Here is a 115,080-nt window from a genome sequence, read left to right on the forward strand (position 1 = left end):
GGTTCAATTCGGCGAACTGGACGATGAACGTTTTCCATTGGGCTGGCTGCATGGAAGGCTCCCGTTTGTCTGGTATATACAGTCAGACAGCAGGGACACGGGAAGATTCCTGGACTTCCCCTACTTAGCGGAGACAGAGCCTTTTTCATTGGGCGACGATTTTCGACAGCACGGAAAAAGCCGCCCCCGTCTGCGACGCCTCCAGCAGCAAGGTCAGTTCCGTATACGTGCAAATGATGTTGATCAGGTTAATCCGCTCCCACGCCAGGCGCTTGAGGATGGCGTGATACACGCCCGGCGTATAGCAGGTCTCTGGCGCCAGGTGCAGGGTCACGGCCGTCACGCGCTCCAGGCGCGCCAGTTCCTGCTCTTCGCCGAACACCTCTTCCACCAGCGCATGCAGCGAACGGCTGCAGATCACCATCACCTCGTTGACGCCGCGCGTGACGGTAATGAAGGTGCCGCGCTGGGGTGCTGCCAGCGCCAGCAACTGGCGCTGGCAGTCATAGGTCTGGTCGGAATAGCGGTAGGTAAAAATCATCAATTCGCTGCGTGTGGACAGCTCTCCCGCGCGGTGCGCCAGCATGATCTCGCCGCTTTTCTGCTGCGGCATCCGCTCGGCCAGGCGGCGCAGCGCCATCACCACGGCGGCCTGCCCCACCGGTTTCCACAGGTCGCTCTGCAATTGCGGTTGCAGCTGGCGCGCCAGTTCCGACAGGTTCAGCAAGCCACGGCCCAATCCCTCGCTGAGAAAGGCCGATTCCATCACGATCTGTTCCACTTTGGTCGCTATCGAAAGCATAGTTCTTCGGGCCGGTGATTCCGGTGCACGCACCAGGAGCCGGCAACCCTTCCTGAAAAAAGGATGCACTGCGCCAGCGGCCACGCCGGGCGGCGCGGTCGGACTCGCGGAAAAGAACCCCCTCGCGAGGGGAAGAGCCGGCTGGCGGCGGCTAGGAAGGCGGATGCAGCATGAATGCCGCTCCAGAGGGGAAATGGCTGAAACCAACAGCAGAAAACAGAACTGACGTCATGTGAAACTCCCGATTTTTTTTCCCGATGCGCTGTATCTGGACGCGGTCATTGCCGCGTGCGCTTTTTTTGTCTTCGCGTGGTCCGCAGGGAACAACGCGAAGAGCTAGTGTAGATCGCAACATTTAGAAAAGGCAACAGTGTTTTTCCAACAGAACGCTCCATTAGGGGAAGTAGTCCATAACAAAAGTTGCAGCTTGTGGTAGATCAAACTTTCCAACGATGCGACGCCGGCAAATGTTCAATTCTTAACAAAAAATCGCGGAGTGACCCATTTCTTAAATTTTTTGACATGGCGATCTCGACAAGTTTAGTGTCCCCCTACCCGGCGTCATGCCACCACAAAACGGCAGGCTATCCGCCCGCCGCCAGGCACGCCGGGGTGGCCATCAGGCATCGCGGCCAGCTCATTCACCATTTCCTTAACCGATACCCTGGAGCAGAAATGAATTTACGTTTGACAATAGTTGCCGCATCCATCGCCGCCCTGCCGCTGATGGCCACCACGGCAGACGCCGCCACGCCGCTGCCACAGACCCTGATGGCCGCCCCGGTCGCCCTGGCTTCTCCACAAGAGACCGCCAGCCTGGTCAACAAGCTGGCCGCGCAAGCGCGCAGCCGTGGCCTGAACACCGAACATGGCTTTGCCGTCGGCGCCCAGCATCCTGGCGTCAGCGGCACGCGCGTGAGCCGCGTACAGCACACCTACAAGGGCTTGCCCGTCTTCGGTTCCGAAACGGTCGTGGTCAGCAACAGCGCCGGCGACATCGTCAGCGAATCCGTGTCGGACCGCGCGTCCGGCCTCGGTAGCGGCGGCGTCAATTCCGTCACCCGCAGCGCCACCACCGATATCGACACCACGCCGGCCGTCAGCGCGGTAGCCGCCATCGCCGCCGCCGTGAATAACATCGGCGTGCGAGGCGTCGACCACGTGCCGCCGCATGCCCAGCTGCTGATCTACCCCGTCATGAAAACCGTGCGCGTGGCCGGCGCCGAGAACAAGTCGGAAGCCGCGCTGAACGCCCTCGACGTGCAGGACGTGGTCGACCACTACGAGCTGGCCTACCTGGTGCAGACGCGCATGATCAGCGGCAGCAAGCCGGTCTACTACGACACCGTCGTCAGCGCCAAGGATGGCCGCATCCTGCGTCAATGGAAAGCCTTGAAGACCGTCGCCGGCATCGGCAACAGCCAGTACAACGGCCAGGTACCGCTCAACACCACGCTCACGGGCAGCACCTACACCATGAAGGACCCCAGCCGCGGCACGGGCGGCAGCTTCGGCGGCATGGCCATCACGAATGCCAACCACGGCACCACCTCGGGCAGCGTGTACAGCAGCACCAGCAATACCTGGGGCGACGGCCAGCAATACATCAACGGCGGCAGCACCACCAACGCCAACGGCCAGACGGCGGCCGTGAACGCGATGTGGGGCTTGATGAACACCTACGACACGCACAAAAATGTGCTCGGCTGGTCCAGCCTGGACGGCAACAACACGGCCACCCACATCGCCGCCCACGTCAATACGGCCTACGACAACGCCTACTACGACAGCAGCTGCAAGTGCATGTACATCGGCGACGGCGGCAGCTCGTTCAACAACCTCGGTTCCATCGACGTGATCGGCCATGAAATGGGCCACGGCATCACGGACGCCACCTCGGGCCTGATCTACTCGCAGGAGTCGGGCGGCTTGAACGAATCGAGCTCGGACATCGCCGGCGAAATGGTGGAGGCGTATGCGCGCGCCGGCGGCACGGGCACCACGATTCCCAACACGGGCAACGATTGGATGACGGGCAAGGAAATCGCCAAGAATGGCCAGCCGCTGCGCTGGCTGTACAAGCCGAGCAAGGATGGCAGCAGCCCGAATGCGTGGAGCAGCTCCATCAAGAACCTCGACGTCCACTACAGCAGCGGCCCGAACAACCGCATGTTCTACTTCCTGTCGCAAGGCTCGAACTCCACGTCCAGCAGCGACTACTACAGCTCCTACCTGAACAAGAGCCCGCTGGCCATGACCGGTATCGGCAGCGACAAGGCTTACCGCATCTGGTTCAAGGCAGCCACCACCAAGTTCACCTCGTCGACCAACTATGCCGACGCGCGCAACAAGGTGCTGCAGGCGGCCGAGGAACTGTATGGCGTGGGCAGCGCCGAGTCTATCGCCGTCAAGCGCGCGTATGCGGCCATCAACGTGGGCACCGACGTCGATGAATCGACGACGGGCGGCGCGGTGACGATCACCAGCCAGCCGGCCAGCATCACCGTCGCACCGGGCGCCACCGCCTCGTTCGCCGTGGGCGCGGGCGGCGGCACTGCACCGTACACCTACAAGTGGTTCCGCAACGGCGCCGTGATCAGCGGCGCCACGTCGCCAGCCTACAGTTTCACGGCCGTGGCGGCCGACAGCGGCGCCGTCTTCAAGGCCACAGTGACGGATTCCTCGTCGCCCGCCGTGACGGCCACGTCGAACAACGCCACCCTGACGGTCGGCACGAGCAGCGCCACTGAGCGCGTGACGAACGGCGGCTTCGAGTCCGGCGCCACGGGCTGGAGCGGCACCACGGGCGCCATCGGCACCTTCACGGGCCAAACCGCGTACGAAGGCACGAAGTACGCCTGGCTGGGCGGCAATGGCACCACGGCCAGCGAATCGCTGACGCAAAGCGTGGCCATTCCCGCCGCCGCCACGTCCGCCAGCTTGAGCTTCGCGCTGCATATCGACACGGCCGAAACGGGCAGCACCGTGTACGACAAGCTGGTCGTCACCGTGAAGAACAGCGCCGGTACGGTGCTGGGCACTCTGGCCTCGTACTCGAACGTGAACAAGGCCGCCGGCTACCAGATCCGCACCTTCGACCTGATCGCCTACAAGGGCCAGACCGTGCAGATCTCGTTTGCCGCGACCGAGGATGCATCGCTGCAAACCTCGTTCGTGATCGACAAGGTCAGCCTGGTTACCCAGTAAGCGGCTGAACATGCGGGCAAGCCATCGATACAAGGCTTGCCCGCACGGCACGATTGATTTCCTGGCAATTCCAGTCTACCCTGAGACAGTGATTGCCTCTTGCCTGCTGCCGGTACCCGCGACGAATTGAACTTTTTTTTGGATTGTTCCTGACCGATGCCTACTTCGACCTTGTCCGCACGCGCTGTCCCCTTTTCACATCACCCCATTTTCACGCCCCAGGCCATCACCATGCTCGCCTGAGCCGACGATGCAGTTCCACCTCCAGGTGCAGGGCCCGGCGGGTAGCCAGGCGCTGGCCATCGACGCCGCCAGCGAGGCCGAAGCGATCCGCGCGGCCGTGCGCGGCGGCTGGCGCGTGCTGGCCGTCGACGCTGGCGCCACGTCAGACACGGGCGCCGCGCTGCGTCCCGGCAAACAGGGCCTGCCCCTGCTGCAATTCAGCCAGGAGCTTCTGGCCCTGCTCGAAGCGGGCCTGAACCTGGGCGAGGCCATGGCCACCTTGCACAACAAGGAAACGCGCACGGGCGCCAAGGCCACCCTGGCCGCCATCGTGCTCACCCTGCAGCAGGGCCTAAGCTTTTCCGACACCCTGGCCGGTTTTCCCGACATCTTCCCCGATATTTACATCGCCACCGTGCACGCGGCCGAACGCTCGGGCAACCTGCCCGAGGCGCTGGCGCGCTTCGTCGCCTACCAGCTGCAGTTCGACGCCATCCGCAAAAAACTCATTTCCGCCGCCATCTACCCGTGCATGCTGCTCGTCGTCGGCGGCCTGGTGACCCTGTTCCTGCTTGGCTACGTGGTGCCAAAGTTCAGCGTCGTCTACGAAAGCTCGGGCCGCGAGATTCCGTGGATGTCGCAAATGCTGCTCGGCTTTGGCCAGACCCTGGCCGCGCATCCGTTGCTGTGCGCCGGCGCGCTGGCCGCCGTGGTCGGCGCCGTGGTCTTCGGCATCGCCAACCGCGCCATGCGCATGGCGCTGGTGCTGCGCCTCTTGCGCCTACCCGTGCTGGCCGGGAAGGCGGCGGAATTCCGCCTGGCCCGCTTCTACCGTGCCCTCAGCCTGCTGCTGCACGCCGGCATCCCGCTGCACAAGGCGCTGGCCATGGTCGGCCCCATGCTGCTGCCGGCGCAGCAGGAGCAGCTAGCACAGGCCCGCCGCTCGGTGCAGGAAGGCATGCCGTTTTCCACGGCGCTGGAGCAGGCCGGCATGGCCACGCCGGTGGCGCAATCGCTGCTGAAAGTGGGAGAGAACACGGGCCGACTGGGCGACATGCTGGAACGCTCGGCCAAGTTCCACGACGAGGAATTCGCCCGCTGGGTGGACTGGGCGTCGCGCCTGCTCGAGCCGCTCTTGATGACCATCATCGGCGTCGTCATCGGCGGCGTGGTGGTGCTGATGTACATGCCGATCTTTGAACTGGCCGGGAGCTTATCGTGAGGGTCATGCCATGAACGCACGCGACGAAGAACGGGCCGTGCTCGATGCCGCCATGCTGCGCCGCGCCCACGCCAGCGCGCTGGAACAGGGCCGCCCGCAGATGGCCGTGCTGCAGGAAACGGCGGCCCTGCCGCCCGAAGTCTTTTTGCGCCAGCTGGCCGCCCTGTTCCGCTACCCGGCCTGGACGATGGCCGAGCTGCAGGCCGCCTTGCCCGCCTTTGGTCTGCTGCCCTACACGGATTGCGCCCAGCGCGACTGCGTGCTGCTGCAGCCCGATGCGCCGGGTGCGCCGCCCGTGCTCGTCATCGGCAACCCGTTTGCCGAAGACTTGCTGCAGTGGGCCGACTTCGCCCTGTCCACGCCCTTCACGGTGGCGCTGGCGCATCCGGACGACCTGGCCGCCTATCTGCTGCAGCAGGAAAGCGTGCAGCAGGCGATGCAGGAAATGCAGCATGGGGATGACATTCCAGGGCTGGACCAGAGCATCGAGGACATCTCGCTGATCCGCATCAGCGAGGACAGCAGCCCGGTGGTCAAACTGGTGAACTCCACCATCTACGACGCCCTGAAATTCCAGGCCAGCGACATCCACCTCGAATGCGACGTGGCCAGCCTGGTCATCAAATACCGCGTCGACGGCGTGCTGGTGCAGGCGGGCCAGGTGCAGGGACTGGCGATGGCCGAGCAGATCATCTCGCGTATCAAGGTCATGGCCGATCTCGACATCGCCGAGCGCCGCATCCCGCAAGATGGCCGCTTCAAGGTGCGCGTGAAAGGGGCGGAGATCGATTTCCGTGTCTCCATCATGCCCAATATCTTTGGCGAGGACGCCGTGCTGCGCCTGCTGGACCGGCGCGCGCTGACGGAAGCGGCGCAGGCGCTGCGCCTGGAAAGCCTGGGCCTGAACGAGGACGCCATCGAGCAGATCCGCCGCCTGGCCGCCAAGCCGCACGGCATGCTGCTGGTGACGGGACCCACGGGTTCCGGCAAGACCACCACCCTGTACGCGGCCATCACGGAAATCAACACGGGGCGCGACAAGATCGTCACCATCGAAGACCCCGTCGAATACCGCTTGCCGCGCGTGCTGCAAATTCCCGTCAACGAAAAGAAGGGGCTGACGTTCGCGCGCGGCCTGCGTTCCATCCTGCGCCACGACCCCGACAAAATCATGATCGGCGAAATCCGCGACGATGAAACGGCGCAGATCGCCGTGCAGGCCGCCCTCACGGGCCACCTGGTGTTTACCACCGTGCACGCGAACAACGTGTTCGACGTGGTCGGCCGCTTCCTGCACATGGGCGTCGACGCCTACAGCTTTGCGGCCGCCCTGAACGGCATCGTGGCGCAGCGCCTGCTGCGCCTCAATTGCGCCCATTGCGCTGTCGACGCCAGCGCCGAGGTGCTGGCCGATGCGCAGCAATTGCGCGACAGCGGCCTGGCCCTGCACCAGGTGCAGGACTGGCAGTTCATGGCCGGCAAGGGTTGCGGCCACTGCCGCGGCACCGGCTACAAGGGGCGCAAGGCCGTCGCCGAAGTCTTGATGCTCAGCGACGCGATGCGCGAAATGATCTGCACGCGGGCGCCCCTGAGCCAGATGAAGGAAGAAGCGGCGCGCAACGGCTTTCGCCTGGCGCGCGAAGCGGGCCTGGACCTGGTGCGGCGCGGCGAAACCACTTTAGCGGAGCTCAATCGTGTCACTTATTGAACGCCTTGCCCGCGCCACCGTGTGCCTGCACCTGGCGCCGCACGGGCTGCACGGCGTGCTGCGCCGCGCCGGCCGTCCCTTGCCCGACAGCGCCTTCCACCAGCCCATTGCGAATCCCGACGCCAGCTGGGAAGTGGCGCTGGCGGCCCTGCGCGGCTGGCTCGAACAGGATGGCGGCAAAAAACTGCCGCTGGCCGTCAGCCTGGCCAGCCGCTGGTGCGCCCTGCAAATGGTGCCGTGGAGCGGGGCCCTGCTCGACCAGGCCAGCGCACAGCGCTTCCTGCACAGCCAGTTCAGCGCCGTGTATGGCGAGGGCACGCGCGCCTGGCGCCTGGCCGCCGACGACGCGCCCTATGGCAAGCCGCGCCTGGCCTGCGGCATCGATGCGGCCCTGCTGCAAGGCGTGCAGGACGCGGTGGCCGCGCATGGCCGGCGCTGCCTGTCCATCGAACCGATCGCCGGACCGGCCTGGCGCAGCATCGCCGGTGCCAAGCCCGACGCCTTCGCCCTGGTGGAAGCGGGCCGGCTGCTGCTGGCAACGGCGAGCGGCGGGCGCATCACGGCCCTGCACAGCCAGCCCTGCGACGTCGCCTGGGGTGATGAACTGGATCGGGCGTGGCGGCGCTGGAACTTGCGCGCGCCGCAGCTCGACGCCATCGAACAGGTGGCGCTGATCGACTTGAGCGGCGTGCCGCAAACGAACGTGCCCGAACGCTTCGTGCCCGTCGCCGTGGCCAGCGGCGCCCACCTGATGCGGGAGGCCGCATGGGCCTGAGCCGCCTGGAATTCCTGCCGCCCGGCGCCGCGCAGACGTTCAAGGGCTGGCGCCTGGCCCTGTGCCTGGCGGGCGGCTTGATGCTGCTGCCGGCCGCCGTGTACTGGCTGGTGCAGGCGCAGGAAACGCGGCGCCTGGAAGCGCAGCTGGCGCAGCTGCAGCCCGCGCGTCCCGTGCGCGCGCCCCTCTCGGCGAGCCAGCAGCGCGAACGCGACCTCGAACTGAAACAGGTAGCCGCCGCCGTGCGCCAGCTTAACCTGCCCGTCACCCGCCTGGTCAAGACGGTGCAGGCGCCGCGCGACGTGCGCGTGGCCCTGCTGGGACTGGACCTGAACGCGCAGCAGGGACAGGATGGCGCCAGCATCCTGAAGATCGCCGCCGAGGCGGAAACGCCGCAGGATATGCTCAATTACCTGGCCTTCCTGAACCAGCAGCCCATGTTCAGTTCCGTGTATCTGCTCAAGCACGAGATGAACGCGAACGCCCCCGAACACCCTTACCGTTTTCAGTTGGAGGCGCAATGGCGGCAATAAAACCCGTGTTAAAAGCCGGCACGCCCGTGGCCCGCGCGCGCCTGCAGCTGCATATGCCGCCGCGCCTGGCGTGGGAAGCGCAGCGGCTGTGGCGCATGCTGGGCTGGCCCAGTGCCATCGGCGCGGCCTGCCTGGCGCTGGCCGCTTTCGCCATGCAGCAGGGCGATGCCTTGGGCACGCGCCAGCAGCAACTGGCGGCGCAACTGGCCACTGCCGCCAGACAGGCGGCGCTGCCGCCGGCACCCGTCACGCTCGACGCCGATGCGGATAGCCTGGCCGCCTTTCACGCCTACCTGCCCGCGCATGACAGCATTCCCGACCAGTTGAAGGCCTTGCTGGAAGTGGCGCAAAAGAGCGGCGTCACCCTGGCCAAGGCCGACTACAAGCCGCAGGAAGACGGCAACACGGCCTTCCTGCGCTACCAGATCACCCTGCCCGTCAAGGCCGAATACGCGCAGCTGCAAACCTTTATCGTCGACGCCCTGCAGGCGCTGCCCACCCTGACCTTGGACTCCGTGCTTTTCAAGCGCGAGCAGATCGAGGCGGGCGAGATCGACGCGCGCATCCAGTTCATCCTGCTGGTGAAGAAGGCGGAGGCGCGCCGATGAAAAAAGCCGTACTGGGAGGCGCCGCCGTGGCGACCTTGCTGGCCACCCTCTTCGCCCCCGAGGACGAAGGCAGCATCGTGGGACCGGCCACGGCCACGCCGCGCCAGGTGGAGCGGGTGGCGCCGCCCCCCCTCGTCGCCGCCACTGCCGCTGCGCCAGCCAATCGCGTACTGGCCATCGAACCGCGCCGGGGCCTCGACGACGAGGAAGCGGCCACCCTGTTCGCCAAGCAAAGCTGGCAGCCGGAGACGCCGAAAAAGATCATGCTCGACCAGCAGGCGGCCCAGGCCGCGCTGCCCGCCGCCCGCGTCGATGCGAACGCGCCGCCACCGCTGCCATTTCAATTCCTCGGCCGCTTTGTCGATGAAGGCAAGGCGGCCTACTTCCTGCAAGCGGGCGAACGCAACGTGGTGGCGCGCCCCGGCGACACGCTCGAAGAGCGTTACCGCTTCGACGGCGTGGTGCAGGGCGCCCTGCAATTTACCTATCTGCCGCTCAACCAGAAACAGACACTCGCCGTAGGGGACCTCAATTGAAACGATGCGCCGCACGTATGTCTCGTAATCTCATCACCCTGCTGCCGGTGCTGTCCCTGCTGGCCGCCTGCGCCGGCAACCAGGCCTACAACGATGGCCAGGCCATGCTGGGCGCGGGCCGCACGGAACAGGGCCTGGCCCTGCTGGAACAGGCGGCGCAGGCCGAACCGACCAACGCCAAGTACCGCATCGCCGTCACGAATGGCAGGATGCGCGCGCTGAACAACCTCAATGGCCGCGCCGAGGCGCTGCGCCAGCAAGGCAAGCTGCCCGAAGCGCGAGCGCTGTACCAGCAGGCGCTGGCGCTGGACGCCAGCAACGACGTGGCGCAGCGGGGCCTGGCCGGCGTGGCGCAGGATGAACGGCACCGCAAGCTGGTGCAGGAAGCGCAGGCCAGCTACCAGCGCGGTGGCGAAGCGAATGTCGCGCAGGCGCAGGAAGCGCTGCGCCAGGTGCTGCAGGAACGCCCCGCGCAGCGCGAGGCACTGGCCCTGAAAAGCCGCATCGGCGAGGCGCAGTCGAAAAGCCTGCCGGCCGGCGGCAAGCTGGCGGCCGCCTACAGGAAACCCGTCACCCTCGAGTTTCGCGACGCGCCGCTGCGCTCCGTGTTCGACTTCATCAGCAAAGTGTCGGGCCTGAACTTCGTCTTCGACAAGGAAGTCGACCCGGCCCTGCGCGCCACCATTTCCGTGCGCGACACCAGCATCGAAGAGGCGATCGCCATGCTGCTGGGCGCCAACCAGCTGGAACAAAGCGTCACCAGCGACAAGTCGATCACGATCTACCCGAACACGCCGCAAAAGGTCAAGGATTACCAGCAGCTCGTGGTGCGCACCTTCTTTCTGGCCAATGCCGATGTCAAGACGGTGGCGTTTTCCATCAAGACCCTGCTCAAGGCCAAGGACGTCGTCACCGATGAACGCCTGGGCATCATCATGCTGCGCGATACGCCGGAAATGGTGCGCATGGCCGAGCGCATCATCAATGTGCAGGACCTGGCCGATCCGGAAGTGATGCTGGAAGTCGAGGTGCTGGAAGTCAAGCGCACGCGCCTGATGGAACTGGGCGTGCGCTGGCCGGACCAGGCCAGCCTGACCCTGGCCGGCGTCGCAGGCAGCACGGGAGGCCTGGGCGGCCTGAAAGTGGCGGACCTGCACCGCATCAATGGCGACAATATCAACCTGGGCATCGGCGGCGTCACCCTCAACGCCAACAAGACGGACAGCGACAGCAATATCCTGGCCAACCCGCGCATCCGCGTGCGCAACAAGGAAAAAGCGAAGATCCTCATCGGCGACCGCGTGCCCGTTATCACCGTCACGACGAATAACGGCGTCAGCTCCGACAGCGTCAACTACATCGACGTGGGCCTGAAACTCGACGTGGAACCGAACGTCTACCTGGACGACGAAGTAGCCATCAAGATCAACCTGGAAGTGTCGAACGTCGTCAAGGAAGTCATCAGCAAGACGGGCACGCAGGCATACCAGATCGGCACGCGCAGCGCCTCGACCGTGCTGCGCCTCAAGGATGGCGAGACGCAGGTGCTGGCGGGCCTGATCAGCGATGAAGACCGGGGCACGGCCAACAAGGTGCCGGGCGTGGGCGAACTGCCCGTGCTGAACCGCCTGTTCGGCAGCCAGAAGGACGACGCCATGCGCAGCGAGATCGTGCTGTCGATCACGCCGCGCCTGCTGCGCAGCATCCGCCGCCCGGACCTGATGACGGCCGAATTCAACTCGGGCACCGAGGCATCCGTGGGCGGCCGCGCCAGCGTGGGCGGCTCTCCCGAAGCGATCGCCGCGCCCGAGCAGGCCGCGCCACGCGCCGGCTCGCCCATGACGGGCGGCGACGAGGCGCCCGCCGCCGGCGAAAAATCAGGCAAAGGTGGCCAGTGAAGCCAAGGGGATTTACCTTCATCGAGCTGATGATCACCCTGGCCATCATGGCGACGCTGGCCACGGTGGCCGTGCCGATGGCGCAGGTGGCCTTGCAACGGTCCAAGGAACAGCAGTTGCGCAGCGCCCTGATCGAGATGCGCGAAGCGATCGATGCCTACAAGCGCGCGTCGGACAATGGCCGCATCAAGCTGTCGCTGGGCGCATCCGGCTATCCGAAAAAGCTCGAGGAACTGGTCGAGGGCGTCCCCGACCAGCGCAGCGTCTCGAAGCAGAATATCTATTTCCTTCGCCGCCTGCCGCGCGACCCGTTCCAGCCCAGGGAAGAAGGCAGCGCGGCGGACAGCTGGAGCAAGCGCGCCTATGCCTCGCCGCCCGACAATCCCAGCGAAGGCGAGGACGTGTTCGACGTCGCCTCGCGCTCGACCAAGGCAGGCCTGAACGGCGTGCCGCTCAATCAATGGTGAACCCGATGCCTGCCTCCTCTCTACGCCGCGGCTTTACCCTGGTCGAACTGCTGGTGGTGCTGGCGATCATCTCGCTGCTGCTGACGATCGCCATCCCCCGCTATTTCGGTTCCGTGGAAAAGTCGAGGGAAGTCGCACTGAAGGAAAACCTGCAGGTGCTCAGGAGCGGCCTCGATAAATACTATGCCGACAAGGGAGAATATCCGGCCGCGCTGGACGACCTGGTGACCCACCATTACTTCCGCAGCGTGCCGCTCGATCCCGTCACGGAGTCCGCCGCCACCTGGCAATTGATCCCTTCGCCGAATGGCGAGATCGGCGGCGTGGCCGACGTGCGCAGCGGCGCCAAGGGCAAGACGCGCGAGGGCATCCCCTTTGAGCAGCTCTGATTTTCGGCGCCGCGCACGGGGCTTCGCGTATATCTGGACCCTGATGCTGGTGGCCTTCATGGGCGTGGGCCTGGTACTGGCCAGCGAATTGCATGCCACGGCCGCGCGGCGCGACAAGGAGCGCGAGCTGCTGTTCATCGGCCATGAATTCCGCAACGCGCTGGGCCGCTACTACGACAGCACACCAGGCGACGGGCGGCCCCGCTATCCCTTGACCCTGCAGGAACTGCTGCGCGACCCGCGCTTTGCCAACGCCCGGCGGCACTTGCGCCGCCTGTATGCGGATCCCGTCACGGGCAAGGCGGAATGGGGGCTGCTGCGGCAGGAGGGACGCATCGTCGGCGTCCATTCGCTGTCGCCGCAGCTGCCCATCAAGCAGGACAATTTTCTCGATGAAGACGCGAGCCTGCGCCGCAAACAGCGCTACGCGGACTGGCACTTCACGTATCCGCACGACCTGGTGCTGGCCCCGCCCGATGCGGCCGGCGGCGCGCCCGGACTCAAACCGAAAGGCGCGAACTGATATCATGCCCGCATTCCATATTCAGCATCGAACAAAGGAGCAGGCATGAGCATAGGTGGCACTTCCATCGAACAGGCATTGGCATCGCTGTCGGACATGACGGGCGGCATGGTCGCCATCGGCAAGGACGAACATGCGCAACGCATCGCCAGGGCTCAGGCGTTCATGCGCCAGCAGGGCATCGCCGTGATCTACCTGAACGCGGGCGCCAACCTCACCTATTTCACGGGCACCAAATGGTATGCCAGCGAACGCATGGTGGGCGCCATCCTGCCGGCCAGCGGCGACATCGAATACATCGCCCCCGCGTTCGAGGAAAGCACCTTGCAAGGCTTCATGCTCGTCGAAGGCCGTGTCAATTGCTGGGAAGAGCATGAAAGCCCGTACCAGCTGTTCGTCGACGTGCTGGCGCGCATGGGCGTGGCTCAGGATGCGGCTGCGCCGCCGCGCGTGGGCATCTGCGAAAGCGCCGCCTTCTTCATCTACGACGGCATCAAGCCGCTGGCCCCCGGCTATGCGCTGGAAAACGCGCGCGCCGTCACGGCCTGGTGCCGCAGCCGCAAGTCCCCGGCGGAAATCGCCCTGATGCAGCGCGTGATGGACATGACCCTGGCCGTGCACGTGGCCACGGCCAGCATGCTGTACGAAGGCATCACGACGGTGGAAGTGGAAGAATTCATCCAGCGCGCGCACCGCAAGGTGGGGGCGCCCCGCTCGTATTTCTGCATCGTGCTGTTCGGCGAGGCGACCGCTTATCCGCATGGCGTCAATTACGTGCAAACCCTGAAAGCGGGCGACACGGTGCTGATCGACACGGGTTGCCAGGTGATGAACTATATCTCCGACATCACGCGCACCTATGTGTTTGGCGCCATCAGCGAACGCCAGCGCAGCGTATGGAACAGCGAAAAGGCCGCGCAAGCCGCCGCGTTCGCGGCCGCCCAACTGGGCGTAGCGTGCGGCGACGTGGACCGCGCCGCACGCGTCTCGCTGGAAGCGGACGGCTTCGGCCCCGGCTACAAGCTGCCGGGACTGCCGCACCGCACGGGCCACGGCATCGGCCTCGATATCCACGAGTGGCCTTACCTGGTGGGCAGCGACACGACGCCGCTCGACGTGGGCATGTGCTTCTCGAACGAGCCGATGATCTGCATCCCCGGCGAATTCGGCATCCGCCACGAAGACCATTTTTATATGACGGAAAACGGTCCGCGCTGGTTCACGCAGCCGGCGCACAGCATCGACGATCCGTTCGGGCTGCGGGCTTAAGCCGGGTGTTGGATTACGCTGCGCTAATCCAACCTACGTCTTCGCCAACGCCAACCGCCGTGGCACGGGCATGCTGGACAAACCGCCCTGCGCCAGCTTGAACACGGCCAGCGCCGTGCCCAGCTGCACGGCCTGTTCCTGCAGCGATTCGGCGGCCGCCGACGCTTCTTCCACCAGCGCGGAGTTTTGCTGCGTCATCTGGTCCATGCTGCCGATGGCCACGCCGATGTCGCCGATGCCGGCGCTTTGCGCCTGGCTCGCGGCGCTGATCTCGGCCATGATGTCGGCCACCTTTTTCACGGAATCGACGATCTGGCCCATGGTCAGCCCCGCCTCGTCGACCAGCTTCGAACCGACGTTCACCTTGGCCACCGAATCGCCGATCAGTTGCTTGATCTCGCGCGCCGCTGCCGCGCTGCGCTGCGCCAGGTTGCGCACTTCGGACGCCACCACGGCAAAGCCGCGCCCCTGTTCGCCGGCGCGCGCCGCTTCCACGGCCGCATTCAAGGCGAGGATATTCGTCTGGAAGGCGATGCCGTCGATGACGCCGATGATGTCGACGATGCGTTTGGATGAATCGTTGATCTCGCCCATGGTGGTCACCACCTGGCTGACCACTTGCCCGCCCTTCACGGCCACCGACGATGCCGACACCACCAGCGCATGCGCCTGGCCCGCGTTGGCGGCGTTGTCGCGCACGGTGGAAGTCAGGCTGTCCATGCTGCGCGCCGTCTGATCCAGGCTGCCCGCCTGCGATTCCGTGCGCGCGGCCAGATCCGCATTGCCCTGGGCGATTTCCGCGCTGGCCACCTGGATGGTTTCGGCCGACGCCTTGATACCGGACACCATGCCGGCCAGCCGGCCACGCATCTCCTTTAACGCCGCCAGCAGGCTGGCCTGGTCGCCCGCCTCGGTCACAATCCGCATCGAGAGGTCGCCATCGGCCACGGCGCGCGCGATCTGGCGCGCATATTCGGGTTCACCGCCCAGCTGCTGCCAGATGGCGCGCACGACGAAATGCGAGACGGCCGCCAGGCAGACGATGACGGCCAGCGCCACGGCGATGCTGGTATTGAGCGCATTGCGCACATTGGCCGCGCTGCGCTCGATGCCCTGCCTGAACTGTGCTTGCGCCTGTTCGTTGGTCTTTGCCAGGTCGGCATTGAGCACCGCCAGCGCGCCCTGCATGCGCGCCACGGTCGCTTGCGGGTCGCCCTCTTCCATTTCCAGCATAATGCGCGCCGCGCTCAGTGCCGGCGCATAGTAGGCATCGAATTCCCTGGTCAGGCGCTGGCCCTGCTCGCGCTGGCCGGGAATCGCCGCAAAGGCGGCCAGTTTTTCGCGCAGCTTGACGGCCTGGCCGCCAACTTGCCCGATACGCTCCTTGTCGCCTTCGCTGACGGCGTCGCGCAGGGCGTCGCCCACGGCGGCCACGTCCAGAGTCAGCGACTTGGCCATGTCGAGCACGGGATAGTCGGCGCTTTCGGTAGCGTGGATGGAATTGAGCGTGGCCGTGGACAGATAGGCGCTGACGGCCAGCCCCAGCCCGAAAATCACGGCCGAGACGGCAGGCAGCGCCCATATCTTGCGTTTGATGCTCATTGCTGTCTCCTGATGGTATGTGTACCGGGCCGCCGCATGGCGGGCGGCCCGGGTCGGCTTTATGGCGCCGTCAGCACCACTTTGACGCTGGCGTCGACGGCGCTCTTTTCGATATAGCCGATGGCTTTCGGATCGGCGGCCACGGCCTTCTTCACGTCGGCGCTATTGGCCACTTCCTTCGGCAAGGTGGCCTTGCCCGTGAAGACCAGCTTGGACCACAGGGCCTTCGCCTGCGATGGCTCCTTGTCCGTCACCTTCTTGTAGAACTCGGCGCGCACGGGAGCGCTTTCCGGCTGGTCGATCGGCGTCATGGCCGTCGATTTGCCGAGGAAAAATTGCGCCACCTGTTCGTTCGTCATGGCACCGGCGGCACTCTTCGGATTGACCACCACGACCACTTCGGCCATGGCGGGAACAGCGGTCGACAGCGTCAGCAAGGCAGCCGCAAAAATGTAAGATTTCATGCGGCGCTCCTTAGAAAACAAAATCGATGGCGGCGGCAGCCACCGTGACGGGGCCATGGAAGCCTGGCTTGGCTTGCACGAACAGACCCGGACCATTCTTCGGCCTGATGCGGTCGATCTGCACTTTCAGCGCGGCCGAACGGTGGAAGTCCCAGCGCACGCCGATGCTGTCCGTCGATTGCTCGAGCTGGTTGCGCGTGGTGGCCAGGGTATCGACGCCGGCCGACAGGGCGCGCAGGGTCGGCGTGCAGGCGGCCGGATAACCGGCAGGGCAGGATGCGGGCACGGTATTGTTCACCCGGCCATCGGCCTTCAGGCTGGCGTGGCTGTAGTAGGGCAAAAAGGCGCCGATGCGGTAGCCGCCCATCACGTACCACGAGGTGCTGTCGCTGACATAGCTGTCCGTCTTGCGCTTCGCATATTCCGACTGCAGCAGCACGTTGTTCCAGTCCAGGCCCAGGCCCACGGACGTGAAGGACGCCTTCTTGTCCTTGACTTCCAGCACATCGGCCAGAGCGCCCAGCTGGGCGATCCTGTAGCCGCTGCCGGCCGCGCGCAAGCTGCCCATCAGGGTATTCAAGCTAGGCGAATCGTTGATCGTCAGCTTGGTCTCGGCACGGCCGAAGCGCACGGTGACGGGGCCGTGTTCGGCCACGACGTTGAGGGCGACGATGGACTTGCCTTCCACCTGCACGGTCGAAGCGGGGCCCGTGGCCAGGGTGGCCTTGGTGCGGCCCAGCGCCAGCTGCGTCGTGACGCTGGTGTCGCCCGCGCTGAACTGGTAGGTGCCGTCGATGCCATCGATGCTGTTGAGAGGAACCTGCGAATACATTTCGCCGGGCGGGCGCAGCATGGTGTTGGCATAGCCGACGTTGCGGTAATCGGAAATCATGAAGACGGGCAGGCCCATGCGGCCGACGCGCACGCTGAAGCTGTCCGATACCTTGGCCTTGGCGAAGGCCCACGCCAGTTCGGCGCCGAAATCGTCCTCGCCGTCCTTGCGCGCCAGGCCCTGCACGGTGGCCGACAGCCACGGGTTGACGGTGACATTGGCCTGCAATCCCAGGTTGGAATCGACGCCCGTGCGGGCGGTGCGGCCGGCGCCGGCAGCCTGGTTCGGGCGCGCGAACTGCGCGTTATCGGTATCGGCCATGGTCAGGGCGGCCGTGCCGTAACCGCTGATCTTGACGGCGGGGCCAACGGCCTCTTCGGCATAGGCATGGCTGATGGCCAGGGGCATGGCCAGCAGGAAAAACAGGACGTGTTTATTCATAGTAATTAAATACCCGTAGCGGTGAACGTGGAGTTGGGCTCGAGGTCGATGGCTCACCGGCCGTAAAAGGCCGGGTCCGTTTTTTCTCGCCGCCATCGCTTCGAGGAGCGCGCATGGCGGCGTGACCAGTGAGTAAAACCATGCTACAGAGAAAAGGTTTTACATTGGAAAGTTTTCTTGAGGCAATGAGCGAATTCGCCTCTTTTCACGAAAAAAGCACGCGTTCTAGAGGGGTTTATCTAAATAGCACGCCGTGCAAAACCACACTTACACTATATTTTTCATACACTTATGGATAATTCAAGACGAAAAGAACTGGAATGAAAAAAGCGCCGCCACGCGAAGATCGCGGGCGGCGCCATTCACACCAGTCCTGCCGGAGACGCTTACTCTCGGACTTACTCGCGCTTCGAGACCAGGGTCAGAATATCGTAGCTGGCCACCAGTTCCTCGTTCTGGTTCGTCACCTGCACGTCCCACGCGACCACGCCCTGGCCCACGCCAAACACGTCCTTGCGGTTGCGGTCGACCTTGCGCTTGCACGTCAGGCGGGCGCGGATGGTGTCGCCGATGGCCACCGGCGCGACGAAGCGCAGGTTGTCCAGGCCATAGTTGGCCAGCACGGGACCGACGCCAGGCGAAACGAACAGGCCGGCGGCGGCCGACAGCACAAAGTAGCCGTGGGCGATGCGCTTGCCGAACTGCGATTCCTTGGCCGCGATTTCGTCGAAGTGCATGTAGAAAAAGTCGCCCGAGATGCCGCCGAAGGCGACGATGTCCGCTTCGCTGACGGTGCGGCGGTGCGTGAGCAGCGAGTCGCCCGTCTTCAAATCCTCGAAGTGCTTGCGGAACGGGTGGATCGGGCTTTCGTTGACGTCCGCGCCGCGCACGTATTCGCCGGTGATGGCCGCCAGCATGGTCGGCGAGCCTTGCACGGCCGCCCGTTGCAGGTAGTGGCGCACGGCGCGCACGCCGCCCAGCTCTTCGCCGCCGCCCGCGCGGCCAGGGCCGCCATGCTTCAGTTGCGGCAACGGCGAGCCATGGCCCGTCGAATCGACGGAAGCCACGCGCTCGAGCACGTGCACGCGGCCATGCGTGGCCGCCACTTGCGGCACCACGCGCGCGGCGATCTTCGGATCGCGCGTCACCAGGGTGCTCACCAGGCTGCCCTTGCCGCGCGCGGCCAGGGCCAGCGCTTCGTCGATATCGTGGTAACCCATCATGGTGCTGACAGGGCCGAACGCTTCCACGTCATGCACGGCCTCGTTGCCAAAGGCGTCGCGGCACATCAGCAAGGTCGGCGAGAAGAAGCTGCCGTCAAGGGCGCCATCACCGAGCGGACTGAAACCGTCGGCCGCGCCGAACACCACCTCGTTACCCTGCGACAGTGTGGCGACACGTTCAGCCACGTCGTTCTGCTGCTCTTTCGACGCCAGCGCACCCATGCGCACACCTTCGATGGATGGATCGCCCACCACCACCTTGGCCAGGCGCTCGCGCAGGCGCGTGCCGACGGCGTCCATCAGGTGCTCGGGCACGATGATGCGGCGAATCGCCGTGCACTTCTGGCCCGACTTGCCCGTCATTTCGCGCACGACTTCCTTGACGAACAGGTCGAATTCCACGTCGTCGGGCGTGACGTCCGGCGCCAGGATGGCGCAGTTGAGCGAATCGGCTTCGCCGTTGAAGGGCACGGACTGGGCGATCAGGTTCGGGTTCGTACGCAGCTTGGCGGCCGTGGCGGCCGAACCCGTAAAGGTGACGAAATCCTGGCCATTCAGGCGGTCCAGCAAGTCGCCCGTGGAGCCGATCACCAGCTGCAAACTGCCGGCCGGCAGCAAACCCGATTCATGCATCATGCGCACGACGGCTTGCGTCAGGTAACTCGTCGCCGTGGCCGGCTTGGCGATGCAGGGCATGGCCGCCAGGAAGCTGGGCGCGAATTTTTCAAGCAAGCCCCAGATGGGGAAATTGAAGGCGTTGATGTGCACGGCCAGGCCGCCGCGCGGCACCAGGATGTGCGTGCCGGCGAAACCGCCCTTCTTGCCCAGCGCGATGGCCGGGCCTTCGTGCAGCACGTTCGATGACGGCAGCTCGTGGCTGCCCATGCTGGCGTAGGCGAACAGGGTGCCCGTGCCGCCTTCGATGTCGACCCAGCTGTCGGCGCGCGTGGCGCCCGACAAATGCGAGATCGCATACAGCTCCTCCTTGCGCTCGACCAGGTACAGGGCCAGCGCCTTCAGGCGCGCGGCGCGCTGCTGGAAGTCCAGCGCCATCAGGCCCGGCACGCCCGTCTTGCGCGCATAGGTGACGGCTTCGTCGAAGTCGATCTTTTCCGCATGCGTGTGATAGATGACGCGGTTGTTCAAGGCGCTGTGCAGGGGCACGGCGGCGCTTTCGCCCAGCCAGCGGCCGGCGATCAGGCTTTGCAGGGTGGATATGTGAGCCATGTGGTTTCTCCGTAAAACGAGGGTGTGGTGACGTTGGTGGTAGTGTCGGATGACGCGGGGCGCTGCCCCGCTAAGCCGACCTACCTCCATATTGGTTACTGCGCCGCTGCGTTCTTGTGCAGGTGCAGCGGCAATGCGGATTCGAAATTCAGGCGCTGGCGGCCGGCCTCGACTTGCGTCAGGGCTTCCACCTCGCGCATCGTCTGCATGGAACGCACGGCCAGTTCGTGGTACTGGCCCGTGCCCGAGCTTTTCCATTGGATTTCATCGTCGGTCAACGCGCGGATGATCCTGGCGGGCGTGCCCACCACCATGCTGCGCGGCGCGACGATCATGCCCGCCTTCACGAAACTCATGGCCGCGACGATGGATTCCTCGCCGATGACGGCGTTGTCCATCACCACCGCGTTCATGCCGACGAGCGCATTGCGGCCGATGCGGCAGCCGTGCAGCACGGCGCCATGGCCCACATGACCGTCGACTTCAACCACCGTGTCGCAGCCGGGAAAGCCGTGCATGACGCACGTGTCCTGCAGGTTGGCGCCCTCTTCCAGGATCAGGCGGCCAAAGTCCCCGCGGATCGAGGCCAGCGGGCCGATATAGCAGCGCGGGCCGACGATCACGTCGCCGATCAGCACGGCCGACGGGTGCACATAGGCGCTGGGGTGGACGACGGGGGTGACGCCGTTGATTTCGTAGACTTTGACCATGTTGCTCTCCTATTCATGCATTGGGGTGACGCTTCCCTGCCCCCCACACCTTGTACTGCCGGGGTCGGACCCTGAGGGTCCGACCCCAGTATTTGCCTTCGGGTTACATCCCCAAATAAGCGCTCTGCACCTGCTCGTTATGCAGCAATTCAGGACCGGGACCGGACAAGGTGATGGCCCCCGTCTCGATCACATAACCCACGTCGGCAATCGACAGGGCCGCATGCGCGTTCTGCTCGACGAGGAAGATGGTGATGCCCTGGTCGCGCAGTTCGGCCACGATGCGGAAGATTTCCGCGATCAGGAGCGGCGCCAGGCCCATGCTCGGTTCGTCGAGCAGCAGCAGTTGCGGACGGCCCATCAGCGCGCGCGCCATGGCCAGCATCTGCTGCTGTCCGCCCGATAGCGTCCCGGCCAGCAGCAAGCGCTTTTCCTTCAGGATCGGGAACAGGCCGTACATGCGCTCCATGTCACCGGCCACGTCTTGCGGCGGACGGGTAAACGCGCCCAGGCGCAGATTGTCTTCCACCGTCATGGGGCCGAATACTTGGCGCCCTTCCGGCACCTGGCAGATGCCGGCGCGCACGCGCTTGTCGGCGCTCATGCGGCTGACGTCCTGGCCGGCGAAGGCGATGCTGCCGGCGCTGATCGGCTGCACGCCGGAGATGGCCCGCAGCAGGGTCGTCTTGCCGGCGCCATTCGCGCCCACCAGCGCCACCAGCTGGCCCTGGCGCACTTGCAGGTCGATGCCGTGCAAGGCCTGGATGCGGCCATAGTGGCTGGTCAGGCCGGCGATATCGAGCACCAGCGGTGTCTGAGGTTTTTCCATCTTCATCATGCCGCCACTCCCAGATAGGCCGCCACCACGTCGGGGTTCGCGCGCACTTCGGCGGCGGTCCCTTCGGCCAGCTTCTTGCCATAGTCGAGTACCAGGATATGGTCCGACAGATTCATCACCAGTTTCATGTCATGTTCGACCAGCACCACCGTCACGCCCGATTGCGCCACCTTGCGGATCAGGGCTTCGATCTCGCCCGTTTCCGTGTGGTTCAAGCCGGCCGCAGGTTCATCGAGCAGCAGCACTTTCGGCTTGGCCGCCAGCGCGCGGGCGATTTCCAGGCGCTTCAATGCGCCATACGACATCTGCCCCGCCTCGTCATCGACATGCCGGCCTACGCCGACGAATTCCATCAGGCCCGCCGCTTCATCACGGCAGGCCGCATCGGCGCGGCGCACGGACGGCAAACGCAGCATGGAGGCGAACAGGTTCTGGTTCAGCCGCAGATGCGCGCCCACCATCACGTTGTCGATGGCCGTCATGTTCATGCACACCTGCAGGTTCTGGAAGGTGCGGCTCATGCCGCGCCGCGCCAGCGCATCGGGCGACATGGCGGCCACGTTCTCGCCATTGAGCAAAATTTCGCCCCTGGTCGGCGTATAGACGCCGGTGATCAGGTTGAACAGAGTCGTCTTGCCGGCCCCGTTCGGCCCGATCACGGAGTGGATATTGCCTTCCTTGACGGTAAAACTCACGTCCTGCACCGCGTGCACGCCGCCGAAGCTCTTGCTCAAGTTGTTAATCGTCAGCATCTCAGACCTCCCGTGCAGATTGAGGCGGTGCTTTCGGCGTAGCAGAACGCTTGCGCGAACGGCTGGCCAGGCTCGGCACCAGGCCCTTGGGCATGAAGATCATGGTCGCCATCAGGATCACGCCAAACACCACCGTTTCCCAGCCTTCAAAACTGGACAGCAGCTGCGGCAGGATCGTCAGCAGCGCCGCACCGATGATGGAACCGAAGATCGACGCCATGCCGCCCACCACCACCATCGTCACCAGCTCGATCGAGTGGAAGAAGCCGGCCAGGTTGGGCGTGATGAAACCGATGTAATGGGCGCTGATGCTGCCCGCGATGCTGGCAATGACGGCCGACAGCACGAACACGCGCACCTTGAAGCGGGTCGTATCGACGCCGACGACGCGGGCCGCCACTTCCGAGCCGTGAATCGCTTGCAGCGCGCGGCCGACGGGCGAGTCGATCAGGTTCAGGGCCAGCCACGTGACCAGCAACAGCAGCACGGCGCACACCAGGTACCACGATTTTTCACCGGCGATTTCCAGGCCGGCGACACTGAAGGCGGACACGCCGATGCCGTCAGGACCGCCCGTCCACTGCGTTTCGTTGTTGATGACGATGGAAATGATGATGCCCAGGCCCAGGGTCGCCATGGCCAGGGTATGGCCTTTGAGTTTCAAGACGGGGCGGGCCAGCAGCAGCGCCAGCAGTCCCGTGGCGACGGCGCCGGCGGCCAGGGCGGCCAGCGGCGGCCAGCCGTAGTGCGTGGTCAGCACGGCCGACGCATACGCGCCCAGGCCATAGAAACCCGCGTGACCGAGGCTGATCTGACCCGTATAGCCCATCAGCAGATTGAGGCCGATGACGACGATGGCGTTCAGCGCGATGCGGATCGCCACGTCATAGTAGAACGCGTTGCTGAGGAACAGGGGCAGGATGGCCAGGATCAGCGCCAGCACCAGCAGGCCGCCATGGCGCGAGCGGGTAAATAAATTCTTCATACACGCTCCGAATTTTTAGCGCCAAACAAGCCTTGCGGCAGGAAGAACAGGATCAGCAGGATCAGCACGAAGGGCACCGCGTCCTTGTAGGCTGACGAGATGTAGCCGGCCGTCATGGCTTCGGCGATGCCGAGGATCAGGCCGCCGGCAATCGCGCCCGCGCCGCCACCGAGGCCACCGAGGACGGCGGCGACAAAGCCTTTCAGGCCCAGCATGATGCCCGCGTCGTAGGACGTGTAAGTGATCGGTGCGACGAGAATGCCGCCCGCAGCACCCAGCAGTGCCGACAGGCCGAACGAGAACAGCAGTACCTTGCGCGTGTTGATGCCCACCAGTTGCGCGGCCAGCTTGTTGTGCGAGGTGGCCAGCATGGCCTTGCCCATCAGGGTGCGGCCGAAGAACCAGCCCAGCACCAGCACGATGACGACCGTCACGCCCAGCCCCCACAGGCTTTGCGGCAGCAGGCTGGCGCCCAAAAATTCGATCGGCGCGTCGCCGGAAAATGCCGGCAGCGAATGCGTGTCCTTGCCCAGCCAGATTTGCACGAGGCCGCGCAGCACGAGCGAGGCGCCGATGGTGATGATCAACAGCGTGATGACCTGCGCGTTTTGCGCCGGCTCGATCACAGTTTTTTCCATCAGCAGGCCAATGATGCCGGTGGCGATGACGGCCACAATGATGGCCACTGGCAGCGGCACGCCGGCGGCCGACATCACGGCGGCCAGCATCCCGCCCAGCATGATGAATTCGCCCTGGGCGAAATTGATCACGCCGCTGGTGTTGTAGATGATGGTAAAGCCCAGCGCCGCCAGCGCATAGGCGGAACCGACCGTCATCCCGGAATACAGAAATTGTAGAAATTGTGCGACTTCCATGGTGTCTCCAATATGTTCGGCGATGCGCGGGCCGCTTCGGGGGCGGCCTCGCGCAGGTACTTCTGGCTTACCTTGTTTCGAACATCACTTCGACAATTGCCATTCGCCGTTCTTCACTTCCACCATGCGGAACGCCGACAGGTCCAGGCCCATGTGGTCTTTCGCCGACATATTGAACACGCCGGTGGTACCGACAAAACCCTTGGTCGATTCCAGCGCCGCGCGCACTTTTTCGCGGTCCGTGCCGCCGGCACGCTTGATGGCGTCGACCGACAGGTTCAGGGCGTCGAGCGCATAGCCGCCAAAGGTCGATGGATCGATCTTGTAGCGGTCTTTATACGTCTTGTCGTAGCCGACGACGACGGCCTTCTGGGCGTCGCTGTCGGGCAGCATGGCGCCGATCAAGAGGGCCGGCGTTGGCAGGCGCACGCCTTCGGCGGACTTGCCCGACAGTTTCAGGTATTCGTCGGACGCCACGCCATGCGACTGGTGCAGCGGCAGCGCGGCCATGCCCAGCTGGCCATAGTTCTTGGTGACCACGGCCGGGCCCTGGCCCAGGCCAAACACGAACACGGCTTGCACACCCTTGGTATTCTTGATGCGCGTGAGCTGCGCCGTGATGTCCGTATCTTTCGGGCCGTAGGTTTCATCGGCCACCAGCGTGATGCCATATTTGGAGGCGACGATCTGCGACTCCTTGCGGCCCGAGGCGCCGAAGCCGCTCGTTTCCGACAGCAGGCCCACCTTGCTGATGCCGCGCTTCTTCATGTCCTCGAACACCTTCTCGGCCGCCATGCGGTCCGTATGCGGCGTCTTGAAGACCCACTTCTTGACCGGATCGATGATCACCACGGCGCCCGCCAGCGAGATGAACGGCATGCTGGCGCGCTCCACCAGCGGCGCCATCGCCATCGTCGCGCCGGTGGTGGTGCCGCCGATCAGCACATCGACTTTGTCGGACTCGATCAAACGCTTGGTAAAGCCGTTGGCCTTGGCCGCATCGCTGCCGTCGTCGTAATGCACCAGTTCCAGCTTGCGTCCCAGGACGCCGCCGGCCGCATTGATCTTCTCGATGTACAGCTGCAGGGTTTTCAGTTCAGGGTCGCCCAGGAAGGCGGCAGGTCCCGTGACGGACAGCACGGAACCGATCTTGATGTTGTCGGCCGCGTACGCACCCGCGGCAGTCATGGCCAGTACGCCGGCGATCAGGGTTTTCTTGAAGATATTGGCAATCATTATGGTCTCCACCAGGTTGGCACTACGGTCAATTAATATCGGCGCTTTTTTACAAGCCTGCGCCTTTTTTGTTTTTTACTTTTTATACGCGTTCAATCACCACGGCAATACCCTGCCCCACGCCGATGCACATGGTGCACAGCGCATAGCGCCCGCCCGTGCGTTCCAGCTGGTTCAATGCGGCCATCACCAGGCGCGCGCCCGATGCGCCCAGCGGGTGGCCGATGGCGATCGCCCCGCCATTCGGGTTCACGTGGGCCGCATCGTCGGCCAGGCCCAGGTCGCGCGTGACGGCCAGGGCCTGCGCCGCAAACGCTTCATTGAGTTCGATGACGTCCATCTGCTCGATGGTCAATCCCGTCTGCGCCAGCACCTTGCGCGACGCCGGCGAAGGACCAAAGCCCATGATGCGCGGCGCCAGGCCGGCCGTGGCCATGCCCAGCACTTTTGCACGCGGCGTCAGCTTGTATTTGTCCACGGCGGCGGCGGACGCCAGCAGGATGGCGCAAGCGCCGTCGTTCAAGCCCGAGGCATTGCCGGCCGTGACCGTGCCATCCGGCTTGACCACGCCCTTGAGCTTTGCCAGCATCTCGATCGAAGTATCGGGACGCGGATGTTCATCCATCGTCACCATCTTCGGCTCGCCCTTTTTCTGCGGCACGGCGACGGGCACGATTTCGCGCTCGAACACGCCGGCCGCGTTGGCGGCGGCCCAGCGCTGCTGGCTGCGCAAGGCTAGACCATCCTGGTCGGCGCGGCTGATGCCGAACTCCACGGCCACGTTTTCCGCCGTTTCCGGCATGGTGTCGATGCCGTACTGCGCCTTCATCTTGCCGTTCACAAAACGCCAGCCCAGGGTCGTGTCCTCGATTTTCGCCGCGCGCGAAAATGCGCTGTCGGCCTTGCCCATCACGAACGGTGCGCGCGTCATGCTTTCCACGCCGCCGGCGATGATCAGCTCCGCCTCGCCCGCCTTGATCGAGCGGGCGGCCATGCCCACGGCGTCCAGGCTGGAGCCGCACAGGCGGTTGATGGTATTGGCCGGCACTGCCGCCGGCAAGCCGGCCAGCAGCGCGGCCATGCGGCCCACGTTGCGGTTGTCTTCACCCGCCTGGTTGGCGCAGCCATAGAACACGTCATCGATGGCGGACCAGTCGACGGACGGGTTGCGGGCGATCAGCGCGGCGATCGGCAGCGCGCCCAAGTCGTCGGCGCGCACGCTGGCCAGGGCGCCGCCGTAGCGGCCAAACGGGGTACGTACGGCGTCACAGATAAAGGCTTCGTTCATGTTTGCTTCCTTGTTCGGGCTATCAGGAGAAAATCTTCGGGCGCTGGTCGACCACGCGACGGGCCTTGCCCGTCAGGGTGCGTTCGATGCCGGCAGCGGCCACCAGGCGCACGCGCGTGCTCACGCCCACGTGCGTCTTGATGCGGTGTTCCAGTTCGCGCGCCAGCGCGTCCGTTTCGCTGGCCGAGATGGTGGCCGTCAGGTCGATGCGCAGCTCGGCGATCACTTCCAGTTTGTCGAGGTGGCCGTCGCGCGTGACCACCAGCTGGTATTGCGGCGCCAGACGCGGCATCTTGAGGATCAGCTCTTCGATCTGCGTGGGGAAGACGTTTACGCCGCGGATGATCAGCATGTCGTCGGAACGGCCCGTGATCTTGCCGATGCGGCGCATCGAGCGCGAGGTCGGCGGCAGCAAGCGGGTCAGGTCGCGCGTGCGGTAGCGGATGATGGGCAGCGCTTCTTTCGACAAGGATGTAAACACCAGTTCGCCCTCCGCGCCGTCCGGCAGCACTTCGCCCGTTTCCGGGTCGATGATCTCCGGGTAAAAATGGTCTTCCCAGATGACGGGACCGTCCTTGCTCTCGATGCACTCGGACGCCACGCCAGGGCCCATCACTTCGGACAGACCGTAGATGTCGACGGCGTCAATGCCGGCGCGCGCCTCGATTTCCGAACGCATGGCGTCCGTCCACGGTTCGGCGCCGAAGATGCCCACTTTCAGCGACGATTCGGCCGGGTCCAGGCCCTGGCGCGTGAATTCCTCGATAATGTTGAGCATGTACGATGGCGTGACCATGATGATGGACGGCTTGAAATCCTGGATCAGCTGCACCTGCTTTTCCGTCTGCCCGCCGGACATCGGGATGACCGTGCAGCCCAGGCGCTCGGCGCCGTAGTGCGCGCCCAGGCCGCCCGTGAACAGGCCGTAGCCGTAGGAGATATGCACCATGTCGCCCGCGCGGCCGCCGCCTGCGCGGATCGAACGCGCCACCACGTTGGCCCAGGTATCGATGTCGTTCTGCGTGTAGCCGACCACCGTGGCCTTGCCCGTGGTGCCGCTCGACGCATGGATGCGCACCACTTGCTCGCGCGGCACGGCGAACAGGCCGAACGGGTAATTGTCGCGCAAGACTTTTTTATCGGTGAACGGGAATTTGGCCAGGTCCGCCAGGGATTTGAGGTCGTCCGGATGCACGCCCGCTTCGTCAAAAGCGGCGCGGTAATGGGGCACGTTGTCATACGCGTGCTTGAGCGTCCATTTCATGCGTTCGAGCTGCAGCGCCTGCAGTTCATCCTTGCTGGCGCGCTCGATCGGCTCGAGGTCATTCGGGGAAGGCGTACGTTGGACCATCATTGTCTCCTCTAGTAACGCCTGACCAAACCTGCTGCGCGTCGTGATTTGCGGCCTGTGATGCTCACTGTGCCACAGCACAGTTGCGCTTCTCGGCCACAACTCACTTCCGCTCGCGACGGTTTTGTCGAGGCGTTTTTAATCTTAAAAAATCTAAAACAGTTCCGGCAGTTCAAGCCTGCTCTTGTATGACTTCGCCCGCCACGCGGATCGACTTGCCGCGGAAGAGCGCAATGGCACGGCCTTCCTGGTTGCTGACCTTGACGTCATAGACGCCGCTCTTGCCCGCCAGCGCCTGCTCGACGGCGTGCGCCGTCAGCACGTCGCCCTCGCGGCCCGGCGCCAGGTAGTCGATGGTGCAGCCGGCGCCCACGGTGTTCATGTTGTAGCTGTTGCAGGCAAAGGCGAAGGCGCTGTCGGCCAGGGCGAAGATGAAACCGCCGTGGCAGGTCTGGTGGCCGTTGAGCATGTTTGGGCGCACCGTCATCGTCATGCGCGCATGGCCGGGGCCCACGTCGGCCAGGGCGATGCCCATGGCGGCGGTGGCGTTATCGCGCGACAGCATCGAGGCGGCGGCCGCTTCGGCCAAGGCTTGCGCGGTCATGTTGTGATCCTTATTTGACATATCATTCGGCATGAAACGGTGCTCCATTGGCGAGTTTGCGGCGCAGCAGCGGCGAGACCCGGTAGCGGTCTTCGCCATAGCCCAGCGCCAGGTGCTGCAATACGTTCACGATGTGCTGGACGCCGACGGCATCGGCCCAGGCCAGCGGTCCGCGCGGATAGTTGACGCCCTTCCGCATGGCGATATCGACGGCGGCCACCGTGCACACGCCCTGGTTGACGGCGTCGGCCGCTTCATTGGCCAGCATGGCGACCGTGCGCATGACGGCCAGGCCAGGCACGTCGTCCAGGCGCGTGACGATGAAACCGGCCGCCTGGAACAGGCCGACGACGGCCGCGTAGGCGGCGTCGCCGCACTGGTCGGCACGGGCCACGGCGATGCGCTTGGCATTGGCGTAATCGAGCGCCAGGTCGAACAGCACCGTGTCCGGATGCTGGTTGTCGTGCGCGCGCTGGGTGGCGCTGCGGCCATCGGTGAGATAAATCGCGGCGCCATGGCAATGCAGGGCCGGCGCTTCGTCATGCGCCTGGCCTTCCTGCGTCACGCGGCGGCTGACGGTGACGCCAGCCTGTTCCAGCCGCTGGACCAGACTGTGGATGATGCCGCTATGGCCACGGCCATCGCCGCCGATGGCGGCCGACAGGGCGACGAATTCCGGTGTCGGCTGCGCGCCTTCCGCCTGCGCGACAGGGGCAGCGGCTCCTTCGCCGTACAGGTAAAAGCCGCGGCCCGATTTGCGGCCAAGGAATCCCGCGTTGACCATTTCCTGCTGCAGCACGGACGGCGTGAAGCGCGGGTCGTTGAAATAGGCGCCGAACACGGATTGCGTGACGGAGAAATTCACGTCGTGGCCAATCAGGTCCATCAGCTCGAATGGGCCCATGCGGAAACCGCCCGCTTCGCGCAGCACGGCGTCGATGGTGGCGGCGTCGCCCGCCTGCTCGTTCAACAGGCGCCAGCCTTCCGCATAGAACGGACGGGCGACGCGGTTGACGATGAAGCCGGGCGTCGATTTCGCATGCACGGGGTTCTTGCCCCAGGCGATGGACGTATCGTAGACGGTGGCGGCCACCTGCTCGCTGGTGGCCAGGCCACTGATCACTTCAACCAGCGCCATCAGGGGCACGGGATTAAAGAAATGCATGCCGACCAGGCGTTCCGGGCGGCGCAGCTTGGCGGCGATCGCCGTGACGGAAATCGACGAGGTATTCGTCGCCAGGATGCAGTCGTCGCCGACCAGCGCTTCGAGTTCGGCGAACAGGCCGCGCTTGACGTCGAGGTTTTCCACGATGGCTTCCACCACCAATGCGGCGTCGCTCATGTCGGCCAGGCTGCCGGCCGCCTGCAGGCGCGCCGTGGCGGCTGCGGCTTCGTCCAACGTCATGCGGCCCTTTTCGGCCAGCTTCGCATACATCTTGCCGATATCAAGCAAAGCCTTGCTCACCGCTTCGGCGCGCGTGTCGTACAGTTTGACGCGGTAGCCGGCGGCCGCCGCCACCTGCGCGATGCCGGCGCCCATGGCGCCGCTGCCGATGACGGCGACGATACTGCTGTTGTCCAAAGCTGCCATATCAACGTCCCTTGAATTGCGGTGCGCGCTTTTCCATGAAGGCGGCCACGCCTTCGCGGTAATCGTCGCTGTTACCGAGATCGCTCATCATGCGCGCTTCCAGCGCAAGCTGCTGCGGCAGGGTATTGGCGCCGCTGGCGGCCAGCGCCTGCTTGGTGCAGGCCAGGCCCTTGGTCGGCGCCGTGGAAAAGTGCACGGCCAGCTTGCGCGTTTCTTCGGCCAGCTGCGCATCGTCCACGCATTTCCAGATCAGGCCCCAGTCCTCGGCCTTTTCCGCCGTCAGTTTTTCGCCGAGCATGGCCAGGCCCATGGCGCGCGCCGAACCGATCAGCCGTGGCAGGAAGAAGGTGCCGCCCGTGTCCGGGATCAGGCCCAGCTTGCAGAACACTTCCACGAAACTGGCCGACTTGCCGGCGATGACGATGTCGCAGGCCAGCGCCAGATTGGCGCCCGCGCCGGCGGCCACGCCGTTGACGGCGCAGATCACGGGCATCGCCAAGGCCTTCAAGGCCAGCACCAGCGGCGCGTAGTTCTTTTCCACCGACTCGCCCAGGTCCACGCCCTGCGAGCCCGGTTCCACGGCGCGGTCGGACAAATCCTGGCCCGCGCAAAAGCCGCGCCCCGCGCCCGTCAGCACGAAGACGCGCACGGTGCTGTCGGCATTGACTTTCGCAATCGCGTCGCGCACTTCCTCGTGCATGGCTTGCGTAAAGCTATTGAGCTTGTCGGGGCGGTTCAGGGTCAGGGTGGCGATACCCTGCTCGATGGTGAAGAGGATGTTTTGGTAGGTCATGGCGTCTCGCTTTGTAATGGGTACGGCAGGGCGCGTGCCCTGCGCCGGCTTATTCTGCCTGGTCGAAATCGACCACGACCTTGTCGGTCAGCGGAAAACTCTGGCAGCTGAGGACGAAGCCGCGCGCCACTTCGTAGTCTTCCAGCGCGTAGTTGACGTCCATTTCGACTTTGCCGTCGAGGATCTTGCAGCGGCACGTGGAACACACGCCGCCCTTGCACGAGTAGCGCATGTCCAGCCCGGCGCGCAGACCCGCGTCGAGGATGGATTCCTTGTCCTTGTCCATCGTGAAGGTGGTGTGGTTGCCGTCCATGATGACGGTCACTTCCGTTTCCTGCACGGCGTCGGCGGCCAGCTGGGCGCGCGGCTTGTGGGCGTTTTTAGGGATGCTGGCGGCGAACAGCTCGATCTTGATGTTCTGCTTGGGCATGCCGGCCGCCTGCAGGGCGGCGGACACGCCGAGCATCATGTCTTCCGGGCCGCAGATAAACGCGTTGTCGTAGTCTTCGACCTTGATCCAGTGCTGCAGGAACTGCTCGCATTTTTCCTGCGTGATGCGGCCGTTGAACAATTCGATGTCCTGCTGCTCGCGGCTCATCACGTAGACGAGGTTCAGACGCTCGAGGTACACGTCTTTCAAGTCCGTCAATTCTTCCTTGAAGATGACGGACGACGAGGCGCGGTTGCCGTAGAACAGGGTAAAGCGGCTCAGGGGCTCCGTCAGCAGGGTCGTCTTGATGATGGAGAGGATGGGCGTGATGCCGCTGCCGGCCGCGAAGGCCAGGTAGTGCTTGCGGTTGACACAATCGAGCGGCACGTTGAAGTGCCCCATGGGCGGCATCACCTCGATGGTGGCGCCGGCTTTCAGGGTGTCGTTCGCCCAGGTCGAGAAGGCGCCGCCAGGCGTGCGCTTGATGGCCACGCGCAGGGTGCCGTCCTGCACCGCCGAACAGATCGAGTACGAGCGGCGCACGTCTTCCGCATTGATATTGGCGCGCAGAGTCAGGTGCTGGCCCTGCTGGAAGCGGAACTGCTGCTGCAGTTCGGCAGGCACGTCGAACGTGACGGCGATGGTGTCGCGCGTTTCGTTGCGCACGTTGGCTACGCACAGCGGATAAAATTTACTCATGCTTCATCTCCAGTTTCTTCGGAACGTGTGCCTGATTTTTTTAGTGGCACTTGAAGTAGTCAAACGGTTCGCGGCAATCCATGCATTTATACAGGGCCTTGCACGGCGTGGAGCCGAACTGGCTGGTCAGCTGCGTGTGCGTCGAGCCGCAGTTCGGGCAGATCACGTCCAGTTTCGGCATCGCCTGGCGCTTGACGCCGCCACGCAAACCGCTGATGTCGATCACCTGCTGCTGCGGCGGGGCGATGCCATAGCCTTTCAGCTTGGCCTTGCCCGCTTCGCTCATCCAGTCCGTCGTCCAGGCGGGCGCCAGCTGGTTCACCAAGGTCACCTTGGCCACGCCATGGCTGCGCAAGGCATCCGTGACGGCATCGGCGATCACCTGCATGGCCGGGCAGCCCGAATACGTGGGCGTGATCGTCACGATGCACGCATCGCCATCCGTGACTTCGACGGCGCGCACGATGCCCAGGTCCACCACCGAAATGACGGGAATTTCCGGGTCCGGCACGTCGCCGAGCCAGGCCCAGACCTGGGCGGCGTCCAGCGCTGCCGTAGCCGTGTTCATTACCACTCCGCCCCGGGATAGGCGCGCTGCAGGAACTGCATCTCGGCCAGAATAAAGCCCAGGTGCTCCGTGTGCGTGCCCTGCTTGCCGCCTTTTTGCATCCAGGCGTCGGGCGCCGGCATGGTCAAGGTGGCTTCGGCGAAGATCTCGGCCACGTGTTCGAGGAAAGCCCGGCGCAGCACGTCCGATGGCGGCGCGATGCCGGCGGCGACCATGGCCTGGTCGACGGCGTCGTACGTGAACATCTCGCCCGTGTACATCCACAGCTTGTCGGCGGCGGCCTGCGTTTTCGCGTGGCTGTCGGCCGTACCGTCGCCGAGGCGCACGATCAGGTCGCCGCTGCGGCGCAAGTGATAAGTCACTTCCTTGATCGACTTTTGCGCCACTTCGACGATGCGCGCATCCGCCGATTTCGTCAGTTCCAGAAGCTGGAAGTAGTGCCAGCTGTCGAAGAAGAACTGGCGCATCATGGTGTCGGCGTAATTGCCGTTCGGCTGTTCGGCCAGCAGGCAGTTCTTGAAATCGTGGGCGTCGCGCAAAAAGGCGATGTCGTCCTCGTCGCGGCCCGCGTTTTCCAGCTCGGCCGCATAGCTGAACCACAAGCGCGTCTGGCCCAGCAAGTCCAGCGCCACATTGGTCAGCGCCATGTCTTCTTCCAGCGCCGGCCCCTTGCCGCACAGCTGCGACAGCTGCTGGCTGAGGATCAGGGCGTTGTCGCCCAGGCGCAAGAGGTAATTGACCTTGTCATCCATTGCAGGCGCTCCCATCACAGATTCTTGACTTCTTCCGGCATCGGGAAGAAGGTGGGATGGCGGTACACCTTGCTGTTCGACGGTTCGAACAGGGCGCCCTTGTCGCCGGGGCTGCTGGCGACGATATCGGCCGCGCGCACCACCCAGATGCTCACGCCTTCATTGCGGCGCGTGTAGACGTCGCGCGCATGGTTGACCGCCATGGTGGCGTCGGAAGCGTGCAGGCTGCCCACATGCTTGTGCGCCAGGCCGTGCTGGCTGCGGATGAACACTTCCCACAATGGCCATTCTTTGCTCATGTTGCTATCCCCTTTTATAGATGTTGTCAGGCTGCCGCTTTGCTAGCGGCTTGCTTGTCGGCGTAGGCGAGCAAGGCATCGCGGAACCATACGCCGTCCTCATACGCTTTCACGCGCGTTTGCAAGCGCTCGCGGTTGCACGGGCCGTTGCCCTTCAGGACATTGTTGAACTCGGACCAGTCGATCTCGCCGAATTCGTAATGGCCCGTTTCCGCATTGAACTTCAAGTCCGGATCGGGCACGGTCAGGCCCAGGTATTCGATTTGCGGCACGGTCTGGTCGACCATGCGCTGGCGCAATTCGTCGTTCGAGAACAGCTTGATGCGCCATTGCGCCGACTGGGCGCTGTTGACGGAGGCGGCATCGGACGGGCCGAACATCATCAACGATGGCCACCACCAGCGGTTCAAGGCATCCTGCGCCATGGCTTTCTGCTCGGGCGTGCCCTTGCACAGCGACATCATGATGTCGTAGCCCTGGCGCGCATGGAACGATTCTTCCTTGCAGACGCGGATCATGGCGCGCGCATACGGACCGTAGGAACAGCGGCACAGGGGAATCTGGTTGATGATGGCCGAGCCGTCAACGAGCCAACCGATGGCGCCCATGTCGGCCCACGACAGGGTCGGATAGTTAAAGATGCTGGAATACTTGGCTTTGCCCGAGTGCAAGGCGGCCAGCAAGTCGTCGCGCGACACGCCCAGGGTTTCCGCGGCGCTGTACAAGTACAGGCCGTGGCCCGCTTCGTCCTGGATCTTCGCCAGCAGAATGGATTTGCGTTTCAGGGTCGGCGCGCGCGTGACCCAGTTACCTTCGGGCAATTGGCCGACGATTTCCGAGTGTGCGTGCTGCGAAATCTGGCGGATCAGGGTCTTGCGGTAGGCGTCCGGCATCCAGTCCTTGGCCTCGATCTTGATGCCTTCGTCGATGCGCGCCTGGAAAGCGCGCTCTTCCTGGCCCATGTCGTCGAGGGAACGGACGTTCTTGAGGCCGGTTTCAACCATTTGTGCGTACATGATGTGTCTCCCATGTCTTTGATTTTGCGCAGCAACGCGGTGCGATGAACAGATAATACGATACAAAAAACGATTTGCATACACTTGATATGAATCATTTTAAAATTTCGTATCTTGTGCGGCTTTTTTGTGCGTATGATATTGCTTATGAGAAAACACTATGGAGCGCCACCAGCGCTTCCGGCAAATTATTGCCGCGCTACCCGCGCAGCCAAGTAAACTGCTGCTTTTATTGAACAGACCGCAACACGGCCAGACCGGAACCACATGAAGAACACCCGCTGCACGGCATGGATAGCCGATTTCCTGGAAAGCGACCCACCGCGCTCGAAGTCCCTGGTGATGACCATCTTTGGCGACGCCATCGTGCCGCGCGGCGGCGCCATCTGGCTGGGCAGCCTGATCGAACTGCTGGCGCCATTCGGCGTCAATGACCGCTTATTGCGCACCAGCGTGTTCCGCCTGGCGCAGGAAGGCTGGCTCAGCTCGCAGCGCGACGGCCGCCGCAGCGCCTATACGATACGCCCGGAGGCGCTGGCCCGCTTCGAACGCGCCTACCGCCGCATCTATGCGCCGCTGGTCGTGCATTGGGATGGCAGCTGGACCCTGGTGATCGGACCGGCCGGCAGCATCGGCGCGGCCGAGCGGGGAGCGCTGCGCAAGGAATTATTGTGGGCCGGCTATGGCTTGATTTCTCCCGGCATCTTTGGCCACCCCGCCAGCAATGCGGAAGCGCTGGAAGATATCCTCGTGCGCAACGAGGTGCAGGGCAAGCTGTACGTCTGCCACACCACGGAATTGCCGGGCGTGAGCACGCGCCCCCTGCGCGACATGGTGGGCGACTGCTGGGATTTGTCGGAAGTGATGGCCGGCTACGAAAAATTCATCGCCAGCTTCCAGCCGCTGCTGACCCTGCTGCAAGAAGAACCCGTGTTCGACGCGGAGCAGGCGTTCGTCATCCGCTCGCTGCTGACGCACGCCTACCGCCGCGTGCAGTTGCACGACCCGCAACTGCCCGTCGAACTGCTGCCCGAACCGTGGCCCGGCACGCAAGCGTATGCGCTGGCACGCGACCTGTACCGGATCACGTATGCGGCGGCCGAGGAACATATCCTGGCCACCCTGCGGCGCGAGGACGAACACGCGCCCGACGTGGAGCCGTGGTTCTACGAGCGTTTTGGCGGACTTAATACCTGAACCCAACGGCGTAGTACCGGGGTCGGACCCTTGAGGGTCCGACCCCAGCCTTTGCGTTTAGGGTAAGAGACTAAACCCACCTCAAGCTACTGTTTCACCACTACTTGCTTGGCCCCCGCCAACAAATCCTGCCCCAGCTTTTCCAGCGCATTGACCTGCACCAGCATGGTGTCGAGGATGGCGACGTTGAACGTGTATTCGGCCGGCGTCGTATAGCCGGGGAAACGTATGATGCGCAGCAATTCCTGCAAGGTCGTGCCCTTGCCCAGGTGCGCCAGGGCGTCGCTGAGGGCGCTGACTTTCTTTTCCAGTTCGCGTATGTGTTTGCCGTTGTCATCCATGATGCTCTCCCCGTATCGGAGCTTCCACGTTAGCAAAGCATGTCCGTCATCGTTTGCGCCAGCACAAAGGCCACCGCAAAACAGGTATCATCGCGCCATTGCACACGATGCAAAACCCATACGTTTTTATCAGGAACACTCATGACCATTAAAATCAGCCAGCAATTCGACGCCGGCGCGATCGAGGTGCTGCGCGCCGACGATGCCCACTCCATCGAGCTGAACATCCGCAAGGATTCCCACGCCGACATCACGCAGTGGTTTTACTTCCGCCTCCAAGGCGCGCAAGGCGAGGCGTGCACGATCCGCTTCATGAACGCAGGCAAGTCGGCCTACCCGGACGGCTGGAAAGATTACCAGGCTGTCGCCAGCTACGACCGCGAAACCTGGTTCCGCGTGCCGACCAGCTTTGACGGCACCGTGATGACGATCGAACATACGCCCGAAGAAGAAAGCGTGTACTACGCCTATTTCGAGCCGTATCCATGGGACCGCCACCTGGCCCTGATCGACAGCGCGCAAGCGTCGCCGCTGGTGCGCCTGATCGACCTGGGCAGCACGGTGGAAGGCCGCGACATGAACTTGCTGGTCGTCGGCGATGCCGATGCCGAGAAAAAAGTCTGGGTCATCGCGCGCCAGCATCCCGGTGAAACGATGGCCGAATGGTTTGTCGAAGGCATGCTCGAAGCCTTGCTGGACCAGGCCAATCCGTTTGCCCGCCAGTGCCTGCAGGACGCCGTCTTCTACGTGGTGCCGAACATGAATCCGGACGGTTCCGTGCATGGCAACCTGCGCACCAACGCGGCCGGCGCCAACCTGAACCGCGAATGGATGACGCCGACGATGGAGCGCAGCCCGGAAGTATTCCTGGTGAAACAGAAAATGCATGAAATCGGTTGCGACCTGTTCCTCGACGTGCATGGCGACGAAGGCTTGCCTTACGTCTTCGTGGCCGGCAGCGACGCGCTGGAAAATTTCACGCCAGCTCAAAAAGCCGAGCAAGACCGCTTCATCGCCGACTTCAAGGTGGCCAGCCCCGACTTCCAGGATGAGCACGGCTACGAAGACGGCCCGTTCACGCCGGAAGTGCTGACCATGGGTTCGCCCCACATCACCCACGCCTTCGGCTGCCTGTCGCTGACCCTGGAATTGCCGTTCAAGGACAACGCCAACGATCCCGACCCGCAAACGGGCTGGAGCGGCGCCCGCAGCGCCGCCCTGGGCGCGGCCGTGCTGCAGCCTATCCTCTCTACCTTGCGCGCCTGAGCGCCAGGGCCGAAGCGGCCCGCTTGACCCCATGCCCCGCTCGTCGGGGCATTTTTTTTGCCCGCGCGGCAAGCGTTGCTGGCCGAGCAGTTTTTTTTCCGAACATCTTGCCTGCCAGAAATTATCGTCCTACACTAAGCAACAGAATCGGACCGCGCCACGCTGCGCGGCCCCGCAAGAATATCTCGCCGGGCAGGTCGCCATGACTTCCCGGCCACAGGAAATACGCATCCGCGGCCCCATATCTGCCGAATTAGCTCTTCTGTAACGCAAACTGACCGCATCAGCATCGTCATGAACGGACGCCGCTTGTCCGCAGGACGCTGCCAAGCGCACGCTTACCGCTTTTCGCCGAGGATGAATACCTATGTCTAAGCTTAAAATCAGCACCCGCCTTGCCTTCAGTTTCGGCCTGATCATTGTCCTGCTTGCCATGGTGGCATTTGTTTCCATCAGCCGCATTCGCAACATCAACACCTCGACGGAAAAAATTCTCAACGACCGCTATGTCAAGGTCATGCTGTCGAATACGATACAGTCCGAAGTCAATATCCAGGCCCGCCTGCTGAGCATCGCCATCATCGGCGCCAACGATGCCGATGAAGTCAGCAGTTCCGTGGCCAAGGTGCAGGCGTCGATCAAAAAGAACGCGGAGCTGCTGGCGCGCCTGAAAACCATGATCAACACGCCCAAGGGCCAGGAGCTGCTCCAGGCCGTGATGAGCAGCCGCGAGAGCTATGCCAGGACGCGCGATGCGAATATCAAGCTGTTACAAGAAGGCAAATCGGAAACGGCGGGCATCTTCCTGCTGACGCAGCTGCGTTATCCGCAAGAAAAATTCTTGACGGCACTGGCGGCCATGGCCAACTTCCAGGAATCGCTGATGGAAAAGGAAGGCAAGCAAGCCGCCGCCGATGGACGCATGGCCATCATCCTGACCCTGTCGCTGTCGCTCGCCGCGACGCTCATTGCCATCGCGCTGGCCGTCCTGATCAGCCGTTCCATCAGCCGGCCCATCGCCGAAGCCGTCAAGGTGGCGCAACGGGTGGCGGCCGGCGACTTGTCGGTCACCATCGACGCGCGCGGCAACGATGAAACGGGCCAGCTGCTGCGCGCCCTGAAAGACATGAATGACAATCTGCAAGGCATCGTGGCGCGCGTGCGCCACGGCACGGATGCCATCGCCCACGGCTCGCGTGAAATCGCCTCCGGCAATATGGACCTGTCGTCGCGCACGGAACAGCAAGCCAGCTCGCTGGAAGAAACGGCATCGTCGATGGAGGAACTGACGTCGACCGTCAAGCAGAATGGCGAAAACGCGCGCCAGGCCAACCAGATGGCGCAATCGGCCTCCAGCGTGGCCAGCAAGGGCGGCCAGGTGGTGGCCGAAGTGATCACGACCATGGATTCCATCAATGCCTCGTCGAAGAAAATCGCCGACATCATCGGTGTCATCGACGGCATTGCCTTCCAGACCAATATCCTGGCCCTGAATGCGGCCGTGGAAGCGGCCAGGGCGGGCGAGCAGGGACGGGGCTTTGCCGTGGTCGCCACGGAAGTGCGCAACCTGGCCCACCGCTCCGCCTCCGCCGCGAAGGAAATCAAGCTCCTCATCGACAACTCCGTGCACCAGGTCAACCTCGGCAGCAGCCTCGTGAACCAGGCGGGCAGCACCATGGAAGAGATCGTCAGCAGCGTGCGGCGCGTCACGGACATCATGGCCGAGATCACGTCCGCCAGCAACGAGCAGGAGGCGGGCATTGAACAGATCAACCAGGCCATCACGGAAATGGATGCCGTGACACAGCAAAATGCGGCCCTCGTGGAAGAGGCGGCCGCCGCGTCCGAAGCACTTCAGGATCAGGCCGGCATCCTGGCCGAAGCCGTCAGCGTGTTCAAGCTCGACGGCACGCAGGCGCTGCCGCCGGCGCAGGTGCAAGCCATCCGCGCTCCGGCACGCGCGCCAGCCAAGCTTGCCGCCGCGCCGCGCGTCACGGCCACTGCCGTCCCCGCCAAGAAAGCAGGCAAGGCGGGGGCACTGGCCGTGGTCGCCGATACCGATTGGGAAGAGTATTGAGACCATCCCCCCCCCTGCCGAAGCAAACTCAGCCCTTAGCCACCTGGCGCAAGGCACCGACCAGCCGGTCCAGATGCGACTCCGGTGTAAAGATGCCTGGCGTGACGCGCACGCACGCACCGCTGGCAAGACCGTCGCGCGGCACGGCAAAGATGCCGTGTTCCTGCACCAGCTTTTTCGACAGGGCATAACTGTCGGCCACGCTGGTCTTGCCTTTCAAACGGAACGAGGCGATGGCGCTCGTCAGGCGCGGATCGCTCGATGCCAGCACCTCGATGCCATCGATGCCGCGTGCCGCTTCCACCCATAGGTTGCGCAGCAGCCGCAGCCGCGCCTGCTTGTTGGCCACGCCGATCTGCGCATGCAAGTCCAGCGCCGCTGGCAAGCTCAGGTAGGCGGCGAAATTCACCGTGCCCGTGTGCACGCGGGTGCGGATATCGTCGCCCGCCTTTTCTCCCAGCCATGGATCGATATCGGCCACCCTGCCCCGCTTGATGTAGGCAGCGCCCACGCCGACGGATGCCCCTATCCATTTGTGCAAGTTGATGCCGGCAAAGTCCGCCTGCAAATCGGGGATCGTCATGTCCAGCTGGCCAAAACCGTGCGCCGTATCGACGATGACATCGATACCGCGCGCGCGCGCCAGACGGCTGATCTCGGCCACGGGCAAGACCATGCCGTTACGGTGATTGACATGTGTCAGCAGCATCAGTTTCAAGGTCGGATGACGCTCCATGGCGGCAACATAGGCGGCAACGACGTTGTCATGCGTAAACGGTTCCGGCATGGCGATATGGACCACCTGGGCGCCGCGCCGCTGCTGCAGCCAGCGCGTGACGGTAATCATATTGTCGTAATCGATGTCCGCGTATAACACCGTGTCACCGGGCTGCAAGCGGTTATAGCCGGCGATCAAGACTTGCAGCGCTTCCGTGGCACCCCGCGTCAGCACGATTTCATCGATGGCCACGCCCAGCGCCCTGGCCGCCGCCGCGCGCGCCGCCTCGAAGTCGGCCGGAAAACGCATGCGCGCATACCAGGCGTTATCGCGGTTGACCATGGCCAGTTGCTGCTCGTAATGACGCAGCACGGGCCTGGCCATCGAACCCCAGTAGGCATTGTCGAGTTGCACGATGGCATCAGCCGTGTCGTATTGCGCGGCGACCGCCTGCCAATAAACCTGGTTGGTGGCCAGTATGTGTGGCGTGCTGCCGGCCGGCACCGCTGGCAAAGGTGAAGCCAAACCGGACGCAGCGGCCGCCGATCCTGCGCCCACCGTCAAAGGCAGCGCCGCCGCCAGCGTGCCCGCGCGCAACAGGGCGCGGCGTTGTGGATTCATCGTCATCTCCCCTTAAAATTTCACTTTGTACTCGACGTACAGATTGCGGCCGTCCGTGTCGTAGGGTGCGTTGCGCGAATAGATCAGACCGCGGCTGGCCTGGAAGCTTGCCTCATCAGGATACTTGTCCAGCACGTTGTCGACGCCAGCACGGATCGATTGCTTGTCGTTGATCTTGTAGCTGACGGCCAGGTCGAGAAATTGCATGGCGCCAAAGCGCTGGAAAATATCGCCCGTGGCATTGCCGGAATTGTCCGTCCACGCGCCGTAGTAGCGCACGCGGGCCAGCGTATTCCAGCTGCCGAGGTCATAGTTGCCGCTGATGGTGGCTTTCTGACGCGGCAGGCGCTCTTCGAACACCTGGCGCTGGGCTGGATTGGTCACCAGGCTGGACTTGCCGCCATCGACTTTCGTCGTATTGTAGTTATACGCCAGGGTCAGGTTCAACTTGCCGTCGCCGATACGGCTCAGGTGGCTGCCCACGATATCGATGCCGCGCGTGGTGGTATCGAAGTCATTCGTGAAATAGCTGACCGAGGTGTAACGCAAGGGATTGGCCACGCCGGCCGGCACGGCGAATGCGGCGGACGTGCTGAAGCGGTCGCTGACCTTGATGTCATACACGTCGACGGAACCGGAGAAACCAGCCGGCGTCTTCCAGGTAAAACCCAGCGACAGGTTCTTCGATTTTTCCGGCTTCAGCGCCTGCGCACCGAGCAGGATGGCCAGCGGATCGTTGTTGGCCAGGCGGCCGCTGGTAAACAACAGCAGGGTCTTGGTGTCGAGGCCCTGGTTCGTGCTGTTGGTGTTCGACTGGCCAGGCGTTGGCGCACGGAAACCCGTCGAGTAGGAGCCGCGCAAGGCCAGGTCTTCGCTCAGCGCGTAGCGGGCGGACAACTTGCCGTTGACGGTACTGCCAAATTCCGAGAAATGCTCATAGCGGGCCGCGCCGCCCAGACTCAGGGCCTTCGTGACGGGCACTTCCACGTCCAGATAGGCCGCATAGCTATCCTGGCCCCAGCTGCCCGCCTGGCGGTCGCTGAAACCGGGGGCGCCGTTGGCGTTCGCGTCGAGACCGATGGCCGCGCCCGGCCCCACCGTCCAGGACGCCGCATCGCCCGCCTTCACGCCATAGGTTTCGTTGCGCGCTTCCGCGCCGAAGGCGATGTTGACCGGTTGCGGCAAGGAGGCCACGGGCAATTCATAGTTGAAGTTGGCGTTGAGAATCTTTTCCGCCTGCGACAACTGGCCCAGGTAGAAGGCCGTCGGACTGGCCGGCCCCATCGAGGCATTGATGGAATTGGCCAAGTTGTAATCAATGCGGTTGCGGCCGTAGGAAGCGCTCACATCCCAGCCGAAGCGATCATTGAAGTGACCACGCACGCCGGCGACCAGCTGCAAATCATCCTGGTCGTTCGAATAGCTGGGGCTGAAGCCGAGCGGATACAACCTGCGCAAATCCCAGCCGGGGAACAAGCTGCTGGTCTTATAGGCGCCCGTGCTGGTGTCGGGATTCCGCCAATTGAAATCCGAGGTGCCGTCGCTGCGGCTGAACAGGCCGAAACCGTACAATTCCATCGTGTCGGACAGGGCCATGCCGACATTGAAGCCGATGCGCTTGCTGTCGAGTTCTGGCTGGCCCCAGCGCTGCACGGGATTGGGTACCTTGAGTTCCGGATGGGCGTTCTGGAAAGCGATGGCGTCGGCCCGCTGGCGCGTGCGCGAAGTAGGGTCGGACCGGGCCAGCGCGCCGAAAATCGTCGCCTTGCCCGTCTCGCCAAAGGCAAAGCCCGTCTTCAGGTTGATCTCATTGCCCTTGCCATCGCCTTCCGAATATTGCGAGTGGTGCACGGAAATTTCCCTACCGGGCGTATCGTCGAGAATGATGTTGATCACGCCGGCGATCGCGTCGGAACCGTACTGCGCCGAGGCGCCGTCACGCAGCACTTCGATGCGCTTGATGGCGGACACGGGAATCTGCGCCAGGTCGGGCGCCTGCGCGCCGCGCGCACCCAACAGGGCGCTGCGGTGGAAACGCTTGCCGTTAATCAGCACCAAAGTCTGGTCCGGCGACAGGCCGCGCAGGGTAGCGGGACGCACGAAAACTTGCCCGTCAGCCATCGGCAAGCGCTGCACCACGTACGAAGGAACCAGTTGCGCCAGCACGTCGTTCAAATCCGACGACTCGACGGCGCCGATATCTTCGCGGTTGAAGACATCGACGGGCGCCATGGTGTCGAATTGCGTACGGTTGCTGCCGCGCGTACCCGTGACGATCACGGCTTGCGGGGTATCGATAGCGTCGCTGGCGGAAACGGGGACAGCGAGCGCATCGCCATGGGCTTGTGCCTGATTGGCGAACACGGCGGTCATGGCACACATCAGGGCCACCGCGCGGGCGATGCGGGTACGGGAGTCGGTCATGGAGAGTTCACTATGCAGGTTGGATCAACAACAACGCGTCACGACAAGATTCGCATCTTGCATGAAATATCACTAAGTTCGGCTTACTTACATTAAAATCATCTAAATTACGCAGATAACGTCCGATGGCGACATCATACGAAGCGAATATTTCCACCGTATGACGCGCTGATCACTATTGAAGGAGCGAGACCTGCACGCTGGCCGACACGCAGCACATGCACGTATTGCGCCGGCCGCCGGCATCATTCATCCAGCACGGCTTTTCTCGCCAGGCAGCCATGTTTTAATTCGAGCGTAAGAAAAACATGGCGCCGGCAATGAAAGGGCAAATGGGGGACCATCGATACAATTCGATAGATTTCCTACAATCAACACTCCCTATAATGCGGCGGCGCAACGACACGCATTCTTGTCGCTATATTAGGTTGTAAAGATGAAGAAACAGAGCATATTGTGCGCGATCGTCAGCTTGCTCGCCGCTTGCGGAGGCGGCGGAGGCGGTGGCGGGAATGGCAGCAGTCCGGATCCTAAACCGGTGGTTCCACCGACACCGGTGCTGGCATCCATCAATGCCGCTGATGCATTGAATAAATTCTTGGGAAGCGACCTGACCATCTCGAATCTGGCATCCAACGATGGCAGCCTGGGGACGGCGACCTTAATCGTGAGCCAGGAATCTGGACAGTCTGCGCCATTCATTACCAATGGAGTATCGCAACAAGCAACATCCGTCAAAGTCATTTCACTGCTACGTAGCAATGCCAGTGGCAAGCTGCAATACCGGAATAGTTGGAAATTGCATCTGGATACGAATATGCAACCCATCGGCATGGCGATCGGGTATGCCGATGCCGGCTACAAGGCATGCATGTCCGTCACAGGCCGTAATGTGTTGCCCACCCTCAGCAATTCATCCGGAACGTATTTTTCGGGTGTGCAAACGTCGACTTATGTCCAAGGCTTCAAATCGGGCAAATACGCGAATTACTGCGACCCAAGCGGCACGACGACCAGCAACGTGGAATGGTCGATTGCAGCAGGTTCGCCAAGTCCATATTTCTGCCTAACAATGCCTGATAGCCTGTACACGGCCAAAACGAGAATGTGCATTCCAGTCGATGCGGCTGGTACGCAGAACAATTCCGTGTGGATTCGACTCTTCAACCCGGATGGCAGCTCCGCTATCGACTACAAGAACACGGCACTGAATAAGCCACTGGAACAGCCGGCCACCGCCGTCGATGCCAACAACTATTGGTATGGCGCCGTCTGGCGTCCTCAGGACGGCTATATCTACCAGCGCTACCAGGATACCAAATTTGCGTCCGAGCAAGCATGCAGGGACCAGACGACGATTAACTGGAAAGCGACCTGGGACGCCTCGAATATTTCATGGACATGCGTCAACGTCAAATCAACGTAAGAAGGTAATGCAGTAACACCCCAGCCAGCCGGCAGCTATGCCGCGGGCTGGGGTGGTACCGGGCAGATTTAACCGCCCGCCACCACCATGCTCTCGATGAGAATGGAACCCGTCTCTTTGGTGCCGCGGCGCAAGGCGTCGGCGCCCACGGCCACGATGTTGCGCAGCATGTCCTTCATGTTGCCGGCGATGGTGATTTCTTCGACCGGGTATTGAATGACGCCATTTTCTACCCAGAAACCGGACGCGCCGCGCGAATAGTCGCCCGTCACGTAATTGGTTCCTTGCCCCATCAATTCCGTCACCAGCAAGCCCGTACCCAGCTTTTTCAGCATGGCCACAAAATCGTCATCGGCGGCCGTCAGGGTCGAGGTCAGGTACAGATTGTGGGAACCGCCCGCGTTGCCCGTCGTCTGCATGCCCAGCTTGCGAGCCGTGTAAGTCGACAGGAAATAGCCTTGCACCACGCCATCCTTGACGACGTCGCGGCTGACGGTTTTCACGCCCTCTTCGTCGAACGGCGCCGAACCGACGCCGCCGATCACGTGCGGGTCTTCGAAGATCTGCACGTGCGAAGGCAGCACTTGCGTGCCCAGCGAGTCGTTCAGGAACGTGGACTTGCGGTACAGGGCGCCGCCCGAGGTCGCTTGCACATAGGTACCAAGCAAACCGGCCGCCAGCGGTGCCTCGAACAGCACGGGGCAAGTGCGCGTGCCGAGTTTGCGCGCATTCAGGCGCGACAGGGCGCGCTCGGCGGCGTAACGGCCGATGGCTTCCGGGCTCGACATTTTGGCGGCGTCGCGCACGGACGAATACCAGTCGTCGCGCTGCATCTTGGCGCCCTTGCCGGCGATGGGCGCCACGGACAGGGTGTGGCGCGAAAACGGGTAGCCGCCGATGAAGCCGCGCGAATTGGCGGACACAAAATGCGATTGCTGCACGTGTACGCTGGCGCCCTCGCTGTTGGTGATGCGCGGGTCGACGGCAAACGCGGCCGCTTCGGCCCGCTGGGCCAGCGCGACGGCTTCCTCGGTGGAAATGAGCCACGGATAGAACAGTTGCAAGTCGCGGGGGGACATTTCCAGCATGTCCGCGTCGGCCAGGCCGGCGCAATCGTCCTCGGCTGTGAAGCGGGCGATGTTGTAGGCGGCGTCCACCGTGGCGCGCAGGGCGGACGGCGAAAAGTCGGAGGTGCTGGCATTGCCGCGCTTCTTGCCGACAAACACGGTCACGCCCATGCCCTTGTCCTTGTTTTGCTCGATCGTCTCGATCTTGCCTTTTCGTACAGAAACGGACAGGCCGCCGCCTTCGCTGACTTCGACGGCAGCGTCGGTGCCGCCCGCTTCCCGCGCAAAAGACAACACATCACGGGCCAGTTGCTGCAATTGCTCTTGACTATGGGTAAATACGGAGTCGTTCATGCGCTGTTTTCTTCGGAAAGCCGCTAAAAAGGTTATCATAGCAGTCGTTTACAGTTTACAGGAGCGGTCCACAAGTCCTCTCCCGCCTTATATATCATGCCAAATCCAAACCGGGGAGCTTGCGGCTTCCAATCGACCGAATTCGAACAGGAATATGAACGTCCGTCGAAATCGGAACTCAAACGCCAGATGACCGTCCTGCAAAAGCTGGGCGAAGAACTCGTCAATGAAGCACGCGACCGCGTCAAGCGCGTCCCGATGCCGGAAGACGTGCGCGACGCCATTCTCGAATGCCAGCAAATCAAGGATCACGAAGGCCGCCGCCGCCAGCTGCAATACGTGGGCAAGAAGATGCGCACCCTGGATGAGGAAGAAGTTGCCGCCATCCAACGCACCATCGATAGCTGGAAAGGCTTGTCGAAAGCCGACACGGCCAATATGCACGCGATGGAACGCCGCCGCGACAAGCTGTTGACGGATGACAAGGCGTTGACCGTCTTGCTGTCGGAAAACCCGGAACTGGACGTGCAGCACCTGCGCACCCTGATCCGCAATGCCCGCAAGGAGCAGGCCGAGAACAAGCCGCCAAAAGCCTACCGCGAAATCTTCCAGATCTTGAAAGAGATCGCCAAAAAGAACAACAGCGGCAAGAAAGATGCCGATGAAGATGGCGTTGAGCAAGAAGAAGACGAATAAGCAACTGGGGTCAGGCCCGGCGGGTCTGACCCCGAAAGTAGCGAAAAACCGGGATCAGCCCGGTTTTTTTACGACATAGACAGGTGCCCCATGACCACGATAGAAGACGAATTGATTATCGGCCTGGTGTCGATCTCGGACCGCGCCAGCGGCGGCGTGTATGAAGACCTGGGCATCCCGGCCCTGGAAAGCTGGCTGTCCGCCGCCATCCGCACGCCTTTCCGCCTGGAAAAGCGTTTGATCCCGGACGAGCGCTCGCAGATTGAAAACACCCTGATCGACATGGTCGACCTGAGCCACTGCCATCTGATCCTGACGACGGGCGGCACGGGACCGGCGCGGCGCGACGTCACGCCGGACGCCACCTTGTCCGTCGGGACCAAGGAAATGCCCGGTTTCGGCGAACAGATGCGCCAGATCAGCCTGCAATTCGTGCCGACGGCGATCCTGTCGCGCCAGGTGGCCGTGATCCGCGAGACGCCCGAGCGTGCCGCCCTGATCATGAACTTGCCGGGCCAGCCGAAAGCCATCAAGGAAACCCTGGAAGGCTTGAAAGACGCCGCTGGCGTGCAACTGGTGAACGGCATCTTTGCCGCCGTGCCATATTGCATCGACCTTATCGGTGGCCCCTACATGGAAACCGATCCGGCCATCTGCAAGGCCTTCCGTCCCAAATCAGCGCTGCGTCCGGCGCAACCATTACCAGAGGAAAACACATGAGCAACTTGCTGGAAACCATAGAACTCGACAGCGCGCCGAATCCTACCGTCGCCATCATCTGGATGCACGGCCTGGGCGCAGACGGCAACGACTTCGTTCCTCTGGTGAAAGAACTCGATTTGCGCGGCTGCCCCGCCATCCGCTTCATTTTCCCCAGCGCCGGCACCATGCCCGTCACCATCAACAACGGTTATGTGATGCGCGCCTGGTACGACATCCTCGTGAACGACCTCGTGCGCCGCGAAGATGAGGCCGGATTGCGCGCCTCGCAGACGCAGATCGAAGCGCTGATCGCGCGCGAAAAGGCGCGCGGCATTCCCGCCAGCCGCATCATCCTGGCCGGCTTCTCGCAAGGCTGCGCCATGACCTTGCAGACGGGCTTGCGCCACGCGGAACCGCTGGCCGGCCTGATGTGCCTGTCCGGCTATCTGCCGCTGGCCGACAAAACGGCAGCCGAGCGCACGCCGGCAAGCCTGCAGACGCCGGTCTTCATGGCGCACGGCACGGCCGACCCCGTGGTACCGGTCGCGCGCGCACAGCAGTCGCGCGACTTGCTCACCGGCATGGGTTACAAGATGGAATGGCACGAATACATGATGCAACACTCGCTGTGCCAGGAAGAGATCGACGCCATCGGCGCGTGGCTGAAAAAAGTCCTCGCCTAAAATAAAACAGGCGCGGTGTGCGCCGCGCCTGTTGTTGTACGTGTACGTAACGCCGGGAACGATCAGTTCGCCGGCGTTTTTTCATTCCAGATTTTCAGCATGTCGGGCGATGCTTCCGAGCGAATGCCGTTGTCCGTCAGTATCGATTCCGTCACTGCCAGCATGTCCTTGCGGGGCACGACGACCATTTCCGCATCGCGCTGCTGGAAACGGAAGGTCAGCAAGTCATCGGTCTGGTCGCGCAGCAAGGCCACCAGATGCGCCAGGCTGCGCACGCGCACGCCATTGACGGAATCGACGACCGAGAAGAAACGGGTGCTGTAGCCATTCATCAGCTTGTGCGGGAAGAACGGCGCGGCGATCACTACCAGCTCTTCGCGCTCGGCATCGGGCGCATCGCCGCGCCGCGTGGCCAGCGGATTGCCGGCAAACGCCATGCCGCCCAGGATCGCCGGGTTGCCATTGGGCGCTGCCATGAATTCCGTGGTGGCGCGCGAAAACACCATCGGGCCGAAGATGAAATAGGATGGGTAATTGCCCTGCAGCCCGGCGATCAGCATCGGATGCGCAGCCGAGACGGGTACCTTGATTTTCAGGGGCGCGCCCTGGCGCACCACCGTCAGCGGCAGTTCGCCGTCCTTCGCCAGCTGCTGCACCCGGTACTGGAAGCGCACACGGCTGTTGGCATTCAGCTTGACCATGCCCTGGTTGTCGACAGGGAAGTCGCCGATATGCGTGATGACATCCCACTCCTTGAGCGGATAGGCCGCATCCTTGCTGGCTGGCGACATCACGACGGCGCCCTCGACACCCTTGGCCAGTTTCAGATAGGTGCGCAGCGCGGGGTTTTCCAGCGTTTGTGTCACGTCGCGCATGGCCGGCTTGCCCTTGGGCGCGCCACTTTCCTGGTCGCGCAGGAACAGCTCGATTTCCTCGTTGGGGATGATGTAGCCGATGTTTTGCGCATTGAGCATGCCGGCAAAGGCCAGGCCGATCATCTTGTCGCCGGCAATCACGGGGCCACCGCTATTGCCCGGGTTGATGGCCGCATCGATCTGGATGCGCAGGCCGGAGACGGGGAAGTTGTAGCGCACGAATTCGATGCGCGAAACGATGCCCTTGGTGATCGACAATGACGTGCCGCCCGTCGGATAACCGTACGCGAGCACGGCATCGCGCACGTCCGGCAACACATTGGCGCGCGGCACGGCTTTGTGGCTGGCGAAAAAACTGTCGTCGTCGATTTTCAGCAAGGCCAGGTCCATGCCGCGCGAGATGGCCAGCACGGTCGCCGGGATCTTGTCGCCGGCGCCATTCGCCTGGATCTGCACCTGGCTGGCATAGCCGACCACGTGCGCATTGGTGAGGATGCGGCGGCCTTCGATGACGACGCCGGAGCCCATCACCTCTTGCGGCGCGGCCTTGCTCCACGGCTTGTACGGATCAGGCCCGCGCAGGGTGGAAAACACCTTGACGACGGAGTTTTCCAGGGCGGAAGCGCTGGCGCTGGCGGCCGTCTCGGCGGCCAGCGCACGCACCGTCATCAAGGGGGAAAAAGAAAGGGCCAGCGCCAGGAAGGCACGGCCCATCAGGGTGAGGCACGGACGAGTTTTCATTGAGCTTGTTGGCAATGGAAGGGAAGTAAAATTATATATTGAATAATTGCAACTTCATTACACTTTGTCCATCTTTGCCGAAGAACTCCTCTACACTCCTCTCATCAGGCGGGCAAGGGCGGCACGCCCAACGCCGGCACGGCCGTCTGCGCCCCATTCATCACCATGGCCAGGAAGGTGTAATAGCCATTGATGCCCATCAAGTCGACCACGCCGTGCTCGCCGAACAGCGCCCGCGCCCGCGCATAGGTGGCGTCGCTGATCCGCTTGTTCTGCTGCAACTCGATGCAAAAGTCGTGCACGGCCTGCTCATCGTCTTTCAGGGCAAGCGGTACGCGCCGTTCAGCAATGGCGTCCACGGCCGCTTGCGCGATGCCGTTCTGCACGGCCAGCGGCGCGTGGATGGCCCACTCGACTTGCTGGTCCCACTGGCGCGCCGTCACCAGGATCGCCAGCTCGGACAGGCGTGTGCCGATGGCGCTGCGGTAGCGCAAATACTCTCCCATGCGCTGCGCCGTTTCCATCAGTTCGGGACTGCGGATCAGGGGCACGAAGGGGCCGTACAGGGCCCCGCGCGGACCGTCGATGATGGCTTGCGCCGCCGCGCGCTGCTGCTGGTCCAGCTGGTCCAGCGGCAGCGGCGGCAAACGGTCGATATCGCTACCGGCCATCAGGCGGTCCAGGCGACCACGTCCTGCTGCTGTTCGCCGAGGCCGGCGATACCCAGGCGCAGGCTGTCGCCTTTTTTGAGGAAGCGCTGCGGCTTGCGGCCCTGGCCCACGCCCGGCGGCGTGCCCGTGGCGATGACGTCGCCCGGCTCCAGGGTCATGAATTGCGACAAATAGCTGACGATCTGCGCCACCGTGAAAATCATGGTTTGCGTATTGCCGGTTTGCATGCGCTTGCCGTTGACTTCCAGATACAGGTCCAGGTCCTGCTCGTCGATGACTTCATCGCGCGTCACCAGCCACGGGCCGACGGGGCCGAAGGTGTCGCAGCCCTTGCCCTTGTCCCACTGGCCGCCCCGTTCCAGCTGGAACGAGCGTTCGGAAATGTCGTTGACGACGCAATAGCCGGCCACGTATTTCAAGGCGTCCTCTTCGCTCACGTATTGCGCGCGCGTGCCGATGATCACGCCCAGTTCCACTTCCCAGTCCGTCTTTTTCGAGCCTTTCGGCAGCACGACATTGTCGTCCGGGCCGTTCAGGCAAGTAATGGCCTTCATGAACACGATAGGTTCGGCAGGGATCGGCATGCCGGACTCGGCCGCGTGATCCGCGTAGTTCAGGCCGATGCCGATGAACTTGCCGATTTTCGCCAGCGGCACGCCGAAGCGCGGATTGCCGCGCACCAGGGGCAAGGTCTTTTCGTCGAGCTTGGCCAGCTTGCGCAGGGCCTTGTCGGACAGTTGTGCGCCGTCAATATCCTGGACCACGCCGGACAGGTCGCGCAGTTTGCCTTCTTCATCGATCAGGCCCGGTTTTTCCTTGCCTGGACGTCCATAACGAACGAGTTTCATAGTCTTCCTTGGAGTTGATCATTGCCGCTGTGCAGGCTGCCATTTTACCGGATGGCCCGGCACGCCTGTAGCGGCCAATGAAAAACATCGCAAGTCCCGGCAGTTGCAAGGCCGCCAGCACGCCAAACGCCGCCTGATACGCCTGCGGCGGATACTGCTGCTGGCTGTTCAGGGGCCAGCAGCCGAGGATCAGGCCAAAACCCGCCTGCACCAGGAAGGCGCCCGTGAAAATGAGCAAATTGAGACAGGTGGCCGCCCTGCCCGTCAAACTGGCCGGCATGCTTTGCGCGACGATCGCATACTCGAGGCCCGTCACCGTGCCCAGCAAGGTAAACAGCACGGACAGCAATGGCAGGCTGGGCACGACATTGCAGGCCATCGCCACTTGCACGGCGACAAACAGGACGATGCCGGCGGCCGCCACCTGCATGGGTGCAATGCCACGCCGCCCGGCCCACTCCGTCAGCATGCCCATGCCGATGGCGCCGAAGATGACGGCCGCCATGCCCAGGTACAGCAAATACGCCACACTGTCATCGGACAAGCCGCCCACGTCGGCCAGCCAGCGCCCCACCCACAAGCCCTGCACGCCAAAGAACACCGTGTGCGGCAGCAGGATCAGCGCGATGGTGCGGCGAAAACCGGGATCGCGGTACACGCTCCAGACGCTGACCTTGCTCTTGGCCGCGGCAGGCGCGGGCATGGCAGGCGACAGCAGGCGGATCAGCAAGCCGATAGCCAGCGCCGCCAGCGCCAGGCCCAGGAAGACGCCGCGCCAATCCGTGTAGTGCAGGGCCAGCTTGACGGGCATGGTGGCCGTGGCCGCGCCGAGGCCGCCCACGGCGATCAGATAGCCATGCACGGAGGGCAGGCGCGATGGCGCGATGGCGCACGAGATCGCTTTCACGGCGGCCATGAAGCAGCCGCCCAGGCCCGCCCCCATCAGGGCGCGCGCCCACATCAGCTCGGCAAAGCTGTGGCCCCGGCTGAACAGCCACACGCCCAGGGCCGCCAGCGCCAGCAGCCATAGTTGCACCGCGCGGGGACCGTAGCGGTCGAGCGCCATGCCGATCGGCAATTGCACCAGGGCAAAAGCGAGAAAAAAGGCGCTGGTGAGCAAGCCCAGCTGTGCGGGAGTCAGCGCGATGGCGCCCAGCAGTTCCGCCGTCAGCACGGCATTCACGCCGCGCAGCAGGCACGACAGGTAATGACCGAGCGCGAACGGCAGGAACACCAGGCAAAACACGGCCACGCCGGAGCGGGCAGGCGCACCGGCCGCGTGCATGCTCAGGCGGCCTGTGCCAGGCGGATGATTTTATGCGGCAGCTGCGGCACGGGCTCATCCATTTCAAAGAAAAACTTGTCGTGGCCGAATGCGGGTTTCAAATCGTCCAGCCATGTCGCTTCCGCATCGAATTTCGCATAAAACGGCCGGCGTACCCAGTCCGGGTTGCGCGCCTGCAAAAATTGCAGGGCAAACAGTTTTTCACCATTGATGGTGACGATGCCGTCGATGACGACCTTGCCGGGAAAGGCGCTCATGGACGGTCCGCGCACCGTGCGCGACAGGCCCGACACCATCTGGTAGGCGGCCTGGAAAATCTCGTGCGCCTTTGCCAAGGGCAACTCGAAATAGCCGCGCGGACCCGTGTCCCGTTCGACAAACATGTAATATGGAATCGCCCCCAGGCGCGTGCCCGTCTGCCACAGCTCGGCCCAGCTTGCCGGGTCTTCATTGATGTGGCGGATCAGCGGCCCCTGCATGCGCAAGGTGGCGCCCGTGGAGACGATGCGTTTCACGGCTTGCTGGGCAATGTTCTGGCGCAACTCGACGGCATGGCTGTAATGGCCCATCACGGCCAGGTTCTTGCCCGCCTTGACGATGCGCTCGAACAGGCGCATCAGATCATCCGCATCGCGGTCGGACACGAAGCGCTGCGGCCAATACGCCACCGCCTTGGTGCCGATGCGAATATTCTGGATGTGTTCCAGGCCCGGCGCCAGCAGCGGCTCCAGGTAGGCGGCCAGTTGCCGCGTATTCATGATCATCGGGTCGCCGCCCGTGATCAGCACGTCCGTCACTTCCGGATGCAGTTTCAGGTAGGCAACCAGCTCATGCGACTCGCGCGCATCGAACTTCATGTCGTCCATGCCGACGAACTGGGGCCAGCGGAAACAGAAAGTGCAATACGCGTGGCAGGTCTGGCCCGCGCTGGGGAAGAACAGCACCGTTTGCGCATATTTATGCTGCAGGCCGCGCACAGGCGCGTCGTTGACCCGGGGCACGTTATGCGTCATCTGCCCGGCAGGATGAGGATTCATGCCCAGACGCAAGCCATGCACATAGGCATCGATGGCCGCCTTGTCGCGCCGCACCAGCACCAGGTCGCGCAAATGCGCATACTGCTCGGGTGGCAGCATGTCGCGGTGGGGAAAGACGAGGCGGTAGATGGGGTCGTCAGGAATATTGTTCCAGTCGATCAGCTGATCGAGCACATATTCATTGGTGCGAAACGGCAAGACGTGTGACACCACTTGCACGGCTACACGCTGCTCTTCCGGCAGCCATTCCCACTGCCGCGCCTGCTGAATGGTTTGCCGCGTATACGGCTTGAACTTGGGTGAAAACGGCTCGGTAATGAGTGCGGACACGATCGGCTCCTTGCCTGTAAATAGCGATAACTTTCATGAAATCGGCCGTATATCGGCCAATCCCAGCCTTTCCCCCCCGCATGTCAGGCCACCCCGGCATGCTGTGAAAGTCATCATAATTCTTGCCGTTCGGAACCAAATTGCTGCATATCAACAAGCCGTCGATACGTTGCATGCTGCCTACAAGCAACACCTTAGTTTGTTCCAACGCAAGCTGAGACGGACTTCGGCGACGTAAATTACGTCTTGGCAACACTTCCATCGATATCACAAGGAGCTTTCATGAAACGCTTATTCACGGGTAGCCTGCTGTGCCTGGCATTTGCCGGCGGCAGCGTCAGTGCCGCAGTCGAACCAACGGAAAAAGACGCCATCGCCATGGCCGAACGGGGCGCCGCCTTCATGAAGGCACATGGCAAGGAAGAAATGATGAAGAAAATCACGGCGAAAGACCCGGACTTCGTGCAGGGCTCGCTGTATGTGGACATGCGCGACATCAAGACGGGCATCGTGCTGGCCCACCCCATCAATCCTTCCATCGTGGGCAAGGATTTGACGGATGTGCCCGATGCGAACGGCAAGAAATATCGCCGTGAAATCATTGAGCTGGCACAAAAGCAGGGCAAGGGCTGGGTCGATTACCAGTACAAGAATCCCGTCAGCGGCAAGATCGAGCCGAAGACCACGTACATTCTGCGCGTCAATGATGTGGTACTGGAAGCAGGCATCTACAAAAAATAAGACGGGGGCGGCGCGCACGCACGCCATGCGCCGCCTGCGGTTTGAACAGCCATCGCCAGGAGTCAAGCATGCTCAATCAATTACGCATCGGGCCAAAATTATTGCTGGCGCCCACCCTGGTCTTGCTGCTGCTGATACTCAGCTCGAGCGGCGCGTGGTATGGCATGGTGCGGCAAAATGCCTCGCTGGAAAACATGGTGCGGGTACGCATCACGCATTTGAAGGCGGCCTCCGACGTGGCCGGCGACGCCAAGCAGGTGCACGGCAATATGTACCAGTTGCTGTCGTGGGCCAACGGCAGCTTCGCCAAGGCCCGCCTCGATACATTGGAGCAACAGATCAAGGCACGCCACGCGGCCATCGGCGCCCAGCTGGCCACGCTGCGCGCCACGGCCACAGGCGCCGAGCGCACCTTGGTCGATGCGGCCATCACGGCGCTGGCAGGCTATCGCAAGGCTGTGCTGGAAACCATGGAAATGGCGCAGATGGACCAGTCGATCGCCACCAATTCCATGCTCAAGGCGGAAACCCAATTCGTCCAGCTCAACACGCAGCTGGCGCAACTGTCGGCCCTGGAAACAACGCTCAGCAGCGAGGCCCATGCGACGGCCAGCGCCGAGTTCCGCAGCCTGGGCTGGAGCTTGCTGCTGACGGTGCTGCTGTCTATCCTCGTTTCCATCGTCGTGACCATGCTGGTGCGGCGTGCCATGCTGGTGGAAATCCGCGGCATTGCCGACGCCGTGCAAGACCTGGCGGCGGGCAAGCTGACGGCCGGCGCGCCCAAGCAGGGCAATGACGAAATCGCCGCCACGTCGCGCGTGCTGGACCAGACCATCGCCCACCTGAATCAGACCTTGCGTACCATCATGGACGCCGTGCGATCGATCGACACGGCCTCGCGCGAAATTGCCACCGGCAATCTGGATTTATCGGCGCGCACGGAAATGCAGGCCAGTTCGCTGGAAGAAACGTCGAGCGCCATGGAAGCACTGACGCAAGCCGTCAATGACAATGCCGACAACGCCCAGCTGGCCTGCGAGCTGGCGGGACAAGCATCGACCCTGGCCGTGCAAGGGGGTGCGTCGATGCAGGAGGCGGTGACGACGATGGCGACGATACGCGCCAATTCGCGCCAGATCGTGGATATTATCGGCGTGATCGATGGTATTTCCTTCCAGACCAATATCCTCGCGCTGAATGCGGCGGTGGAAGCGGCGCGCGCGGGCGAACAGGGCCGCGGCTTTGCCGTGGTCGCGTCCGAAGTGCGCACCCTGGCGCAGCGCTCGGCCCAGGCCGCCAAAGAAATCAAGACCCTGATCGCCACCTCGGTCACCACCATCGACGGCGGCAGCGTGGCCGTGCAGCAGGCGGGCGACAGCATGGGCGCCATCGTGGCCTCGGTGCAGCAAGTCAATGAAATCATCCAGCGCGTGAAAGAGGCCAGCGCGGAGCAGGCGTCGGGCATCACGGAAGTGAATCAGGCCGTCACGCAAATGGATGACGTCACCCAGCAAAATGCGGCCCTCGTGGAACAGGCGGCGGCAGCGGCGGCCAGTTTGCAGGACCAGGCCGTCAAATTGTCGGCGGCCGTGGCCGTGTTCACCCTCGACCCGCTGGCGTCCGCGCAGCCCGCCGCGCCGGACGAGGAAGCGTTCCGGCATCCGGCCAGTGCGCAGCAGGAGCGGCGCGCACTGCATAGCCCGCTGCGCGGCATGCCCGGCATGCCCGGCGCAAACACGGCGCCACAGCGCCGGCGCAGCTAGGCGTCTTGCGCGCGCATCGGTTTACTCAGGTAGCGCGAACCGGCCAGCACGAAACGCCACGGCGTCTCCATCGCCTTGGAAATGCCGATGCGCAAGCCAGCGTGTACCGTCACCTCTTCCTCGCGCGCCAGCAGCATGAATGGCGGCGCATCGAGCGCCAGCCGGTTATGCATATGCGTGACACCGAGCGCCTGGCACACCTTGCCCGGCCCCGAACACAGCAGCCGCGCATCCTCGACGCCGCGCCGTTCACGCATGGTATCGAGCCCCACGAGCGGCTCGATGGCGCGGATCAGCACGCCCGCGCCATGCCCCGCTTCGCGGCACACAAAGTTCAGGCACCAGTGGATGCCGTACGAGCGGTAGACATAGGCGTGCGCGGGCGGGCCGAACATGGCCGCATTGCGCGGGGTCATCCCGCCATACGTATGCGAAGCCGGGTCCAGCCGGTCATACGCTTCCGTTTCCACGATGCGCCCGCCCACGCCGTCGACCAGCACGGTCGCGCCGATCAGCTGGCGCGCCACGCTGCTGGAATCGTCCGCAAAATCGATACCCGCGAGGATTTTTTTCATCGGGCAATTGTACCGCCGCGCATCGCGCCACACGCCTCGCTTCGTCTTGAAAACAAATAAAACTTGCTCTTTTCATCATAAACGTCTTCATCGGCAGCGTCGTAAAATGACAAAAATCGCAGCTGGAGCAGGCCCAAACGGGAATTTTTGCGACAAAATATTGCAGAGATGAACTATTGCCGTGCATAAACAGCGATAATCGTCGGGCACTGCGCCAGACGCTCATGCAGCGGCAGCGGCAGCGCGCACAGAATAAGCACCGGCACAAAAATGATGATGAAAGCGTGATGATGAGAGCGGCAGCGCAAAAGCAGGTAGTGCAGGAAGATCCGGTTGACGCCCTGATGCGTTCCATCCGTATCCCGCCGCGTCCCAGCCTGCTGGTCGACTTGCAGCGCGAACTGGCGGAACAGGATCCGTCGCCGCGCCGCATCGCGCGCATCATCGCCGATGACGTCGGCATGTCCGGCGCCCTGCTGAAATTGGCCAATTCACCGTTCTATGGCGCCGCACGCAAGGCCAAGTCCGTCGAGCAAGGCATCAACTTTCTTGGGATCAACCAGTGCAGCGCCATGATGACGGGCTTGCTGGCACGCCAGGCGCTGGAAGCGGAAGGCGTGGAACTGACCAACTTCTGGGATGTGTCGGCCAAGCGCGCGCGCGCCCTGGTATTTACTTCGCGCAAGCTGCGCATCGCCCCGCCCGACATCGCCCACACCTTCGGCCTGTTCTGCGATATCGGCGTGCCCCTGCTGATGAACCGCTTCCCCGACTACGTCAACACGTACGCGGCGGCGGCCAACGATGCGCACAATTGCTTTACGGCACTGGAAGACGCGCGCCACCAGACCAACCACGCGGCCATCGGCTGCTTGCTGGCACGCAACTGGGGCCTGTCCTCCGACGTCTCCTGGGCGATTTTGCATCACCACGACTACACGGTGCTGGCCGACCCGTCCACGGACGACGCCATCCGCTCGCTCGTCGCCCTGTCGCTGCTGGCCGAAAAGGGCATTCAGCGCTACCATGGCAACAGTACTTCGCTCGAGTGGGACAAGGGTGGCGAACTTGCCTGCCAGCATCTCGGCCTGTCACAGGAAGAAGCCGCCGACCTGCTCGACGAATTGCACGAGATGTTCGATACCGACCATTGAGGTATCAGGCGGCCGCGTCCGCCTGTATGATCTGTCCCGGCGCCTGGCCTGAGCCATGGCGCCTGTTTCCGTTTGCCTGCCCCCTATTTCTTAACCTGTTGATCGCCATGCCCAAAAATAAGCGCCCTGTCCCCCGTAAATCCGCCAACACGCCTGAAGACAAGGATGAATCCGTCACGCGCATGCTGTGCACGATGGCCCTGAACCTGGCGGAGCAGGAAGACAGCGAATCGCAGGGCACGGTGCTGGCCGAGCAAGCCGTCGAGTTCGGACGCCTGATCCGCAAGGCCTTGAATCAAAAGAAGGATGAAATTCTGTACGACGCCATCGAGCGCGCCAAGTACGAAGACGTGGGCGCCTACCAGTACCTGCGCAGCCACATCGAGGAAGCGGCATCCATTTCCGTGATCCGCCGCGAGAATGCCCCGGCCATGGAAATCAACGCCTTCGTCGTGCCCCTGCTGGTGCAAAGCACGGGCGGCCTGAAGGAAGCGGACAGCTTCCAGGACCAGGACGCTTTCGAAGCGCTGGTGAAAAGTTTCCAACAGGCAGAACTGGAAAGCGCCAAGGCCAAGGTGGTCCTGATGAGCCATGCCTACGACCTCGACGAGATCGACCGCATCACCTATAGCCATTTGCACGAGATGGTGCGCGATGCCTATAGCTCGATGACGGACAAGAAAATCGTCGCCACGCCGGGCCTGGAAAGCAGCATCGTCGGCTGGAGCGAAACGGCTTTCGGTCCGCAGGACACGGCCGTCGAACTGCGCTTCCTGCTGGGCTTTGCCTTGAAACGCGTGGACGACCCGTTCTATGCGGAGCCGAAGGACGAAGCAGCGCTCGACGCCTGGTTCGATGCGCGCATGGCCCGCTACCAGCAGTGGACGACGGAAGTGGGCGAGCTCGTCAAACGTTGCCTGGCGCCGGCCGGCAGCCCTCTGGAAGTGAGCTTCCTCTACCAGGATCTGTTCCACGGCGGCAAGGAGCAAGGCATGAGCGAGTACGCGATGCTGCAGATGATGTCCGGCATCAACCATGCACTGGCGGAAAACAAGATGGACGCCGGCGACGTCGCCGTGGTCGTCGGCCCGGCCGATGAACATGGCGAAATGCTGCTGCGCGTCAACGTCAGCACGGCGGCTGGCGAACTGCTGCACAGCGCCGACAAGCCGCTGGACCTGGCCGCCGACTTGCAGGACGAAGTCGACGACATCTGCGACGCGCTGGCCACCATCGGCGTGACGCAACTGTCCGTGGCGCTGAAATTCGATGCCAAGGGACAGCCGCTGGAAGCGCAGCCGTACGCGCCGGCGTAAGCCCCTCCCCCGTCATCTCGACAAGCGGCAGTTATCAAGATACCATCTGCCGTTAGCGTGCGACCAGCTTGGCGCACCTTCCGGAGATGCGCATGCCCCAGCCGCAACTGATCAATATTGCCACCCATGTGCTGGCCGGCAGTGCCGCCATCGGACTGGGCTTGTTTCTGCTGGCTACCGCCAAGGGCACGCCGCAGCACCGCCGCCGCGGCAGGCTGTTCGCGTGGCTGACCTTGCTGGTCTGCGCCACGGCCGCCATCGGCAATCTGCTGTTTGACTATCGCCCCGTCTTTGCCGTGCTGACGGTGCTGGTGCTGTACCAGCTGCTGAGCGGCTGGCGCGCCGTCTACACGCGCGAGGCCGGTCCGCAAGCCGTCGATGGCGCGATGACGGCAGCGGCGCTGGTGGCGGGCGGGCTGATCCTGTTGCGTCTGCAGCACGATGCTTCCGGACAGCAAGCCATCGTCGTGCTGTCATCGCTGGGTGGCCTGGCCACCATCCTCGCCTACGACGGCGTGCGCTGGGCCTTTCCCCGCCGCTGGCATGGCATGTTGTGGCGCTATGAGCATATCTACAAGCTGCTCGCCTCGCTGTTCGCCATGCTTTCAGCCGCCGCGGGCAACCTGCTGCGCATGGGCCAGCCATGGACGCAGCTGGCGCCATCCCTGCTGGGCCTGATCTGCATCGCCTGGTTCTGGCGGCGCCAGTACCGGCAGGAACAGGCGCAGCGCCTCCTGCACAGGCTTGCCACCTGACCTCACCGGCGCAAAGCCAGCCATGCCTGCAATTTCTGCGCATACGCCAGGGTATAGGCGGGGCTGCTCGACGGCAAGCTGACGATGCGGTAGCGCTGCGCGTGTTCGCCCAGCACCTTGATGCCCAGCTTCGCGGCCGTGCCGCCGTTGAAAGCGATCGTCTGCAGCTGCGGCAGGCTGGCTGCCAGGGCCACCAGGTCGTTGTCGTCGCGGGCGCGGATATTACTGTCCAGGCTGCCCGTGCGCTGTGCCTGCGCCACCACATCCCACAAGCCCACGCCGTGCGCCAGCAAGGTCGCCAGACGTTCCTCATAGGGCTGACTCTTCAAATCCACGCCCAGCACCTCGCCCAGCAGCATCCAGAACCTGTTTTGCGGATGCGCATAGTACTGGCTGTGCGCCAGCGATTTTTCGCCGGGCAGGCTGCCCAGTATCAGCAAGCGCGTGCCGGCATCGACGACGGGGTCGAAACAGCGCTTGCGCGCATCTGCGGCTTGCTCTGGCAGGAAGACTGGGCTATTGACTGGGCTATTCAAAGGGCGGTCCGGAAGGGAAAACGAAGGACCATTTTACCCGGCCACGCGACGGTGTAGAATTCCCGCACAACCTTCCTGCCCACGAGACCGCCCATGCGCACCATCGACACCCTGCTGGCCCAGTATGGCGAAAGCCACCGCAATCACGTCAATGAATGGGTGCACATCGTGTGCGTGCCGCTGATCGTTTTCAGCCTGCTGGGGCTGCTGTGGAGCGTGCATCCCAGCGTGGCGCTGCTCAGCAGTGTTCTGGCCTTATACTATTATTACAAGCTGTCGCGCCCGTTTGCGGCGGGCATGCTGGCGATGCTGGCCGCCATGCTGGGCCTGCTGTTGCTCATGCCCCCGCTGACCATCCTGCCCGTGTCGCTGGCGCTGTTCGTGCTGGCCTGGATAGGCCAGTTCATCGGCCACCAGATCGAAGGCAAAAAACCGTCGTTCCTCGACGACTTGCGCTTTTTGCTGGTGGGGCCGCTGTTCGTGCTGGGATTTTTGTACCGGCGCCTGCGGCTGGCGTATTGAGCGGCAAGCGGTTAGGTGGTTACGTGGGACCGGTAACAGATTTTTACTATTCGCAACTAGGTATCTGCAGCAAGTGTCCTTATGATAAGTCATCATCTGCCGGTCGACGCAATCGGCAACCAACTTTTGTCCAAGGGAGTCCCACATGAAAGCACCAATTATTGCAGTGGCATTGCTCGCCACCCTGGCCGGCTGCGCCGTACAACCGAACTCGGCAAATGTCTACAACGCGCGCCAGGCGCAGAATGAACAATCGGTTCGCATGGGTACGGTTGAATCCGTACGCCAGGTGACCATCGACAAGGGCGAAACGGGCACGGGCGTGCTGGCAGGCGCGGCGCTGGGCGGCGTGGCCGGCTCGACAGTTGGTGGCGGCAAGGGCGCCATCGCGGCCAGCATCCTCGGCGCCGTCGCCGGCGGCATGGCCGGCAAGAGCATCGAAGCGAACGCCTCGAACAAGCCCGGCCTGGAAATCACCGTGCGCCTGGACAATGGCGACATGCGCGCCATCGTGCAAGATGCCGACGAGCTGTTCCGCCCGGGCGAGCGCGTGCGCCTGCTGTCGGACGGCCGCAAGACCCGCGTCACGCACTGATCCGTTTGCCGGCGCAGGCGCTCAGCCGAATGCGCCGGCAGCGAGCAAGACTGAAGGGTGCAGCCAGATGGCAATCGCAGCCGTCACGACGACATACACAAGCACGCTCCATACTTTGATCTGCAGTGAGGCTGGCATGGCGCTCCCCTTTCAAAGATGCAATCCGGAAAATACTTACTTGATAATAAAGTAAATATTTTCATAAATTCAATATTTTCCAGAAGCACTGCGCTGGCTCAATCCCGGCTGTCTCCTGACGCCGCATTGAGCAAACTCGACCGCACTCGCCATCCCCGCGCGATGCCCGTATACTTGCGCGATGTCCTCTCCTCTCCTGTTCATCATTGCCTGCCTGATCTGGGGCTCCACCTTCTGGGCCATTACCTTGCAGCTGGGCGATGTCGCCCCCGCCGTTTCCGTGGTCTATCGCTTCGGCCTCGCGTCGGCCACCCTGTTTGCCTGGTGCGCCGTGCGCGGCGACCGCCTGCGTCTGCCGTGGCGCGCGCAAAAATGGATGCTGCTGCAAGGCCTGGCCTCGTTTGCCCTCAGCTATGTGTGCACCTACAGCTCGGAGCAATACCTGGTATCGGCCCTCGTCAGCGTGCTGTTCGCGCTGATGGTATTCTGGACGCCGTTGCTCAACCGCATCGCCTTCGGCACACCGATCACCTGGAGCACCTGCTGCGCGGCATTCGTCGCCATCTGCGGCATCGTGCTGCTGTTTTACCAGTCCATCGGCGCGGCGCTGCAAGATATTCTGGGCGGCGGCAATGGCCATTTTCTGCTCGGGTTTATCCTGGCGCTGGTGGCTACCGTGTCTAGCACGGCAGGCAACGCCCTCGTCATGAAAGTGCGCGAACATTCGGGCAATGTGATGCTGACCATGGCCTGGACCATGCTGTGGGGCACCTTGATGGTGGCCTGCTGGGCCATCGCCACGGGCCAGTCCTGGCAGCTGCCCACGCGCCCCAGCTACTGGATGGGATTGGCGTACCTGGCCATCTTCGGCTCGGTGATCGCCTTCAGCGCGTATTTCACGTTAATCGCCCGCATCGGCACGCAAAAAACCGTGTATATCGGCGTCGTCACGCCCGTCATTTCCGTGCTGCTGTCGGTACAGTTCGAACACTACCGGCCCGCCCCCATCGAATGGGTGGGCATGGTGCTGTGCCTGTCCAGCGTGGCCTGGGCCCTGACGTCGGGCGCGCGCAAGACGGCTGCCGTTTCCTCTCTTTCCACCACTTCATCCGCAAAGGCAACATGAGCACCTATTCCTCCCTCGCCATCCGTCCCGCGACCGCATCCGACGTGGCGGCCATCTTCGGCATGATCCATGAACTGGCCGTGTTTGAAAAACTCGAACACATGATGATCGCCAAGGAATCCATGCTGCACGACAGCCTGTTCGGCAAGCACCCCGCGTGCGAAGCGCTGGTCGGCGAGGAACATGGTGAAGTCGTGACCTTCGCCCTGTTTTTCCATAATTTTTCCACCTTCCTGTGCCGCAAGGGCCTGTACCTGGAAGACCTGTACGTGAAGCAATCGGTGCGCGGCAAGGGCTATGGCAAGCAGATGCTGGTGGCGCTGGCGCAACTGGCCGTCGAACGCGATTGCGGCCGCTTCGAATGGTCGGTGCTGGACTGGAATGAAAACGCGATCAACTTCTACCAGGGCATGGGCGCGGACGTGATGCCGGACTGGCGCATCTGCCGGGTCGCTGGCGATGCCTTGACGCAATTGTCGGCGGGCACGCCAACATCGGCCTGATGGGGGAACTGTAAGCGTAAGTTCCAAAAAAAATCCCCGCGGGCTAGCGGCACCGCGGGGCAGAACCCATTGTCAAGTGGGAGGGGGAGAATGCAATCAACGGTTATCAATATAAACGCTGCCACTTGCGATGGCGCGGACCTTTACATTTGCTTACCGGGCCTTACATTTGACTTAAATCCGCTAACCAAGTGTCACCCAGTGTCGTTCGGATGCCACTGATTATTTCCGTGGTTCAATCAATGTGCCGTGCAAGCCGATATGTTGTTGCGCAACCCCACTGCCACCCTGCGATTTTCTATAGATTTGATACACTGTCAGGCAGGCGATGCAGCCAGCAACCACGGCAAAAATAACCATGCGACGCTCCTTGAGTATGCTTGAGGGAATCAGGGCTCGCGGCTGATGATGACCAGGCGAACAGGGAAAATTCAGTGTGGCATCTTCTGTCCGGGGGACATTGCGGAAGATCAAACGCGCCAAAGTGACGGTACGCTGGCGTTTGATGCGACGCAAAATGGCGGCAATGCGCTCACACACAATGAACGAATCAATGAACGAATCGCATACGGGAGCCACATCATGAATGTTTCTGCCAAACCGCTCGTCATGAAAATCTACCGCGCCTACCTGCGCTCCCGGCTGGAACGCTACACGCGCGACTTGCAAGCCATCGCCGAACAGCGCGAGAACGACTTCCAGGCCGAACGCATCCTGCACCAGGCCGTCGTCTCGGTGCGCTCCAAACTGCACTCGCTGTAACCGTGACGCCGTCAGCGCTGCCGGCCGGCAACGGCCCAGCGCTCCACCAGCTCGAACAAGCCCTGCGTCAGCAGGGCCAGCACGGCTGCGGGGATCGCGCCGGCCAGCAGCATGTCGTTGTCATTGAGCGCCAGACCGATGGTGATGCGTTCGCCATAACCGCCCGCGCCGATGAAAGCGGCGATGGTGGCCGTGCCCACGCTCATCACGGCCGCCGTTTTCACGCCCGCCAGCATCACGGGCAAGGCCAGCGGCAAATCCACGTGCAGCAGGCGGTCGCGCCGGCTCAAGCCCAGCGCCAGCGCCGCCATGCGCAAGCCTTGCGGCACCTGCAAGATGCCCGTGCACGTGTTGCGCACGATGGGCAGCAGCGCGTACACGAATAGCGCCACCAGCGCCGGCACGGTGCCGATCATGCCCAGCACGGGGATCAATATCGCCAGCAAGGCCAGCGAGGGCACCGTCTGCAGCACGCCGACGAAGGCCAGCACCGTTTGCCGCAGCGGCGCCGAAAACGCCGCCAGCACGCCCAGCGGAATACCGATCAGGCACGCCAGGGCGACCGACAGCAGCACCAGGGTCAGATGCTGGCGCGTCAGGGTCCACAAGTCGTCGCCGATGATTTTATCGAGCAGCTTGCCGCGCGCGGCGGCCGGTTGATTCGCCTGCGTGCCGGAAGCCAGCCACTGTCGCGCCACGTCGGAAAAACGCTTGCCGTCGATTTCCACGGCCGCATTCATGGCGATCATGTCGCTCTCGCTGATGCGTCCCTGCAACCCTTGCAACGCCAGCCATGCCGCGGGAAAGCGCTGCGGCACGTCGAGCCGGTACAACAGCATGGCGTCATAGCGGGGAAAGTATTGCTGCGTGTCGGCCAGCACGCGCAAGCCGTACTGGCGGATCTTCGCGTCCGTCGAATAGATGTCGATCACGTCCACCTGGCGCTGCGCCAGCGCTTCATAGGCGATGCCGTGATCGAGGCCGCGCGGGCGCTGCGGCAAGCCATAGCGGACGGCCAGGCCCGGCCAGCCATCGACACGGCCGATGAATTCATGCGACAGACCAAATATCAGGGCCGGGTGTTGCGCCAGTTGCGCCAGGCTGACGATGGATTTTTCATCATGGCGCACTGCCAGCGCATACGTATTGTTAAAGCCCAGCGGCACGGCCACGCCCAGGCCCAGCGCCGCCAGCTCGCGCCGCATCTGTTCCACGCCGATGGCTTTGTCGTGCTTGAGGATTTCGCTGCCGATGGTGCCCATGTATTCGGCATACACGTCGATGCTGCCCGCCTGCAGCGCGGCGAGCACGATGGCCGTGTTGCCCAGGCCCTGGCGGTGCTGCGCCTGGACGTGCGGCGCGGCGCTCTGCTGGATGATTTCGCCGAGAATGTACGATTCCGTGAAGCGCTTCGAGCCCACCTTCAAGGTGCCACCATCCTGGGCAAGGGAGGACATGGGCGCGGCGCCAAAAACAAGCAGCAACAACAGGTAAACAACACGCACGCGGCGCTCCAGGACGGATGATCAATCCGGCAAGCTTACCACCGGCGCGCGCCAGACACCGCCATGCACCACGCCCGCGCACGGGTTCAGGCCCAGCGCATACGCCAGGTCGGCCGGGCGCGCGATGCGCCACAGGGCGAAATCGGCGCGCTTGCCCACCACCAGGCTGCCCGTCCGATCCTGCAAACCCAGCGCGCGCGCCGCATGGATCGTACAGCCAGCCAGCGCTTCCTGCGGCGTCAAGCGCCACAAGGTGCACGCCATGTTCATCGCCAGCAGCAGGGACGTCATCGGCGACGTGCCCGGGTTGCAATCGGTGGATACGGCCATCGGCACGCCGGCCGCGCGCAAAGCCGCGACAGGCGGCGGCTGCGTCTCACGCAAAAAATAATACGCGCCCGGCAGCAGCACGGCCACCGTGCCGTGTTGCGCCATGGCGGCCACGCCCTCTTCCGACAGGAATTCCAGGTGATCGGCCGACAAGCCATCGTAGCGCGCCACCAGCGCCGCGCCGCCCAGGTCCGACAACTGCTCCGCATGCAATTTGACGGGCAGGCCCAGCGCCTGCGCCGCGTCAAACATGCGCTGCGTTTGCGCCGGCGTAAAGCCGATGCGCTCGCAAAACGCGTCGACGGCGTCGACCAGTCCAGCGCCCGCCAGCTGGGGCAGCATCCGCGCACACAGCAGCTCGATATAAGAGTCGGCCTGGCCAGCATATTCGGGCGGCAGCGCGTGCGCGCCGAGGAAGGTGGTGCGCACGGACACGGGCAGCTGCTCTCCTATCCTGCGCGCCACGCGCAGCATCTTCGCCTCGCTGTCCGCGTCGAGGCCGTAGCCGGACTTGATCTCGATCGTGGTCACGCCCTCGGCCAGCAGCGCCAGCACGCGGGGCAGGCTTTGCCGCAGCAATTCGTCGTCGCTGGCCGCGCGCGTCGCGCGCACGGTGGACATGATGCCGCCGCCGGCGCGGCTGATGTCTTCATAGCTGGCGCCATTCAGGCGCGCCTCGAATTCATCGCTGCGGTTGCCCGCGTGGACGATGTGCGTATGGCAGTCGATCAGGCCGGGCGTCAGCCAGCAGCCCTGTCCATCGAGCAGCGCCGCGCCGCTGGCCGGCAGCTCGTCGCCGGGCCCGAACCACGCGATGCGGCCATCCTTGACGGCGATGGCCGCGTCCAGCAGTTCGCCATAGCCATGTTCCATCGTGGCCAGGTGAACATTGTGAATGACCATATCCCAGTCTTGCATGTGTGTTCCTTCCTAGATGAACAGGTCGACACGGAATACGGCCGTGCGCTGCAAGGCGTCGAGCCGCCAGTCCGGCGCATCGTCGGCGTCGAGCAGCAGCGCGTCATGGCGGGCCAGCGCGAACTGCTGCTCGCCACCGCGCGCCAGCACGTGGCCTTCGCCGGCGACGAACAGCAGGGTCGCCGCGCTGCGCCGCGCCAGCTTGCACGGCGCCGTGATTTTTTCCAGCTGGTGGCGGCAGCGGTCGCGCCGCGTCATCACATTGAAATCCGTCGTCGGCCCCTTGACCTGCGCAACCACGGCCGCTTCGCCGGGAAACCACAGCATCGGTTGCGCCGCGCTCAAGGTCACCTTGCGCGCGCCATCAAGCGTCAGCTGCACGCTGTCGCCATCGACCAGCATCAGGCTGCGGTCGATGCCGGGGAAGCTGGAAAATGGCCCGCTGGCCGTGATCGTCGCCAGGCTGATGCGCCAGTCGAAATCGTCGAAACCGGCACCCGGGGGAGCAATCGCGATTTCCGTCGTGCTGCCGCCGCCGTTTTTCCACGGCGTGGCGCGCAGGTATTCCTGCGGGATGAAGGTCGCCATCAGAGTGCCCTCAGTTGCGCCAGCGTGCGCTTGTAGGCGGTGGCGATGGCGTCCTGCGCCACGTGGCGCCCATCGCGCACCTGCCATTGTCCGCCGCACAGCACGTCGCGCACCAGGTTGTCGTTGCCGCAGAAAAGTACGCTGCCCAGCACATCGCTGATGGCCACGCCGCACAGGTTCACATGCGCGTCGTCGAGCACCAGCAAGTCGGCGCGGCAGCCCGGCGCCAGGGCACCGAGCTTGCGCCCGGCCGCCTGCGCGCCGCCCTGCAAGGCCGTTTGCCACAGATAGTCGCCCACATGGCGTTCATCTGGCGTGGCGGCCACATTGCGCTGCTGGCGCTGCAAGCGCTGGCCATATTCGAGCCAGCGCAATTCCTCCACCGGCGACTGCGACACGTGGCTGTCGCTGCCGATGCCGAAACGCCCGCCGGCGGCGATGAATTCGGCCAGCGGGAACAGGCCGTCGCCCAGGTTCGCTTCCGTCGTCGGGCACAGGCCTGCCACGGCGCCGCTGGCCGCCATCAGCGCCACTTCATTGGGCTGCACATGCGTGGCATGCACGAGGCACCAGCGCGCATCGACGTCGATTTGATCGTACAGATACTGCACCGGGCGCCGGCCGCTGCAGTCCAGGCACTGGCGCACCTCGCCCTGCTGCTCGGCGATGTGGATGTGGATGGGGCGGTCCGCGGGCAGCGCTTGCGCCACTTCACGGATCTGCGCCACGCCGGCCGCGCGCAGGGAATGGGGCGCAAAGCCCACCTCCACCTGCCCGCCACGCTGCGGTGCCAGCGCTTCGACGATGCGCAGCACGTCATCCGCACCGGTGCGAAAGCGCGCCTGCTCGGGTTTGAGGGGCTGTGCGCCAAAACCCGCATGGCTGTACAGCACGGGCAGCATGGTCACGCCGATGCCGCTGAGGCGCGCCGCGGCCAGCACCCGTTCGGCCGTTTCCGCAGGGCGCGCATACAGCGCACCGGCCGCATCGCGCTGCAGGTAGTGAAATTCACAGACAGCCGTGTAGCCATGGCGCAGGCATTCGGCAAACAGCTGCGCGGCGATGCTTTCCATCTGTTCCGGCGTGATGTGGCGCGCGAAACGGTACATCAGGTCGCGCCAGGTCCAGAAGCTGTCCGCTACAACCTCGTCACCTGCAATCTCCGTCATGCCGCCCAGCGCCCGCTGGAACGCATGCGAATGCAGGTTGACCATGCCGGGCAAGACATATTCGGCCACTTCCGCGCCGGGCGGCGGCGCGGCGTTGTCCGCCACCGCCGTCAAATCGCCGGCCGCGTCCCACTCCAGCAGCACGTCGCGGCGCCAGCCTTGCGGCAGCAGCGCGTGGCGGGCAAACAAGCAGCCGCTCAACGCGCCACCCATGCCACGGCCGCTTCCATCATCTGGCGCAGCAGCGGCTGCACCTGCGCCGCCAGGTCGGGCCGGTAGTCAAACGGCGCCGTCTCGTCCATGTACAGGCACTGGCACATCTCCAGCTGGATCGCCTGCACGCGGCTGTCCGGCTGGCCGTAATGGCGCGTGATATGGCCGCCCTTGAAGCGGCCATTCAGCGCGACCGTAAATTGATCCTGCGCGCGCGCGATATCGACCACGGCCGACGTCAGGCCCCCATCGCAGCTGGCGCCATCGGCCGTGCCGAAGTTCAGGTCGGGCAGCTTGCCGTCAAAGAAGCGCGGCACATGCGAGGCGATGGAATGGGCATCCCACAGCACCACGGCGCCATGCACGCGCAGCAGTCGGTCCAGTTCCGCGCGCAGCTGCGCGTGATACGGCGCCCAGTAGCGCCGCAGCCGGCGCTGCACATCGGCCGCATCGGGCTCCTTGCCGGCCAGGTACAGCGGCTCGCGGTGGAAGGTATCGCTGGGCAGCAAGCCCGTCGTATCCTGGCCCGGATACAGATTCGTGTCTTCCCGCGGACGGTTCAAGTCGATGGTATAGCGCGACCAGCGCGCCGACAGCACGGACGCATCCATCTCCTGCAAAAAGCCATACAGTTCGCGCAAATGCCAGTCCGTATCGGCCTTGATCAAGGCCTGCGGCGTCATGCGCGCGGCGATATCGTCGGGTATGTCGGTGCCCACGTGGGGCATCGACACGAGCAGCGGGATGCTGCCTTCGTTGAAGCGGAAATCCATGCGTGTCTCCTTGCGCCCGCTCAGGCGTACAGCGGGGCGAACAAATTCTTGCACGTGCTGCTCAATTCTCCCTGCAGCACCATCCGCTTGGCCGCCTCGATATCGGGCGCGAAGAAGCGGTCGGCGTCGAAGAACGGCACTTTCTGGCGCAGCTGGTGATGCACGTGCTCGAGGTGCGGCGAGGTTTTCAGCGGACGGTGGAAATCGATGCCCTGCGCGGCGGCCAGCAGCTCGATGCCGACGATGACAGCCGTGTTGTGCGCCATGTCGTCCAGGCGGCGCCCGGCGAACGTGGCCATGCTCACGTGGTCTTCCTGGTTGGCGGACGTCGGCAGGCTGTCGACGCTGGCCGGATGGGCGAGCGACTTGTTTTCCGACGCCAGCGCGGCAGCCGTCACGTGGGCGATCATGAAGCCGGAATTGACGCCCGGGTCGCGCACGAGAAACGGCGGCAAGCCGGAAAGCGTGGCGTCGATCAGCAGCGCGATGCGGCGCTCGGCCAGCGCGCCGATTTCGGCAATCGCCAGCGCCAGCGTGTCGGCCGCAAACGCCACCGGCTCGGCATGGAAGTTCCCGCCCGAGACGATTTCCGCCTGCCCGTTGGGGCCATCCTGGAAGATCAGCGGATTGTCCGTGACGGCATTGGCTTCGATCAGCAGGGTGCGTCCCACATTGCCGATCAAATCGAGGCAGGCGCCCATGACTTGCGGCTGGCAGCGCAGGCTGTACGGATCCTGCACGCGCTCGTCGCCTTCCAGGTGCGAGGCGCGGATGGCGCTGTGCGCCACCAACTGGCGGTACATCTGCGCGGCCAGGATCTGCCCCGGCTGCCCGCGCACGGCATGCACACGCGCGTCGAAAGGCGAGTCGCTGCCCTTGGCCGCGTCCAGCGACAGCGCACCCGTAACCATGGCCGCTTCCAGCAAGCGCTCGGCCATGAACAGGCCATGCAGCGCCAGCGCGTTCGATACTTGCGTGCCGTTGATCAGCGCCAGGCCCTCTTTCGCCGCCAGCACGACGGGCGCGATGCCCGCCTGCGCCAGCGCTTCGGGCGCCGCCATCAATTCGCCGTTGACGCGCACTTCGCCCACGCCCAGCATGGCCAGGGTCATGTGCGACAACGGCGCCAGGTCGCCCGAGGCGCCCACGGAACCCTTGGCGGGAATGGCCGGCATAATGCCCGCGTTGTACAGGGCGATCAGGGTATCGACGATCAGCGGGCGCACGCCGGAAAAGCCGCGTGCCAGGCTGCCGATCTTCATCAGCATGATCAGGCGCACGACGGCGTCCGACAGCAATTCGCCCGTGCCGACGGAGTGTGACAGGATCAAGTTGCGCTGCAATTGCTCGAGCTTTTCATCGGGGATGCGCGTCTTGGCCAGCAGGCCGAAACCCGTGTTGATGCCGTAGGCCGCATCGCCCTTGGCGACGATGGCTTGCACGGCGGCGGCCGACGCCTCGATGACGGGATAGGCTTCGGCGGCGAGGATCAGTTTCGCGGGCGCGGCCCAGACGGCGCGCAGGTCGCCAAGGGTCATCGCGCCGGGTTTTAACGTCCAACTTTTTGAGTGCTGTGTCATCTTCGCTTTCACTTCATCATGGGGAGAATCAAGCCGTTGCGCTTGGCGCAGGCGGCCGCTGTTTCGTAGCCGGCATCGGCATGGCGCATCACGCCCGAGCCGCTGTCGTTAACCAGCACTCTAGCCAGGCGTTTCGCCGCCGCTTCACTGCCGTCGGCCACGATGACCATGCCCGCATGCTGAGAATACCCCATTCCCACGCCGCCGCCATGGTGCAGCGAGACCCAGGTGGCGCCGCCGGCCGTGTTCAGCATGGCGTTCAGCAGCGGCCAGTCGGAGACGGCATCCGTGCCGTCCTTCATGCTTTCCGTCTCGCGGTTCGGGCTGGCCACGGAACCCGTATCGAGGTGGTCGCGGCCGATGACGATGGGCGCCTTCAGCTCGCCCGTGCGCACCATCTCGTTGAAGGCCAGGCCGGCGATGTGGCGCTCGCCCAGCCCCAGCCAGCAGATGCGCGCCGGCAGGCCCTGGAAGGCGATGCGCTCGCGCGCCATGTCCAGCCAGTGGTGCACCTGCTTGTGGTGCGGGAACAGCTGCTTGATCTTCGCATCCGTTTTATAGATGTCTTCCGGGTCGCCCGACAGGGCCACCCAGCGGAACGGCCCCCGTCCTTCGCAAAATTGCGGGCGGATATAGGCGGGCACGAAGCCGGGGAAGTCGAAGGCGTTCCGCACGCCCTGGTCGAACGCCACCTGGCGGATGTTGTTGCCGTAATCGACCGTGTGCACGCCCATGGCGTGGAAATCGAGCATCGCCTGCACGTGGGCGGCGCAGGAATCGGCGGCGGCCACCGTCAGGCGCGCGTGGCGCTGCGGGTCCTGCTGCGCCGCCTTCCAGTCCGATACGCTCCAGCCGCGCGGCAGGTAGCCGTTGACCAGGTCGTGCGCGGACGTCTGGTCCGTCACCAGGTCCGGCACCAGGCCACCCGCTTTCGCGCGGCGCACCAGTTCCGGCAGCACTTCGGCCGCGTTGCCCAGGAGGCCAATGGAAATCGCTTCCTTGCGTTCGGTATGGTATTTGACCAGCTCCAGGGCTTCGTCCAGGCTGGCCGCCTGCTTGTCCAGGTAGCGCGTGCGCAAACGGAAGTCGATGCTGCTTTGCTGGCATTCGATATTGAGCGAGACGGCGCCCGCCATGGTGGCGGCCAGCGGCTGCGCGCCGCCCATGCCGCCCAGGCCTGCCGTCAATATCCAGCGCCCGCCCCAGTCGCCGCCGAAATGCTGGCGGCCCGCCTCGGCAAAGGTTTCATACGTGCCCTGCACGATGCCCTGCGTGCCGATGTAGATCCAGCTGCCGGCCGTCATCTGGCCGTACATGAACAAGCCTTGCCGATCGAGTTCGTTGAAGTGTTCCCAGTTCGCCCATTTCGGCACCAGGTTGGAATTGGCGATCAGCACGCGCGGCGCGTCCGCGTGGGTCTGGAACACGCCCACCGGCTTGCCGGACTGGATCAGCAAGGTCTGGTCGTCTTCCAGTTCGCGCAAGGACGCGAGGATCTGGTCGAAGCAGGCCCAGTTGCGGGCCGCGCGGCCGATGCCGCCGTAGACGACCAGGTGCTGCGGATTTTCCGCCACTTCCGGGTCCAGGTTGTTTTGCAACATGCGGTAGGCCGCCTCGGCCTGCCAACTCTTGCAAGCCATGACCGTGCCGCGCGGGGCGCGGATGGTACGGCTGGCATCAAAGCGTGGATCGGTGTCCATTGTGCTGTCTCCTCGTAGGGTGCGAGCGGACATGCGTGGTCCGCTCTGGTACTCCCAGCATAGGTTGTCTATACAACCAAGTCAACAGGTTTTCTTTTGGGGTCAGACCCGACGGGTCTGACCCCGGCCCTCATTTTTTCTCGAACACGCGCTTGCCCGCCACCCACGTCTGCAGTACCTGCGTCTTGCCAATCGCGGTTGGCGCCACGGTGAACAGGTCCTGGTCGACGACGATGAAATCCGCCCATTTGCCCGCTTCCAGCGTGCCGATGACCTTTTCCTGGTGCGCCGCCCAGGCCGCGTCCAGGGTGAAGCAGCGCAGCGCTTGCGTCACCGTCATGGCTTGCTGCGGATACCAGCCGCCGGCCGGGAAACCCTCGCTGTTCTGCCGCGTGACGGCCGCGTGGATGCCCTCGAACGGGTTCGGCGACTCGATGGGGAAGTCCGATCCGCAGGCGATGCGCGAGCCTTGCTTGAGGAAGGTGCGCCACGCATACGCGCCCTTGATGCGCTCGTGGCCCACGCGCTGCTCCGCCATGTTCTGGTCGGACGTGGCGTGCGTCGGCTGCATCGAAGGGACGATGCCCAGCGCCTTGAAACGGGGGATGTCGCTCAACTGCACCACCTGCGCATGCTCCATGCGGTGGCGCAGGCCCGCGCTGCGGTATTGCGCGGTCAAGGCTGCATAGCCGTCGAGGATTTGATGGTTGCCCGCGTCGCCGATGGCGTGCACGTTCACCTGGTAGCCGGCGCGCATGGCTTTTTCCATCTTCGCGCGCATGGCGGCGTCCGGGTAGAACAGCAGGCCGCGGGTGGAAGGATCGTCGCTGTACGGCGCCAGCAGGGCCGCGCCGCGGCTGCCCAGGGCGCCGTCGGACAGCAGTTTCACGGCGCGCAAGGCATACATGTCATGCGCATAGCTGATCAAGGGACCATTTTTCGACAGCGCGTCGAAGTCTTCCGTCGTGTCGGCAATCATGCCGTACACGCGCACCGTCAGCTTGCCATGGTCCGCATAGTCGCGGAACAGCCGGTCCTGCATCTGGCCGATGCCCGCATCGTGCACGCTGGTCAGGCCCGCTTGCGACAGCTGCGCCAGCGCGCCATCGAGGGCGGCGCGGTTTTCCACGTCGCCCGGCTTGGGCAGCACGGCGTCCATCAAGTCCATGGCACTGTCGACCAGCACGCCGGTGGCATTGCCGTCCGCATCGCGGACTATCTTGCCGCCCACCGGATCCGGCGTGGCGCGCGTGATGCCGGCCAGCGCCAGCGCGCGGCTGTTGGCCCAGCCCGCGTGACCGTCGACCCGGCGCAGCCACACGGGCCGCGCGCTTTCCGCCGCATCGAGTTCCGCCGCCGTGGGAAAGCGGCCCAGCTTCCAGATTTCCTGGTTCCAGCCATTGCCGACGACCCAGTTGCGCTCGGGATGCGCGCGGGCGAAGTCGCCCACGGCCTGCACGGCGGCCGGCAGCGATGTGGAACCGTACAGCATCACGCCGCTGGCGATCGTCCCCAGGCCGAACACGTGGCCATGCGCGTCGATCAGGCCTGGCAGCACGGTCTTGCCCTGCACGTCGACGTGCATAGCGCCCTTGGCCGCCTTGCGTTTCACCTGCGCGGCGCTGCCGACGGCGAGGAGTTTTCCAGCGTCGTCAAACGCCAGCGCCGTGAAGCGCAGCACCTTGCCATTCGCGTCGAGCGTATAGCCGTTGGCATTGTCGATGACCGTGTCGGCATGGGCCTGGCCGAGGGTGCCCAGGCAGGCGAGAACTAGCAGGGTACGGCGCAGTGGCAGGGTCGGCATTTCCATCTCCAGGTCTTTTAATAAATGAGTGAAAAGACGAGTGTATAGAAATTGGCAAAATGGTCAATCAGGCAGCGTGCGGAGGCCTTACCATCAGCCAGTAATCGCAGCCCGTGACGGCTTCCGCGTAACGCCCCGCCACCACGAAACCCAGACGGGCATAAAACGGCAGGCTGCGCTCGTTGTAGGTCTCCAGGAAGCACGCGGCGCCCGCCGCATCGACGGCCGCCAGTCCCGGCGCCAGCACGGACGCGCCCAGTCCCCGCCCCTGTACGTCCGGGTGGATGCCGGCGATCGACAGATACCACGCATCCTGCAGACCATGCGGCGCCAGCGCGTGCTCCATGTTCCCGACGATGGCCGTGAAATGCGCGTAGCCCTGCTCTCCCAGCAGCACGCGCAAGGCATCCTCGCGCTGCGCGTAGGCGGCCTGGCGCCGGGCTGCCGGCGTATCCGTCGTCCAGATGGCGGCACCATTGCCTACCGCATCGGCCAGGTCGACGCGCCCCGCCTGCTCGCCCTCGGCCAGCGCCAGCGCGAAGTAGGCTTCCAGCATGGCCAGCCGCGCCGCTTCGTCCTCGCCGCACGCCACCGTGACGGCGCGGTAGAACGGGTCGCCGATCAGGGCGGCGGCCAGGCTGCGGGCGGTGCGGGAGGATTCGGTGTGTAAGGCACGGGACATGGTTCTCTTTCTTTTCATCGTAACGGGGAAACGCCCGGCATCTTAACGCAAGCGCCCAGGCCTTGCGCCCAGTCAATACCTCCCCGCCGCCGCTGGCCTACGCTGGCGTTTTATCGCGGAGCCCCTATGGCCAGGCACCATGTCATCAGCACCACCGCGTGCGACGTGTTCTTCAAGCTCGTGGCCCATCAAAAGAAAAGCCTGGGCGCGCGCTTCGACAGCATGATCGTCACCTTCAGCGCCGACGGCCGGCCCGTGCTGGGCGCCACCCTGCGCAACGCGACTAGCGGCTGCGAACTGCACCGCCTGGCCGGACAGCCCGACGAATGCTGGTGCTGCGGCTACGACGAACAGCTGGAATTCGTCTCGCAAAACAAGGTGCCGCTGGCACACGCCGATTACCGGCTCACCTTGAGCAATGGCGAAACGTGGACGGGCACGACAGATGCGAAGGGACGCACGGGGCGCATCGCCAGCTGCTGTTCCAGGATGCGATCGACTACGGCAAGGTCAAGGTGCATGGGGAGCCGTATCTATGGTTCGGCTTGCAACCGAAGGATGTGGCCATGACGCCGGATGGGGAGATTTACTTTCATGAGTCGGATTACAAAGAGGACTTTTCCAAAGAAAAAGATAGTCTGAAACACTGGTTTATGCACGAAATGGTTCATGTTTGGCAGTACCAACTCGGATATTCAGTAAAACTGCGGGGAGCCATTCGCCTGGGGCTGGACTACAAATATACCTTGCTCCCCAATCAGAAATTATCCAGCCATGACATGGAAGCGCAAGGTGATTTATTGGCGGACTACTTTGTGCTGAGGTTTTTAACTTCCACTCGCGCCATGCGCCAACAGCGGTATAAAAACTCCGGAGAACTGTTTAAAAAGGTACTCAATGATTTTTTTAACGACCGTAAGAGCCCGAAAAACTTGCCTGGCAACGATATTGACCATGAGCCTATATTCGATATTCCCTGACACATGGGCATATTCCCGCATGGCAGAAGCAGTTATCCAGTCGGCGCAGGGCATACCCTGCTTCTCGATTACAAAAAAGGAAGAGACGCGCAATGGCCTGCCATTTCTTGGCGCACTCATGGTTTCAGACATGTCCGTGCAACCAGTAAAAGAAGTATGGGGATTCTCCCTACCGCCAGACATGGCGTTACCCATCCGTGCCAGCACATGCATCCGCTATGGAAACCTGCCTACCGGCGCGACGGGCATACGCGCTGAAAAACTGATACCCGGGCATTTTTATCATGTGTTCCTGAATGGCAGCCCTAAAGATCCGTCCGATCCAACCTATGGTTACCAAGGAAAATTCTGCGTGAGAGCTACGGCGGATGGCGGCCAGCAAGTCATCCCCATCAACAGCGACATGCAGGCCTGGATCGATGAAGTCTGTCCGACGCCTCCTTAACATTATGTCCTTATGCCATAAAGCACTGCTAATACTGCTCGTATTCTCGAGCATGAACAGCGACGCGCGCTCACGCATGGCCGATGCCGACGTTACCTCGATCAATGGCGTGCCCTGCTTTAGCATTTCCAAACAGGAAGAGAGGCGCAACGGCCAGCCCTTCCTCGGTGCCTTGAGCGTGTCCGACGTGACGGTCAAGCCAACGACGGAAATATGGGGGTTTCTCATGACGGACAGTAAGAAAGTTCCGCTGTCTTCAACAAATTGCATTCCCTATGGGAATATTCCGGCACATGCCGACGCCGTGCCCGCGCCTGAATTGAAGACCGGCAGGGTGTACGAGGTATTTCTGAATGGCAGGCCAGCCGATCCTGCCGATCCAACCTATGGATATGTGGCAAAGTTCTGTCTCGTACAGCAGGTCTCTGCCAAGCCACGCCTCGTCGTCATCAAAAGCGATACACAGGCCTGGATGGATGATACGTGCCCAGCCAGAAATTCTTCCCGATAACGCAAGGCATGCCATGAATCATCGCCACCTTATTCTTTGTCTGCTGGCGACCTTGACGAGCATGGATGCCTCGGCGTGGTCGCGCATGGGCACAGCCGCCGTCATGACTGAGGCGGGCCTTCCCTGCTTCAAGATTGCCAGCGAAGAGGAACGCTCAAGGGGACCAGTCAGTCTGAAGATGCTGACGATCAGCACGCCTGGGCCGAATGGCTGGAAAGATGTATGGACGGTCATGTTTCCGAATGCCTCGTTTGGCGATCCCAGCTATCGTCTGCCAAACAAGGGATGCGTGCGCTATGGCAAGGCTCCCGAGGGGGCCGAGAGCAGCGATGCCGCGCCGCTGGTGGCGGGAAAAGTGTATGGCGTATCCTTCCTGGGAAGGCCGCCATCCGCGTCCGATCCCACTTCGCGCTACTCGGCAGATTTCTGCCTGCTCACGGCACCCGCCGGGGGTTTCCAGGTGATTCAGCTGACAAATGGCAAGAATACCTGCGCTCCCGAGGAAAAACCAAGATAGCGCGTGCCATTGCATCCGTCACGTACAGACCACGCCTCGCGTTCAAGACTTGGGCGGAACCACCTCAATCGATTCCTCCCCCCGCTTCGCCGGCGCCCTGAACCATTCACCTGGCGGCACCACGTGCGACTCTTTCGGGTCGTCGATGTAGTGCGGCGAGGTGATCTGAACGTCGAATTCGTTGAAGACATCGATGATGTTCTGGTGCAAGCGGTTCAGCACTTCGGCGCGCTGGCGGGGGACTTCGGCGCTGGCGTAGGCGACGAGGCGGTATTGCACATAGTAATCTTGCAGGGCCAGCTGCATCACGTACGGTTTCGGCGTGGTCGACAGTTCCGGCGTGCGCGACGCGGCCAGTTCCAGCATGGCATGCACTTGCCGCCAGGGCGTGGCGTAGCCGATGGTAACGGTGGAGTCGAGCACGAAGCCGCCGCCGGGCTGGGCGCGCGAATAATTCTTCGTCGTTTGCGACATCACCCACGCGTTCGGCAAGGCGACTTCTTCGCCCAGGCCCGTGCGCAGGCGCGTCTCGAACATGCCCACGTCGACCACCGTGCCCTCGCTGTCGCCCACGCGCACATATTCTCCCTTGCGCAGGGCGCGCGTGTACATGAGGATCAGGCCGCTGGCGCCCTGGCCCACGATGCTCGACGCGCCGATCGACACCATCAGGCCCACCAGCACGGACAGGCCCTGGAAAGCGGCCGTGTGCGAGCCGGGCAGATACGGATACGCCATGGCCAGCGCGAACAGCCAGATCACCACGCTGGCGATGCGGCGCGTGGGCAGGGCCGTGTCCTTGTCGAGCCAGCCGATCTGCAATTCGCCGCTTTCCACGCGCTTGAACAGCGAGGCGGCGGTGGCGGCGATCAGCCGCGCGATGGCGAAGATCACGCACACGAGCACCAGCCCCGGCAAGGCGCCGATGATGGCGTGGAAGACGTCGGCGGCCACGTCGAACAAATAGCCGCTCAGGCTTTCGCCCCAGGAACGCGTGTAGGGCAAACGGCCCAGCACGAAGGCGGCCCACAGATAGGTGGCCATCAGGCGCAAGCCCCACAGCACGGCGCTGAGCAGCTGATACGCGAAGGCGATGTAGTGTTCGGCGTCGAGCACGCGCACGTTTTTCAGGCGCACGTCGCGCAGGCGCGAAGCGAGCAGGATGCCGCTGCGGCGCTTGGCCCAGCGGTACAGACGCGTCAAGCCCATCCACACCAGCCAGAACACAAGCGTGGCGGCCGCGCACACGGCGGCGGCGATCGCCAGGTAGCGCCAGCTGCTCTGCTCGCGATAGTCAAACACGGCCTTGCTCAGCTCCTCGGCCGCCGTTTTCGCCACGCTTTCCGTCGTGTCGCCGGCCAACTGGTTGACGTCGCCAGGTACGACAACGAATAGCTGCACGCCGTCGAGCAGCACCTGCGTGCCTTCGGGAATCATGCGCGTGCTCGCCTGCAAGGGACCGTTTTTCGCCAGCACGCTTTCCAGGCGGCGCTGCGCGCCGATGGCCCGTTCAGCGGGCGGATAGCCGGCCAGCGCGGCGCGGAAGACGAATACCCTGCGGTTGGCAAACATCAATGGCGCCGTCTTGACGGCGGCAGCCTGTGACGGCGCGATGGCGGTCGCGGCTTCCGCAACGAGCGAGGATGCGCCATCGTCCGCGTGGGCTGCGGGCAGCAGGAAGATGGTCAACAGGCACAACAGGCGGAACAACGCGGACATGGCAAAAGTGAAAAGTGACAGGGAGTAGCCATCATGCCATGTAATTGCGGAAACTCAAGCGCCGCGCCCACCGTTCAGCTCGCATCATGAAAAATGATGCCCAGGGTGTGGCGCAAGCCCGAACGCAGGCGCGACACGCCGTGGCGCATGTTGACGCGGTAAGTGCCGCGCGTACCGTTCACGGGGCGCAGCGCGACGGGAAAGAGGACGGCGTCGCCCTGCGCCAGCGGCACGACCTCGGCGCGCGACTGCATGCGCGGGCGCTGCTCCGTCAGCACGAATTCGCCGCCCGTGAAATCGTCTTGCGGGCGCGACAGCAGCACGGCCAGCTGCAGCGGAAACACGTGCTCGCCATACAGGTCCTGGTGCAAACAGTTGTAATCGCCCTCGCGGTAGCGCAAGAGCAAGGGCGTGGGCCGCGTCTGCCCTGCCGCATGGCAGCGCGCGACGAAGTCCGCGTGCGCCAAAGGAAAACGACTATCGAGGCCCATGCTGGCGTGCCAGCGGTTGGCGATCGCCGCCAGCGGTCCGTACAGCTGTTCGCGCAGGACGGCCACCACAGCGGGCAGCGGATGGGCGAAATACTGATACTCGCCCTGGCCGAAGCCGTGGCGCTGCATCACCACACGGCTGCGAAAGCGCGACGCATCGTCATACTGCGCCGCCAGCGCCGCGCACTGCGCCGGATCGAGCAAGCCCGGCAGGACGGCGCAGCCATGCGCATTCAGCTCATCTTCGATCTGGCGCCAATCGAGCGCCTTCACCGCTCACCCTCGCGTTCCAGCAATGCCTGCTTGCGCTCCACGCCCCAGCGGTAGCCGGACAGCGCGCCATCGTTGCGCACAACACGGTGGCAGGGAATGGCGACGGCCAGGGCATTGGCGGCGCAGGCACCGGCCACGGCGCGCGCGCCTTGCGGGGCGCCGATGCGGCGGGCCAGCTCGGCATAGCTGACCGTGCTGCCGGCGGGAATCTCGCGCAAGGCTTGCCACACGCGCTGCTGGAACACCGTGCCGCGCACGTCGAGCGGCAAATCCAGTCCCAGGCCCGGCGCCTCGACCAGGCCGACCACCTGCGCCACCGTCTGTTCATAGTCGGCTTCCGCGCCGCGCAGCTCGGCTTGAGGAAAACGGTCCTGCAAGTCGCGCAGCAGCACTTCCGGATCGTCATCGATCAAAATCGCGCAAATGCCCTTGTCCGTGCTGGCCACGAGGATGGCGCCCAGCGAGCAGGCGCCGATGGCGAAGCGGATCACGGCGCCGCTGCCGCCGGCGCGAAACGCGCCCGGCGTCATGCCCAGCAAACCCGGCGTGGCGGCATACAGGCGGCCGCTGGAATTGAAACCGGCCGCATACAAGGTTTCCGTGACATTCGCTTCGCCCTGCAAGCCGGCCTTCAGGCGCTCGCCGCGCCGCGCCGCCGCGTACGCTTTCGGCGTGATGCCCGTGTGCGCCTTGAAGATGCGGTGGAAGTGAAAGCGGCTCATGCCGGCCGCCCGCGCCAGGCTGTCGAGGTCAGGCAGCTCGTCGCTGGCGTCGATCAGCCGGCAGATGTCGGCCACGATGGCCGCCTGGCGCTGGGCCAGCGGCGGCAAATTCGGCTTGCAGCGCAGGCAGGGGCGAAAGCCGGCCGCCTCCGCTTGTTCGCAACTGGCGTGGAAAGCCACGTTACGGCGCAAGGCGGGGCGCGCGGCGCAGGAAGGGCGGCAATACACGCCCGTCGTGCGTACCGAATAGTAAAAGACGCCGTCGGCATCGGGCGCGCGCCGCCGCAAGGCCTCCCAGCGTTCATCGTCAGTCAGGTAAGCGTGTTCCATGGCGAACTCCGTGCAAATCAATAATAAGTCACCAGCATAGCCAGCACCCGCGCGCGCCACACTCCGGCGCTTGCTTTTGAATTCAAAAAAGGCTGGCGGAAGGCATCGTGCTCGGTGCTAAAATCGGCCATCGCGCCTCCAGCCGGCGGCGCGCCCTGCCCGCGCCTCGGAGAAACCGCATTGGACGATCACAATACACAAGAAAATACGCCCATTTTCCAGCGCATCAAGGATTTTCTGCTGGCCGGTATCGCCGCCGGACGCTGGAAGGAAGGCGACGTGATTCCCTCCGAGCAAGCCCTCGTAAAACAATTCGGCGTCTCGCGCATGACGGTCAACCGCGCCGTGCGCGAATTGACCAGCGAACAGGTGCTGACGCGGCGCCAGGGTTCCGGCACGTATGTCGCGCAGCAAAAATACCAGGCGACCTTGTTGGAAATCAAGAGTATCGCCGATGAAGTGCGCGCGCGCGGCCATATCCACCGCAGCAGCTTGCAATTGCTGGAACGCACCAAGGCGTCCGACTTGCTGGCCAAGCAATTCGGCCTGCCTCCCGAGCACCCGCTGTTCCACTCGCTGATCGTGCATTTTGAAAACGGCGTGCCGATCCAGGTGGAAGACCGCTGGGTCAATCCCGAGTGCGCGCCCGACTACATGACGCAGGATTTTTCCAGCATCACGCCGAACGAATATCTGATGGCGGCCGCGCCCCTGCAAGGCGCCACCTACAGCATCGAAGCGCTGTCTGCGCCGCGCGACATCGCCGAAATGCTGGCCATCGACACGAAACAGCCATGCCTGGTGCTGCGCCGCCAGACGCGCTCAGGCGGCAAGATCGCCTCGATCGCCACCATGTGGCATCCCGGACACCGATATCAGTTTGCCGGCAGCTTTACCTGAGAACACCTGAAAAACCTGCTGCGCGTCGCGCTTTGCGGCCTGTGATGCTCACCGGCTCGGCGCGCCCCCGTGCTCAAGCACGGTTGCGCTTCTTGGCCACAAGGGGGCGCCGAGCCTCGCTGCCGCTCGCTACGGTTTTATCAGGTGTTCTACAGATCGCTGATTCCGTAGCACGATTTCGCGCCGACTTTCTCTCAGATTCTCACCAAATCGCGAAAAAAACAGCCATTCCGCGGCAAAAAAAATCCCGTTTTGGCTGTTTCAGAACTTAACTACTGCGAGCAAATATTCGATGCTATAGTTGCCGCCAGAAAGCGCCGCAGGCGTTTATTTGAGCGCGCATCATGCACTGTCAGCCCAGTTCCATCATGCCCCAGAAAGGGATGCATTTGTCGTATTGCAGCCACACGAGTTTCAGCGCATCACGCCCCCGGCGCCCTGCGCTGCGCCGGCTCGCTCATACGATGCTGGCGGCAGGCATGGCGCTTTCGTTGCCGGTGCAGGCGGCGGTACACGGCATGGCGCCAACAGTGCTGTGGCCGTACGCTGCCGCCAGCGCCACCGCCCTGGCGGGAGTGGCTTGCTGGCAAGCATGGCGGCTGCGGCAACAGTTGCGCCGCCTGCTCCTGCCCACGCATGCCCTGGCCGAACAGGATGCAGGGCAAGCCTTGCGCGGCGCGGCATTGGCAGGCTGGACCTGGCGGCGCCAGTCCGGGCGGCTGCAGTTCGCGTCCCAGTACCAGGACGTGCTGGGCGACAAGAGCGCCAAGCTCGACCATACACTGGACGAGTGGCTGGCCGAAGTGCACCGCGACGACCGCGCGCGCCTGAGCCTGGCATTTCGCCAGCATCTGGATGGCCAGGCGCCCGGCACCTTCAATTGCGAATTCCGTTTGCGCCACAGCGACGGCCACTGGCGCTGGTTGCTGGCGCGCGGCGCCGTGCTGACACGCGCCTCGGATGGCGCCGCCACGCAGGCCAGCGGCATCATCTGCGATATCAGCGAACGCAAGCAGGACGAGCAATCGCGCATGCGCTCGATGCTGGAAGCGGCGCCCGAAGCCATGCTGGTGGCCGATGTCGAGGGCAAGGTGCATTACGCCAACCAGATCGGCGCGCGCTGCTTCGGCTATCCGCTGGCCGAATTGACGGGTATGTCGCTGGAGCAATTGGTACCGGAAAGCACGGCCAGCCATTCCGTGGCCGACCCGCAAGCACGGCACAGCCTGCCGGGGCGGGTAATGATGGCGCGCCGCCGCGACGGCACGCATTTTCCTGCCAAGGTCAGCCTGTCGCCGCTGCGCATGGCGGGCCAGGTGTTTTCCATCGTCTCGCTGCGCGACATGACGCAGCGGCAACGCGCCGAGGAAGCGCTGCACGCCAGTTCGGAACGCTACCGCCTGATCGTGCAGACGGCCGCCGAAGGCATCTGGATGACGGGTGCGGACGGCAAGACCACCTTCGTCAATCCGAAGATGGCGCACATGCTCGGCTACACGGTGCAGGAAATGCTGGGCCGTCCCCTGCTCGACTTCATGGACCGCGACAGCCAGCTGCTGATGCAGCGCCGCCTGGCCAGCCACGGCAGCCTCGCCAGCCAGCCGGACCAGGTCGATTTCCGCTTCTTCCGCAAGGACCAGTCCAGCCTGTGGGGCTTGCTGTCGAGCACCAGCATCCAGTCGGACAATGGCGAGCCGGGCGGCACCCTGGCGATGATCACCGACATCACGGAACGGCGCCAGGCGTCGATCGCGCTGTCGAACTCGAGCCAGCGCATGGCGTCCGTGTTCGGCGCCGTGACGAATGGCCTGGTGGTGCAGGACAGCCACGGCCACATCCTGGAAAGCAACGCCGCCGCCGAGCGCATGCTGGCGGCCAGTCCTGCCGGCAACAGCCTGTGGCAAGCCATCCACGAGGACGGTTCCCCCTTCGACCAGCGCAGCCATCCCGTGCACATCACCCTGTCGACGGGTGTCGCCATGCGCGACGTGCTGATGGGCGTGCAGCAGCCGGACGGCAGCCTGTCGTGGCTGTCCGTAAATACCGAGGCCATCCGCGACGAGTACGGCAAGGTGGGCATGGTGGTGGCCAGCCTGACGGACATCACGTATCACAAGCGCAGCGAAAGCGCCTTGCGCGAACTCAATGAACATCTGGAAGAGCGCGTGGCGCAGCGCACCGAACAGCTCGACCAGGCCAAGCAGGTGGCCGAAGAAGCGAGCCTGGCAAAGGGACAATTCCTGGCCAATATGAGCCATGAAATCCGCACGCCGATGAATGGCGTGATCGGCATGGCGTATCTGGCCCTGAAAACAGACCTGGAACCGCGCCAGCGCGATTATCTGGAAAAAATCCGTTTTGCCGGAGAACACTTGCTGGGCATCATCGACGACATCCTCGACATCTCGAAAATCGAGGCGGGCAAGCTCGAGATCGAGCGCGTCAACTTCAGTTTCGACCATGTCGTGCAAACCCTGATGACGGTGGTGGCGCCGCGCGCCGCCGGCAAGAACCTGGAACTGCTGTTTGAAATCGACCCGCAATTGCCGGCCGTGCTCGTGGGCGACCCGCTGCGCCTGGGGCAAGTGCTGATCAACTACGCCAATAACGCCATCAAGTTCAGCGAACAGGGCAGCATTACCGTGAAAGTGCGCAAGGTCGTGGCGGACGCGAAACACTGCCTGGTGCGCTTTGAAGTGTGCGACCACGGCATCGGCCTGTCGCAGGATGAAATGAGCAAACTGTTCCAGTCCTTCCAGCAGGCGGACACGTCCACCACGCGCGAATATGGCGGCACGGGCCTGGGCCTGGCCATCTGCAAGCAGCTGGCGCAGCTGATGGGCGGCGACGTCGGCGTCGACAGCCGCCCCGGCGCCGGCAGCACCTTCTGGTTCACGGCCAACCTGGGCATTTCCGACCAGGCGGCACCGGCCATGCTCGACAGCATGGTGCAGACGGCGGCAGCCATGCGCGCCAGCGCCGACGCGGCCCTGGTGATGCGCACGCTCAAGCATGCGCGCATCCTGCTGGTGGAGGACAATACGTTCAACCAGCAAGTGGCGCTGGAATTGCTGGAAGAAGCGGGCGCTTCCGTCTGCCTGGCGAACAATGGCGAGGAAGCGCTCGACCTGCTGCGCCAAACGCAGTTCGACTGCGTGCTGATGGACGTGCAGATGCCGCTGATGGATGGCTTGCAAGCGACGCGCCACATCCGCGCCGATCCGCAGCTGGCGCATTTGCGCGTGCTGGCCATGACGGCCACGGCCACGAGCGAAGACCGCGTGCGCTGCCTGGACGCGGGCATGGACGACTTCATTTCCAAGCCCATCCAGCCGGCCATGATGTACCAGACCATCGCCAGCTGGCTGCCGGCCCGCGAGACGCCGCCGCCACCGGCGCGCAGCCGTGCCGCGCCCGCCTTCAAGACCACCCTGGCCGGCGACCCGCAGGTGATCGACCTGTCCATCCTGGCAAAGTTGCTGGGTTACAACCCGGAAAAGGTGCGCAAGTTCGCCTTCAAGTTCCTGCAGACCACGCAGGATGGCTTTGGCGACATCGATGCGGCCCTGGCGCGCGGCGACGTGCACCAGGTGCGCGAACTGGGACACCGTATCAAATCGTCGGCGCGCACCGTGGGCGCCCTGGGATTGGCCGAGCTGTGCCACAACCTGGAAACCCTGGCGCCGGGCGAACCGGCCGACGAGGCGGAGCGGGCACGGCGCATCGTCGCGCGCCTGTGGCCCTTGCTGGAACAGATTACCGAACAAATCATGAATAACACCAGCTTTGCCAATGACGATTAGCTACCGCCAAATTACGCTATGGCAAGGTATCGGCATCGACAGCGATGCATATCAACAGAAAGACATGACGATGAACACTGCACCAAACCAAACAAGCGGGGAACACAATGAAGCAGGCCTGGCGCCGTTGCGCGTGCTGCTGCTGGACGACGACGTTTTCATGCTCGACGTGCTCAGCGACATGCTCGAGCAGATGGGCCCGTTCGACATCCGTTGCGAGTCGCACAGCGAACAGGCGCTGTCGACCTTGAAGCAGCACCAGCCCGACCTGCTGATCTGCGACCTGTCCATGCCCGACATCGACGGCATCGAATTCTTGCGCATGGCGGCTGAAAACGGCTTCCGCGGCGGCGTAGTCCTGCTGTCGGGCCTGCATTCGGCCGTGCGCCTGGCGGCCGAGCGCCTGGCCATGGCCAACGGCCTGCATATATTGGGCACCTTCCGCAAGCCGATGGAAAGCGCGGAATTGCAGTTGATGGTGAACTTGCAACTGCAGCACACGGCGCGTCAAGCCAACGCGCAAGCCTGATCTCAAGGCCAGGCCGAAGGGGCGGGCATGGCGCTGCAGGCCAGCAGGCATGCGGCTTTGCCGCCCTGCCGGCACGCGCGGGAGCGATATGCTGGCGATATGCCTCAAGTTTTTCTGCAATAATCGCCACGCTTTGAAAAAATGGGTTATTATTTCAGCCATCCCCGCCTGCATACCTCTGGTCGCACCTTCCAATAACATTGAATTCGTGCCCATTGTCCCCATCTTCTAATTGTATTCCAGGAAGCATGGATGGCGAACCAGCGTATGGTTAATTCCAGGCATTATTGATCCCACCCTCATTTGAGGAAAATATGAGCGAAAATATCAAACACATTAGCGATGCATCTTTTGAAGCAGACGTCCTGCAATCCGAGTTGCCAGTACTGGTCGACTTCTGGGCAGAATGGTGCGGTCCCTGCAAGGCCATCGCTCCGATCCTGGAAGAAGTGGCCAAGGAATACGCCGGCCGCATCCAGATCGCCAAGATGGACGTGGACGCCAACCAGGCAGTGCCTGCCAAGTTCGGCATCCGCGGCATCCCGACCCTGATCCTGTTCAAGGATGGTGTTGCAGCTGCTCAAAAAGTAGGCGCCATGGCCAAGGGCCAGTTGACCGCTTTCGTCGACAGCAACATTTAATGTATGATGGGCAGCGCTGCGCCCGCAGCGCCGCCTGACTGAACAACCGGGAAGCGGCTTTGCCCTCATTCGTGCACAGCCTTCCCCAATAATTAATCAACGCCACGCAGTCCCCTCCCCTACCTTTACATCCCGTCTCGGGACACTCAACACATATGCATTTATCCGAACTAAAGGCCCTACACGTATCCGCCCTGCTTGAGATGGCGATCGGTCTTGACATTGACAACGCAGCCCGCTTGCGCAAACAGGAGCTGATGTTCGCTATCCTGAAAAAACGCGCCAAGTCCGGCGAACAGATTTTTGGCGACGGCGCCCTGGAAGTGCTGCCTGACGGCTTCGGCTTCCTGCGCTCGCCCGACGCCAGCTACATGGCGTCCACCGACGACATTTACATCTCTCCTTCGCAAATCCGCCGCTTCAATCTGCACACCGGCGATTCGATCGAAGGCGAGGTACGGACCCCGAAAGATGGCGAACGCTATTTCGCATTGGTCAAAGTCGACAAGGTCAACGGCGAATCGCCGGAGATGTCGAAACACCGCATCCTGTTTGAAAACCTGACGCCGCTGCACCCGAACGAGCCGCTGCGCCTGGAACGTGAAATGAATGGCCAGGAAAACATCACCGGCCGCATCATCGACCTGATCGCCCCGATCGGCAAAGGCCAGCGCGGCTTGCTGGTGGCGTCGCCGAAATCCGGTAAATCCGTGATCCTGCAGCACATCGCGCATGCGATCACGGCAAATCACCCGGATATCACCCTGATCGTGCTGCTGATCGACGAACGTCCGGAAGAAGTTACCGAAATGCAACGCTCCGTGCGCGGCGAAGTCGTCGCCTCGACCTTCGACGAGCCGGCCACGCGCCACGTGCAAGTGGCCGAGATGGTGCTGGAAAAAGCCAAGCGCCTGGTCGAAATGAAAAAAGACGTGGTCATCCTGCTCGACTCGATCACCCGTCTGGCCCGTGCCTACAACACCGTCATCCCTGCCTCGGGCAAGGTCCTGACCGGCGGTGTCGACGCGAACGCGCTGCAACGTCCAAAACGCTTCTTCGGCGCCGCGCGCAATATCGAAGAAGGCGGCTCGCTGACCATCATCGCCACGGCGCTGATCGAAACGGGTTCGCGCATGGATGACGTGATCTTTGAAGAATTCAAGGGTACCGGCAACATGGAAGTGCATCTGGAACGCCGTCTGGCCGAAAAACGCGTCTACCCGGCAATCAACCTGAACAAATCGGGCACCCGCCGCGAAGAACTGCTGATCAAGCCGAACGAACTGCAAAAAATCTGGATTCTGCGCAAGTTGCTGTACTCGATGGACGAGATCGAGGCGATGGAGTTCATTCTGGACAAGATGAAAGCCACGAAGAATAACGCCGAGTTCTTCGACATGATGCGCCGGGGCGGATAAACCTACTGCGCGGCCGCATTTGCGATCTCCGTTGCTCACCGTACTTTTGTACGGTTGCGCTACTCAATCGCAACTGTGGCCTGCTCGCTACGGTTTCTCCCTCTCCGGTGCCCATCGTGGCAGCGTAGGTCGGATTAGGCCGCAGGCCGTAATCCGACACCACCGCCGCCCGCGCTAATCCGACCTACGCGATCATGCAAAGCCGCTTTTGAGCGGCTTTTTTATTGCCTGCGGCCCCAAAGCGCTATATAATCGACGGTTGCATTATTTTAAACCCTGGCAAGTGATCGGCAATCGGGTCAAGAAGCAAGACGACCGACGAAGTGCTGTTTGGCTACCTACTTAGAGAGAATCCCATGAAAGTCGATACCCATCCAGAATACCGCGAAGTTGTTTTCCACGATCTGTCGTGCGATTTCAAATTCGTCACCCGCTCGACCATCCAAACCCGCGAAAAAATCACCCACGACGGTAAAGAATACCCACTGGTGAAGATCGAGGTTTCGGCTGAATCGCACCCATTCTTCACGGGCAAGCACAAAATCGTCGATACCGCTGGTCGCGTCGAGAAGTTCCGTCAGAAGTTCGGTTCGGTTGGTTCGAAAACCGCAGTCGCAGCAGGCTAATTTTTGCCGCTTTGCGGCAAAAAAGGGCAGCTTCGGCTACCAGAGAAAAGGCAGCCACGGCTGCCTTTTTTGTCTTTGGCCGCTTTACTTTATACTCGCGCATACCCGACGCCATTCGTCGCGTCTTGCCACTATTCTGATACAACTATCGATGAAGCCAGTCCGCCTTCCCGCCGCTGCCACACTCGCGCTGCCACGATGGGCCTTGTTTGCGCTCGGCCTGCTGTACATCCTGCCTGGCCTGATCGGCCGCGAACCGTGGAAGAACGATGATGCCGCCAGTTTCGGCATCATGTGGACCATGGCGCATGGCGGCCTGAACGACTGGCTGTGGCCCAACATCGCCGGCCTGTCGCAGCCCGATGAAGGCCCGCTGGCCTTCTGGCTGGGCGCCATCTTCATCAAACTGTTCGGCTGGATCGACGGCGACGTCTTCGGCGCCCGCATGTCGACCATCGGCATCTTCGTCGTCAGCACCCTGTCCGTCTGGTACACGGCCTTCAACCTGGGCCGCCGCAACGACGCCCAGCCGCTGCGCCTGGCCTTCGGCGGCCAGCCCGAACCGGACGACTTCGGCCGTACCCTGGCCGACGCCGCCGTCCTCATCTACCTGGGCTGCCTGGGCTTGCTGCAGCACAGCCACGACATCACGGCCGAAGCGCTGTACGTGTCCCTGATGGCCTATTTGCTGTACCGCGCCGTGCGCTACGTGGAAGGCCCGTCCGTGCGCAATGCGGCCCTGCTGGGCCTGGCGCTGGGCGGCCTGACCCTCGCGCGCGGCTGGATCACGCCGGCGGCGCTGAGCATCGCCTTGCTGCTGTGCACCGTCTTCCTGCGCCTGCCGCTGCTGCGCAGCGTGCGCCACCTGGCGCTGGCCATCGTGATCGGCGCCGCGCTGACCCTCGTCTGGCTGCTGCCGGGCGAATGGCTGCGTCCTTACGGCCATTCGCCGCTGCAAGCGTGGATGGAATGGAATTGGCGCCAGCTCAGCGCTCCGAGCCTGATCAGCGTGCAGTATTTCTTGCGTGTCGGCATCTGGTTCTTCTGGCCCGCCTGGCCTTTCGCCGCCTGGGCCGTATATGCCTGGCGCCGCCAGCACCACGTGCTGCACATCGTCGTGCCGCTGACCTTTGTCGCCATGCTGGCCATCCTGGGCCTGTGCCATCCCGATCCCGACCCGAGCCAGCTGCTGCCGCTGCTGCCGCCGCTGGCCGTGATGGCCGCGTTCGGCTTGCTGACCATGAAACGGGGCGCCATCAACGCCATCGACTGGTTCTCCGTGATGGTGCTGACCATCTGCGCCCTCGCGCTGTGGCTGTTCTGGTTCGCCATCCTGACGGGCTGGCCGCCGAAACTGTCGCATAACGCCCTGAAACTCATGCCCGGCTTCAAGCCCGAGCTGGACTTGCTGGCCTTCTTCGTCGCCGCCTGCGCCAGCGCGGGCTGGGTGGCGCTGGTGCACTGGCGCATCTCGCGCCAGCCGGCCGTGCTGTGGCGCGCCGTGGTGCTGTCGTCCGGCGGCCTGATCCTGATCTGGGTGCTGATCATGACCTTGTTCCTGCCGCCGCTGAACTACAGCAAGAGCTACGCCAGCGTGGCGCACCAGATTTCCGTCCACCTGCCGCCAGGCAGCAAGTGCATCAACAGCAACGTCGGCGCCGCCCAGCGCGCCTCGTTCGCCTACTTCGGCCACCTGCCGTTTGCCAGCGTAGGGCAGCAGGAATGCGATGTGTTCTTGTTGCAAGACAGCATCAAGGTTCCCGACAACAAGGAAAAGCTGCCCGAGCATCACGGCGCGGACTGGATCAAGCTGTGGGAAGGGCGCCGTCCCACGGATGACGTGGAACGTTTCCGCCTGTACCAGCGCGTCAGGTAAGCAGCAAAAAAAAACCGGGCCAGCCCGGTTTTTTTATGTCCGCCAGACAATTGCTGCCCGTAGGAAAAATGTTGCCTTAAAATATAGTTAATTACCTAAATTGAACTAGAATTGCTTTTTATATTATAATAGCGGACTGCGCGATGGCGGTGTCTTGCTTTCCCGCCCTAATCGTCCCCCAATTTACTATGAGATTGTCCATGAAATTATTTGCTACCCGCACCTTGCCGCTCATCAGCGCCGCCCTGTTCGCTTTTTCCTTCAGCGCGTCGGCCCAGGCCACCGTGGTTGACCTTGGCGTCGCCAATGGCTACTCGGCCTTCATCTTCGGCAACATCGGCAGCAGCGGCGCCAGCGGCTTTACCAGCGTCGGTGGCAGCATCGCCGCTGGCGGCAATATCTACCTGGACAACTACAACGTCGGCACGAACAAAAAGCCAGGCAGCGCGGTCAATTCCGTCGTTGCTGGCGGCAACCTGAACACGGGCTGGGGCACGCTCGGCGGTTCGGCCGTGTACGGCGTCAGCAACCCCAACGCCACCCTGACGGCGCCACAATGGTTCCCAACCAACAACATCAGCAAAGGCAACGCGTCCACCCTGGACTTCGCGGGCGCCAAGCAGCAACTGACGACCCTGTCGGGCGACGTGGCCAAACTGCAATCGAACGGCACCGTGCTGTCGCAAAACAACGGCTTCAAGCTGGTGGGCGACATCAACGCCGACGTGAATATTTTCAACATCGATGCGTCGAACCTGCATAACCTGACCCTGGACCTGTCCTCGCTGAAAAGCACGGCCAGCATCATCATCAACGGCACGGCCACCAACATCACCCTGAGCGGCGGCTTCGACAATTTCGGCAGCTACGCCAACCGCACGCTGCTGAACTTCGCCAACGCCACCACCACCAGCCTGAACAACGTCGGCATCAACGGCAACATCCTGGCGCCGCACAGCGCGTTCTCGGGTTCGGGCAGCATGAATGGCACGCTGATCGCCGACTCGGTCAGCTCGATCAATCGTGGCCACGTCTCCATGACCGGCGCCGGCTTCAACACGGTCAACGTGTCGGCCGTGCCGGAACCAGGCACCTACGCCATGCTGCTGGCCGGCCTGGGCTTGCTGGCATTCATGCGTCGCCGCACGCCAGCGCGCGCAGCGCAAGCCGCGATGGCTTGAGCTTTACGCTGATCCAATAAAAAACACCGGGCCGCAGCGAGCGTCCCGGTGTTTTTTTATGGCTGACGAAAAACTTATTCCACGCTCAAGCCCAGATCCGTCGCCACCTGCTTGCGCAAGACATATTTCTGGATCTTGCCCGTCACCGTCATAGGGAATTCCTCGACGAAACGCACATAGCGGGGAATCTTGTAATAGGCGATCTGCCCGTCGCAAAAGGCGCGGATGTCGTCGCTGGTGGCCTGCGTGCCGGGCCGCAGGATGATGCAGGCACATAACTCTTCGCCATACTTGGCATCGGGCACGCCCACGCATTGCACGTCGAGCACGCTCGGATGGCGGTACAGGAATTCCTCGACTTCGCGCGGGTAGATGTTTTCGCCGCCGCGTATCACCATGTCCTTCGAGCGCCCGACGATGCTGCAAAAGCCGTTGTCATCGATCACGGCCAGATCGCCCGTGTGCATCCAGCGCGCCGCGTCGATGGCCTCGCTGGTTTTTTCAGGATCGCCCCAGTAGCCCTGCATCACGGAATAGCCGCGCGTGAGCAATTCGCCCTTCTCGCCGCGCGGCACGATCCGGCCTTCCGCATCGATGATTTTCACTTCCAGGTGCGGGTGGACCCGGCCGATGGACGACACGCGCATCTCGCGCGGATCGTCGATCGAGGTCTGGAAGCTGACGGGCGACGTTTCCGTCATGCCATACGCAATCGTGATCTCGGCCATGTGCATCAGCTCGATGACCCGCGTCATGACTTCCATCGGACACGGCGAGCCGGCCATGATGCCGGTGCGCAAGTTCGACAAATCATATTGCTTGAAGTCGGGATGGTCGAGGATGGCGATGAACATGGTCGGCACGCCATGCAAGCCCGTGCAGCGCTCGGCCTGCACGGTTTCCAGCACGGCTTTCGGATCGAAGCCTTCGCCGGGAAACACCATGGCCGCGCCATGCGTGACGCAGGCCAGGTTGCCCAGCACCATGCCGAAGCAGTGGTACAGGGGCACGGGTATGCACAAGCGGTCCTGTTCGGTGAGGCGCATGGCTTCGCCGATGAAAAAACCGTTGTTCAGGATATTGTGATGCGTCAAGGTGGCGCCTTTCGGTGCGCCCGTGGTGCCGGACGTGAACTGAATGTTGACGGCGTCGTCAAACTGCAAGCCAGCGCTCACTTCTTCCAGGTGCGCCAGGTCGGCATCGGCAATGCCCTCCATCACCACCTCGAAGTTATGCATGCCCGGCGTGGCGGCCGCGCCCAGGCGGATGACGTGGCGCAATTGCGGCAGGCGCGGCGACTGCAGGGCGCCGGCGCGCGAACGGGCGATTTCCGGCACCACGTCTTGCACGATGGCCAGATAGTCGCTGGATTTGAAGCTGGGCGACAGGATCAGCGCGCTGCATTGCACCTTGTCGAGCACGTATTCGAGTTCCGAGCGCCGGTAGGCGGGGTTGATGTTGACCATGATCAAGCCGGCTTTCGCCGTGGCAAACTGGGTCAATACCCATTCGGCGCAGTTCTGCGCCCAGATGCCGACCCGGTCGCCCGGCTGCAAGCCCAGTTTCAGCAAGCCGGCGGCCAGACGGTGCACGCGCTGCTGGAATTCAAGATACGTCCAGCGCACGTTCTGGTGCGCCACGATGAGGGCGTCGTGCTGGCCGTAGCGGGCGGCAATGCCGTCCAGATAAGCACCGATGGTTTCGCCGATCAACGGCGTCTCGTGGGCGCCGTGTACATAACTGATTGCTTGCATGCTGTCTCCGGGGTGGGTGGCGCGGCGCGCTCTTGTTATCGTCTTCGATGCAGAAAATTATAGCCGCAACCGCCCCCGCCCTGCGTCAGCTTGCTGTAATGTGCAGGCCAGCACATCCGACACTGACGGCACCATGACAGGCAACACCCAGCACACGCCCGAACAGGGCTTCATCCTGACCCGTCACTGGCGCGACACGAGCGCCGGCACGGAAGTCGATTTCTGGCTGGCAACGAATGCCGGGCCCCGTCACGTGCGCCTGCCCGTCCAGACGGCCGTCGCCTTCCTTCCCATGGAGCAGCAGGAACAGGCGCAACAGCTGCTGCGCGGCGAGCGCCATGCGGAGCTGCGGCCCCTGTCGCTGTGCGATTTCCACCACCGCCCCGTGCTGGGTCTGTACTGCAAGCAATACCGGCATTTGCTGAAGCTGGAAAAGCAGTTGCGCGCGCACGGCGTCGACGTGTACGAAGCCGACATCCGCCCGCCCGAGCGCTACCTGATGGAGCGTTTCATCACGGCACCGGTGACGTTCAGCGGAGAAACGGAAGTGCAGCTGAAACCGGCGCCCGGCTACCGCCCCACATTAAAACTGGTGTCGCTCGATATCGAGACGACGGCGCATGGCGAACTGTATTCGCTGGCCCTGGAAGGCTGCGGCCAGCGCCAGGTCTACATGCTGGGGCCGCCAAACGGCGGTGACGAGACGCTCGACTTCGACCTCGAATACTGCGACAGCCGCGCACAGATCCTCGAACGCCTGAACACGTGGATGGAGCGCCACGATCCCGACGCCATCATCGGCTGGAACCTGGTGCAGTTCGACTTGCGCGTGCTGCGCCAACACGCCGAGCGCTACCAGGTACCGTTGAAACTGGGACGCGGCGGCGCCGTCATGGAATGGCGCGAACACGGCGGCAAACAGGAACACTATTTTGCCGCCGCTGCGGGACGGCTGATCATCGACGGCATCGAAGCCTTGAAATCGGCGACGTGGAATTTTTCCTCGTTCAGTCTGGAAAACGTGGCGCAGACGCTCTTGGGCGAAGGCAAGTCCATCGACAATCCCTACCAGCGCATGGCCGAGATCGACCGGCGTTTCCGCGAAGACAAACCGGCGCTGGCCCGCTACAACCTCAAGGATTGCGAACTGGTCACGCGCATCTTCGCGAAAACCGAGCTGCTGACCTTCTTGCTGGAACGGGCCAGCGTGACGGGCCTGGCGGCCGACCGCAGCGGCGGCTCCGTGGCCGCCTTCGAACATCTGTACTTGCCGCTGATGCACCGGCAGGGTTACGTGGCGCCCAACCTGGGCGACGTCTCCGGCGAAAACAGCCCGGGCGGCTTCGTCATGGATTCGCAGTCGGGCCTGTACGATTCCGTGCTCGTGCTCGACTACAAAAGCCTGTATCCGTCCATCATCCGCACCTTCCTCATCGATCCCGTGGGCCTGGTGGTGGGCACGAGCGGCGATGAAGCCGATACCGTGCCCGGCTACCGGGGCGCGCAGTTTTCGCGCGTGAAACACTGCCTGCCGGCTATCGTGAAGCAGGTGTGGCAGGGGCGCGAGACGGCCAAGCGCGAACGCAACGCGCCACTGTCGCAAGCGCTAAAAATCATCATGAACGCGTTCTATGGCGTGCTGGGATCGAGCGGCTGCCGCTTTTTCGATCCGCGTCTGGCGTCGTCGATCACCCTGCGCGGCCACGACATCATGCACCGCACGCGCGAGCTGATCACCGGGCACGGTTACCAGGTGATCTACGGCGACACGGATTCCACGTTTGTGTGGCTGAAAACGGCGCATACGGATGAAGAGGCGGGCAAGATCGGCCGCGCCCTGGTGACACACGTGAATGCCTGGTGGGATACATACTTGCGCGACGAATTTGGCCTCGAGAACGCGCTGGAGCTGGAATTCGAGACGCATTACCGGCGTTTCCTGATGCCCACCATCCGCGGCTCGGAAGAAGGCAGCAAGAAGCGCTATGCGGGCCTGGTCGGCAAACCCGATGGCAGCGAGGACATGGTCTACAAAGGCCTGGAAACCGTGCGCAGCGACTGGACGCCGCTGGCGCAGCAATTCCAGCAGGATTTGTACCGGCGCATCTTCCAGCGCGCCGCCTACCAGGACTATGTGCGCGACTACGTGGCGCGTACCGTGCGCGGCGAGTTCGACGCCTTGCTGGTCTACCGCAAGCGCCTGCGCCGTCCGCTCGACGATTACCAGCGCAACGTGCCGCCCCATGTGCGCGCGGCGCGCACGGCCGACGCCTATAACCTGGCGCAGGGACGGCCGCTGCAATACCAGAACGGCGGCTGGATCAGCTATGTCATCACGGTGGCAGGGCCGGAACCGCTGGAAACACAGCGCTCGCCCATCGACTACCACCATTACCTGACGCGCCAGCTGCAACCGGTGGCCGACGCGATACTGCCGTTCCTGGGCGACGATTTTTCGCGCCTCGTGTCGGGCCAGCAGGATTTGTTTTAGATCAATTTTGCTGACCTGGGCGGCCAAGCTGAGGTAATATCGGCGCCTTCCGGGCTTATCTGACCCTGTCCGCAGGCGCTGTGCGCCGTGGCAGCGTAAAATACGCCATGGCGAAAGAATAAGAGCTGCATGCAGAAGAAGATGCCATTCCAGACGAGAATCGTTCGCAACAGAATTTTCCTCGCTGAAATGGCGCATAATTTACAACTATGTTGAACCAGCGGGCAGTCGCACCAGCCATCTGCCCTGCTAATTTTAGAATGAATTGACACCATGACCGAGATCACGTCCTTAAGAGACATCCCGCAAAAAAATATCTTCCGCAAGGGCGACACCTTTGTGCTGTTCGGCGAGCTGTTCGGCCGCGGCTATGTAAATGGCTTGCTGGACGAAGCGCGCAAGGCGGGCATGAATATCGTCGGCATGACGGTCGGCCGCCGCGATGAAAACATGGCGCTGCGTCCGCTGAACGCGGAAGAGCTGGCCGAAGCCGAAGCCAACCTGGGCGGCCGCATCATCAATGTGCCGCTGATGGCCGGCTTCGACCTCGACGCGCCAGCCGGCGAACCGACGCCGACGGCCCTGCTGGCCGACATGACCCTGAAGAGCTGGCAAGAAGACAAGCTGGACTGGGCGCAGATCGAGCGCTGCCGCGAAGCCGGCATCGCCCGCTTCAGCGCGTCCGTGGCCAAAGCCATGGCCGAACTGGACAGCCTGATTCCTGACGGCAGCAATGTGTATTTCGCCCACACCATGGCCGGCGGCATTCCAAAGGTCAAGGTCTTCCTGGCGATCGCCAACCGCATCTACAAAGGCCGCGGCGAGCGCTTCATGTCCTCGCGCGCCCTGCTCGACAGCGACCTGGGCAAGCTGATCCTGATGAACTTCGACGAAGTCACGGCCAACACCCTGCAGCACCTGATCGACGGCAGCGCCGCCATCCGCGCCCGCATCGAGCAAACGGGCGGACAGGTGCGCTACAGCGCCTACGGCTACCACGGTACCGAAATCCTGATCGACGGCAAGTACCAGTGGCAAACCTACAGCAACTACACGCAAGGCCTGGCGAAGATGCGCCTGGAAAACGTGGCCAAGGCCGCGTGGGACAAAGGCATCAAGGCCACCGTCTTCAACTGCCCGGAAATCCGCACGAACTCGTCCGACATTTTCGTCGGCGTGGAACTGTCGCTGTTCCCGCTGCTCGACGCACTGAAAAAAGAAGGCGGCGGCGCCTGGGCCGAAGCGCAATGGAAAATCTGCCAGGGCTTGCTGGAAGACGGCGTTTCGCTGCAAGACTTGCTCGACCGTATCGCCGCCTACAATGGCGACGCGACCAGCGTGCAGTTCCGCAACTTCGCCGCCTGGCCGATGGACAACACGCCGGAACTGGCCGACGTCATGATCGGCACCTCGGACGACATCACCAAGCTGCACAAGGACCGCAAGGAGCTGATCACCGACCACCTGAGCTCGCTGGTACTGGAAGGCACGGGCCCGCTGATGTTCCACACCATGTCGGAACCGCCGGCACCGGTCGTCTGGCTCAACCACGACATCATCGCGCGCCAGCTGAACTCGGTTCACAACTGAGCTTGATCTAGCAGCACAGCACCGACGGCCCGGCTCATCCCCGGGCCGTCGGCGTTTCAAGGCGACTTAGGTGCGCACGATGGACACGCCACCGTCGGCAAGCAGCGCCGTGCCAGTGGTAAAGCTCGATGCATCGGAGGCCAGGTACAGCGCCGAGCGGGCGATCTCGTCCGGCGTGGCCAGGCGTTTCAATGCGTGCAGTCCCGCCACGAAGGCCTGCGTCTCGGGCGTATTGGCCACTTGCCGCCCCAACGGTGTATCGGTGCCGCCTGGCAGCAGGGCATTCACGCGGATGCCCGCCGCGCCATACTCGGCCGCCAGGGCCTTCGTCAAGCCGATCACGCCCGCCTTGCTGGCCGCATACGCCGCCATGCCGGGCATGCCCAAGGTATGGCCGACAAACGTGGACGTGAAAATCAGCGAGCCGCCGCCGCGCGCCGCCATGGCAGGCAACTGGTATTTGGCCGCCAGGAAGGCGCTCGTGAGATTGGTATCGACCGTCGCCCGCCAGTCTTCCAGGGCAACGTCCTGCGTGGGTCCCATGGGGCCCAGGGTGCCCGCATTATTAAAAGCGATATCGAGGCCGCCAAAGCGTTGCAGCGCCAGCGCCACGGCCCCTTGCGCGCACGCGGCGTCGCCCACATCGCCCACGCAAGCCACGGCTTGCGCGCCGCCGTCCGCCAGCTGCGCCACCAGCGCATCGAGTTCCGTCCGCCGCCGCGCCACCAGCACCAGCCGCGCGCCATGACGGGCAAACAGCCGCGCCGCCGCATGACCGATGCCCGAGCTGGCGCCCGTGATGATGGCGACCTTGTTGTCCAGTTGCTTCATGGGATATCCCTCCAGGTGAATGAAGGGACACGATAGAACGGCAGGCCAGGCGCGGCACTCCGCTTCTTGCGCTGGAATCGGCGCGTTCAAAGGCTTTCAACGCTTGTGCAAAACACACGCCAAGCATAAAACTTGCCAGATTGTGACAAATCAGTGATAATGCGTCTCGCGTTGCCGGGATGGCGGAATAGGTAGACGCACGGGACTCAAAATCCCGCGCTGGAAACAGCGTGCCGGTTCGATTCCGGCTCCCGGCACCACAGAACACTTTAGTAGCACCTGATCAAGCCCGCCCATCGCCAGATGCTGCGGGTTTTTTTACGTCAGCGCCCGCATGGGCGGCAAGCCGGCCAGCTGGCCGGTGCCGTCCGCGCAGATCAGCGTTCCTCGCGATAGTAATCGCAACCGTCGAACGTGGTGCGCAGCGCCTGCTGCAGCTGGGCGTAGCGCTCGGGCGTCAAATTGAAACGCACGTCGATCTGGCCGTCGTCATCCATTTGCATGGCGGCCTCGGCATCCATCTGCACGGACAATCGGTTCGGATGCAAAATCACGGCGTGCATGTGGCCATACCAGGCGAACTCCTGGCCGCCGTATTCGATGTAGGGCTCGTCCATGCCCATGGCCACGTCCTGCTCGTCGTATTCATCGGCGCGCTGCAGCATCAGATAGACGCGCTCGCCTTTGCCGGCTGGCGCGGCCAGGGTGGTGATCAGGGCGTCGTCTTCATTGATGACAGACAACTCGGTGGCGGTAAATCCTGCGGACATGGCGTGCTTTCAACAAATGGATGGATGACGCCACCATAGCGCAAAAGCGTCCCGGACAACATAGCGCGCGGCGAATAAAGCGTGCCGCCTATAATGGCCATTCCATCCCTATTGCACAGGAGACCACCTTGACCGCAGCATCGTCCTACATCACCCGCCTGGCCATCCCCTCCAGCGCCACCTACCAGCACCTGCGCGTCGCCGCCGGCATGAGCGCGAAAAGCACGGCGGCGGCGGCCAAGGGCTTGCCGAACTCGCTATTTGCCGTGCAAATCCTGCATGGCGACGAGGTGGTGGGTATCGGCCGCGTCATCGGCGATGGTGGCTGCTTCTTCCAGGTCACCGATATCGCCGTGCTGCCGGCCCACCAGGGCAAGGGCCTGGGCAAGCGCATCATGCGCGAGATCATGCAATTCATCGAGACGGAGGTACCGGAAAGCGCGTACGTCAGCCTGATCGCCGATGGCCAGGCGCAAGACTTGTATGCGCAATTCGGTTTCAAGCACACGGCGCCCGCCTCGGTCGGCATGGCGTTGACACGCTAGTGCCGGTCTGGCTGGTTTGCAGCATGGCGCTGGCGCTGCTGTTGAGCGCTGCCGCCTGGGGCGCCGAGCGCCTGCTGCAGCGGCGCGGCCGCACGACGCGCTGGCGGTGGCTGGCGGCCATCGCCGCGTCCGTCCTCTTGCCGCTGGCATGGCTGCCCGGCGTGCTGGCGGCCATGCCGGAGGAACAGGCGCAACTGAAGCTGGGCTGGTTCATGTTATCGAGCGGTATGCTGTTGATATTGCTGCTGCGCAGCGTCTGGCTGCTGTCGCACCAGCGCCGCTGGCAAAAGAGCACCTTGCTGGGCACGCCCGTCTTCCTGAGCGGCGGCATCGGTCCCTGCGTGGCGGGACTGCTGCGGCCGCGCATCGTGATGCCCGTCTGGCTGCGATTGATTCTGCCGCAGCAACAGGCGCTGCTGCTGGCGCACGAACAATGCCGGCTGGCTGCGCGCGATCCACTGCTGCTGGCCGTGGCATACGCATTGATTATTCTCATGCCGTGGAACCTGCCCCTGTGGTGGCAACTGCACCGGCTGCGCTTTGCCATCGAGGTCGATTGCGACGCGCGCATGCTGGCGCACGGCCACGCGCTGCGTGCCTACGCCATCGTGCTGCGCCGGCACGGGCAGTATTATTCGGGGCTGACTGGCGCCTCGCCCATCGTGCTGAGCGACCCGCTGGCACTGCGGCGCCGGCGGCAAATCATGGGCAGATTTACGCGGGACCAGGCGGCGAACTTGCTATAGTAGCGGCAACGCCGCGCGGCGCGCCCGCGAGCCCGGCTCCCCCCTTAGAAATCAGAGAGATACCATGCTTTACCTGCTTGCCATCGTGATCGTCACCGCCCTGCTGTACTACGTCTTCAGCGGCCGCACGCCCGTCAAACCGCTGCACAAGCCGCTCGTCTCGGTGCGCCAGTACGTGCCGGCGATTCCTCCCGGCGCACCCGCGCACCACTGGAGCGATGAGGGACGCTTTGCGTCGGAAGTGGAAAACGAAGCGATGTACCAGCCCGCCATCGCCAAGCTGGCCGGCGAGCACGGTCCCGGCAATGCGGAAGAAAAATGCCTGGCCCTGCTCGTCTGCGACGACGCCAATCCTTTCCAGGACAAGGCCATCGCCGTCTTCATCGATGGCCTGCTGGTCGGCTACCTGTCGCACAACGACGCCCTGCGCCTGCGCCGCAACCTGGGCCGCATGGATATGGTGGGCCAGCTGACCTCGTGCGACGCCGTCATCCGCGGCGGCGGACTGTGGAACGGCAAGCGCCTGTCGTATGCCGTATGGCTCGATCTGCAGCCCTATAACTAAGCTATCGCGCGCGCCAGCCTGACGGCGCGCGTGGCGATAAAGCTGGGCAGGTATTTTTCAATTTCAAAGCGCGGCTGGGGATGCATTTCCTCGTGGTAGCCTGCCAGCACGAACCCCGCCGCCAGTTGGCCGCCGATCTGGCTGTCCAGGCCGTGGCCGAAGAGCAGCGCCTCGCCCCTGTCCATGCGCGCCGCCAGCGCATCGGCTGGCATATCCTCCACATCCGAATACGGCAGCACAAAACGGGGACGTATCAAGCCCTGCTTTGCCCATTGCGGATCGCGGTCGCCGATGAACACGGCCGGATTGAAGAAACTGCTCAACAGCACGCCGCCGTCCGCCAGTACGCGTGCGCATTCGCGCCACACGGGAGCGATGTCGGGCACGTACTGGTTCGACACGGGGTGCACGATGAGGTCGAAACTGGCGTCGGCAAAGCGGCGCAGGTCGCGCATGTCACCCTGCACGGTGGCCAGGTGCAAGCCGTCGCGTTCAGCCACCATGCGGTCTTTCGCCAGTTGCTGCTCAGACAAATCGAAGACGGTCACGTGTGCGCCGGCGGCGGCCAGCACGGGCGCCTGCTGCCCGCCGGCACCAGCCAGGCACAGGATACGCTTGCCTTGCACATCGCCCAGCCAGCCGGCCGGCAAGGGGCCGGGCGTCAAATGGATTTGCCACTGCCCGGCGCGCGCTGCGGCGATGGTGGCGCAGTCGACAGGTTGCGACCATGGGCTGTTCTGTACAGCCTGTGCATCCCAGGCTTGCTGATTATGCCGCAAGAAGTTGTTACTTAAAGGCATCGTCATCCTTTCAGAAAAAACAGGGCGCGAATGTAACATGACACCCGGCAAGGCGTCGCACCTTGCAAAAAAACCACACAATTCTTGATGGCAACTTCCTCGCCAGCACCGCCATTCCACGGGCACGACAAGTCCGCGCCCCACCTATCCCGCTCGGGAATCGCTTGCACGACAGGGAAATAATTACAATTAAGATATTTGTTTCCTGAAATCTGGTAAGGTAATTCGCATCGATCACCCGCAGTGGCGGCAGGCGTGCATGCCGGCGCCCAACGCGCCACCTGTTTGCCTACGATGATACCTGCCAGCGTCCAGCACCTGTTCCACCTTCCCGCCGATCCGGCCCAGCTGCACCACGGCCAGCATGCGCCGGGTCTGGTGCTGCTGTCGCTCGTGATCGCCATTTTTACGTCGTGGATGGCTTTCCAGATGACGGCGTACAGCCGCGCGCAGGCGAGCATCAGCCGCCGCTTGCACTTGCTGTGCCTGCTGGCCGGCAGCCTGGCGCTGGGCTGCGGCGTGTGGGCCATGCATTTCATCGGCATGCTGGCCTTCGAGCTGGGCACCAGCGTCGCCTACGATCCGGGCCTGACCTTGCTGTCCATCGTGCCCAGCGTGGCGGCCTCGTTCGTGGCCCTGGCCACCATCAGCCGGCGCGCCGTCACGGCGCCGCTGCTGCTGCGCAGCGGCTTGCTGGTGGGCCTGGGCATCGGCGCCATGCATTACACGGGCATGCAGGCCATGCGCATGGGCCTGTCGCTGCGCTACGATCCGCTGCTGTTCGCGCTGTCGCTCGTCGTTGCCGTCGCGCTGGCCACCCTGGCCCTGTGGATACGTTTCGGCTTGCGCGGCTGGAGCAGCCGCGTGCCCTCGTCGCAACGCACGCTGATCGGCGCCTGCGTCATGGGTTGCGCGATTGCCGGGATGCATTACATGGGCATGCAGGCGGCCCGCTTCGTGGGAACGATTCCCCCAGGCAATGATGCCGATGCCAACCGGCCCATGCTGGTGATCAGCGTGACCCTGCTGACCATTGCCCTGACGATCCTGGTCGCCTCGGCCGTGGGCATCTTGCGCTACCGCGAACTGTTTCGCCACCTGAACCAGAGCGAACACTGGACCCGTTCGCTGCTGACGAGCACGGTCGATGGCGTCATCACCATCGACCGGCACGGCAGCATCATCGACTTCAACGGCGCGGCCGAGCGCATCCTCGGCTGGCGGTCGGCGGAAATTGTCGGCCGCCATGTCAGCGTGCTGGTCAGCGACGTGCGCCAGTCGGAACAGCACGGCCTGCTGCACTACCTGCGCACGGGCGAGGCTGGCGCTTTCCAGTCCAGCGAGGAAATCGTCTACCTGCGCAAGGATGGCATACCGGTCGCCGTGCAGCGTTCGGTGGCCAGCGCGCGCCTGGCCGACCAGGATTTGTATGTGCTGTTCATTACGGACATCAGCGAACGGCGCGCCATGCTGGCCGCCCTGCGCGAAAGCGAGCAACAGTTGCGCTCGCTGATCGGCAATATTCCCGGCATCGCCTTCCGCTGCACCACGGCGGAAAACCAGCCCATGCTGTTCATCAGCGATGGCGTGGAAGCCGTCACCGGCTATCCGCCCGCCGACTTTCTCGGCGCAACTCCGCGCCGCAGCATCACGGGCCTGATTGCCAGCGAAGAGCGCGCCTACGTCGTCGACGTCTTCAACCGCAGCGTGGCCAGCGGCGAGCCCTACCTGCTGGAATACCGGCTGCTGCATGCCGACGGCACGGCCCGCTGGCTGTGGGAGCGTGGCACCGTCGTGCACGATGCGGCAGGCGCCGTGCGCTGGGTCGACGGCGTCATCCTCGATATCAGCGAACGGCGGCAGATGGAGGAAGACTTGCGCAAGGCCAAGGAAAAAGCGGAGCTGGCGGCCGCCACGCGGGCCAGCTTTGTCGCCAACATGAGCCATGAAATCCGCACGCCGATGAATTCCATCCTCGGTTTCACCGATGTGCTGCTCGACTCGCCGCTGGCGCCGGAGCAGCGGCGCCACCTCAATACCGTGCGGCAGTCCGGCCGCTCGCTGTTGCGCCTGCTCAACGAAGTGCTCGATACGGCCAAGCTGGACAAGGGCGCCGTAGCGCTGGAAATGCGCGACTACAGCCTGCTGGCGCTGGTCGATGAACTGGCGTCCACGTATGGCATCCATGCGCGCAACAAGGGTTTGCGCATGGAGGTGCAATACGATCCGCAACTGCCGGCCGTGCTGCATGGCGACGAATTGCGCATGCGGCAGGTGCTGGGCAACCTGCTCGACAACGCCATCAAGTTCACGGTCAGTGGCGGTGTCAGCCTGACGGCGTGCCTCGACGGTGGCCAGCTGCACCTGCTGGTACGGGACAGCGGCATCGGTATCGCCGAGGAACGGCGCGACGCCATTTTTGATCCCTTCGTGCAGGCGGACGCATCGACCACGCGGCGCTTTGGCGGCACGGGCCTGGGCACCACCATCAGCAGGCAGCTGGTGACCCTGATGCAGGGGCGCATCTGGGCCGACGCCAGCGTGCCGCACGGCAGCGTATTCCACGTCATGCTGCCCTTGTTGCCGGCACGCCAGGCGGCGCTGCCCGCCAGCGAACGCCGCAGCGTGCGCCTGCCGCCCCTGCGCGTGCTGGCCGCCGACGACGTGCCGCAAAACCTGGAACTTCTGAGCCTGCTGCTGGGCAAGCGCGGCCACACGGTGATCACGGCAGGCGATGGCGTGGAAGCCTTGCAGCTGACGCAGCAGGACGACTTCGACATTCTGCTGCTGGACTTGCAAATGCCGCGCATGGATGGCCTGGCCGCCACGCAAGCCATCCGTGCCGCCGCCCTGCGCGATGGCCGCCCGCGCGTGCCCGTGATCGCCATGACGGCCAGCGTGCTCGATGCGCACCGCAAGGCGGCGCGGGCAGCCGGCATGGACGGTTTCGCCACCAAGCCCGTCGAATGGCAGGCGCTGTCGCGGGAAATCGCCCGCGTGCTGGGCCTGGCGGCGGAGCCTGCCGATGACAGCCCCGCGCCCGCTGGAGGAAGAGTGCTGCACCATGCGGGCGCCCTGCAGCGCTGGGCCGGCAACGACAGCGCCTACCGCGCGGCGCTGGTCCGTTTCGGACGCGAGCATCCGCGCCTGCCGCCTGCCCTGCTGGCCGCCATCGAGGCACGCGACCACGCGGTGCTCCTGCCGCAAAGCCACCGGCTGCGCGGCGCGGCGGCCAACCTCGGCCTGGAACAGCTGGCCGCCAGCCTGGCGACCCTGGAACAAGCGTGCGCCAGCCCTGGCCCCGCCACGGCGCTGCAGCTCGATGAGACGCTGGGCAAGCTGCTGACGCAATGGCCGGCGGCCCTGGCCGCCATCGCCCGGCTGGCACCGCCTGCATTGCCAGCGGCAACAGCCGATGCCATCGACGCACCCGCCGCCCGGCAAGCGGCCAGCTCCCTGCTGCAGGCCTTGCAGCGCGGCGAACTCGATGACGCGGCGCAAGCACAATTGCAGCAGGCCATGGGCGCGCAAGCGGACGCGCTGGCGCCGCTGCTGCACGCCATCGACGACTTTGATTTTCCCCTGGCACAGTCGCTCCTGCACGGCCTGCTGCCCACCTTCGCCCCGGAGTCCCCATGAATGCACGAGCCAGGCCCGTGATTCTCGTCGTTGACGATGAAGCGGCCAATTTGCAATTGCTGCGCCAGATCTTGCAGAACGACTACGCGCTGCTGTTCGCCAAAGATGGCGCGCGAGCCCTGGAACTGGCGCAGCAGGAACGCCCGGCCCTGATCCTGCTCGATGTGATGATGCCGGGCATGAGCGGCCACGACACCTGCCGCCAGCTGAAAGCGGCGCCGCTGACGGCCGCCATCCCCGTCATTTTCGTCACGGCCCTGAACGACATGCGCGACGAACTGAGCGGTTTTGAAGCGGGCGCCGTCGACTACATCACCAAACCGCTCAGCCCCGCCATCGTGCGGGCCCGCGTGCGCACGCATCTGTCGCTGGTGCGCATCGACGAACTGAAGGAAACGCGGCTGCAGATCGTCCAGCGCCTGGGTCTGGCGGCCGAATACAAGGACAATGAAACGGGCTTGCACGTGATCCGCATGAGCCATTACGCGCGCCTGCTGGGCGTGGCCGCCGGCATGGACGAGGCCGCCGCGGACGACCTGCTGCACGCGGCGCCCATGCACGACGTGGGCAAGATCGGCATTCCCGACCGCATCCTGCAAAAGCCGGGCAAGCTCGACGCGGACGAATGGGCCGTCATGCAGACGCACGCGCGTATCGGCGCCGACATCATCGGCGAACATGCCGCGGGCAACATGCTGGCGCTGGCCCGCGAAATCGCCCTGTCGCACCATGAAAAATGGGATGGCAGCGGCTACCCGAACGGCTTGGCGGGCGAGGCGATCCCGCTGGCGGGACGCATCATCGCCGTGGCCGACGTCTTCGACGCGCTGACCTCGGTGCGCCCGTACAAGCGCGCGTGGTCGGTGACGGACGCCGTAGGCTATTTACAAGCGCAACAAGGCAGCCATTTCGATGCGCGGCTGGTCGAGCTGTTTGTCAAGGAACTGCCCGCCATCGACGCCATCCGGCTGCGCTGGGCAGAGAAAGAGGAAAGCCACGCGGCCGTCTGAAAAAGTGAACTCCCGCCACGGCCAGCGTTGTTGCGTCACACAAGGAAGTGCCGGACAGATGGCGCCGGCGCCGATGCAGACCACTGGAAGGGCAAAGAGTTCGATGCCATTATGGCCGGCAGCGAGCCGAGCATTTTGATGCACATCAAATAACTTGCAATTTCCTGGCGATGGCCTTGCGGATGGCCATAACCCCTATTTTTTTGACCCGCATCAAGCCCGGCATAATAAGACCGCCGGCCCGCACGGCAGTGCCGGACTTGCCCGTGCTGATGGCGCACTGACGTCAAAAAGCCGCGCCACCCTTGCGGATGACGCGGCTTTTAACTGACAGCGACAGCCTTAGACTTTACGCTGGGCGACGGCGTCAACGACACACAGCGCCGTCATGTTGACGATGCGGCGCACGGTGGCCGATGGCGTCAGAATGTGCACGGGCTTGGCGCAGCCGAGCAGGATCGGGCCCACGGCGATGCCGTTGCCGGCCGCCGTTTTCACCAGGTTGTAGGCGATGTTGGCCGACTCGATATTCGGCATGACGAGCAGGTTGGCGTCGTTCTTCAGTGCCGAATTTGGCATCAGTTTGTGACGCAGCTTGCTGTCGAGGGCCGTATCGCCGTGCATTTCGCCGTCGATTTCCAGGTCCGGCGCGCGTTCCTTGACGATGGCCAGGGCGGCGCGCATCTTTTGCGCCGAGGCGCTGTCGCTGGAACCGAAGTTCGAGTGCGACAGCAGGGCCGCGCGCGGCGACAGGCCGAAACGGGTCATCTCTTCGGCAGCCATAATGGTGATCTCTGCCAGCTGCTCGGCGTCCGGGTTCTCATTGACGTGCGTGTCGACCATCACCAGCTGGCGTTCCGGCATGATCAGGACGTTCATGGCCGCATACACATTGCTGCCGGCGCGCTTGCCCAGCACCTGGTCGATGTATTTCAGGTGCAGCTGGGTGGTGCCGAAGGTGCCGCAGATCATGCCGTCGGCGTCGCCCTTGTGGATCATCATCGAACCGATCAGGGTGTGGCGGCGGCGCATTTCCAGCTTCGCGTATTCCTCGGTGACGCCCTTGCGGCTCGTCATCGCGTAATACGTGTTCCAGTAATCGCGATAGCGCTCGTCGAAGTCCGGGTTGATGACGTCGAAGTCGACGCCTTGCTTGAGTCGCAGGCCGAACTTCTGGATGCGCGCTTCGAGCACCGGTGGACGGCCGACCAGGATAGGACGCGCCAGTTTTTCATCGACCACCACTTGCACGGCACGCAGCACGCGCTCTTCTTCGCCTTCGGCGTAGACGATGCGTTTGAGTTCGGCCGGCGTGGATTTGGCCATCAGGAACAGCGGCTTCATGAAGGTGCCGCTGCGGTAGACGAATTGCTGCAGGCTGTCCGCGTACGCCTGCAAGTCCTTGATCGGACGCGTGGCGACGCCGGAATCCTCGGCCGCCTTGGCCACGGCCGGCGCGATCTTGATCAGCAAACGGGGATCGAACGGCATCGGGATCAGGTATTCAGGACCGAACGACAGGTTGCTGATGCCATACGTGGTGGCCACGATGTCGGACTGCTCGGCATGCGCCAGGTCGGCGATCGCGTGCACGACGGCGATTTCCATTTCGCGCGTGATCGTCGTCGCGCCGCAATCGAGGGCGCCGCGGAAGATGTACGGGAAGCACAGCACGTTGTTGACCTGGTTCGGATAGTCCGAACGGCCCGTGGCGATGATGGCGTCGCTGCGCACGGCCTTGACTTCTTCCGGCAGGATTTCCGGATTCGGGTTGGCCAGCGCCAGGATCAGCGGGTTCGGCGCCATCTTGCGCACCATGTCTTGCTTCAGCACGCCGCCGGCGGAGACACCGAGGAAAATGTCGGCGTCCGGGATGATCTCGGCCAGGGTACGCAGCGGCGTGTCTTGCGCGAAGCGTTCCTTGTCCGGGTCCATCAGTTCCGTGCGGCCCTTGTAGACGACGCCGGCCAGGTCGGTGACGTAGATATTTTTCAGCGGGAAGCCCAGGTCGACGATCAGGTCCAGGCAGGCCAGCGCCGCGGCGCCCGCGCCCGACACGACCAGTTTGCAGTCCTCGATTTTCTTGCCGACGGCTTTCAGGCCGTTCAGGATGGCCGCGCCGACGATGATGGCGGTGCCGTGCTGGTCGTCATGGAAGACGGGAATCTTCATGCGGTCGCGCAGCTGGCGCTCGATGTAGAAGCATTCAGGCGCCTTGATGTCTTCCAGGTTCACGCCGCCGAAGGTCGGTTCCAGCGAAGCGATGATGTCGACCAGTTTGTCCGGGTCCGATTCGTTGATCTCGATGTCGAAGACGTCGATGCCGGCGAATTTCTTGAACAGCACGCCCTTGCCCTCCATCACCGGCTTGGCGGCCAGCGGACCGATATTGCCCAGTCCCAGCACGGCCGTGCCGTTGGTGATGACGGCCACCAGGTTGCCGCGCGCCGTGTATTTATAGGCGTTGGCCGGATCGATGACGATTTCTTCGCACGGTGCCGCCACGCCTGGCGAGTAGGCCAGTGCCAGGTCGCGCTGGTTGGTCAGTTGTTTGGTCGGCGTCACGCTGATTTTGCCGGGGCGCGGGCACTCGTGATACTCGAGTGCGGCCAAGCGCAATTGTTGACGCAATTCTTCTTTTTTATCAGATGACGAATCCATGCTGTGCTGCCTTCCTGTTTGGTCGATCGGGTGTTCCGGATTTTATCAGACCGATTCTTTCAATTAGCTAGGTATTTTCCGCTAGCCACAGTCTGATATCACGAAAACGCATAACCTAGCATTGTAAGGCCGTCCGGCGACACAAACGTCCTCAACAGGAAAAACTATCAAATTTTATATTTCAATTAGTTTTTGTGATCACTGACCGGGAGCACGCCACAGCGGCAGCGCGGCGACGGCGCGCTCGATATCGTCCATCTCGTCCGGGCCCAGCGTCGTGTCGAACGGCGCGGACAAAATGCGGCGCATCAGCGCCAGGCGCGTCGTCGCCTGCTGCGCGTCGATGAAGCGCGTCGTTTCCGCGCAATACTGCGCGCGGCGCAGGGCATCGGCGCCGTCATCGTCGCCGTCGGGATAATAGTGGCGGCCGATGTTATGGAGCGACATTAACAAAAATTCGATCTCGCGCAGGATGCGCAGCGCATCCTCGCCGGACAGCACGATGCGGCGGTTGGCGGGCAGCAGGGACGGCGACGCGGCGCGCTTATTCGAAATTGTCATCGATCAGGAAGCCGTAGTCGTCATCGATCAGCATTTGCAGATACGCGTCGAAGCTGTCGGCGATGACCAGGTAGCTATCAGGATCGTGCAGGAAGCGCACGACCTGCCCCACCTTGCCCGACGCCGTGGGCGTGAAATCGACATACAGCCGCGAAGAGCCGCCATTGTTCATGCAATGCGAAAAACACAGGCGCTGGCCCTGCTTGATGCCCGCGTCGATGCGGGCGTCGACGATGCCGGGGTCGTCTTCCAGGTAATGGCCGTAGATATCGGCGATGCTGCGCTGGTTCGCTTGCCGGTCTTCCAGGATCTGTTCGACGGAACTCAGGTAATACGGGTACTCGAACACGTCCGAGCCCAGCATGTACACCAGCACCATGCCGCCGGGATACTCCTGGTAATACGTGCCGTTGTACTGGCCCAGCAGGCGCAGCAGGCTGTCCGGGCACAGCGGATACGCCTGGCGCAAGCTGGCCAGTTGCGCCGCGCTGGCGCCGCTGGCCAGCGCCAGTTCCGCCAGCGGCTCCGGCGGCATGGCCTGGCGCAAGCCGGCTAAATAATGGTCGACAATGTTCATGGCCGAAATATATCAGCTGGCCGGACACGTCAGGCGCACGCTAGCGCGCACCGGCCAGCCGCGCCCCCGGCGCGAAGCGCACGGCGATCAGCAATAACAGCACCACGCCGCCCGCCATCACCATCCACGCCTGGGCCAGGCTGGACGAATGCTGGCGGATCAGGCCGGCGATGAAGGGCATGCTGCTGGCGATGATGTAGCCGCCGCCCTGCACGAAACCGAGCAAGGCGCCGGCGCCGGCCGGATCCCGCACGTGGTCCATGCTGACGATCAGCGACAGGGGAAACAGGGAGCCGATGCCGCAACCGAGCAGGATCACGGCGGGAATGGCCAGTTGCGCGGGCGCCACGATCAGGCAAGCCAGGCCGCCCAGCACGGCCAGCAGTACCGACAGCAGCAGGATGCGGCGGTCGGGGAAGCGGTGGATGATGCTGGAAATCGCCAGTCCCGCCAGCACTTCCACCAGGGTCAGGCCACCGAGCAGCAAGCCGCTGTCGGCGGCGCTCCAGCCCAGTTCCGTGTAAAACGGCGGCAGCCAGGCCAGCACCAGCGTGTACGCCCCGGTGCCGATGCCAAAGAACACCATCAGCAGCCAGGCGCGGCGGCTGCCCACGGGCAGGCTGGCACCCGCGCCGCCGGTCACCTCCACGCGCGACACGGCGGCGCGGCGCCACAGCAGCGCGGCGGCCACGGCGGGCAGCGCCCACAGGGCCAGCAGCGCCTGCCATCCCAGCGATTGCGCCAAGGGCGAAGCGGAGGCGGCCGCAATGGCCGCGCCGCCCATGATGCCCGTCGTATAAAAGCCCATCAGCTGGCCTGCCCGCTCGGGGAAATGGCGCTTGATGAAGGCGGGCAGCAAGGCTTGCACCAGCGCGATGCCCAGGCCGCCCAGGGCCGCCGTGGCGATCAGGCCGCCGCTGCCATGCAGGGGCCAGCGCAGCGCGCAGGCGGCGGCGATAATGGCGATGCCCAGCGAGATGCCGCGCGCCACGCCCAGCCGGCGCTGCAGCTGCGCGCCCGCCAGCGCGCACACGCCCATGGCGAACACGGGCACGGTGGTCAGCAAGCCCGCGTCGGCATTGCTGAGGCCCGTGCCGGCCTGGATGCTGTCGAGCAAGGGGCCGATAGCGGCCAGGATGGGCCGCAGGTTCAAGCCCAGCAGGATGATGGCGGCCACCAGCAGGGCCGAAGACGATGAAGCAGAAAGGGATGCGGCAGGTCGTGCGGAGGGCATGGGATAGTCCTTGCCTCGCTGGGAGGCACATGGTTTAATGCGTCATCAAATATGACTCGATGAAAAGCATCTTAACATAAAGATAGAAATCTATCTTGATGTCAAGATAAATGGATAGCCCATGACAACTACCCCGCAAGAACACACACGCGCGCAATTTGCCGCCGCACAATGGCAGCGCGAGCTGCCGCAGATGGATACGCGCGCCATGCAGCTGGTGGGCCAGCTGGGCACGGTGGCGCAGCTGATGGCGCGCGACTGGCTCAATCCGCTGTTCGCCGAACACGGCTTGCAGCCGGGCGAATTCGACGTGCTGGCGACATTGCGCCGCTCGGGCGCGCCCTACAGCCTGACGCCGACGGCGCTGTACGAAGCGGCCATGTTGTCTTCGGGCGGCATGACCAACCGCATCGACCGGCTGGAAGCGGCCGGCTGGATCGAACGCCGGAAGCATCCGACGGACCGGCGCGGCGTGCTGGTGGCCCTGACACAAAAGGGATTGGAATTGATAGAAAAGCTCGTGCTGCTGCACGTGGAGAACGAGCGCGCCATGCTGTCGGCGCTCGATGCGGACGAACAGCGCCAGCTCGACCAGTTGCTGGCCAAGCTGCTGCACGGCATGGCGCAGGCGAAGAAAGACTAGGCGAGCAGACTCGCCAGCTCGCGCAGCGCCGCATTGCCGCGCCGCGCCAGACGCTGCAGTTCGGCAGGGTCGCGGCTGTCGTAGATGGCCTGGACATGGCGCGCGCTGGCCGCGCGCAAGTCGATATCGCTGTCGCGGTCCGGAAGCTGGGCATCGGCCACATGTCCCTCGACCAGGGTCAGATAGTAATGACGGGACTTGCCGCGCAAGTTGGTGGCAAACTGCAGCACCAGTCCGTTGTCGAACAGCAGGGCGCCGCTGCGGCCACCGTGTTCCAGCAGCACGCGAAACGCCGGCAAGGGCCGCCGCGCCGCGCGCAGTACACCGGCCAGGTGTACCTGATAACCGAGTTCCAGGCCATTCGCGCCCAGCTGGCCGCGCTGCAGATACACTTTGAACGACGCCGGCACGGGCCGGCCGGCGCGGCGGAAAAGGCGCGCATCTTCGTACAGGCACAGCTGGCCGCCGTCGCTGATGACGTCGAAGCCGCGCGCCGCCAGCTCCTGCGCCTCGAAAGTGCGCAAGCCGACGGCTTGCGGATCGCGCAGCCAGCCGTGGTCGAGCCAGGATTGCAGCAAAAAGTGAATATCGAAGATGGGCATGGCAAGCTGTTCGGCAATGGCAAAGGCGCCTATTGTATGCCAGCCTATAATAGCCGGGCCACACCCTCATTCAACGAACTGACCACGCCATGGCCCCACACGACGCGCTTTCCGAATTCGACCTGATCAAACAATATTTCGTGCGCCAGCGCCCCGGCCGCGCCACCCTGGGCATCGGCGACGATTGCGCGCTGATCACGCCCGGCGCGGGCAAGCAGATCGCCATCTCGTCGGACATGCTGGTCGAGGACCGGCACTTCTTTGCCGGCGCCGACGCCCGCATGCTCGGCCACAAAAGCCTGGCCGTGAACCTGTCCGACCTGGCCGCCATGGGCGCGCGTCCCGTGGCATTTACCCTGGCCCTGGCCCTGCCGCAAGCGGAGCGCGCCTGGCTGGCCGGCTTTGCCGAGGGCCTGTTTGCGCTGGCCGACGCCTACGGCTGCGAATTGATCGGCGGCGACACCACCAAGGGCCCTTTGAATATCTGCATCACCGTGTTCGGCGAGCTGGCGCCGGGCCAGGCCCTGCGCCGCAGCGCGGCCGTGGCGGGCGACGATATCTGGGTCAGCGGCACCCTGGGCGACGCGCGCCTGGCCTTGGCCGGCTACCGCAAGGAACAGGCATTGTCGCCAGCCGACCTGGCCATGGCAGGCGCGCGCATGCACACGCCGACGCCGCGCGTGGCGCTCGGCTGCGCGCTGGCCGAAGCGGGCCTCGCGCATGCGGCTATCGATATCTCGGACGGTCTGGTGGGCGATCTGGGCCACATCTTGAAAGCGTCGCAGGCGGGCGCCACGCTCGACGTCGACGCCCTGCCGGCCGGCCCCGTGCTGGCGCGGCAGGAAACAGGCTTGCGCCGCCGCTACACGGCCGCCGGCGGCGACGATTATGAATTGTGCTTCACGGCGCCCGCCTCCTCGCGCGACGCCATCGCCGCGCTGGCGGCCAGCTGCGGCACGCCCGCCACGCGCGTGGGCAGCATCGAGGCCAAAGCGGGCTTGCGGCTGGTGGATGCGGCCGGGCAGCCGCTCGATCTGGCCTTGAGTTCCTTCGACCACTTCACCGATTGAGCTAGCGCACCGCCACGCGCGCCAGCCCCGGCTGGTTCACCATCCAGTAGTGCTGGAAGGCCAGGCGGATGTTGTCGCGCAGCTGGGTGTCGTCCCACGGTTTCGTATAAAAACGGTAGATGGCGCCCCGGTTGATCGAGTCGAGCACGGCTTCGAGGCCCGTGTAGCCGGACAGGATGATGCGGAT

At 63.6% G+C, this 115,080-nt stretch carries 106 protein-coding genes and 1 tRNA gene (1 of these 107 only partly in view); 52 read left to right on the forward strand and 55 right to left on the reverse strand.

Translation table 11 applies throughout. The features are described from left to right. Nucleotides 1–145: 145 nt before the first annotated feature. Nucleotides 146–802, reverse strand: a complete 657-nt coding sequence (locus IGS55_RS20900) for a hypothetical protein (protein WP_230517125.1) — start codon at nt 800–802, stop codon at nt 146–148. Nucleotides 803–1,477: 675 nt separating this feature from the next. Here IGS55_RS20900 and IGS55_RS20905 point away from each other — a divergent pair. The 12 genes from IGS55_RS20905 to IGS55_RS20960 all read left to right on the forward strand — a co-directional run bounded on the left by IGS55_RS20905 (nt 1,478) and on the right by IGS55_RS20960 (nt 14,159). After that, on the forward strand, nt 1,478–4,009 hold the full coding sequence (locus IGS55_RS20905; RefSeq protein WP_230517124.1) for a M4 family metallopeptidase: 2,532 nt from the start codon (nt 1,478–1,480) through the stop codon (nt 4,007–4,009). A 250-nt stretch (nt 4,010–4,259) separates the two neighbouring features. Then, complete coding sequence (locus IGS55_RS20910) at nt 4,260–5,453, forward strand: type II secretion system F family protein (RefSeq protein ID WP_230517123.1); 1,194 nt, start codon at nt 4,260–4,262, stop codon at nt 5,451–5,453. Between the two features lie 10 nt (nt 5,454–5,463). Beyond that, entirely contained in the window at nt 5,464–7,161 is a 1,698-nt protein-coding gene (locus IGS55_RS20915) for a GspE/PulE family protein (protein ID WP_230517122.1), read from the forward strand. Then, nucleotides 7,148–7,936: a hypothetical protein gene (locus IGS55_RS20920; protein WP_230517121.1), complete on the forward strand. Its 789-nt coding sequence runs from the start codon at nt 7,148–7,150 to the stop codon at nt 7,934–7,936. Before IGS55_RS20915 ends, IGS55_RS20920 begins: the two co-directional genes overlap by 14 nt. Continuing rightward, on the forward strand, nt 7,927–8,469 hold the full coding sequence (locus IGS55_RS20925) for a hypothetical protein (RefSeq protein WP_230517120.1): 543 nt from the start codon (nt 7,927–7,929) through the stop codon (nt 8,467–8,469). The genes IGS55_RS20920 and IGS55_RS20925 overlap by 10 nt, the downstream gene beginning before the upstream one ends. After that, on the forward strand, nt 8,457–9,077 hold the full coding sequence (gene pilO / locus IGS55_RS20930) for a type 4a pilus biogenesis protein PilO (protein ID WP_230517119.1): 621 nt from the start codon (nt 8,457–8,459) through the stop codon (nt 9,075–9,077). Before IGS55_RS20925 ends, pilO begins: the two co-directional genes overlap by 13 nt. Next, entirely contained in the window at nt 9,074–9,613 is a 540-nt protein-coding gene (locus IGS55_RS20935; protein ID WP_230517118.1) for a hypothetical protein, read from the forward strand. Before pilO ends, IGS55_RS20935 begins: the two co-directional genes overlap by 4 nt. Before the next feature lie 17 nt (nt 9,614–9,630). Next, nucleotides 9,631–11,511 (forward strand): secretin and TonB N-terminal domain-containing protein, encoded by a 1,881-nt coding sequence (locus IGS55_RS20940; protein ID WP_230517117.1) that lies wholly within the window; start codon nt 9,631–9,633, stop codon nt 11,509–11,511. Then, the gene (locus IGS55_RS20945) at nt 11,508–11,978 is read left to right on the forward strand and encodes a type II secretion system protein (RefSeq protein WP_329958134.1); all 471 of its coding nucleotides are present in this window, start codon (nt 11,508–11,510) and stop codon (nt 11,976–11,978) included. The genes IGS55_RS20940 and IGS55_RS20945 overlap by 4 nt, the downstream gene beginning before the upstream one ends. 5 nt (nt 11,979–11,983) lie before the next feature. Continuing rightward, nucleotides 11,984–12,367: a type IV pilin protein gene (locus IGS55_RS20950; protein WP_230517116.1), complete on the forward strand. Its 384-nt coding sequence runs from the start codon at nt 11,984–11,986 to the stop codon at nt 12,365–12,367. After that, on the forward strand, nt 12,354–12,890 hold the full coding sequence (locus IGS55_RS20955) for a type II secretion system protein (RefSeq protein WP_230517115.1): 537 nt from the start codon (nt 12,354–12,356) through the stop codon (nt 12,888–12,890). Before IGS55_RS20950 ends, IGS55_RS20955 begins: the two co-directional genes overlap by 14 nt. A gap of 45 nt (nt 12,891–12,935) precedes the next feature. Then, nucleotides 12,936–14,159 (forward strand): M24 family metallopeptidase, encoded by a 1,224-nt coding sequence (locus IGS55_RS20960; RefSeq protein WP_230517114.1) that lies wholly within the window; start codon nt 12,936–12,938, stop codon nt 14,157–14,159. 33 nt (nt 14,160–14,192) lie between these two features. On the opposite strand, the gene IGS55_RS20965 is transcribed toward IGS55_RS20960, so the two are convergent. The 20 genes from IGS55_RS20965 to paaA form a co-directional block, all read right to left on the reverse strand. After that, the gene (locus IGS55_RS20965) at nt 14,193–15,761 is read right to left on the reverse strand and encodes a methyl-accepting chemotaxis protein (RefSeq protein WP_230517113.1); all 1,569 of its coding nucleotides are present in this window, start codon (nt 15,759–15,761) and stop codon (nt 14,193–14,195) included. A gap of 59 nt (nt 15,762–15,820) precedes the next feature. After that, nucleotides 15,821–16,225, reverse strand: coding sequence for a hypothetical protein (locus tag IGS55_RS20970; protein WP_230517112.1), 405 nt, complete (start codon nt 16,223–16,225; stop codon nt 15,821–15,823). A gap of 10 nt (nt 16,226–16,235) precedes the next feature. Next, nucleotides 16,236–17,498, reverse strand: coding sequence for a hypothetical protein (locus tag IGS55_RS20975; protein WP_230517111.1), 1,263 nt, complete (start codon nt 17,496–17,498; stop codon nt 16,236–16,238). A 398-nt stretch (nt 17,499–17,896) separates the two neighbouring features. Then, nucleotides 17,897–19,948 carry a phenylacetic acid degradation bifunctional protein PaaZ gene (gene paaZ, locus IGS55_RS20980; RefSeq protein WP_230517110.1) on the reverse strand — a complete coding sequence of 684 codons (2,052 nt, stop codon included), beginning with the start codon at nt 19,946–19,948 and terminating at the stop codon, nt 17,897–17,899. 95 nt (nt 19,949–20,043) lie between these two features. Beyond that, nucleotides 20,044–20,658 carry a phenylacetic acid degradation protein PaaY gene (paaY, locus tag IGS55_RS20985; RefSeq protein ID WP_230517109.1) on the reverse strand — a complete coding sequence of 205 codons (615 nt, stop codon included), beginning with the start codon at nt 20,656–20,658 and terminating at the stop codon, nt 20,044–20,046. 103 nt (nt 20,659–20,761) lie between these two features. Then, nucleotides 20,762–21,493, reverse strand: coding sequence for an ABC transporter ATP-binding protein (locus tag IGS55_RS20990; protein ID WP_128143228.1), 732 nt, complete (start codon nt 21,491–21,493; stop codon nt 20,762–20,764). Further along, nucleotides 21,493–22,248 (reverse strand): ABC transporter ATP-binding protein, encoded by a 756-nt coding sequence (locus tag IGS55_RS20995; RefSeq protein ID WP_230517108.1) that lies wholly within the window; start codon nt 22,246–22,248, stop codon nt 21,493–21,495. Before IGS55_RS20995 ends, IGS55_RS20990 begins: the two co-directional genes overlap by 1 nt. Before the next feature lies 1 nt (nt 22,249). Continuing rightward, nucleotides 22,250–23,233 (reverse strand): branched-chain amino acid ABC transporter permease, encoded by a 984-nt coding sequence (locus IGS55_RS21000; RefSeq protein WP_230517107.1) that lies wholly within the window; start codon nt 23,231–23,233, stop codon nt 22,250–22,252. Further along, nucleotides 23,230–24,108, reverse strand: coding sequence for a branched-chain amino acid ABC transporter permease (locus IGS55_RS21005; RefSeq protein WP_230517106.1), 879 nt, complete (start codon nt 24,106–24,108; stop codon nt 23,230–23,232). The genes IGS55_RS21000 and IGS55_RS21005 overlap by 4 nt, the downstream gene beginning before the upstream one ends. An 84-nt stretch (nt 24,109–24,192) precedes the next feature. Next, nucleotides 24,193–25,344, reverse strand: coding sequence for an ABC transporter substrate-binding protein (locus IGS55_RS21010; protein WP_230517105.1), 1,152 nt, complete (start codon nt 25,342–25,344; stop codon nt 24,193–24,195). An 82-nt stretch (nt 25,345–25,426) separates the two neighbouring features. Beyond that, nucleotides 25,427–26,632, reverse strand: a complete 1,206-nt coding sequence (gene pcaF, locus IGS55_RS21015) for a 3-oxoadipyl-CoA thiolase (RefSeq protein ID WP_230517104.1) — start codon at nt 26,630–26,632, stop codon at nt 25,427–25,429. 22 nt (nt 26,633–26,654) lie between these two features. Further along, nucleotides 26,655–27,983, reverse strand: coding sequence for a phenylacetate--CoA ligase PaaK (gene paaK, locus IGS55_RS21020; RefSeq protein ID WP_128143227.1), 1,329 nt, complete (start codon nt 27,981–27,983; stop codon nt 26,655–26,657). Between the two features lie 172 nt (nt 27,984–28,155). Beyond that, nucleotides 28,156–28,608: a hydroxyphenylacetyl-CoA thioesterase PaaI gene (gene paaI, locus IGS55_RS21025; RefSeq protein WP_230517103.1), complete on the reverse strand. Its 453-nt coding sequence runs from the start codon at nt 28,606–28,608 to the stop codon at nt 28,156–28,158. A gap of 1 nt (nt 28,609) precedes the next feature. Further along, a complete protein-coding gene (gene paaH, locus IGS55_RS21030) occupies nt 28,610–30,178 on the reverse strand; it encodes a 3-hydroxyacyl-CoA dehydrogenase PaaH (RefSeq protein WP_230517102.1) in 1,569 nt (522 codons plus the stop codon). A gap of 1 nt (nt 30,179) precedes the next feature. Beyond that, a complete protein-coding gene (paaG, locus tag IGS55_RS21035) occupies nt 30,180–30,971 on the reverse strand; it encodes a 2-(1,2-epoxy-1,2-dihydrophenyl)acetyl-CoA isomerase PaaG (RefSeq protein ID WP_230517101.1) in 792 nt (263 codons plus the stop codon). A 49-nt stretch (nt 30,972–31,020) separates the two neighbouring features. Continuing rightward, a complete protein-coding gene (gene paaE, locus IGS55_RS21040; protein ID WP_230517100.1) occupies nt 31,021–32,100 on the reverse strand; it encodes a 1,2-phenylacetyl-CoA epoxidase subunit PaaE in 1,080 nt (359 codons plus the stop codon). A 40-nt stretch (nt 32,101–32,140) separates the two neighbouring features. Beyond that, nucleotides 32,141–32,668, reverse strand: a complete 528-nt coding sequence (paaD, locus tag IGS55_RS21045; protein ID WP_139090687.1) for a 1,2-phenylacetyl-CoA epoxidase subunit PaaD — start codon at nt 32,666–32,668, stop codon at nt 32,141–32,143. Beyond that, on the reverse strand, nt 32,668–33,420 hold the full coding sequence (gene paaC / locus IGS55_RS21050; protein ID WP_034746358.1) for a 1,2-phenylacetyl-CoA epoxidase subunit PaaC: 753 nt from the start codon (nt 33,418–33,420) through the stop codon (nt 32,668–32,670). The genes paaD and paaC overlap by 1 nt, the downstream gene beginning before the upstream one ends. Nucleotides 33,421–33,434: 14 nt before the next feature. After that, the gene (gene paaB / locus IGS55_RS21055; RefSeq protein WP_034746356.1) at nt 33,435–33,719 is read right to left on the reverse strand and encodes a 1,2-phenylacetyl-CoA epoxidase subunit PaaB; all 285 of its coding nucleotides are present in this window, start codon (nt 33,717–33,719) and stop codon (nt 33,435–33,437) included. 26 nt (nt 33,720–33,745) lie between these two features. Continuing rightward, on the reverse strand, nt 33,746–34,735 hold the full coding sequence (gene paaA, locus IGS55_RS21060) for a 1,2-phenylacetyl-CoA epoxidase subunit PaaA (protein ID WP_230517099.1): 990 nt from the start codon (nt 34,733–34,735) through the stop codon (nt 33,746–33,748). Between the two features lie 267 nt (nt 34,736–35,002). Here paaA and paaX point away from each other — a divergent pair, with 267 nt between their 5' ends. Beyond that, nucleotides 35,003–35,932, forward strand: coding sequence for a phenylacetic acid degradation operon negative regulatory protein PaaX (gene paaX / locus IGS55_RS21065; protein WP_230517098.1), 930 nt, complete (start codon nt 35,003–35,005; stop codon nt 35,930–35,932). A gap of 86 nt (nt 35,933–36,018) precedes the next feature. On the opposite strand, the gene IGS55_RS21070 is transcribed toward paaX, so the two are convergent. Beyond that, on the reverse strand, nt 36,019–36,273 hold the full coding sequence (locus tag IGS55_RS21070) for a hypothetical protein (protein WP_070301125.1): 255 nt from the start codon (nt 36,271–36,273) through the stop codon (nt 36,019–36,021). Between the two features lie 141 nt (nt 36,274–36,414). On the opposite strand from IGS55_RS21070, the gene IGS55_RS21075 reads away from it, so the two are divergent. Further along, a complete protein-coding gene (locus tag IGS55_RS21075; RefSeq protein ID WP_035822333.1) occupies nt 36,415–37,539 on the forward strand; it encodes a M14 family metallopeptidase in 1,125 nt (374 codons plus the stop codon). A gap of 367 nt (nt 37,540–37,906) precedes the next feature. Beyond that, nucleotides 37,907–39,616 (forward strand): methyl-accepting chemotaxis protein, encoded by a 1,710-nt coding sequence (locus IGS55_RS27980; protein ID WP_329958133.1) that lies wholly within the window; start codon nt 37,907–37,909, stop codon nt 39,614–39,616. A gap of 28 nt (nt 39,617–39,644) precedes the next feature. Here IGS55_RS27980 and IGS55_RS21090 read toward each other — a convergent pair whose 3' ends face one another. Next, nucleotides 39,645–40,955 carry an aminotransferase class V-fold PLP-dependent enzyme gene (locus IGS55_RS21090; protein WP_230517097.1) on the reverse strand — a complete coding sequence of 437 codons (1,311 nt, stop codon included), beginning with the start codon at nt 40,953–40,955 and terminating at the stop codon, nt 39,645–39,647. 12 nt (nt 40,956–40,967) lie between these two features. Next, on the reverse strand, nt 40,968–43,379 hold the full coding sequence (locus IGS55_RS21095; protein ID WP_230517096.1) for a TonB-dependent receptor plug domain-containing protein: 2,412 nt from the start codon (nt 43,377–43,379) through the stop codon (nt 40,968–40,970). Between the two features lie 436 nt (nt 43,380–43,815). Between IGS55_RS21095 and IGS55_RS21100 the strand changes: the two genes are divergently transcribed. Next, complete coding sequence (locus IGS55_RS21100) at nt 43,816–44,805, forward strand: hypothetical protein (protein ID WP_230517095.1); 990 nt, start codon at nt 43,816–43,818, stop codon at nt 44,803–44,805. A gap of 68 nt (nt 44,806–44,873) precedes the next feature. On the opposite strand, the gene pmbA is transcribed toward IGS55_RS21100, so the two are convergent. Next, entirely contained in the window at nt 44,874–46,226 is a 1,353-nt protein-coding gene (gene pmbA, locus IGS55_RS21105) for a metalloprotease PmbA (protein WP_230517094.1), read from the reverse strand. Nucleotides 46,227–46,322: 96 nt separating this feature from the next. On the opposite strand from pmbA, the gene yjgA reads away from it, so the two are divergent. The 3 genes from yjgA (at nt 46,323) to IGS55_RS21120 (ending at nt 48,307) form a co-directional block, all read left to right on the forward strand. Next, nucleotides 46,323–46,922, forward strand: coding sequence for a ribosome biogenesis factor YjgA (gene yjgA / locus IGS55_RS21110; RefSeq protein WP_070224233.1), 600 nt, complete (start codon nt 46,323–46,325; stop codon nt 46,920–46,922). Nucleotides 46,923–47,012: 90 nt separating this feature from the next. Next, nucleotides 47,013–47,642, forward strand: coding sequence for a molybdopterin adenylyltransferase (gene mog, locus IGS55_RS21115; protein ID WP_058048219.1), 630 nt, complete (start codon nt 47,013–47,015; stop codon nt 47,640–47,642). After that, nucleotides 47,639–48,307 (forward strand): alpha/beta hydrolase, encoded by a 669-nt coding sequence (locus IGS55_RS21120; protein ID WP_230517093.1) that lies wholly within the window; start codon nt 47,639–47,641, stop codon nt 48,305–48,307. Before mog ends, IGS55_RS21120 begins: the two co-directional genes overlap by 4 nt. A gap of 62 nt (nt 48,308–48,369) precedes the next feature. Here IGS55_RS21120 and IGS55_RS21125 read toward each other — a convergent pair whose 3' ends face one another. The 5 genes from IGS55_RS21125 to IGS55_RS21145 all read right to left on the reverse strand — a co-directional run bounded on the left by IGS55_RS21125 (nt 48,370) and on the right by IGS55_RS21145 (nt 54,094). Then, nucleotides 48,370–49,923, reverse strand: a complete 1,554-nt coding sequence (locus IGS55_RS21125; RefSeq protein WP_230517092.1) for a S1C family serine protease — start codon at nt 49,921–49,923, stop codon at nt 48,370–48,372. Between the two features lie 104 nt (nt 49,924–50,027). Beyond that, a complete protein-coding gene (locus IGS55_RS21130) occupies nt 50,028–50,594 on the reverse strand; it encodes a carboxymuconolactone decarboxylase family protein (RefSeq protein WP_230517091.1) in 567 nt (188 codons plus the stop codon). Continuing rightward, the gene (locus IGS55_RS21135) at nt 50,594–51,442 is read right to left on the reverse strand and encodes a fumarylacetoacetate hydrolase family protein (protein ID WP_230517090.1); all 849 of its coding nucleotides are present in this window, start codon (nt 51,440–51,442) and stop codon (nt 50,594–50,596) included. Before IGS55_RS21135 ends, IGS55_RS21130 begins: the two co-directional genes overlap by 1 nt. Beyond that, nucleotides 51,387–52,727, reverse strand: coding sequence for an MFS transporter (locus IGS55_RS21140; RefSeq protein ID WP_230517089.1), 1,341 nt, complete (start codon nt 52,725–52,727; stop codon nt 51,387–51,389). The genes IGS55_RS21135 and IGS55_RS21140 overlap by 56 nt, the downstream gene beginning before the upstream one ends. Nucleotides 52,728–52,729: 2 nt before the next feature. Further along, on the reverse strand, nt 52,730–54,094 hold the full coding sequence (locus IGS55_RS21145) for a KamA family radical SAM protein (protein ID WP_230517088.1): 1,365 nt from the start codon (nt 54,092–54,094) through the stop codon (nt 52,730–52,732). A 282-nt stretch (nt 54,095–54,376) separates the two neighbouring features. Here IGS55_RS21145 and IGS55_RS21150 point away from each other — a divergent pair, with 282 nt between their 5' ends. After that, nucleotides 54,377–54,835, forward strand: coding sequence for a cache domain-containing protein (locus tag IGS55_RS21150; RefSeq protein ID WP_070301115.1), 459 nt, complete (start codon nt 54,377–54,379; stop codon nt 54,833–54,835). Between the two features lie 68 nt (nt 54,836–54,903). Continuing rightward, nucleotides 54,904–56,598: a methyl-accepting chemotaxis protein gene (locus IGS55_RS21155; protein WP_230517087.1), complete on the forward strand. Its 1,695-nt coding sequence runs from the start codon at nt 54,904–54,906 to the stop codon at nt 56,596–56,598. On the opposite strand, the gene IGS55_RS21160 is transcribed toward IGS55_RS21155, so the two are convergent. Continuing rightward, complete coding sequence (locus IGS55_RS21160; protein ID WP_230517086.1) at nt 56,595–57,173, reverse strand: DNA-3-methyladenine glycosylase; 579 nt, start codon at nt 57,171–57,173, stop codon at nt 56,595–56,597. The genes IGS55_RS21155 and IGS55_RS21160 overlap by 4 nt on opposite strands. Before the next feature lie 287 nt (nt 57,174–57,460). On the opposite strand from IGS55_RS21160, the gene IGS55_RS21165 reads away from it, so the two are divergent. The 3 genes from IGS55_RS21165 to IGS55_RS21175 all read left to right on the forward strand — a co-directional run bounded on the left by IGS55_RS21165 (nt 57,461) and on the right by IGS55_RS21175 (nt 60,398). Beyond that, nucleotides 57,461–58,327: an HDOD domain-containing protein gene (locus tag IGS55_RS21165; RefSeq protein WP_034746307.1), complete on the forward strand. Its 867-nt coding sequence runs from the start codon at nt 57,461–57,463 to the stop codon at nt 58,325–58,327. Nucleotides 58,328–58,434: 107 nt separating this feature from the next. Then, entirely contained in the window at nt 58,435–59,643 is a 1,209-nt protein-coding gene (locus tag IGS55_RS21170; protein ID WP_230517085.1) for a hypothetical protein, read from the forward strand. 92 nt (nt 59,644–59,735) lie between these two features. Further along, complete coding sequence (locus IGS55_RS21175) at nt 59,736–60,398, forward strand: hypothetical protein (protein WP_230517084.1); 663 nt, start codon at nt 59,736–59,738, stop codon at nt 60,396–60,398. A gap of 2 nt (nt 60,399–60,400) precedes the next feature. Here IGS55_RS21175 and IGS55_RS21180 read toward each other — a convergent pair whose 3' ends face one another. Continuing rightward, nucleotides 60,401–60,934 (reverse strand): DNA-deoxyinosine glycosylase, encoded by a 534-nt coding sequence (locus tag IGS55_RS21180; protein ID WP_230517083.1) that lies wholly within the window; start codon nt 60,932–60,934, stop codon nt 60,401–60,403. Nucleotides 60,935–61,027: 93 nt separating this feature from the next. Here IGS55_RS21180 and IGS55_RS21185 point away from each other — a divergent pair, with 93 nt between their 5' ends. From IGS55_RS21185 to IGS55_RS21200, 4 genes are all read left to right on the forward strand, one after another. Continuing rightward, nucleotides 61,028–61,456, forward strand: coding sequence for an Mpo1 family 2-hydroxy fatty acid dioxygenase (locus tag IGS55_RS21185; RefSeq protein WP_230517082.1), 429 nt, complete (start codon nt 61,028–61,030; stop codon nt 61,454–61,456). A gap of 145 nt (nt 61,457–61,601) precedes the next feature. After that, on the forward strand, nt 61,602–62,051 hold the full coding sequence (locus IGS55_RS21190; protein WP_034780449.1) for a glycine zipper 2TM domain-containing protein: 450 nt from the start codon (nt 61,602–61,604) through the stop codon (nt 62,049–62,051). Nucleotides 62,052–62,370: 319 nt separating this feature from the next. Beyond that, nucleotides 62,371–63,315: a DMT family transporter gene (locus IGS55_RS21195; protein WP_230517081.1), complete on the forward strand. Its 945-nt coding sequence runs from the start codon at nt 62,371–62,373 to the stop codon at nt 63,313–63,315. Beyond that, nucleotides 63,312–63,818, forward strand: a complete 507-nt coding sequence (locus IGS55_RS21200; RefSeq protein ID WP_230517080.1) for a GNAT family N-acetyltransferase — start codon at nt 63,312–63,314, stop codon at nt 63,816–63,818. The genes IGS55_RS21195 and IGS55_RS21200 overlap by 4 nt, the downstream gene beginning before the upstream one ends. A gap of 222 nt (nt 63,819–64,040) precedes the next feature. Here IGS55_RS21200 and IGS55_RS21205 read toward each other — a convergent pair whose 3' ends face one another. Beyond that, nucleotides 64,041–64,397, reverse strand: coding sequence for a hypothetical protein (locus IGS55_RS21205; protein WP_230517079.1), 357 nt, complete (start codon nt 64,395–64,397; stop codon nt 64,041–64,043). Between the two features lie 3 nt (nt 64,398–64,400). On the opposite strand from IGS55_RS21205, the gene IGS55_RS21210 reads away from it, so the two are divergent. After that, nucleotides 64,401–64,580 (forward strand): hypothetical protein, encoded by a 180-nt coding sequence (locus tag IGS55_RS21210; RefSeq protein ID WP_034746290.1) that lies wholly within the window; start codon nt 64,401–64,403, stop codon nt 64,578–64,580. A gap of 11 nt (nt 64,581–64,591) precedes the next feature. Here the strand turns inward: IGS55_RS21210 and IGS55_RS21215 are convergent, their stop codons facing one another. From IGS55_RS21215 to IGS55_RS21255, 9 genes are all read right to left on the reverse strand, one after another. After that, a complete protein-coding gene (locus IGS55_RS21215) occupies nt 64,592–66,037 on the reverse strand; it encodes a glycine betaine ABC transporter substrate-binding protein (protein WP_230517078.1) in 1,446 nt (481 codons plus the stop codon). Nucleotides 66,038–66,106: 69 nt separating this feature from the next. Beyond that, nucleotides 66,107–67,333 (reverse strand): imidazolonepropionase, encoded by a 1,227-nt coding sequence (gene hutI / locus IGS55_RS21220; RefSeq protein WP_230517077.1) that lies wholly within the window; start codon nt 67,331–67,333, stop codon nt 66,107–66,109. A 12-nt stretch (nt 67,334–67,345) separates the two neighbouring features. After that, on the reverse strand, nt 67,346–67,921 hold the full coding sequence (locus tag IGS55_RS21225; RefSeq protein WP_230517076.1) for a HutD/Ves family protein: 576 nt from the start codon (nt 67,919–67,921) through the stop codon (nt 67,346–67,348). Then, nucleotides 67,921–69,303 carry a formimidoylglutamate deiminase gene (locus tag IGS55_RS21230; RefSeq protein WP_230517075.1) on the reverse strand — a complete coding sequence of 461 codons (1,383 nt, stop codon included), beginning with the start codon at nt 69,301–69,303 and terminating at the stop codon, nt 67,921–67,923. The genes IGS55_RS21225 and IGS55_RS21230 overlap by 1 nt, the downstream gene beginning before the upstream one ends. Further along, on the reverse strand, nt 69,288–70,076 hold the full coding sequence (gene hutG / locus IGS55_RS21235; protein ID WP_230517074.1) for an N-formylglutamate deformylase: 789 nt from the start codon (nt 70,074–70,076) through the stop codon (nt 69,288–69,290). Before hutG ends, IGS55_RS21230 begins: the two co-directional genes overlap by 16 nt. 20 nt (nt 70,077–70,096) lie before the next feature. Continuing rightward, nucleotides 70,097–71,656 (reverse strand): histidine ammonia-lyase, encoded by a 1,560-nt coding sequence (gene hutH / locus IGS55_RS21240; RefSeq protein WP_230517073.1) that lies wholly within the window; start codon nt 71,654–71,656, stop codon nt 70,097–70,099. Between the two features lie 8 nt (nt 71,657–71,664). After that, on the reverse strand, nt 71,665–73,356 hold the full coding sequence (hutU, locus tag IGS55_RS21245; protein ID WP_230517072.1) for a urocanate hydratase: 1,692 nt from the start codon (nt 73,354–73,356) through the stop codon (nt 71,665–71,667). A gap of 130 nt (nt 73,357–73,486) precedes the next feature. Next, the gene (locus tag IGS55_RS21250; protein WP_230517071.1) at nt 73,487–75,160 is read right to left on the reverse strand and encodes an amidohydrolase; all 1,674 of its coding nucleotides are present in this window, start codon (nt 75,158–75,160) and stop codon (nt 73,487–73,489) included. Between the two features lie 67 nt (nt 75,161–75,227). Then, nucleotides 75,228–75,842, reverse strand: coding sequence for a GNAT family N-acetyltransferase (locus IGS55_RS21255; protein WP_230517070.1), 615 nt, complete (start codon nt 75,840–75,842; stop codon nt 75,228–75,230). Between the two features lie 126 nt (nt 75,843–75,968). Between IGS55_RS21255 and IGS55_RS21260 the strand changes: the two genes are divergently transcribed. From IGS55_RS21260 to IGS55_RS21280, 5 genes are all read left to right on the forward strand, one after another. After that, nucleotides 75,969–76,412, forward strand: a complete 444-nt coding sequence (locus IGS55_RS21260) for a hypothetical protein (protein ID WP_230517069.1) — start codon at nt 75,969–75,971, stop codon at nt 76,410–76,412. Then, entirely contained in the window at nt 76,409–76,822 is a 414-nt protein-coding gene (locus IGS55_RS21265; protein WP_230517068.1) for a hypothetical protein, read from the forward strand. Before IGS55_RS21260 ends, IGS55_RS21265 begins: the two co-directional genes overlap by 4 nt. Continuing rightward, the gene (locus IGS55_RS21270; RefSeq protein ID WP_139842360.1) at nt 76,797–77,267 is read left to right on the forward strand and encodes a hypothetical protein; all 471 of its coding nucleotides are present in this window, start codon (nt 76,797–76,799) and stop codon (nt 77,265–77,267) included. The genes IGS55_RS21265 and IGS55_RS21270 overlap by 26 nt, the downstream gene beginning before the upstream one ends. 76 nt (nt 77,268–77,343) lie before the next feature. Continuing rightward, nucleotides 77,344–77,778 carry a hypothetical protein gene (locus IGS55_RS21275; protein ID WP_230537278.1) on the forward strand — a complete coding sequence of 145 codons (435 nt, stop codon included), beginning with the start codon at nt 77,344–77,346 and terminating at the stop codon, nt 77,776–77,778. A gap of 13 nt (nt 77,779–77,791) precedes the next feature. Next, nucleotides 77,792–78,295: a hypothetical protein gene (locus tag IGS55_RS21280; protein WP_230517066.1), complete on the forward strand. Its 504-nt coding sequence runs from the start codon at nt 77,792–77,794 to the stop codon at nt 78,293–78,295. A 42-nt stretch (nt 78,296–78,337) separates the two neighbouring features. Here IGS55_RS21280 and IGS55_RS21285 read toward each other — a convergent pair whose 3' ends face one another. The 3 genes from IGS55_RS21285 to ada all read right to left on the reverse strand — a co-directional run bounded on the left by IGS55_RS21285 (nt 78,338) and on the right by ada (nt 81,830). Then, nucleotides 78,338–80,014, reverse strand: a complete 1,677-nt coding sequence (locus IGS55_RS21285; RefSeq protein WP_230517065.1) for a mechanosensitive ion channel family protein — start codon at nt 80,012–80,014, stop codon at nt 78,338–78,340. 74 nt (nt 80,015–80,088) lie between these two features. Continuing rightward, complete coding sequence (locus IGS55_RS21290; protein WP_230517064.1) at nt 80,089–80,778, reverse strand: 2OG-Fe(II) oxygenase; 690 nt, start codon at nt 80,776–80,778, stop codon at nt 80,089–80,091. Beyond that, entirely contained in the window at nt 80,775–81,830 is a 1,056-nt protein-coding gene (gene ada / locus IGS55_RS21295; RefSeq protein ID WP_230517063.1) for a bifunctional DNA-binding transcriptional regulator/O6-methylguanine-DNA methyltransferase Ada, read from the reverse strand. Before ada ends, IGS55_RS21290 begins: the two co-directional genes overlap by 4 nt. Before the next feature lie 180 nt (nt 81,831–82,010). Here ada and hutC point away from each other — a divergent pair, with 180 nt between their 5' ends. The 8 genes from hutC (at nt 82,011) to IGS55_RS21335 (ending at nt 92,804) form a co-directional block, all read left to right on the forward strand. Then, nucleotides 82,011–82,730: a histidine utilization repressor gene (gene hutC / locus IGS55_RS21300; protein WP_034746253.1), complete on the forward strand. Its 720-nt coding sequence runs from the start codon at nt 82,011–82,013 to the stop codon at nt 82,728–82,730. Between the two features lie 479 nt (nt 82,731–83,209). Then, complete coding sequence (locus IGS55_RS21305) at nt 83,210–86,533, forward strand: PAS domain S-box protein (protein ID WP_230517062.1); 3,324 nt, start codon at nt 83,210–83,212, stop codon at nt 86,531–86,533. A gap of 70 nt (nt 86,534–86,603) precedes the next feature. Continuing rightward, nucleotides 86,604–87,062, forward strand: a complete 459-nt coding sequence (locus tag IGS55_RS21310) for a response regulator (RefSeq protein WP_128143223.1) — start codon at nt 86,604–86,606, stop codon at nt 87,060–87,062. 314 nt (nt 87,063–87,376) lie between these two features. Further along, a complete protein-coding gene (gene trxA / locus IGS55_RS21315; RefSeq protein ID WP_034746251.1) occupies nt 87,377–87,703 on the forward strand; it encodes a thioredoxin TrxA in 327 nt (108 codons plus the stop codon). 155 nt (nt 87,704–87,858) lie between these two features. Beyond that, a complete protein-coding gene (gene rho / locus IGS55_RS21320) occupies nt 87,859–89,121 on the forward strand; it encodes a transcription termination factor Rho (protein ID WP_034746249.1) in 1,263 nt (420 codons plus the stop codon). 356 nt (nt 89,122–89,477) lie between these two features. After that, on the forward strand, nt 89,478–89,747 hold the full coding sequence (locus IGS55_RS21325; protein WP_034746247.1) for a type B 50S ribosomal protein L31: 270 nt from the start codon (nt 89,478–89,480) through the stop codon (nt 89,745–89,747). A gap of 151 nt (nt 89,748–89,898) precedes the next feature. Beyond that, nucleotides 89,899–91,623 (forward strand): ArnT family glycosyltransferase, encoded by a 1,725-nt coding sequence (locus IGS55_RS21330; RefSeq protein WP_230517061.1) that lies wholly within the window; start codon nt 89,899–89,901, stop codon nt 91,621–91,623. Between the two features lie 200 nt (nt 91,624–91,823). After that, entirely contained in the window at nt 91,824–92,804 is a 981-nt protein-coding gene (locus IGS55_RS21335) for a choice-of-anchor A family protein (RefSeq protein WP_230517060.1), read from the forward strand. A gap of 74 nt (nt 92,805–92,878) precedes the next feature. On the opposite strand, the gene IGS55_RS21340 is transcribed toward IGS55_RS21335, so the two are convergent. After that, a complete protein-coding gene (locus IGS55_RS21340) occupies nt 92,879–94,558 on the reverse strand; it encodes an AMP-binding protein (RefSeq protein WP_230517059.1) in 1,680 nt (559 codons plus the stop codon). Between the two features lie 133 nt (nt 94,559–94,691). Between IGS55_RS21340 and IGS55_RS21345 the strand changes: the two genes are divergently transcribed. Beyond that, nucleotides 94,692–97,049 (forward strand): DNA polymerase II, encoded by a 2,358-nt coding sequence (locus IGS55_RS21345; RefSeq protein WP_230517058.1) that lies wholly within the window; start codon nt 94,692–94,694, stop codon nt 97,047–97,049. Between the two features lie 273 nt (nt 97,050–97,322). Next, nucleotides 97,323–98,639, forward strand: a complete 1,317-nt coding sequence (locus IGS55_RS21350) for an enoyl ACP reductase FabMG family protein (protein ID WP_230517057.1) — start codon at nt 97,323–97,325, stop codon at nt 98,637–98,639. A gap of 66 nt (nt 98,640–98,705) precedes the next feature. On the opposite strand, the gene IGS55_RS21355 is transcribed toward IGS55_RS21350, so the two are convergent. Beyond that, entirely contained in the window at nt 98,706–99,470 is a 765-nt protein-coding gene (locus IGS55_RS21355; RefSeq protein WP_230517056.1) for an SDR family oxidoreductase, read from the reverse strand. A gap of 173 nt (nt 99,471–99,643) precedes the next feature. Between IGS55_RS21355 and IGS55_RS21360 the strand changes: the two genes are divergently transcribed. Continuing rightward, nucleotides 99,644–99,730: transfer RNA gene (locus IGS55_RS21360), tRNA-Leu, on the forward strand. Between the two features lie 117 nt (nt 99,731–99,847). Here the strand turns inward: IGS55_RS21360 and IGS55_RS21365 are convergent. Next, complete coding sequence (locus IGS55_RS21365; RefSeq protein WP_230517055.1) at nt 99,848–100,240, reverse strand: Imm10 family immunity protein; 393 nt, start codon at nt 100,238–100,240, stop codon at nt 99,848–99,850. 128 nt (nt 100,241–100,368) lie between these two features. On the opposite strand from IGS55_RS21365, the gene IGS55_RS21370 reads away from it, so the two are divergent. From IGS55_RS21370 to IGS55_RS21380, 3 genes are all read left to right on the forward strand, one after another. Further along, nucleotides 100,369–100,785: a GNAT family N-acetyltransferase gene (locus tag IGS55_RS21370; protein ID WP_268991911.1), complete on the forward strand. Its 417-nt coding sequence runs from the start codon at nt 100,369–100,371 to the stop codon at nt 100,783–100,785. Next, the gene (locus tag IGS55_RS21375) at nt 100,785–101,531 is read left to right on the forward strand and encodes a M56 family metallopeptidase (protein ID WP_230517054.1); all 747 of its coding nucleotides are present in this window, start codon (nt 100,785–100,787) and stop codon (nt 101,529–101,531) included. Before IGS55_RS21370 ends, IGS55_RS21375 begins: the two co-directional genes overlap by 1 nt. Nucleotides 101,532–101,595: 64 nt before the next feature. Next, the gene (locus tag IGS55_RS21380; protein ID WP_230517053.1) at nt 101,596–102,096 is read left to right on the forward strand and encodes a hypothetical protein; all 501 of its coding nucleotides are present in this window, start codon (nt 101,596–101,598) and stop codon (nt 102,094–102,096) included. Here the strand turns inward: IGS55_RS21380 and IGS55_RS21385 are convergent. Next, nucleotides 102,093–102,902 carry a class I SAM-dependent methyltransferase gene (locus IGS55_RS21385; protein WP_442908194.1) on the reverse strand — a complete coding sequence of 270 codons (810 nt, stop codon included), beginning with the start codon at nt 102,900–102,902 and terminating at the stop codon, nt 102,093–102,095. The genes IGS55_RS21380 and IGS55_RS21385 overlap by 4 nt on opposite strands. Nucleotides 102,903–103,190: 288 nt before the next feature. On the opposite strand from IGS55_RS21385, the gene IGS55_RS21390 reads away from it, so the two are divergent. Together IGS55_RS21390 and IGS55_RS21395 are read left to right on the forward strand one after the other, a co-directional pair. Continuing rightward, nucleotides 103,191–106,535 carry an MHYT domain-containing protein gene (locus tag IGS55_RS21390; protein ID WP_230517129.1) on the forward strand — a complete coding sequence of 1,115 codons (3,345 nt, stop codon included), beginning with the start codon at nt 103,191–103,193 and terminating at the stop codon, nt 106,533–106,535. Next, nucleotides 106,532–107,545 carry a response regulator gene (locus IGS55_RS21395; RefSeq protein WP_230517051.1) on the forward strand — a complete coding sequence of 338 codons (1,014 nt, stop codon included), beginning with the start codon at nt 106,532–106,534 and terminating at the stop codon, nt 107,543–107,545. Before IGS55_RS21390 ends, IGS55_RS21395 begins: the two co-directional genes overlap by 4 nt. A 342-nt stretch (nt 107,546–107,887) precedes the next feature. Here IGS55_RS21395 and IGS55_RS21400 read toward each other — a convergent pair whose 3' ends face one another. From IGS55_RS21400 to IGS55_RS21415, 4 genes are all read right to left on the reverse strand, one after another. Then, on the reverse strand, nt 107,888–110,206 hold the full coding sequence (locus IGS55_RS21400) for an NADP-dependent malic enzyme (protein WP_230517050.1): 2,319 nt from the start codon (nt 110,204–110,206) through the stop codon (nt 107,888–107,890). A gap of 198 nt (nt 110,207–110,404) precedes the next feature. Then, on the reverse strand, nt 110,405–110,767 hold the full coding sequence (locus tag IGS55_RS21405; protein WP_230517049.1) for a hypothetical protein: 363 nt from the start codon (nt 110,765–110,767) through the stop codon (nt 110,405–110,407). Further along, entirely contained in the window at nt 110,751–111,344 is a 594-nt protein-coding gene (locus IGS55_RS21410; protein ID WP_230517048.1) for an SMI1/KNR4 family protein, read from the reverse strand. The genes IGS55_RS21405 and IGS55_RS21410 overlap by 17 nt, the downstream gene beginning before the upstream one ends. A gap of 40 nt (nt 111,345–111,384) precedes the next feature. Continuing rightward, nucleotides 111,385–112,578 (reverse strand): MFS transporter, encoded by a 1,194-nt coding sequence (locus IGS55_RS21415; protein ID WP_230517047.1) that lies wholly within the window; start codon nt 112,576–112,578, stop codon nt 111,385–111,387. A gap of 121 nt (nt 112,579–112,699) precedes the next feature. Here IGS55_RS21415 and IGS55_RS21420 point away from each other — a divergent pair, with 121 nt between their 5' ends. Next, the gene (locus IGS55_RS21420; protein WP_230517046.1) at nt 112,700–113,221 is read left to right on the forward strand and encodes a MarR family winged helix-turn-helix transcriptional regulator; all 522 of its coding nucleotides are present in this window, start codon (nt 112,700–112,702) and stop codon (nt 113,219–113,221) included. Here the strand turns inward: IGS55_RS21420 and IGS55_RS21425 are convergent. Further along, nucleotides 113,218–113,823, reverse strand: a complete 606-nt coding sequence (locus IGS55_RS21425; protein WP_230517045.1) for a hypothetical protein — start codon at nt 113,821–113,823, stop codon at nt 113,218–113,220. The genes IGS55_RS21420 and IGS55_RS21425 overlap by 4 nt on opposite strands. An 89-nt stretch (nt 113,824–113,912) precedes the next feature. Between IGS55_RS21425 and thiL the strand changes: the two genes are divergently transcribed. Continuing rightward, nucleotides 113,913–114,893 (forward strand): thiamine-phosphate kinase, encoded by a 981-nt coding sequence (gene thiL / locus IGS55_RS21430; protein WP_230517044.1) that lies wholly within the window; start codon nt 113,913–113,915, stop codon nt 114,891–114,893. 1 nt (nt 114,894) lies between these two features. On the opposite strand, the gene IGS55_RS21435 is transcribed toward thiL, so the two are convergent. Then, nucleotides 114,895–115,080, reverse strand: partial view of an EAL domain-containing protein gene (locus tag IGS55_RS21435; protein WP_128141799.1) — the 3' portion only. It continues 2,403 nt past the right edge of the window; 186 of the gene's 2,589 nt are visible here — the last part of the coding sequence; the start codon falls outside the window, past its right edge — the gene reads right to left on this strand; the stop codon is at nt 114,895–114,897.

It is taken from the genome of Janthinobacterium sp. EB271-G4-3-2 (assembly GCF_020858035.1).
GTDB classification, from domain to species: domain Bacteria; phylum Pseudomonadota; class Gammaproteobacteria; order Burkholderiales; family Burkholderiaceae_D; genus Janthinobacterium; species Janthinobacterium aestuarii.

Coding starts and splice junctions, on each gene's coding strand:
- IGS55_RS20900 (WP_230517125.1), bottom strand. CDS start 802: ATGCTTTCGATAGCGACCAAAGTGGAACAGATCGTGATGGAATCGGCC.
- IGS55_RS20905 (WP_230517124.1), top strand. CDS start 1,478: ATGAATTTACGTTTGACAATAGTTGCCGCATCCATCGCCGCCCTGCCG.
- IGS55_RS20910 (WP_230517123.1), top strand. CDS start 4,260: ATGCAGTTCCACCTCCAGGTGCAGGGCCCGGCGGGTAGCCAGGCGCTG.
- IGS55_RS20915 (WP_230517122.1), top strand. CDS start 5,464: ATGAACGCACGCGACGAAGAACGGGCCGTGCTCGATGCCGCCATGCTG.
- IGS55_RS20925 (WP_230517120.1), top strand. CDS start 7,927: ATGGGCCTGAGCCGCCTGGAATTCCTGCCGCCCGGCGCCGCGCAGACG.
- pilO (WP_230517119.1), top strand. CDS start 8,457: ATGGCGGCAATAAAACCCGTGTTAAAAGCCGGCACGCCCGTGGCCCGC.
- IGS55_RS20935 (WP_230517118.1), top strand. CDS start 9,074: ATGAAAAAAGCCGTACTGGGAGGCGCCGCCGTGGCGACCTTGCTGGCC.
- IGS55_RS20940 (WP_230517117.1), top strand. CDS start 9,631: ATGTCTCGTAATCTCATCACCCTGCTGCCGGTGCTGTCCCTGCTGGCC.
- IGS55_RS20950 (WP_230517116.1), top strand. CDS start 11,984: ATGCCTGCCTCCTCTCTACGCCGCGGCTTTACCCTGGTCGAACTGCTG.
- IGS55_RS20960 (WP_230517114.1), top strand. CDS start 12,936: ATGAGCATAGGTGGCACTTCCATCGAACAGGCATTGGCATCGCTGTCG.
- IGS55_RS20965 (WP_230517113.1), bottom strand. CDS start 15,761: ATGAGCATCAAACGCAAGATATGGGCGCTGCCTGCCGTCTCGGCCGTG.
- IGS55_RS20970 (WP_230517112.1), bottom strand. CDS start 16,225: ATGAAATCTTACATTTTTGCGGCTGCCTTGCTGACGCTGTCGACCGCT.
- IGS55_RS20975 (WP_230517111.1), bottom strand. CDS start 17,498: ATGAATAAACACGTCCTGTTTTTCCTGCTGGCCATGCCCCTGGCCATC.
- paaZ (WP_230517110.1), bottom strand. CDS start 19,948: ATGGCTCACATATCCACCCTGCAAAGCCTGATCGCCGGCCGCTGGCTG.
- paaY (WP_230517109.1), bottom strand. CDS start 20,658: ATGGTCAAAGTCTACGAAATCAACGGCGTCACCCCCGTCGTCCACCCC.
- IGS55_RS20990 (WP_128143228.1), bottom strand. CDS start 21,493: ATGAAGATGGAAAAACCTCAGACACCGCTGGTGCTCGATATCGCCGGC.
- IGS55_RS20995 (WP_230517108.1), bottom strand. CDS start 22,248: ATGCTGACGATTAACAACTTGAGCAAGAGCTTCGGCGGCGTGCACGCG.
- IGS55_RS21000 (WP_230517107.1), bottom strand. CDS start 23,233: ATGAAGAATTTATTTACCCGCTCGCGCCATGGCGGCCTGCTGGTGCTG.
- IGS55_RS21005 (WP_230517106.1), bottom strand. CDS start 24,108: ATGGAAGTCGCACAATTTCTACAATTTCTGTATTCCGGGATGACGGTC.
- IGS55_RS21010 (WP_230517105.1), bottom strand. CDS start 25,344: ATGATTGCCAATATCTTCAAGAAAACCCTGATCGCCGGCGTACTGGCC.
- pcaF (WP_230517104.1), bottom strand. CDS start 26,632: ATGAACGAAGCCTTTATCTGTGACGCCGTACGTACCCCGTTTGGCCGC.
- paaK (WP_128143227.1), bottom strand. CDS start 27,983: ATGGTCCAACGTACGCCTTCCCCGAATGACCTCGAGCCGATCGAGCGC.
- paaI (WP_230517103.1), bottom strand. CDS start 28,608: ATGTCAAATAAGGATCACAACATGACCGCGCAAGCCTTGGCCGAAGCG.
- paaH (WP_230517102.1), bottom strand. CDS start 30,178: ATGGCAGCTTTGGACAACAGCAGTATCGTCGCCGTCATCGGCAGCGGC.
- paaG (WP_230517101.1), bottom strand. CDS start 30,971: ATGACCTACCAAAACATCCTCTTCACCATCGAGCAGGGTATCGCCACC.
- paaE (WP_230517100.1), bottom strand. CDS start 32,100: ATGAGTAAATTTTATCCGCTGTGCGTAGCCAACGTGCGCAACGAAACG.
- paaD (WP_139090687.1), bottom strand. CDS start 32,668: ATGAACACGGCTACGGCAGCGCTGGACGCCGCCCAGGTCTGGGCCTGG.
- paaC (WP_034746358.1), bottom strand. CDS start 33,420: ATGGATGACAAGGTCAATTACCTCTTGCGCCTGGGCGACAACGCCCTG.
- paaB (WP_034746356.1), bottom strand. CDS start 33,719: ATGAGCAAAGAATGGCCATTGTGGGAAGTGTTCATCCGCAGCCAGCAC.
- paaA (WP_230517099.1), bottom strand. CDS start 34,735: ATGTACGCACAAATGGTTGAAACCGGCCTCAAGAACGTCCGTTCCCTC.
- paaX (WP_230517098.1), top strand. CDS start 35,003: ATGAAGAACACCCGCTGCACGGCATGGATAGCCGATTTCCTGGAAAGC.
- IGS55_RS21070 (WP_070301125.1), bottom strand. CDS start 36,273: ATGGATGACAACGGCAAACACATACGCGAACTGGAAAAGAAAGTCAGC.
- IGS55_RS21075 (WP_035822333.1), top strand. CDS start 36,415: ATGACCATTAAAATCAGCCAGCAATTCGACGCCGGCGCGATCGAGGTG.
- IGS55_RS27980 (WP_329958133.1), top strand. CDS start 37,907: ATGTCTAAGCTTAAAATCAGCACCCGCCTTGCCTTCAGTTTCGGCCTG.
- IGS55_RS21090 (WP_230517097.1), bottom strand. CDS start 40,955: ATGAATCCACAACGCCGCGCCCTGTTGCGCGCGGGCACGCTGGCGGCG.
- IGS55_RS21095 (WP_230517096.1), bottom strand. CDS start 43,379: ATGACCGACTCCCGTACCCGCATCGCCCGCGCGGTGGCCCTGATGTGT.
- IGS55_RS21100 (WP_230517095.1), top strand. CDS start 43,816: ATGAAGAAACAGAGCATATTGTGCGCGATCGTCAGCTTGCTCGCCGCT.
- pmbA (WP_230517094.1), bottom strand. CDS start 46,226: ATGAACGACTCCGTATTTACCCATAGTCAAGAGCAATTGCAGCAACTG.
- yjgA (WP_070224233.1), top strand. CDS start 46,323: ATGCCAAATCCAAACCGGGGAGCTTGCGGCTTCCAATCGACCGAATTC.
- mog (WP_058048219.1), top strand. CDS start 47,013: ATGACCACGATAGAAGACGAATTGATTATCGGCCTGGTGTCGATCTCG.
- IGS55_RS21120 (WP_230517093.1), top strand. CDS start 47,639: ATGAGCAACTTGCTGGAAACCATAGAACTCGACAGCGCGCCGAATCCT.
- IGS55_RS21125 (WP_230517092.1), bottom strand. CDS start 49,923: ATGAAAACTCGTCCGTGCCTCACCCTGATGGGCCGTGCCTTCCTGGCG.
- IGS55_RS21130 (WP_230517091.1), bottom strand. CDS start 50,594: ATGGCCGGTAGCGATATCGACCGTTTGCCGCCGCTGCCGCTGGACCAG.
- IGS55_RS21135 (WP_230517090.1), bottom strand. CDS start 51,442: ATGAAACTCGTTCGTTATGGACGTCCAGGCAAGGAAAAACCGGGCCTG.
- IGS55_RS21140 (WP_230517089.1), bottom strand. CDS start 52,727: ATGCACGCGGCCGGTGCGCCTGCCCGCTCCGGCGTGGCCGTGTTTTGC.
- IGS55_RS21150 (WP_070301115.1), top strand. CDS start 54,377: ATGAAACGCTTATTCACGGGTAGCCTGCTGTGCCTGGCATTTGCCGGC.
- IGS55_RS21155 (WP_230517087.1), top strand. CDS start 54,904: ATGCTCAATCAATTACGCATCGGGCCAAAATTATTGCTGGCGCCCACC.
- IGS55_RS21160 (WP_230517086.1), bottom strand. CDS start 57,173: ATGAAAAAAATCCTCGCGGGTATCGATTTTGCGGACGATTCCAGCAGC.
- IGS55_RS21165 (WP_034746307.1), top strand. CDS start 57,461: ATGATGAGAGCGGCAGCGCAAAAGCAGGTAGTGCAGGAAGATCCGGTT.
- IGS55_RS21170 (WP_230517085.1), top strand. CDS start 58,435: ATGCCCAAAAATAAGCGCCCTGTCCCCCGTAAATCCGCCAACACGCCT.
- IGS55_RS21175 (WP_230517084.1), top strand. CDS start 59,736: ATGCCCCAGCCGCAACTGATCAATATTGCCACCCATGTGCTGGCCGGC.
- IGS55_RS21185 (WP_230517082.1), top strand. CDS start 61,028: ATGCGCACCATCGACACCCTGCTGGCCCAGTATGGCGAAAGCCACCGC.
- IGS55_RS21190 (WP_034780449.1), top strand. CDS start 61,602: ATGAAAGCACCAATTATTGCAGTGGCATTGCTCGCCACCCTGGCCGGC.
- IGS55_RS21195 (WP_230517081.1), top strand. CDS start 62,371: ATGTCCTCTCCTCTCCTGTTCATCATTGCCTGCCTGATCTGGGGCTCC.
- IGS55_RS21200 (WP_230517080.1), top strand. CDS start 63,312: ATGAGCACCTATTCCTCCCTCGCCATCCGTCCCGCGACCGCATCCGAC.
- IGS55_RS21210 (WP_034746290.1), top strand. CDS start 64,401: ATGAATGTTTCTGCCAAACCGCTCGTCATGAAAATCTACCGCGCCTAC.
- IGS55_RS21215 (WP_230517078.1), bottom strand. CDS start 66,037: ATGTCCTCCCTTGCCCAGGATGGTGGCACCTTGAAGGTGGGCTCGAAG.
- hutI (WP_230517077.1), bottom strand. CDS start 67,333: ATGCAAGACTGGGATATGGTCATTCACAATGTTCACCTGGCCACGATG.
- IGS55_RS21225 (WP_230517076.1), bottom strand. CDS start 67,921: ATGGCGACCTTCATCCCGCAGGAATACCTGCGCGCCACGCCGTGGAAA.
- IGS55_RS21230 (WP_230517075.1), bottom strand. CDS start 69,303: ATGGGTGGCGCGTTGAGCGGCTGCTTGTTTGCCCGCCACGCGCTGCTG.
- hutG (WP_230517074.1), bottom strand. CDS start 70,076: ATGGATTTCCGCTTCAACGAAGGCAGCATCCCGCTGCTCGTGTCGATG.
- hutH (WP_230517073.1), bottom strand. CDS start 71,656: ATGACACAGCACTCAAAAAGTTGGACGTTAAAACCCGGCGCGATGACC.
- hutU (WP_230517072.1), bottom strand. CDS start 73,356: ATGGACACCGATCCACGCTTTGATGCCAGCCGTACCATCCGCGCCCCG.
- IGS55_RS21250 (WP_230517071.1), bottom strand. CDS start 75,160: ATGCCGACCCTGCCACTGCGCCGTACCCTGCTAGTTCTCGCCTGCCTG.
- IGS55_RS21255 (WP_230517070.1), bottom strand. CDS start 75,842: ATGTCCCGTGCCTTACACACCGAATCCTCCCGCACCGCCCGCAGCCTG.
- IGS55_RS21260 (WP_230517069.1), top strand. CDS start 75,969: ATGGCCAGGCACCATGTCATCAGCACCACCGCGTGCGACGTGTTCTTC.
- IGS55_RS21265 (WP_230517068.1), top strand. CDS start 76,409: ATGACGCCGGATGGGGAGATTTACTTTCATGAGTCGGATTACAAAGAG.
- IGS55_RS21270 (WP_139842360.1), top strand. CDS start 76,797: ATGAGCCTATATTCGATATTCCCTGACACATGGGCATATTCCCGCATG.
- IGS55_RS21275 (WP_230537278.1), top strand. CDS start 77,344: ATGGCCGATGCCGACGTTACCTCGATCAATGGCGTGCCCTGCTTTAGC.
- IGS55_RS21280 (WP_230517066.1), top strand. CDS start 77,792: ATGAATCATCGCCACCTTATTCTTTGTCTGCTGGCGACCTTGACGAGC.
- IGS55_RS21285 (WP_230517065.1), bottom strand. CDS start 80,014: ATGTCCGCGTTGTTCCGCCTGTTGTGCCTGTTGACCATCTTCCTGCTG.
- ada (WP_230517063.1), bottom strand. CDS start 81,830: ATGGAACACGCTTACCTGACTGACGATGAACGCTGGGAGGCCTTGCGG.
- IGS55_RS21305 (WP_230517062.1), top strand. CDS start 83,210: ATGGCGCTTTCGTTGCCGGTGCAGGCGGCGGTACACGGCATGGCGCCA.
- IGS55_RS21310 (WP_128143223.1), top strand. CDS start 86,604: ATGAACACTGCACCAAACCAAACAAGCGGGGAACACAATGAAGCAGGC.
- trxA (WP_034746251.1), top strand. CDS start 87,377: ATGAGCGAAAATATCAAACACATTAGCGATGCATCTTTTGAAGCAGAC.
- rho (WP_034746249.1), top strand. CDS start 87,859: ATGCATTTATCCGAACTAAAGGCCCTACACGTATCCGCCCTGCTTGAG.
- IGS55_RS21325 (WP_034746247.1), top strand. CDS start 89,478: ATGAAAGTCGATACCCATCCAGAATACCGCGAAGTTGTTTTCCACGAT.
- IGS55_RS21330 (WP_230517061.1), top strand. CDS start 89,899: ATGAAGCCAGTCCGCCTTCCCGCCGCTGCCACACTCGCGCTGCCACGA.
- IGS55_RS21335 (WP_230517060.1), top strand. CDS start 91,824: ATGAAATTATTTGCTACCCGCACCTTGCCGCTCATCAGCGCCGCCCTG.
- IGS55_RS21340 (WP_230517059.1), bottom strand. CDS start 94,558: ATGCAAGCAATCAGTTATGTACACGGCGCCCACGAGACGCCGTTGATC.
- IGS55_RS21345 (WP_230517058.1), top strand. CDS start 94,692: ATGACAGGCAACACCCAGCACACGCCCGAACAGGGCTTCATCCTGACC.
- IGS55_RS21350 (WP_230517057.1), top strand. CDS start 97,323: ATGACCGAGATCACGTCCTTAAGAGACATCCCGCAAAAAAATATCTTC.
- IGS55_RS21355 (WP_230517056.1), bottom strand. CDS start 99,470: ATGAAGCAACTGGACAACAAGGTCGCCATCATCACGGGCGCCAGCTCG.
- IGS55_RS21365 (WP_230517055.1), bottom strand. CDS start 100,240: ATGTCCGCAGGATTTACCGCCACCGAGTTGTCTGTCATCAATGAAGAC.
- IGS55_RS21380 (WP_230517053.1), top strand. CDS start 101,596: ATGCTTTACCTGCTTGCCATCGTGATCGTCACCGCCCTGCTGTACTAC.
- IGS55_RS21385 (WP_442908194.1), bottom strand. CDS start 102,902: ATGACGATGCCTTTAAGTAACAACTTCTTGCGGCATAATCAGCAAGCC.
- IGS55_RS21390 (WP_230517129.1), top strand. CDS start 103,191: ATGATACCTGCCAGCGTCCAGCACCTGTTCCACCTTCCCGCCGATCCG.
- IGS55_RS21395 (WP_230517051.1), top strand. CDS start 106,532: ATGAATGCACGAGCCAGGCCCGTGATTCTCGTCGTTGACGATGAAGCG.
- IGS55_RS21400 (WP_230517050.1), bottom strand. CDS start 110,206: ATGGATTCGTCATCTGATAAAAAAGAAGAATTGCGTCAACAATTGCGC.
- IGS55_RS21405 (WP_230517049.1), bottom strand. CDS start 110,767: ATGACAATTTCGAATAAGCGCGCCGCGTCGCCGTCCCTGCTGCCCGCC.
- IGS55_RS21410 (WP_230517048.1), bottom strand. CDS start 111,344: ATGAACATTGTCGACCATTATTTAGCCGGCTTGCGCCAGGCCATGCCG.
- IGS55_RS21415 (WP_230517047.1), bottom strand. CDS start 112,578: ATGCCCTCCGCACGACCTGCCGCATCCCTTTCTGCTTCATCGTCTTCG.
- IGS55_RS21420 (WP_230517046.1), top strand. CDS start 112,700: ATGACAACTACCCCGCAAGAACACACACGCGCGCAATTTGCCGCCGCA.
- IGS55_RS21425 (WP_230517045.1), bottom strand. CDS start 113,823: ATGCCCATCTTCGATATTCACTTTTTGCTGCAATCCTGGCTCGACCAC.
- thiL (WP_230517044.1), top strand. CDS start 113,913: ATGGCCCCACACGACGCGCTTTCCGAATTCGACCTGATCAAACAATAT.